The following is a 115,343-nucleotide window of genomic DNA, read 5'->3' as shown; positions in this document are numbered from 1 at the left end:
GTGGTACGCGGATCGGCCTGAGGGTCCGCGTACGCACCCCGGCGTCCCGGCCGGCCCGGAGCCGGCCGGCCCGGGACCGGTTCAGCCCGGGACCGGTTCAGCCCGGGATCCAGTTCAACCCGGAGCCGGTTCAGCCCGGAGCCTGTTCAGCCCGTGACCGCGCCCGTCATGAGGGCTCCGACGTGGCGGGAGCCGCGGAGGAGGCGGAGGCGCGCCGCCAGCGCTGCGGCGCCGCCACCCCGGCCGGCTCGCCCGGGGCGGGAGCCGCCTGACCGGGAACGCTCCGGCGGCTCCCGCCCCGGGCGAGGAACGCGGCGAGCGGCAGCGTGGCCGCGCCGACCGTGACCGCGTCCGGGCCCAGTTCGCCCAGCTCGATCGTGGTACGCGCCGCCGCGTGGCCCAGTGCGTACTGCTCCGCGTGGCGCCGGATCGCGGGCAGCAGATGCGGGCCGATGAGCAGCCCGGCCCAGCCGCCGAGCAGGATGCGCTCGGGCAGGAACAGATTGATCAGATCGCCGACCGCCGCGCCCAGGCATTCGGCGGTGTCGTCCAGGAGCGAGACGGCCAGCGGGTCGGGCGGGGGCCCTCCGGGTCCGGGGAAGGCCGCGACCAGCAGGGCGGCGATCGCGGTCTCGTCGTCCGCGTCCTCGGGGAGCGAACCGCCCGCCTCGCACCAGCGTTCGCGCAGCGCCTCCGCTCCGGCGTACGCCTCCAGACAGCCGATGGAGCCGCAGCGGCAGCGACGGCCGCGCATCCGCACGGTGGTGTGGCCCCATTCGAGGGCGCTGCCCCGGCCGCTCTCCTCGATCAGGGCGCCGCCGTGGATGACGCTCGCGCCGATGCCGGAGCCGATGAGCGCGATGGCGGCGGTGCCCGCGCCCCGGCCGCCGCCGAACCACATCTCCGCCTGGCCGAGGGTCTTGGCACCGTTGTCGATGAACAGCGGTACGTCGGAGGGGACTTCGAGGACCGCGCGGAGCAGCTTCTCGAAGGGCACCGCGTGCCAGCCGATGGTGGGGCCGTGGACCGTGGCTCCGGCCGGGCCGCCGCGTTCGATGATGCCGGGGACTCCGATGCCGATGCCGAGGAGCCGCTCCGGATCGGCCCCGGCGTCGCGCAGTACATCGGAGACGCCGATACGGACATGGTTCACGATGCGTTCGACGTCGTAGCCGTGCCGGGCGGGGCCCAGCAGCCGGTCGGTGCGGGCCAGTTCGGTGAGCGACAGATCGAACAGCTCGACCCGGACGCGGGTCTCGCCTATGTCGATGCCGATGAGCAGGCCGCCGCCGGGTGCGACCCGCAGCAGGGTACGGGGACGGCCGCCGTCGGAATCGACCACGCCGGCTTCTTCCAGGAGGCCCTCGGCTGCCAGTTCCGCCACGACGTTGCTGATGGATCCTGAACTCAGACCGGTGGCGGGTCCGAGCTCCTGGCGGCTCAGCGGACCGTCGAAATACAACCGTTGCACAACCCGGGCACGGTTCCCCCTGCGCAGGTCACGCACCGTCCGTCTGCTGCGTTCTGCCATGTTGCTCCTTCCCTGGACGCAACATACCCCGGTCGCAGACCTTGACGCGACCTTCGCTCACCTCTTAAATCACGTCATAAATTAAGTCATGGAGGCCGTTCGACTCTCGAACGCAGCCATCCCCGGAAAGGGGCCACCTCACATGCGCACAGTCAGAGCCGCAGCAGCCATCGCCCTCGCCAGTGCCCTCACCGCCGTCGCCGGATGCGGCGGAGGCTCCTCGTCCGGCGGCGGTGGCAGCAACGAGTCACCGAAGACGCTCACCTACTGGGCGTCCAACCAGGGGCCCAGCATCGAGGCGGACAAGAAGATACTCACCCCCGAACTGAAGAAGTTCGAGAAGGAAACCGGGATCAAGGTCAAGCTGGAGGTGGTCCCCTGGGCCGACCTGCTCAACCGGATCCTCGCCGCCACCACCTCGGGACAGGGCCCCGATGTGCTGAACATCGGCAACACCTGGTCGGCCTCGCTCCAGGCCACCGGCGCGCTGCTGCCGTGGGACCAGAAGAACTTCGACGCGATCGGCGGCCGGGACCGGTTCGTCGACTCGGCGGTCGCCTCGGCCGGTGCGGAGGGTCAGGACCCCTCCGCCGTGCCGCTGTACTCGCTGGCGTACGCGCTCTACTACAACAAGAAGATGTTCGCCGACGCCGGGATCTCACAGCCGCCGGCCACCTGGGACCAGCTGATCGCCGACGGCAGGAAGATCTCCAAGGACGGCAAGTGGGCGCTCGGCGCCGAGGGCGCCAACCTCTCGAACAACATCCACCAGGTCTTCGCCCTCGGTAAGCAGCACGGCGCCGACTTCTTCGACAAGGCGGGCAAGCCGACCTTCACCTCCGACGGCGCCGTCGCCGCCGTGAAGCAGTACATCGACTTCATGGCCAAGGACAAGATCATCGCTCCGGGCAACGCGGAGTACGCGCAGAACCAGTCCCTCCAGGACTTCGCCAAGGGCAAGACGGCCATGGTCCTGTGGCAGGCCGCGGCCTCGACCTTCGCCTCCCAGGGCATGAAGCCCGAGGACTGGGGCGTGGCGCCCGTACCGGTCCCGTCCGGCACTCCCGGCACCGGCCAGAACCTCAACTCCATGGTCGCCGGCATCAATATCGCCGTGTTCAACAACACCAAGAACATCGACGGCGCGAAGAAGTTCGTGAAGTTCATGACGAGCGACGCCGAACAGAAGCTGCTGAACAAGACCTACGGCTCCGTGCCGCCCGTCAAGGCCGCGCAGGAGGACCCGGCGTTCTCCGCCTCGGACGTGAAGGTCCTGCGCGACACCCTGGCCACCAGCGCCGCGCCGCTCCCCCAGGTCGCGAACGAGTCGCAGTTCGAGACGACCGTCGGCACGGCCGTCAAGGGCCTGTTCGCCGACGCCGCGGCGGGCAAGCCGGTGACCACCGAATCCGTCAAGGCGGCCCTGACCAAGGCCCAGCAGCAGATGGCGCAGTGAGGCCCTCCCCATGACCGTCATCGTGACCCCCAGCAGTGGGCACAAGGCGGGCGATACGGAGAAGACGGACGGCGGGGGTGCGCGCGGACGGCGTCTGCCGCGCATCCCCGACCGGATCCGTCAGGGCGGTCTGCCCTATCTCCTGCTGCTGCCCGCCGTCGTCCTCGAACTGCTCATCCACCTGATCCCGATGGTGATCGGGATCTGGGTGAGCTTCCGGCAGCTCACCCAGTTCTTCATCCGGAACTGGGGCAACTCCCCCTTCGCCGGCTTCGACAACTACAAGATCGCCATCGACTTCGATGCCCCGATCGGTCAGGCACTGCTCCACTCGTTCCTGGTGACCTGCGCCTTCACCGTGCTCTCCGTCGGGCTGTCCTGGCTGTTCGGGGTGACGGCGGCGATCATGCTCCAGGAGAACTTCCGCGGCCGGAGCGTCCTGCGGACGATCTTCCTCGTCCCGTACGCCCTGCCCGTGTACGCGGCGGTGATCACCTGGGCGTTCATGTTCCAGCACGACAACGGCCTCATCAATCACGTGCTGTACGACCAGCTCGGCCTCACCGACAGACCGTCGTTCTGGCTGATCGGCAACAACAGCTTCATCGCGCTGGTCGTCGTCTCGCTCTGGAAGTCCTGGCCCTTCGCGTTCCTGATGCTGATGGCGGCGCTCCAGAACATCCCGCGTGACCTCTACGAGGCCGCCTCCATCGACGGAGCGGGCATCTGGCAGCAGATCCGCACGATCACACTGCCGTCGCTGCGCCCGGTCAACCAGGTGCTGGTGCTCGTGCTGTTCCTGTGGACGTTCAACGACTTCAACACGCCGTATGTGCTGTTCGGCAAGTCGGCGCCGGAAGCGGCGGATCTGATCTCGATCCATATCTACCAGTCGTCGTTCGTCACCTGGAACTTCGGCTCGGGATCCGCCATGTCCGTTCTGCTGCTGCTCTTCCTGCTGCTGGTCACGGCGGTCTATCTGTTCCTCACCTCCCGGGGAAGGAAGGGCTCGGATGTCTAGGCCCAGGTCTCCCATCGCACCGCCGCGGTCGTTCATCTGGACGCGCCGCGTCGTACTGACGGCGCTGGCGGCCTTCGCGCTGCTGCCCGTCTATGTGATGGTCAGCAGCTCGCTCAAGCCGCTCCAGGACGTCTCCGGGAAGTTCCAGTGGTTCCCGACGAACCTGACGATCCGCCCGTACTTCGACATCTGGAAGACCGTCCCGCTCGCCAAGTACTTCGTGAACTCGCTGATCGTGGCGGGTTCGGCGACGGTGCTGTCCGTGGTGATCGCGGTGTTCGCCGCCTACGCGGTGAGCCGCTACCGCTTCCGCGGCAAGCGTGTCTTCACCGTCACGGTGCTCTCCACCCAGATGTTCCCCGGCATCCTCTTCCTGCTTCCGCTGTTCCTGATCTTCGTGAACATCGGGAACAGCACAGGCGTCGAGCTGTACGGCTCGCGCGGCGGTCTGATCCTCACCTATCTGACGTTCTCGCTGCCGTTCTCCATCTGGATGCTGATCGGATACTTCGACTCCATCCCGAGGGAGCTCGACGAGGCCGCCATGGTGGACGGCTGCGGACCCATCCGCGCCCTGTTCCGTGTGGTGGTACCCGCCGCGGTCCCCGGGATCGTCGCCGTCGCCGTCTACGCGTTCATGACGGCGTGGGGCGAAGTCCTCTTCGCCTCCGTCATGACCAACGACGCCACCAGGACCCTCGCCGTCGGTCTCCAGGGCTACGCCACCCAGAACGACGTCTACTGGAACCAGATCATGGCCGCTTCGCTGGTCGTCAGCGTGCCGGTGGTCGTCGGGTTCCTTCTTCTCCAGCGCTACCTCGTCGCCGGCCTGACCGCGGGCGCCGTGAAGTGACCCCTCCAGAAAGGCAGTCCGTGAACGACCTCAACGCCCTTCCCCACGATTTCGCCTGGGGCGTCGCCACCGCCGCGTACCAGATCGAGGGAGCCGTGGCCGAGGACGGCCGTGCCCCCTCGATCTGGGACACGTTCTCGCACACCCCGGGCACGATCGACAACAACGACAACGGCGATGTGGCCTGTGACCACTACCACCGCGTGCCCGAGGACATCGGGCTGATGAAGCGGCTCGGTGTGGACGCGTACCGCTTCTCGCTGGCCTGGCCGCGGGTCATCCCCGGCGGCGACGGACCGGTGAACAAGGCCGGCCTGGACTTCTACGACCGGCTGGTGGACGGCCTGCTGGACGCCGGCATCACACCGTTCGCCACGCTCTACCACTGGGATCTGCCGCAGGCGCTCCAGGACCGGGGCGGCTGGCCGGTCCGGGACACCGCCGAGCACTTCGCGCGGTACGCGTCCGTCGTCGCCGAGCGTCTGGGCGACCGGGTGAAGGACTGGGCGACCCTCAACGAGCCGCTGTGCTCGTCATGGATCGGCCATCTCGAAGGCACGATGGCGCCGGGGATCACCGATCTCACGGCGGCCGTACGCACCTCGTTCCATCTCCATCTCGGACACGGTCTGGCGGTACAGGCGCTCCGCGCGGCCTCCTCGGACGCCCGGGTCGGCATCGTCAACAACCTCAGCCCGATCGAGCCGGCGAGCGACAGCGAGGCCGACCGCGCGGCGGCGGTACGGGCCGACGGCCACACCAACCGCTGGTGGCTCGACCCGATCCATGGCCGCGGCTATCCGCAGGACATGCTCGATCTGTACGGCGTGGAGCTGCCCGCGCGCCCCGGCGATCTGGAGACCATCGCGGCGCCGCTGGACTGGCTGGGGCTGAACTACTACTTCCGCCAGATCGTGCGGGACGACCCCACTGGGGCCGCCCCGTTCGCCCGGCAGATCGACGTACCGGACGCGCGCCACACCCATATGGGCTGGGAGGTGCACGCCGACGGTCTGGAGCAGCTGCTGCTGCGGCTGACCGAGGAGTACGGCGCGCGGCGCGTCTATGTCACCGAGAACGGCGCGGCCTTCCCCGACACCGTCGCCGCGGACGGCACGGTCGACGACCCCGAGCGTGCCCGGTATCTGGACGAGCATCTGGCGGCCTGCGCGCGGGCGGTGGCGAAGGGCGCCCCGCTCGCCGGGTACTTCGCCTGGTCGCTGATGGACAACTTCGAGTGGGCGTACGGCTACGACAAGCGGTTCGGTCTGGTCCATGTGGACTACGAGACGCAGCGGCGCACCATCAAGGGCAGCGGCCACCACTACGCGGACATCATCCGCGCGGCGAACGCCCGTGGCCGCAAGGCCGCCTGACCCCGGACACCCAACGGCGACGGCCGGAGCCGCCACCCCTTACCGACGGGGTGGCGGCTCCGGCCGTTACGGACGTGCCCGGAGGTCAGCCGAGGTCGTCGTCGGGCAGCGAGGGTTCCGTACCGGTCTGGGCGACCACCGAGGCAGCCACCCGGGAGGCCAGGACGAGCATCTCCTCCACCCGGTCGCGCGACAGCCCGGCCACCCCGCCCTCGCGGTGCGCGCCGTTGGTGCTCAGCCAGGTGAGGACACCCGCCATGAACGCGTCGCCCGCGCCGATGGTGTTGACCACCTCGACGGGCACCGCGGGCACGGAGACCGGTTCCGCGGAGCCCGCGTAGGCCGTGCTGCCCTTGGCGCCGCGGGTGAGGATCACGAGCCGGCCCTGCCCCGCCAGCCGCCGGCAGGTCTCGTCGGGATCGGTGTCCGGCCACAGGCGCGCGAGATCCTCGTCGCTCGCCTTGACGACCTGCGCCAGTTCGCACAGCTCACGCAGCCGGCGCGCGCTCGGCTCCGGGTCGATGGTCCGGTCCTCGCGCACATTGGGGTCCACCACCAGCAGGGACCGTTCGGCGCCCGCGCGGGCGGTGGCCGCGACCGCTCCGGCCGCCGGTTCGACGACCGCGGCGACCCCGCCCACGTACACCGCGGCGAACCGGTCCACCACCGCGGAGTGGTCCGGCAGCCGGAAGGTCGCGGTGTCCTGGAGATGGAAGTGGTAGCTCGTGCCGTCCGGGCCCGGGTCGGCGACCGCGAGCGTCGTGGGCAGCTCCGAGCGTGCGCACAGGCCCAGTTCCGTACCGGCCGAGACCAGCCGCTGTTCGATCATCCGGGCGAAGCCGTCGCCGCCGAGGGCGCCGGCGAACCAGCTGGGCGTGGCGAGCCGGGCCAGCCCCGCGGCGACATTGGCGGGCGCGCCGCCGGGCTGGGCCCGGTAGAGCTCCGGCTCGTCCGGCACCGGTACGAGGTCGATCAGCGCCTCGCCCATCACCAGGACAGCGCCGGAGCGGACCGCGGGACCCTCACTCACGGCTGGACCACGATCTTGCGGCCCTGGCCCGCCTTGAACCGCTCGATCGCCTGCGGGTACTGCTCCAGCGGCAGCCGGTCGCTGATGAAGACCGCGGGGTCGAGAACGCCGGTGGCGAAGAGCGCGGCGGCCCGCTCGTAGCTGTGCAGCACCGCCATGGAGCCGGTGATCGTGATCTCCTGGTTGTAGATGCGGTACGGCTCGATGACCGCGGTCGTCGCGTAGTCGGCGACGCCGAACTGGAGGAACGTACCGCCCTTGGCGACCCGGCCGAGGCCGTCCTGGATGGCGCCCGCGTTGCCGGTGGCGTCGATCACGACATCCCAGCCGCCCGGCCGGTCGAACTCCTCCGCCGAGGCGCCGGAGCGCGAGCAGCCGAGCTTGTTGGCGGTCGCGAGCCGCTCCGGGTTGATGTCCAGGACATCGACGCCCGCGGCGCCGGTGCGCTTGGCCAGCTCCAGCATCATCAGGCCCATGGTGCCGGAACCGTAGATCAGCACGTCCGCGCCGAGGGTGGAGCGGAGCACGTCGTAACCGCGGACCGCGCAGGACAGCGGCTCGATCAGCGCCGCGTCCTTCACATCGATGTGCTCGGGCAGCTTGACGCAGTTGGCGACCGGCGCGACGGCGAACTCGGCCGCGCCACCCGGCTTGCTGACGCCGATCGCGTTCCACCGGTCGCACAGATTGCCCCGGCCGGAGCGGCAGTACCGGCATTCGTTGCAGTACAGCGACGGGTCGACAGCGACCTTGTCGCCCACGGACAGTTCGGTGACCTCGGAGCCGATCTCGACGATCTCCCCGGCGAACTCATGGCCGGGCACGATGGGCAGGGTGGGCGCGAACTCGCCCTGGAGAATATGCAGATCGGTACCGCAGATCCCGCACGCGGCGACGGCGACAACCACATCCCGGGGGCCGGGGGTGGGGTCGGGAACCGTCGTGACGGAGACCTTGCCGACGGCTTCGACGATCGCTGCCCTCATTACTTAACAGCTCCAAGAGAAAGGCCCTGGACCAACTTGTCCTGGGCGGCGAAACCTGCGGCGAGCACCGGCAGGGACACAACGACGGACGCGGCGCACAGCTGGGCGAGGAAGAGCCCCTGGCTGGTCACGAAGCCCGTCAGGAATACGGGTGCGGTCTGAGCCGTCACACCGGTGAGCACCCTGGCGAAGAGCAGCTCGTTCCAGCTGAAGATGAAGCAGATCAGCGAGGTGGCCGCGATACCGGGCGCGGCCACCGGCGCCACCACCCGCATCAGCACCGTGGGCAGCCGGGCGCCGTCCACCTGCGCGGCCTCGATGATGGAGACCGGCACATCCGCGAGGAAGGACTGCATCATCCATACCGCGATCGGCAGATTCATCGAGGTGTAGAGGATGACGAGCAGCCAGATGTTGTCCAGCATGCCGACGTTCTTGGCGAAGAGATACACCGGAAGCAGCCCGGCGACGACGGGCAGCATCTTCGTGGAGAGGAAGAAGAACATGACGTCCGTCCACTTCTCCACCCGCTTGATGGAGAGCGCGTACGCCGCCGGGAGCGCCAGCACCAGCACGAACAGCGTGGAGAACAGCGACGCCGTCAGGGAGTTGATCAGCGGCGGCCAGGGGCTGGCGCCGCCTCCCTCGCCGAAGAAGACCCGGTAGCTGTCGAGGGTGAGGGGCGCGCCGACGGACGGCGGGTTGGTCGCCGCGTCCGTCTCCGAGTGGAAGGAGGTCAGCAGCATCCACAGCGCCGGCAGACAGAAGACGATGCCGACGATCCAGGCCAGCAGCCCGAGCCCGGCGGAGCGCCGCCTGGCCCGCCGGGCGGCGGGGGCGTACTTGTCGATGCGGGGGCGTGACGCCGTAGCGGTGTTCGGTACGGAGAGTGTGCTCATCGGTTCGCCTCCTCACTGAAGAGGGACGAGACGACACGCAGGGCGAAGGTCGCGATCACGATGGTGCCGATCACGACGACGACTCCGGCGGCCGAGGCCAGTCCGTACTCGTGAGCCTGGTAGAAGGTCTGGTAGATGGTGTACGGGAGGTTCGCGGTGCCGAGTCCGCCCGAGGTGAGCGTGAACACCGCGTCGAAGTTCTGCACGATGTAGATCGATCCGAGCAGAACGCCCAGTTCCAGATAGCGGCGCAGATGCGGCACGGTCAGGAAGCGGAACATCTGCCAGCCGGTCGCGCCGTCCAGCTTCGCGGCCTCCATGATCTCGGCGGGCCTGCTCTGCAGCCCGGCGAGCAGGATGAGCATCATGAACGGCGTCCACTGCCAGACCAGGGATGCCTCGACCGCCAGCAGCGGCATGTCGGAGATCCAGTCGGGCTGGGCGGGGCTGGAGACTCCGAAGAGTCCGGTGAACCACGCCCAACCGCCGTTGAGCAGGCCGTACTCGGGGTTGTAGAGGACGTGCTTCCACATCAGCGCGGCCGAGACGGGCACCAGCAGGAACGGCGTGATGAGCAGCGTACGGACGAAGCCGCGGCCGATGAACTTACGGTCGAGCAGCAGGGCCAGCAGCAGTCCGAGGACCACGCTGACGATCACCACGCTCGCGGTGAGCAGCACGGTCGTGAAGACCGACTCGCGCAGACTCGCGTCGGTGAAGACGGAACCGTAGTTGGAGACCCCCGCGAAGCTGCGGTCGTCGGGGGCGAGCGAGTTCCAGTCGAAGAGCGAGATCACCAGCGTCGCCACGAACGGCAGCTGGGTGACCGCGATCAGGAAGACCAGGGCGGGCAGCAGCGGGGCACGGGTGGCCCAGGCGCGGGCCCGGCCCGGGGCCCCCCGGCCGGCGCGCCGGGGCGCCGAGGGGCGCTTGGCGCCGGCCGGGGAGAGTGGGGGGGTGCTGACGGAGGTACTCACTTCTGGTCCTTGCCTACCTTCTCGGCGAGCGCCTGCGAGTTCTTGAGCGCCTCGGCGACCGACTTCTTGCCGGCGATGGCCGCGCTGATCTCCTGCGAGACCTTGGTGCCGAGGTCCGTGAACTCGGGGATGTCGACGAACTGGATGCCGACGGTGGGACGCGGCTGGGTGCCCGGGTCACGCGGGTTGGCGTTGGCGATGGCCTCCTTGGTGACCTCGGCGAAGGCCGCCGCGTCCTTCAGATAGTCCGGGTTGGCGTACGTGGAGGCGCGCTTGCCGGCGGGCACATTGGACCAGCCGATCTTCTCGCCGACGAGGTTCTCGTACTCCTTGCTGGACGCCCAGGAGATGAACTTCCACGCGTTCTCGGTCTTGGTGGACGCCTTCTGCATGCCCCAGGCCCAGGTGTACAGCCAGCCGGAGCTGTCCGTCTTGTCCACCGGCGCGGGTACGTAGCCGATCTTGCCCTTGACCGGGGATCCCTTGGCCTCCAGCGAGCCGGCGCCGGCGGTGGCGTCGTACCACATGGCCGACTTGCCCTGCGTCATGTTGTTCAGGCACTCGGCGTAGCCGGCCTGGGGCGCGCCCGCCTCGCCGTGCTTGCGTACCAGATCGACATAGAACTGGGTGGCCTTGGTGAACTCGGGGGAAGTGAGCTGCGCCTCCCAGTCCTTGGTGAACCATGTGCCGCCCATGGTGTTGACGACGGTGGTCAGCGGGGCGATGACCTCGCCCCAGCCGGGCAGCCCGCGCAGACAGATGCCCTTCATGCCCGCCTCCGCGCCGTCCGCCTTGGCGGCGAGGTCGGCGACCTGCTGCCAGGTGGGCTTCGCGGGCATCGTCAGGTTCTTCGCCTCGAAGACGTCCTTGCGGTACATCAGGAAGGACGACTCGCCGTAGAAGGGCTGGCCGTAGAGCTTGCCGTCCTCCGCGGTGAGGGACTCCTGGAGGGGCTTGAGGATGTCGCCCTGGTCGAAGGCCTTGTCCTTGGCGGTGTAGTCGTCGAGCGCGTGCAGCCAGCCGTTCTTCGCGAAGAAGGGCACCTCGAAGTTGCTGATGGTGGCGACGTCGTACTGGCCGGCCTGGTTGGAGAAGTCCTGGGTGATCTTGTCGCGGACGTCGTTCTCCGGGAGCACCGTGAAGTTGACCTTGATGCCGGTGTCCTTGGTGAAGTTGTCCGCGGTCAGCTTCTGCAACTCGACCATCTGCGGGTTGTTCACCATGAGCACATTGAGGGTGTCACCCCCTCCGGACGAGGAGGCGCCGCCCGCGCCGCTGCACCCCGCGAGAAGGGCCACCAGGGCCGCGCTCGCACCCACACGCACGCGGAAGTCGCGTCGTCGTTGCTGGAGGGGCATGAGATTTCTCCTGATCATCGTTACGAGAGGGGTTCGGGGACGGCTCTGCCCCGCCTCCGGACCGGGGATCGGACCGGGGGAAGAGGACGAAATGGGGGTTGGTGCCCGCTGATTCAGACGCGGATGACCTGCGGGCCCAGCAGTGAGTACCGCTGCGCCTCGGCCGACGGCAGTCCCGCGTCCGTCACGATCGATTCGAAATCGCCGACCTCCGCGAAGCGGCAGAAGCTGACGGCGCCGAACTTGGTGTGGATCCCGGCGAAGACCCGGCGGCGGGCGCTGCGCATGGCCTGGGCCTTCACCTCGCTGACGGCCGGATCGGGGGTGGTGAGGCCGTACTCGCGGGAGATGCCGTTCGCTCCGACGTACGCCAGGTCGATGACGAAGTCGGAGAGCATTCTGGTGGTCCAGTGATCGACCGTGGCCATGGTGGACCCGCGCACCCGCCCGCCGAGCAGCAGTACGGCGATCTTCTCGGCCTCGGCGAGCGCGGTCGCCACGGCGAGGGAGGCGGTGACCACGGTCAGCTGGCGGTCGCGCGGCAGCGCCTCGGCGACGAGCTGGGGGGTGAAACCCTCGTCGACGAAGACCGTTTCCGCGTCTCCCAGGAGATCGGCGGCGGCCGCCGCGATCCGTGACTTCTGAGGTACGAGCCGGGTGGTCCGTACCGCGAGAGTCGTCTCGAACCCGGCGCTCTCGACCGGGTAGGCACCGCCGTGGGTACGCCGTACCAGTCCATGACCTTCCAGGGCGTGCAGATCACGCCGGACGGTCTCCTTCGCGACCCGGAGCTTCGTGGCCAGTGCGCTGACTTCCACTGACCCGTCACGTCGGGCGATCTCAAGAATTTCTCGTCGTCGTTCGTCGGTGTCCACGGTGACACACTTCCCTGCTTTGCTGCGGCTCAGCACCCGTTCGGGCTCATGGGTCGTTTGTACAAGCAAGGGACCCGCTGCGACCAGCTTCTTCGCAGCATCGACTGTGTCCGTTCATGCCCGTTTCGTCAAGAACGTTTGCGCTGGTCATCATGGATAGCAGGGTCGGTGTTGCGCGGATCACTGCCCGAATACCACTCCGCGCGTGCCCGATCGACGCCCGATGCGGTCCATGCTTTACGTGCGGACGGCGCCCGTATACGCAAAATCGCCGGCTAAACCTTCCGCGGCGGGCCACGGAGATCCGTGGCCCGCCGCGGGGTTCCGCGCTACCGGTGAGGTCAGCCGTACACCCCGAACTCGTAGAGCGAGTAGCCCCAAGCGGTGCCCCGTACCGTCGAGTTGACCCGCACATAACGGGCGTCCCCGGCGACGTCGTGGTCATCGATCCCGCCGTCGCCGTCGGTGACGGTCCTCAGCGTGGACCAGTCCTGACCGTTGTCGGAGGTCTGGAGGGTGTATCCCTTGGCGTACGCGGCTTCCCAGGCAAGCTGGACATGCCGGAACGTTGTTTTGCGGCCCAGATCGACCTGGATCCACTGCGGATCGCTCCAGTCGCTGGCCCAGCGGGTGTCGAACGAGCCGTCGACGGCGTTGCCCGCGGGGCAGGGACAGCCGGTGCCGCTCGGCTGGTACGAGGAGGCAGTGGCCGGCCTGCCCTGGGCGAGATTGGTCCCGCCGACCGGCGGGGGCACCACCTTGAAGGACTTCGTCTCGATACCGACATTGCCCTTGCCGTCGGAGGCCTTGACATAGACCTTCCACACCCCGAGCCGGTCGGGCGCGGTGACCTTGAAGGTGCCGTTGCCCGCGTCGGTGAACCGGACATCCGTCAACTGCCCCGAATTGTCGAGGTACTTGCTGCCCAGCAGCAGCTGGTACGTGAGCGGGTCGCCGTCCGGGTCCGAGACCGACGTCCGTACGGTGAACTCCCGGCCGGCCGGGACCGAGGCGGCGCCGTCGACCGCCATCGAGGAGATCACGGGCGGAGTGTTGTCGGCGGAGGTGTTGCCGCCGTAGGCCCGCTTCACCGCGTAGTACGAGAGCCGCTTCTGGCCCGCGGGGAGCAGATTGAACCAGACGCCGCCGAAGTCGTACTCGGTGCCGTAGTGGAAGAGTGTCGCACCGAGCGCCACGCCCGGGTGGCCGGTGATACAGCCCCACGCCTTGGTGTAGCCGCTCGCCTTGGCGGTGTCGGCGGGCTCGTCGGGCACGCCGTTGGCGTCGTCGGGCACCTCCCACTCACCGGCGGGACCGCCCTCGGTGACGATATAGGGCTTGGTGTAGCCGCCGTCCTGCCAGGTCTTGCGGATATTGCAGACATCGCCGTAGGAGTTCACCGCGTACAGATCGAGGTCGGGCGCGTTGCGCTTGTAGTACGGCCAGGCCCCGGTCCACGCGTCCGTCGAGGTCACCGGGTGGTTGGGGTCGACCGCGTGGATCTTCTTCGTGATCTCGTTGACGAAGGTGGTGTACGCGTCGCGCTGCTGCTCCAGCGCGGTGCCGCTGTAGCAGTTCTGGAGTCCGAGGACGGACTCATTGCCGACATTCCACATCAGGACGCCGGGGTGGTCCTTGTAGGTGTCCACCCATCTGGGGAACTCCGCGAGCATGTTGTTCTTGTAGGTGGTGTCCGTCAGATAGTCGACACAGCCACCGCTGCCGGGACCACCGCCCGGCTGGAGCCAGAAACCGGCGATGACCTTGACTCCATTGGCCGCCGCCGCGTCGAACAGCGGTTTGCTGGTGGCGTCGGTGCCCCAGGTGCGTACGGTGTTGGCGCCCATCGACTTCACGTCGGGCATGTACCGCGCGGCGTCCGCTACCGCGGGACCCCAGGTCAGGCCCTTGACCTGGTAGGGCGCTCCGTCGACGGTCAGCTGCCAGGAGCCCTGCGATCCGGTGACCTTGACGACACTGCCGGCGGCGTGCGCGGCGGGGGCCGGGAGGGCCACCGCGCAGGCGGCGAAGAGTGCGGCGACGGCGAGCGGGGCCGGACGGCGGGCTCTGCCGGCCGGCCGGTGTACGGGGAGTACGGCGGGTGGGTGCATGGAGGGTCTGTCTCCTCAGGATGTGGGGGGGCGCGGGTGCGGTCTCGTACTCGGGATCGGGGACGGGAGAGCGCTCTCCCCGATGGGCGTGCGGCACCCATCGGGGAGAGCGCACCGGTCAGGGCAGTTCGTAATCCGCGTTGAGCGCGGCGCCCGCCTCGGGATGGGTCTGGTCGTAGCCTCGGGCGTCACACTGGAGTCCGCCCACGACGCAGTGCTGGACCAGCGCGTTCAGCGTCGCGTCGTCCCACGCGTTGAAGAAGTCGTAGTGGAACGAGTGCCCCGTACCACTGGCCAGCCTGACCTGCGACATATCGCCGTTGACGGGCCAGGCCATCTTGAACTCGATCATCGGCAGAGCCACCGGGTGCGAGGTGGGGCAGACGTCCTGGTTGGCGCCCTGCGCGACCGGATAGGCCATATGGCTCTGGTGGTTCGGGGTGTCCAGATACTTTCCGTCCCAGCAACTCGGCGCCTGGAAGCGGAGGTTGAGCTGAACGTCCTGGGCGGTCGGGCAGGACGCCGGGATTTCGGTGTTGTTGTACTGGTTCCCGCACTCCCAGCCCTCCACCCAGCCCGGGTGGTTGCGGAACTCGTCGGCCGACTGCGTCGGGCTGCCGACGACGAAGCGCAGCCCCTTGGGGAACGGCCGCACCGTGCGGTAGTCGGTGACGCCCGACTTGTAGTAGATGGTCTGCGGACCGACCGGCAGGACCGCCGTGTTCCCCTTGAACAGGGTGGGCATCCAGTACGCGGACTTGTCGCCCGGCGCCTTGCACGCCGTGCCGCCGCCGCTCAGCGAGGCCGTGGTGCTGTGGGCGTCGGTCGTGGTGTTGCCCATGAACGTGTGGTCGTGCGACTTGCCGGGCTGACCGGGGTACACGATCGGGTCATCCGGCCTGGTGTGCGTGGGCGAGCAGTTCGCCTGGAACTCGTGGAAGTAGCGGTGCGGGGGGATTTCGGTCGACGGCTCCACCCCGGTCACGGGCGGGTTGGCCGGTATGTATCCGTCCCCGTCGGGGTCGTCCCCCGACGGTACGGGGGCGGCGGGGGCCATCTTGTGCCCGGCGTGGGCGGACAGCGCCGCCTGTTGCGCCGTGGCCTGCCGGTCGGCCGCGCGCGGGGTGGTGGCGGTGGCGGTGTCCGGAATCGCGGAGAACCCGAAGGCCACCAGAGCCAGTGCGGTGGCGACGAGTAACGCGGACATCAGGGCGGTGGTGCGGAATCTCTCGGCCATGCGGACCTCCATGCCGCTTGGAATCACTGCGGGAGAGCGCTCTCCAAGGCCGTGTCAGTGTTACGCCGCCGCTGAGAGGGTGTCAATACTCCGCGAACGATCCCGGGCGCGGCCCTTGTTGCCGCTCACGAGCCGGACACGGCACGATGCGACGAGCGCCTTACGTCTGGATCAGGCCGCGCCCGGCATGATCCAGACGTAAGGCCCCAGCCCGGAATGCGGAAGCTCCCGGGCGGCTTGACGATTGGTGAACGGCCGTGTTCTGCGGTGCGTATCCCTCCCCGGCGGGACGTACTGGCGAAGCACGGCACATCCGACGGATATCCAGGAGCGCACGCATGAGTGGTACAGCCCAGATCGGCGTCACGGGGCTTGCGGTGATGGGCCGCAACCTCGCCCGCAACTTCGCCCGCAACGGCTTCACCGTCGCCGTGCACAACCGCACCGCGTCGAAGACCCGCGCCCTGGTGGACGAGTTCGGTGACGAGGGCACCTTCGTCGCCGCCGAGTCGGCGGCGGAGTTCGTCGCGGCGCTGGAGCGGCCGAGGCGGCTGGTCATCATGGTGAAGGCCGGCGAACCGACGGACGCCGTGATCGAGGAGTTCGCCCCGCTGCTGGAGGAGGGCGACGTCATCATCGACGGCGGCAACGCCCACTTCGCGGACACCCGGCGCCGGGAGCGGGAACTGCGTGAGCGCGGGATCCACTTCGTGGGTGTGGGCATCTCGGGCGGTGAGGAGGGGGCACTGCACGGGCCGAGCATCATGCCGGGCGGATCCGCCGAGTCGTACGAGTCGCTCGGCCCGCTGCTGGAGCGCATCGCCGCGAAGGCGCCCGACGGCGCGCCGTGCGTGGCCCATATCGGCCCCGACGGCGCGGGCCACTTCGTGAAGATGGTGCACAACGGCATCGAGTACGCCGATATGCAGCTGATCGCCGAGGCGTACCACCTGCTGCGGTCCGTGGCCGGCTACTCCCCCGCGAAGATCGCGGAGACCTTCCGGTCGTGGAACACCGGCCGGCTCGACTCGTATCTGATCGAGATCACGGCGGAGGTGCTCGCCCATACGGATGAGGCGACGGGCAAGCCGTTCGTGGACATCGTGACGGACCAGGCCGAGCAGAAGGGCACGGGCCGCTGGACCGTACAGATCGCCCTCGATCTGGGGGTCCCGGTCTCCGGCATCGCCGAGGCCGTCTTCGCCCGTTCACTGTCCGGGCACGCCGCGCTGCGCGAGGCGTCCCGCACGCTGCCCGGCCCGACGGCCGCTCCGCTCGGCGAGGCCGACGCGGCGCGCTTCGCCGACCAGGTCGAGCAGGCGCTGTACGCGTCGAAGATCGTGTCGTACACGCAGGGCTTCCACCAGATCCAGGCGGGCAGCGAGGAGTACGGCTGGAACATCGACCTCGGTTCGGTCGCCGCGATCTGGCGCGCGGGCTGCATCATCCGCGCCGCGTTCCTCGACCGGATCCGCGGGGCGTTCGACACGCAGCCCGACCTGCCGAGCCTGCTGTCCGACAAGCAGTTCGCGGAGGAGATCGGCGCGGCGCAGGACGACTGGCGCGCGGTGGTGGCCGCGGCCGTGCACCAGGGTGTGCCGACGCCGGGCTTCGGGGCGGCGCTCGCGTACTACGACGCGCTGCGCGCCGAGCGGCTGCCCGCCGCGCTCACGCAGGGGCAGCGCGACTTCTTCGGCGCGCACACCTACCGGCGCACGGACCGCGAGGGATCGTTCCACACCCTCTGGGGCGGCGACCGCTCCGAGGTCTCGACGAGCTAGGAGCTCCAGTACCGCGAACCCAGTGGCCCGGGTGAGGGCTCCGGCTCCGGTACGGGGTCGGGGCCCGGCGGGTGCGGGATGGGTTGGGGTTCGGGGATGGGCGCGGGGCTCGGCGGCGAGGGAACGGGCTCCGGCGCCGGCCCGGGCCCCGGCACCGGCGGCGGGACCGGCTGCGGGGTGGGCGTCGGCGGTACGGGATCGGGGGGAAGGCTCGTCATGCCGGACCTCCAGAAGTGCGGGAGTCGTGCGTTCCCAATGTCTCCCGGAGCGCGTGCCCACGCTCGCCGGATCCACGCGTAACCCCGGGGTGTCCGATCGCCGGACCCCCTCGGGGGTCAGAGGGCGACGGCGGCGGCAGCGGCGGCGTTGAGCCCCGGGCGCGGGCTGGAGAAGACCGGAATGTCACTCGCGGCGCGCTCGGCCGCGTCGGCCATCGACGCCTGGGCCAGCACGATCACATCCGCTTCGGTGACGGCGTCGACGGCGGCGGCCACCGCGTCCAGATAGCCGTCGCGGTCACCGGCCTCGAAGCGCTCCCACGCGCCCTCGACCAGTACGGTACGCACCTCGATGCGCCGCTCCCCCGCCTCCTGCCGGATCAGCCCCACCGTCGCTTCCAGCGTGCTGTCCAGCGCGGCGACCACCACGACCCGGTCGGCCGCGGCGGCGGCCACGGCCATCGGCCGGTCGACCCGCAGGACGGGCACGCCGAGGGCCGGGGCGGCCCGCTCCGCGACCTCACCGATGGTCGAGCAGGTGCACAGCGCGGCGGTCGCCCCCTCGGCGACCGCGCCGGCGAGCGCCGACTCGACATCGGCCGCGACCGCGTCCGGGCCCTCGGCCCTGGCCCGGCTGAGCAGGGACTCGTCCACGAGATGACGCAGGACGAGTCCTGGATGGTCGGCGTCTCGCAGGGCGTCGAAGACCGGAACGTGAACCGGTGAGGTGTGCAGCAGCGCCAGCATGATCGCGATGCTAGACGGCCTTCGGCCCGGTGTCGCGCGCGCTCACCAGCGCCGCGGCGAGGCTTTCAGCTGCTCCTTCGCGGCACTGACCGTCTCGGCCGGGGCCTCGGGCGCCTCGTCGGGATGGCGCTGCGCCCATCCGGCCGCGTACGAGCACAGAGGTACGACGGACACGCCCTCGCGCGCCGCCATCGCGTAGAACTCCCGCACCAGCGTCCCCGCGATGCCCTTGCCCTCGTGCCCCTCCTCCACCACGGTATGCACCGCGACCAGCGCGGAAGGCGTGGCGGCCAGCGCGAAGTAGGCGATGACACCGACCGCCTCGCCGTCCTGGTACGCCTCGAAGCGCCCCTGCGGCCGGTTGTCGCGGATATTGAGATCTGCCATGGCGTGGGGCGTCTCCCTGGTCGGACCGGTCGAGGAGGGACGGCGGGACCGGCGCCGCGCGACGACCGGATGTCCGTACCGATGCCCGGTCCTCGACGTCGCCCAACTGGGCTCCATCAACTGGGTGTCGAGGCGCCGGGCACCCCTGTTCCGCCCCACCTCACGAAGTCCCCACCAGCCTACGCTCAGACGGTCGCCACCAGCAGCTCTTCCCCGTTCGACGTCCGGAGGCCGTCCGTCCTGCCGGCGAAGTACCGCTGGTTGAGCGTGGCCGCCGATACGTGCCGGGCGTCGGTGAATCCGGCGGCGCGGGCCAGGGCCAGGATTTCCCGCGGCGCGAAGAAGCTGAGGAAGGGCGTCCCGGAGGCGGGCGGCCGTCTCCGACCTGCGCTGGGCGAAGGTGTCCAGGCCCGCTCCCAGGATGACGTACTGGCCGACGCCATGGCCGGCCTGCTCGACCACCAGGTCCTCGACGAAGCGGGCCCGTGCCACGATGCCCGCCCGGTACCGGGCGGTGCCACGCGGATCCATGTCCCCGCGACGGCGCCGGCCGTCCTCGGGGGCGGCCAGCCGCAGGCCGATCTCGTCTTCGAGGACATGGGGCGGCGGATCGACCTGGACGTGCAGGGCCCGCCACAGAGCGACCCGCACCGCCGTACTGTCCGGCTCCGCGTTCCGCTCGTCGCCCTGCTGGTCAGCCATGACGCGTCAGCCCTCTGCCGGGGCGCCGTCCGCGGTGTTGGCCCGCTGGTCGGCCGCCAGCGCCTTGGCTCGCTTGTTGATGATCACGATCGCCGCCGCCGCGCTGGTCATGAAGGCGACCGGGATCATCCAGGGCTGGTCGAGACAGTGGCGGGTGGCGCGGTCGAGGGAGTAACGGCCCGCGCCCATCAGGCCGATGGAGGCCGCGGTCCAGCCGAGGAAGGCCGGGTATTCGAAGCCGCCCGACTGGACGAAGAATCCGTTGGGGACACTGACTGCGGCGGCTCCCGCCATGCCGCCCGCCGCCGCCGCTCCGGCCGCCGGGGCGGCCAGGCCGAGTGCCAGCAGTACGCCGCCGCCGGCCTCGGCGAGCCCTGAGGCGATCGCGCTCGGTCTGCCCGGCCGGAAGCCCATCGTCTCGAACGCCTGGGCCGTCCCGTCGATCCCTCCGCCGCCGAACCAGCCGAACAGCTTCTGGGAGCCGTGCGCGGCGAGCACCGCTCCGGTGCCGAGTCGCAGGGCGAGCAGGCCGAGATCGCGTCGGCTGTCACAGGTCATGGCGGGCTCCGTGGGTGTGGAGGGGCGGTGCGCGACGGCGTACGACTCCACTCTCTGCGGGGCGGCGTGCGAGGGGGCGGCGTTGATGGGCCGTACGGGTGAGACCGGGCCGGACCCCATCCACTCTCGTCACCTTGACGACAAGCAGCCGTCTCGATATCGTCTTACTGACGAAAAACAGAGGGGGTCCCTTCCATGGCCGACATCACCCGGCGCCTCGGATGGCGTCATCTGCGCTCCGCCCCGACCGCCCATGTACGCCATCACCGGCGCGGCCGGCTCGTCCACGACGGTCCCGGACTGAGCTTCCGGTTCCGGGCGTTGACCGCCGCACTCTCCGAAGTACCGGTGGACGACCGCGAGTTGGCCATGGCCTTTCACGCGCGTACCGCCGACTTCCAGGACGTCACCGTGCAGTCCACCGTGACCTACCGGATCAGCGAACCGGCCACCGCCGCCGGCCGGCTGGACTTCTCCATCGATCCGGACACCGGCGCCTGGCGCGGCGCTCCGCTGGAGCAGCTCGCTACCCTGCTCACCGAGACCGCGCAGCAGCACGCCCTCGATGTACTGGCCCGCACACCGCTGTCCGCGGCGCTGGCGGACGGCGTCGCGGCCGTACGGGAGCGGATCTCCGAGGGGCTCGCGACGGAGCCCCGGCTGCCCGCGACCGGTATCGAGGTGGTGGCGGTACGGGTCGTCGCGATCCGGCCCGAGCCCGAGGTGGAGCGCGCGCTGCGTACCCCGGCGCGCGAGCTGATCCAGCAGGAGGCGGACCGGGCCACCTACGAGCGCCGGGCCGTGGCCGTGGAGCGCGAGCGGACCATCGCCGAGAACGAACTCGCCAGCCGGATCGAACTGGCTCGCAGGGAAGAGCAGTTGGTCGAGCAGCACGGCACCAACGCCCGTCGCGAGGCCGAGGAGAGCGCGGCAGCCGATGCCGTACGCGCGGAGGCCGAGGCGCTGCGTACCGTACGGCTCGCGAGGGCCGAGGCCGAGGCGGCGCGGGAGACCGGTGAGGCGCGGGCCGGGGCCCAGTCCGCCTGGCTCAGGGTGCACGCGGAGACGGACGCCGCCACACTGCACGCGCTGGCCGCCACCCGGCTCGCCGAGAACCTGCCGCACATCGAGAGCGTCACCCTCTCCCCCGACGTGCTCACCGGCCTGCTGGCCAGGCTGGGCCGGCCGGGCGAGGAGCGGGCATGAGTCTGGCGCCACGCGCCGTGCTGGTGTACCGCACCAGTGAGTACGAGGAGCTGCTCACCCGGCACGGCACCCATGGCCAGGCCGCCTTCTTCCTCTCCTCGCGCGGCCGGTCGGTCGAGGAGGTGGCGGACCGGCACCACCGGGCGCGGCGGGCGCTCGCCGAGGTGGCGGGCGCGGTGCCGCCGCGATGGCGGCAGGCACGGGTGGAGCGCGCGGACCTGGACCGCTTCCTCTTCGCGCCGGAGGATGTGGTGGTCGTGGTGGGCCAGGACGGGCTGGTCGCCAACGCGGCCAAGTATCTGTCGGGCCAGCCGGTGGTGGGGATCGACCCGGACCCCGGCCGGGGTCTCGGTGTGCTGGCGCGCCACCGCGCGGCCGACGCCCCGGGACTGCTGCGCGCGGCGGAGGCCGGCGCGGGCACCGTCGATGAGCTGACCATGGTGGAGGCGGTCGCCGACGACACCCAACGGCTGCTCGCGCTCAACGAGATCTACCTCGGCCGGCCGGACCACCAGACCGCCCGCTACCGTCTGGGCCCGGACGACGAGAGCGCCCCGGCCGAGGCCCAGGCGTCGTCCGGGGTACTGGTGGGCACCGGCACGGGCGCCACGGGATGGCTGCGTTCGGTACGACGGGAACGCGGCAGCGCGCTGCCGGTTCCGGGCCCCGCCGATCCCCAACTGGTCTGGTACGTAAGGGAGGCGTGGCCCTCCCCCACCACCGGTACCGCGCGGGTGGAAGGCGTGCTCGACCGCGCGGAACGGCTCAGGCTCACCGTCGAGTCCGACCGGCTGGTGGCCTTCGGCGACGGTATGGAGAGTGACGCCCTGGAGCTGACGTGGGGGCAGACGGTCCGCCTCGGCAGGTCGGCCACCGCGCTGCGACTGCTCGGCTGAGCCGCCCGGACACACCGCGTACCGGCCCGGGGGCAGAGGCCGTACGCGCCTCCGCCCCCTCGCACCGCGACAGCTGTGGCTATCGGCCGCAGCGCAGGCCGCGCACATCCACGGTGTCGCTCATGACCTTCATCCCCGCGTCGTTCGGGTGCAGATGGTCCCCGCTGTCGTACGCGGGAAGGATCTTCGACGGGGCCGCCGGGTCCTTGACCGCGGCGTCGAAGTCCACCACCCCGTCGAACGCCCCGCTCTCGCGGATGAAGGTGTTGACCTCCTGGCGGACCGCTTCGCCGCCCCCGTTCCACTCCCGCCAGCCCTCGTACGGCATGACGGTCGCCCCCACCACACAGGCACCGGCCGCATGGGTCCGGGCGATGATCTCCCGGTATCCGGCGATGACTTGGGCGGCCGTGGGCGCCGGGGTCGCCTTGATGTCATTGACGCCTTCGAGCAGGATCACCGTACGCAGACCGCGCTGCGACAGTACGTCCCGGTCGAGCCGCTTCAGCGCGCTCTCGCCCGCACCGTCGGAGAGGACCTTGTTGCCCGAAATCCCTTCGTTGGCAACGCCCTTGAGCGAGGTGCGGCGATCGCTCTGGAGCCGGCCGGCGAGGAAGTCGGGCCAGCGGCGGTTGGCGTCGGCGGTGGAGATGGCGCCGTCGGTGATCGAGTCACCGAGCGCGACGACGGCCCCGGTGCCGCGCGGGGCGTCGACCACGACCGCGTCGAGGTAGTAGCGGAAGCCGGTCTGCTGGGTGAAGGCCGTGGCGGTGTCCTCGGCCGCATGGTCACCGTCGGGCGCGATGTAGGAGGTCTGGAGCCCCATCCGGTGGCCGGTGGCGGTTCCGGCCGCGTCCTGTACGTACACACTGATGGCCAGATCCGACTGCGGGCGTACGGCGCCGGGCAGCGGATCGCTGTATACGGAACCGCCGGGCGGGACGGTGACCGAGGCGGCGCCCCGGAAGGTCAGCGCGCGGTTGCTGCCGGGCACCAGGGCCGCGCCCGCGGCCCGTACCCCGGCATAGGCGCGCCCGAAGGTCACCGGCTGCTCGCCGAAGGCGTTCGACAGCCGGATCCGCAGCGCGCTGCCGCCCGCGCTGGTGTGGACGACCACCCGGTGGGTGCGCGCGGGGACGGCCGCGTCGAGCCGGTCGGCGCTCGCCGCCCAGGTGACGACGGGGGTGGTGGCGGACGCGGCTGCCGGGGCGGCGACGGAAGCGGTGGGGACGGGAAGGGCGGAGGACGCGGTGGGGACCGCGAGGACCGAACAGAGAGCGAGAACGGCAACGGCGACCGTGCGCCGGACGCGTCGGGGTAACTCCGGTCTGTTCATTGCGGGGTGATCCCTCTCGTAGCGGAAGTCGTGCCCATGTCATTCATGGGCACGGACGGAAAGCGCTTCCGGTTCGATGTTCGAACGCATGCGTCTGATACCTGACCGCGTCACAATGGAAACGGCCACTGAACGACGGAGGAGGTGCGTCGTGCCGACAACCAGCACCCGCGAGGCCGTACGGGACCTGCTCGACACCCTTGGCCGGACGTACGCCGATGAGGCGGGTATCCATCTGCGCAACACCCCGCAGCCGCTCTACCAATTGCTGGTGCTGTCCTGTCTGCTGAGCGCGCGGATCCGCAGCCAGACCGCTGTCGCGGCCTCCCGCGCGCTCTCGGACGCCGGGCTGCGCGACGCGCACCGCATGGCGGACTCCACCTGGCAGCAGCGCGTGGACGCGCTCGGCGAGGGGGGCTACCGCCGGTACGACGAGCGCACCGCGACACAGCTCGGCGTGGGCGCCGAGCTGCTGCTGAAGAAGTACGGAGGGGATCTGCGCCGGCTCCGCGAGGCCGCGGGCGGAGACATCACCGCTCTGCGGTCGCTGCTCCGGGAGGTACCCGGGCTCGGCCCCGTCGGTGTGGACATCTTCCTGCGCGAGGTCCAGGGGATCTGGCCGGAGGTCGCCCCGTACCTGGACGCGAAGGCCCTCCAGGGAGCGCACGAACGCGGGCTGCCGGACGAGCCCAAGGCACTGGCGCGGCTGGCCGGTGACACCGATCCGGCCCTCTTCGCGGCGGCGATGGTACGGGCCGCCCTGGAGCGGAAGAAGCAGGGCGGAGCCGAGGAATCCCGCTGAGCCGAGGAATTCCAGTGACCGACATGACCGACGGCGCTCAGAACCGTCGGTCAGTGGTTGTGATCCTTGCCCGTCACCCGTGCGGCGGCCTGTCGTCCTTGGGAGGCTCCGCGCCGAGCTGCTCCTCGATCTTCTTCTGAGCCATGTCGACCTGGTCTTTGTACTTGTCGCCCGTCTTCCGGTCGAACGCGTCGCCCGCCTTCTCCACCCCTTGGCGCGCCTGGTCCTCATGGCCCTTCAAGAGGCCCTTCAGTTTGTCGAGCATCGACATGTTCTGCTCCTCGCTCGGAACGGTGGTCACGTCCACCATCACCGCTGCCGGGCGATCCCGCATCCGCAGTGCTTCACGGAGCGGCGTTGAGCAGGTCGAGCGCGCTGTGCTGGCGCGCGGCGTCGGCCGTGTCGAGCGGTCCGCTCCAGCGCAGCCCGTACTGGTCGAGCGGATTGCGGTCCCGGGCGTACGCGGTGTCGGCCTGCTTCCTCAGATACGCCGTGTAGGGGTGGTCGGCGAGCGCGGCGTTGAGCTTGCCGAGCCCGCGTACATGCGCGCCCTTGAACGACGGTCCGTCGGCCCCGCAGTCCCCGCCCTCACAGGGGTCGCGCAGGATGCCGTCCGCGGTGTGCAGGGACGGGGCGGTGGTCGCCGCGTCGGCCAGCTGTCGTGCAGTGGTGAGGAGTTGGCCGTCCTGGGTGGCGCGGTGCAGCTCGGTGAGCGCGCCCAGCAGCACGCCCTGGTTGTACGACCAGACGGTGCCGTTGTTGTTGCGGCACGTGCCCAGATCGATGCCGTCGTTCACCAGCCGCGAGCCGTTGACCATGCCGGTGCCCTGGAACCAGGACCAGCCCGCGCGGGCCCGGCCCAGATACGCCGTGTCGCCCGGGATCCGGTTGTGGAGCGCCGCGTTGAGCTGGATGTAGAGGGAGTTGGCGATGGCGTTCTTGTAGGTCCTGGCGGTGCTCCACCACACACCGCCGCCGCACGTGCCGTCCCAGTACGCGGCCATGTGGTCGGCGTCCGCGCGTGCGGTGTTCAGATAGCGGCTGTCGCCGGTCGCGTCGTACGCGGCGACCCAGGCCAGCCCCCACCATCCGGTGTCGTCGATGTAGTCGTTGCGGAACTGACCGCCCGCCGCGCCCAGCTGACGGTCGTAGGTGTTGGCGATGGCGTACCGGTAGCTGGGCATGCCGGTGACCCGGATGTTGTCGATGACCGCGGTGAGGGCGTTGGCGGAATTCCACCAGCCGCTGGTGTCGAAGAGACCGGTGGCGTTGTTGTAGAACTGCATCTGCGCCGTGGCCGCGGCCGTACGCCGGTCGTACGCGTTCCAGGTCGTCCGCGCCCATGGCGTGCACGCGATCTCCGTACGGTCGCCGGCCTTGCCGCAGGCACGCAGGGCGCCGACGCCTCGGTTGTTCCAGTCGTCCACGTTGTACATCAGGGTGCGCCAGCCGCGCTGTCCGCCGGGCACGATGGTGGCACCGAGGCGGCTGCCGGAACTCCAGGTGCGTCCGCCGTCGAAGGACCGGTCGAGCCAGACCTCGTCGCCCGGACTGCCGTTGTCGATCGAGCCCCAGCCCATCGCGTCATGGTCGTTGAAGTGCAGGGTGATGGCCCGCGAGAAGAGCGTGGTGGTGACGGGGGTGCGGTCCTCCGGCGCGAGCGCGGGGTCGCGGGCGTCGCAGTACGCGTTGCAGATGGTGGCGGCGGGAGCGGCCGCGGGGGCGGTGGTCCCGGCCGCGGCGGCTTGGGGTGTCACCGCCGCGAGTGTGCTCACCACGAGTGCGGTGACGGTCGGTGCCAACAGCTGGCGCATCCGGGCTGACAACGTTGTCCACATGGGCCACTCCGTGATCGGGCGACGCGGGTGAGGGGCGGACGAGTGCATGAAAGAGCGCTCCCGGAAGGTACGACCATGACGCGCCCACGTCAATGAGGCGGGCCCTGGACCCCGGCCCCCGGACGCCCGTCGGACGCGCTCCGGCGGCACGGTGTCGCCTCCTCGCCCTCCCTGTTCACCTGCGGCAGGATCCGGTCCAGCCACCCGGGCAGCCACCAGGCGCTTCCGCCGAGCAGTGTCATCACCGCGGGCACGAGCAGCAGGCGGACGATCGTGGCGTCGATGAGGACGCTGACCGCCAGCCCGAGGCCCAGCATCTTGACCACGATGTTGTCGCTCAGGATGAACGCGGCGAAGACGCTGACCATGATGAGTGCGGCGCAGCTGATCACTCGCGCCGTGATCTCCAGACCGAGCGCCACACTTCCCTTGCTCTCGTGGGTGCGCAGCCATGACTCCTGGACCCGCGCGAGCAGGAACACCTCGTAGTCCATGCTCAGCCCGAACACGATGGCGAACATCATCATCGGCACGTAACTCTCGATCGGCACCGTCCCCGAGATGCCCAACGAGGGCCCGCCCCAGCCCCATTGGAAGACGGCGACCACCACTCCGTACGACGCGGCGATCGACAGCAGATTGAGCACGGCGGCCTTGAGAGCCACCAGCAGGCCGCGGAACACGATCAGGATGATGACGAACGCCAGGGCCACGACGACACCGATGATGAGCGGCAGCCGGGCGGTGATGAGATCGAGGAAGTCCTCCATGGCGGCGGTCGTGCCCGTCACATACGTTTTCGCGCCGGTGCCCGACACGGCACCCGGCAGGGCGTCGTCCTTGAGGTGATGGAAGAGCGTGGTGGTCCCGGCCGACTGCGGCGCGCCGCTGGGGATCGCCGTACCGGTCAGCAACTGGCCGTCGGCGGTGGGCTGGAGAGGAGTGATACTGGCCGCCCCCGGGACGTCGGTGAGTGCCCGCTCGATCCGGGAGGCCAGCGCAGGGCGGTCGGCCGCCGGCACCGCGCTCTGGTCGACGACGAGGATGAACGGCCCGTTGGCGCCCGGTCCGAAGCCGGCCGAGATCAGGTCGTAGGCGCGCCGGTCGGTGAAGCTGGTGGGGTCGGCGCCGTCGTCGATATGCCCGAGGCGGATGGAGAACAGCGGGATCGCGAGCACGCCCACCGCCACGAGTCCGGCGAGCAGGAACCACCAGGGGCGGCGCTCCACCCGCTGCGCGTACCGGTGCCAGCCGTCGTGCACCGCCCCGTCGGCCGGCTCCGTGCGTCCCGTACGTTTCTTACGCTCCCCGCGCTCCACACCTTTCGGCGCCGGGGCCGGAGCCGGGTCGCCTTCCGCGACCGGGCGGCGGACCCAGTAGCGGTCGATACGGCGCCCGGCGAGCCCGAGGAGCGCGGGCACCAGTGTGATGGCGCCGGCAACGGCGGTGACGACCGTAACGGCGGCGGCGACGCCCAGCTTTCCGATGAAGCTGACCTGCGACACATACAGCCCGGCGAGGGCGACGATGACGGTGCAGCCCGAGACGATGACGGCACGGCCACTGGTGGCGACCGCCCGGCCGGCCGCCGCCACCGGGTCGGCCCCGTCCATGAGCCGCTGCCGGTGACGGGTGATCAGAAACAGCGCGTAGTCGATCCCGACGCCCAGACCGATCATGGTCGCCAGGGTCGGCGAGACGCTGGCGAAGGTGGTGGCCGCCGCGATCAGGCCCAGACAGCTCACCCCGACGATGACCCCGATCAGGGCGGTGACCAGCGGGATCGCGGCGGCGATGATACTGCCGAAGCCGGCCAGCAGGACGATCACCGCCACGCCGAATCCGATGATCTCGCTGGTCAGATCAGTGGGCCTGGGCCGGGCCAGTTCGCCGAGCAGACCTCCGTACTCGACCTGCACACCGGCGGCACGGAGCGGCTGGACCGCCGCGTCGACCCCATGGAGGTAGGAGCCGCCGAACGAGGTGGGGTTGGCGTTGAACTGGATGCCGATATAGCCGGTCCTGCCGTCGGGGGAGAGCGCGCCGGTGGGCGGCGCGGCGGGCGTCGAGGGCAGGGGGCTCGTGACCGACAGTACGTGCGGGAGCGTCCTGAGCGAGCCGACCGCCCGGTCGACCTGGCTCTGTACGCCGGTCAGCGGCCGCCGCGCGTCGTACAGCACCACCTGCGCGCCGATGCCGCCCGCCCCCGGAACATGCCGGCCGAGGACCCGCGCCCCGTCGTCCGACTGCGTACCGGGGAGCGAGAAGTTGTCGGAGTAGGTGCCGCCGAAGGCGGTATTGAGTCCGTACAGCCCGCCGAGTGCGAGGAGCCAGAGCACGATGACGGTGATGAAGTGCCGGGCGCACCACTCCCCCAGCAGCCGCAGCCGACCGGCCCTGACCTGGCTTCCAGGGTCTTTCACTTCCGCACCGCTCTGCGAAGTCATGCGTCCCCCCAGAGGGCGTGAACATCAGTGAAACTTGGCAAATGCGGGCATTTTATACGTGTCGTCAGAAATATCGCCGCTCATAGCTTTTGCCCGGCGTGCCCTGCCCTCAGGTCGCCCCAACTGGCCTTTCTCGCAACCCCCTTGACGGGGGCACGTCGACCTGTATGGTCTAGTCCAAGTGGTCGAGACCTTTCCGGATGCAACGTCATTTCCACCGTGTCCGCGGACGGAATCCACCGCCGACCTTCGCGCCTCTTGGCCCCCACACTCGAGAGGCCGGCCCGCTGTTTCCGGATTCCCCCACGGATCCGCGAGCGCGCGGGAAGACCTGATGTGAAGGAGTACCCATGCACACGAAAAGGAAGCTGGCCGCCGTACTCGGCGCCGTCGTCGCTCCCGTTCTCGCCGTGAGCCTTCCCGCGAGTTCCGCGAGCGCCCACGGATATATCTCCACTCCGCCGAGCCGGCAGGCGCAGTGCGCCGCGGGAACCGTCAGTTGCGGTGACATCACCTATGAGCCGCAGAGCGTGGAAGGGCCCAAGGGGCTCACCAGTTGCAGCGGCGGAAACTCCCGGTTCTCCGACCTCGACGACAACTCCAAGGGCTGGGCCGTCACTCCCGTCGGCAGCACCACGTCATTCCAGTGGAAGCTGACCGCGCGTCATGCCACCAGCACCTGGCAGTACTTCGCGGGCGGGCAGAAGATAGCCGAATTCAACGACAATGGCGCGCAGCCGGGCGCGACCGTGACCCATCAGGTGAACTTCGGCGGTCTGTCGGGGCAGCAGAAGGTACTGGCGGTCTGGAATGTCGCCGACACCACGAACGCGTTCTACGCCTGCATCGATGTGAACGTCGGCGGCTGAGCGACAGCTCCCCCACACGCCGGGTGAGCCCCTGACACCCCACTCGGGGCTCGCCCGTGCCCGACGCCGCCCTCTATCCCCCCACCACACCACCCCCCACCACATACGCATGGGCCGCCCCGCGTTCGGCGGCCTGAGCCAGAGAGTGAGTCACTCATGCGTCAGCGCCTCATCGGGCTGCTCACCGCGACGGCCGCCGCCGCCGCGGTCTCCCTGCTCTCCCTCGCGCCCTCCTCCGTGGCGCAGCCGGCCCAGTCACCGCGGGCGGCGGCCGATTTCGTCGTCAGCGAGGGCCAGTTCAACCAGATGTTCCCGAACCGGAATCCGTTCTACACGTACAGCGGTCTGACCGCCGCGCTGAGCGCGTATCCGGGCTTCGCCGGTACGGGAAGCGACACCGTACGGAAGCAGGAAGCCGCGGCGTTCCTGGCCAACGTCAGCCACGAGACCGGCGGTCTGGTCCATATCGTGGAGCAGAACACCGCGAATTATCCGCACTATTGTGACGCGACGCAGCCCTATGGCTGTCCGGCCGGAAACGACAAGTACTACGGGCGCGGACCGATTCAGCTCAGCTGGAACTTCAACTACAAGAGCGCGGGTGACGCGCTCGGTATCGATCTGCTGAACAACCCGGATCTCGTGCAGAACGACTCGGCCGTGGCGTGGAAGACCGGTCTCTGGTACTGGAACACCCAGAGCGGTCCCGGAACCATGACGCCGCACAACGCGATGGTGAATGGCGCCGGATTCGGCGAGACCATCCGCAGCATCAACGGCAGCATCGAATGCAATGGCGGAAACCCCGGCCAGGTGCAGAGCCGGATCAACAATTACACGAGCTTCACCCAGATCCTCGGAGTGGAGACGGGCGCCAATCTCAGTTGCTGACGCAGACACCGAAACGTACCGCTGAACGTACCGCGCGGGACGTGTCGGGGGCGGTGTCGCCGGCTCATGGCCGGTGGCACCGCCTCGCGGCTGTGTCAGCGGCCGAGGGGGTCCGTGCCGGGCAGCAGGACCGGACGTATCAACAGATGGCCCACGGACGCGGCGAGCAGCCGGGTACTGGCCTCCGCGCTCCGCCCGCCGGCCTCGCGCAGCGCCTCGGCGGCGGCCACGGCGAGCCGGGTGACCTCGGTAGCGAGCGTCTCGACGGGCAGCTCGATCCGGGGCAGCCGGCGGCTCGACGGATCGCCGGGCAGGGTGCCGATCAGCACGACGGTGAGGTCCTCGGGCACCCGCAGACCGGCCGCGGTCATGGACGTCAGGATGTGATGGTGCGCCGAGGGATGCTGCACGATCAGGGCGGTCGGCGGCCCTCCGGCGCCCAAGTCCGTACGGTCCCCGAGCAGCGCGCCGAGCCGATGGGCCAGTCTGCCCGGGTCGTTGACGGAGTGGACCACCGTGACGGCGGCGCCGGTGGTCCGCGCGCCCCGGTGGGCGCCCGCGATCCCGCGGAGCGCGTAACTGCGCCGGCCCCTGACTTCCGATTCACCCGGCGCCAGATACACCATCTCGCGGTGTCCCGCCGCGGCCAGCTCACCCACCGCGAGGGCCGCGGCCTCCTCCCAGTCCAGATCGGTCCACGGGAGGGCGTTCTCGTCGGCGGGCCGGCCGATGAGCGCCGCGGGGAAGGCCAGTTCCCGTACGACATCGATCCGCGCGTCCTCCATGTCGACGGCCATCAGCACCGCCGCGTCGGCGAGGCCGCTGAGCGCCACGCGCCGCAGCCCGCCGGCCTTGTCCTGGGACGTGGTCAACAGGAGGTCGTAGCCGAGTGCGTTGGCGGCGTCGCTGACATCTATCGCGAACCGGCCGTCCACGGAGTCCTGGAGCCCGGCCGCGCGGGGCAGCGCCAGGGCCAGCACCTGCGTACGGCTGCTGCGCAGCGTGCGCGCGCTGGCCCGGGGGTGGTAGCCGAGGGCGTCCACGGCTTCCTGTACCCGCAGGCGTGTCTCCTCGGAGATGCTGCGGGAGCCGTTGAAGACATACGAGACCGTGCTCGGCGCGACCCCGGCCCGGCGGGCGACATCCCTGATCGTAGCCATCCTCGACCCCTTCGATGACGCGGGTACGACGCCGGAGGACGTGCGGAAACCGCGGGCCCGCCATCGTAGCGAACAGCTGTGCGCCGGTTACCCAGCGCGCCAGGCCACCGCCGAAACGGCCTTCTTCCAGGGGCCCTTCAGCTCCGTCGCGCCGCCGGAGTCCAGGTCGACCGCCCCGGCCTTCCCGTTTCCCCGGACGGCCCGGTTCCCATGCCGCGTCGGGCGGATCGGCGGGGCATCCGCCGAGGCGCGACGCGGACCCGGGAAGATGAACCGACGAGCGGATCGCAACCACCGATGCGGAGGAGTGGTCAGATGCCACACGAACGAGCGGGACAGCAGGCGCGGCCGGAGGATCTCATCGATGTCGCCCGGCTGGTGACCGCGTACTACGCGCTGCACCCCGACCCGGAGGAACCGGGCCAGCGCGTGGCGTTCGGGACCTCCGGGCACCGCGGGTCGTCGCTGGCCACCGCGTTCAACGAGGACCACATCGCGGCGACCAGCCAGGCGATCTGTGAGTACCGGAGCCGGCAGGGCACCGACGGGCCGCTCTTCCTCGGTGCCGACACCCACGCGCTCTCCGAGCCCGCCCGGGTGACCGCCGTCGAGGTGTTCGCCGCGAACGACGTGACCGTCCTCATCGACACCGCCGACGGCTACACCCCCACGCCCGCCGTGTCACACGCCATCCTCACCCACAACCGCGGCCGCTCCTCGGGCCTGGCGGACGGTGTGGTCGTCACCCCGTCCCACAACCCGCCCGCCGACGGCGGGTTCAAGTACAACCCGCCCAACGGCGGCCCGGCCGGCTCCGACGCGACCAACTGGATCCAGGACCGGGCCAACGAGATCATCGCGGGCGGTCTGAAGGACGTACGGCGGCTGCCCTACGCCCGCGCGCTGGCCGCGCCGTCCACGGGACGGTACGACTTCCTCGGCGCGTATGTGGCGGATCTGCCGGCCGTGCTCGATCTGGACGCGGTGCGCTCCGCGGGCGTACGCATCGGCGCGGACCCGCTGGGCGGCGCGTCGGTGGCGTACTGGGGCCGGATCGCCGAGGAGCACCGGCTCGATCTGACGGTGGTCAATCCGCTGACGGACCCCACCTGGCGGTTCATGACGCTGGACTGGGACGGCAGGATCCGGATGGACTGCTCGTCGCCGTACGCCATGGCCTCGCTGATCGAGCGGCGCGACGAGTACCAGATCGCCACCGGCAATGACGCCGACTCCGACCGGCACGGCATCGTCACCCCGGACGCCGGGCTGATGAACCCCAATCACTATCTCGCCGCCGCCATCGCCTATCTGTACACGCACCGTGAGCGGTGGCCCGCGGGGGCGGGCGTCGGCAAGACGCTGGTCTCGTCCGGGATGATCGACCGGGTCGCCGCCGACCTCGGCCGTGAGCTGGTCGAAGTGCCCGTCGGCTTCAAGTGGTTCGTGGACGGGCTGATCGGCGGCTCGCTCGGGTTCGGCGGTGAGGAGTCGGCCGGGGCGTCCTTCCTGCGCCGCGACGGCTCGGTGTGGACCACCGACAAGGACGGCATCATCCTGGCCCTCCTGGCCTCCGAAATCCTCGCGGTCACCGGCAAGACGCCCTCCGAGCACTACGCGACGCTCACCGGCCGCTTCGGCGAGCCCGCCTACGCCCGTATCGACGCCCCGGCGACCCCGGCGGAGAAGGCTGTCCTGGCCCGGCTCTCGCCCGAGCAGGTCACGGCCGACACCCTCGCCGGGGAGCGGGTCACGGCGGTGCTCACCGAGGCGCCGGGCAATGGCGCGCCCATCGGCGGTATCAAGGTGACCACGGAGAACGCCTGGTTCGCCGCCCGCCCCTCGGGCACCGAGGACGTCTACAAGATCTACGCCGAGTCCTTCCAGGGGCCCGACCATCTCGGCCGGGTGCAGGAGGAGGCCAGGAGCGTCGTCTCGGCGGCGCTCGGCGGAAGCTGACGGCAGGACGGATCGGGGCCCGGTACGGGCGGCACGTCACCGGTACGCGCCGTACGCGTCCCGTACGGGCGGAACGTGCCGGGGCCCGGTCGGGCGCGTTCCGACCCGGCCCCGGTCACCCCGTCGGGAGCGCCAGTTCCGCCCAGATGGCCTTGCCGCTCGGAATCTGGCGGGTGCCCCAGCGATCGGTGAGCTGGGCGACCAGCAGCAGACCTCGCCCGCCCTCGTCATAGACCCGGGCCCGGCGCAGATGCGGCGCCGTGGTGCTGGTGTCGGAGACCTCGCAGGTGAGCGCGCGGTCACGGATCAGCCGCAGCTGGACCGGGCCTTCGGCGTGCAGGATGGCGTTGGTGAACAGCTCGCTGATCACCAGCTCGGTGGTGAAGGTCAGCTCTTCCAGTCCCCAGGTGGCCAGTTGGGTGATCGCGTGGTCGCGGGCGTCGGAGACCAGCGCGGGCTCGGCGGGCAGGTTCCAGGTGACGACCTGGCTGGCGTCGAGGGCGCGGGTGCGGGCGACGAGCAGGGCCACATCGTCCTCAGGACGCGGCGAGAGCAGCGTACGGAGCACGGTGTCGCAGGTGCTCTCCAGCGAGGGCGACGGATGGGTCAGGATCTCGCACAGCCCGTCGATGCTGGAGGTGATGTCATGCGTGCGGTTCTCGATCAGACCGTCGGTGTACAGGACGAGCGTGCTGCCCTCCGGGATCTCGAACTCGGCCGATTCGAAGGGCAGATCGCCCAGGCCCAGGGGCGGGCCGCCGGGCAGTTCGAGAAGGCTGACCGTGCCGTCGGGGGTGGCCAGGGCGGGCGGCGGATGGCCCGCGCGGGCCGCGCAGAACCGGCGGGACACCGGGTCGTACACCGCGTACAGACAGCTGGCGCCGATGTCCTCGTCGCTGACCGGGTCGGTGTTCTCCGAGGCGAGCCGGCCCACCACATCGTCGAGATGGGTGAGGAGTTCGTCCGGGGGCAGGTCGATGTCCGCGAGGGTACGGACCGCCGTGCGCAGCCGTCCCATGGTCGCGGAGGCGTGGATGCCGTGTCCGACGACATCGCCGACGACCAGCGCCACCCGGGAGCCGGAGAGCGGGATGACATCGAACCAGTCGCCGCCCACGCCGTACTGGGAGTCGGCGGGCAGATAGCGGGTGGCGACCTCGACGGCCGACTGCGGGGAGAGTCCGCGCGGCAGCAGGCTGCGCTGAAGGGTCTCGGCGGTGCCGCGTTCGCGGGTGTAGCGACGGGCGTTGTCGATGCAGACGGCGGCGCGGCCCACCAGTTGTTCGGCGAGGGTCAGATCGTCCTCGGTGAAGGTCGTCGTGTGCGTCCTGCGGGAGAAGAGGGCCACGCCCAGGGTGTTCCCACGGGCGACCAGCGGCGCCGCGACGAGTGAGTGGACGCCGAGGTCGGGCAGCGGGCCGTGCCGCCCGCGATCCGCCATCCAGGCGTGGTAGTCGGGGTCCCACGGCCCGGTGAGCACCGCCCGGCCGGTGGCCAGGCAGCGGGCCGGCGGCGAGGCTTCCGGATAGCTCGCCACCTCCCCGATACGGGTGGCTGCCTCCGGAGCCTCCCGCGCGTGGGCGCAGTGCGCGACCCTGCGCATCAGGACCTCGCCCGAGGCGGGGCCCGGGGTGGGCTCGTCCCCGCGCAGCACCGAGTCGAGCAGATCGACGCTGATGAAGTCGGCGAACCGGGGCACGGGCATACTCGCCAGCTCCTGGGCGGTCCGGGTCACGTCCAGCGTGGTGCCGATCCGCATGCCGGCCTCGTTCAGCAGGGCGAGGCCCTCGCGGGCCCAGTACTCCTCGGTGATCTCGAATCCGGTGAGCACGATGGCGGTCACCCGGCCGGCCGGGTCCTTGAGCGGGGCGAGGGAGAGCGCCCAGGCGCGATCGCGTTTCTCGGCCGACGCCCGGTGGAACGTCCGCGCGGTCACCGCCTCGCCCGTGCTCAGCACCTTCCGCAGCGCCCGCTGGACCTCCGCGTTGGTGCGGCTCTCGGGCAGGAATCCGGTCCCCAGGGCCCGCATGTCGTCTTCCGTGCGGCCGATGACACGGCACAGTTCCTCGTTGGCGTGCAGCAGCCGCAGGTCCGCGCCGTAGATCGCGATCGGCACCCCGGACTCGGTGAACGCCCGCCGCATCAGGGCCTCGTTCTGGCCGGGGCGCCGTGACGCCGCGGCGGCCAGCAGCCAGCGGGTGCCCTCCTCGCCGGTTCGCAGCGGGAACGCGAGCAGTTCCACCTCGCGTCGGCCGCCGTCCCGGTGGTGCGCCGCGATCCTGCCGCTCCACGGCTCCCCGCCGGCCAGCGCCCGGCGCGCGGAGTCGGGCGGATCGGCCGAGAGCAGCGCTCCGACCGCACGTCCCACGGCTTCGGCGGGCCGGTAGCCGAGGAGCGCCTCGGCGCCGGCGCTCCACCGCGCGATGACGCCCTCCGCGTCGACCGCAGCCGTGGCCCACCTCTCGCCACCCAGGGATATGTCCCGTATCTCCCCGGAGGCCACGCCGCGCGTGTCATCCATATGATCTCTCCCTGCCGGGCCCCTGCCCTTCAGGTGCTCGGACGCCCGGAGCCCTCCGCAGACCGTGAAACAAGATGACGACCTTACGCAGATAGGCCCCTTTGATCGATATTTACCCCATGTAGTCCCTCAGGACACCGAGCGCGGCCCCGGCGGACGCCTTGGCTCAGAGCGGGGCGCCGGGCTCAGAGCGGGGCGCCGGGCTCAGAGCGGGGCGCCGGGCTCAGAGCGGGGCGCCGGGCGGGATGCGCGGCACGGGGCCGGGCAGCGCCACATCGTCACCGGCCAGGAAGGCGGTCACGGCGGCTGCTGCCTCGTATGCCGCCTCCCGGGACGCCTCGTGGGACGCCTCGCCTCCGTCGCGCAACTCTTCGGCGAGCCGCCGGAGCCGGCCGCGGATCCGGGTCCGTACGGTGTCGTGCAGGGTGTCGTTCCCGAGGACGTCCAGCACGGCGCGGAGCACCACCCAGCCCGCGGTCTCCTGGACGGCCTCTCCGGCGACCAGATCGTCCGGTACGGGGTCGGGCCGGCGCCAGGTGGCGTCCAGCAGCGCGTCCGCGAGGTCGGCGGGGCCCGGGACGGCGGGATCCGCCGCGTGCTGCCAGCCGAGCCGGTTGAGCCGGGCCGGATCCAGCAGTTCCGCGGTGACGAGTGCCGCCGTCGCCGCCACGGCGCTGAACGGGTCGAAGACCCGCCCCGCGCGGGTGTCGAAGTACTCCGAGGTCCGTCCGTGGCGGATGGCCGGGGGCGTGAGCACGTCCAGCACGTGCGCGGGCAGGGCGAGGTGCTCGGCGCGCAGCAGCTTCGCGAGCCGGGCCAGCGCCCGCCGCTGCGCCGCCGCCTCGACGGGTACGGTGCCGGGCCCGTCCTCCCCCGCCAGTCCGTACGCGTACCGGGCGCCGCCGATCAGCCGGGCGACGGCCGAGAGCTGGGAGCGGTGGTAGAGCTGGAGGAGGACCGCGCGTTCCTCCAGCGCCCCGGTCTGCCGGCCGGGCGGAAGCACCGCGCGCGAGAAACCCGCCAGCGCGACACGGCGTACGGCCAGCGCCTCGTCCAGCGCGGCGAAGGCGTCGGACACCGGCGCGACCCAGACGACCGCGTCGGCGTGCGCCGCGCCGGTGCCGCGCGCGTCCTCGTCCGCGAGATAGACCAGGCCCTGACCGGCGGCCGTGCGCCGCAGCCGCGCGAGGGCGGTCTCCTCGTCCTCGCCCGGAAAATGTCCGTACGCGTGGGCGACCAGGAACTCGTCCCAGGGGCCGAGCCCTTCGGCATAGGCGCGGGAGGAATCGAGCCCGCCGTCCGGGGTGACGGTCACCCGGGGATGCGGATAGTCCATCACCGAGGGACGCGGATGGTGCGTACTGGCGAAGTTGTGCATGAAGCCGAGGGCGTGACCGATCTCGTGGGCCGCCAACTGCCGCATCCGGCCCAGCACCAGCCGCTCGACGGCCGCCAGCCGCTCCCGCTCGTCCGGCTTGCCGTACGGGGCGTACAGCGCCTCGGCGAGCGCGGTGATCTGCTCGACGCGCTGGGAGCCGAGCCGTACCCGGCCGCAGATGATCTCGCCGGTGCGCGGGTCGGTGAGCCCCTGGCCGTGCGACCAGCCGCGACCGTCGCGGTGCACCCACCGCACGGAGTTGACGCCCAGGTCATTGTCGTCGAGCCCCTCGGGGGCCACTTCGACGCGGTAGGCGTCCTGGAATCCGCACCGTTCGAAGGCGCCCGCCCACCAGTTGCCGCCCTCCACGACGGCCGTACGTATCGGTTCGGGGATGGCCGGGTCGACGGAGAAGACGATCGGACGGCGTACGGGTCCGGCCGGGGCGGTGGGATCGACGGGTTCGAGCCGGTGCCGGGGCTGGAACCTCACCTGGGTGCCGGCCGCCGTGGCGGCGCCGTGGTCGTCGTGGCCGATGCCGTATCCGCCGGAGGCGGGGTGGTAGCGGCGGGCGGGCAGCGGCGGGTCGGGCAGCGGGACGAGATGCAGATGCTGGACCACGGTGAGGGAGCCGGGTGCGGGTACGACGGCCCTGAGCGCCGGGCCGGGTTCGGCGCCACGCAGCGTGAGCAGGGCGGGCAGCCGGGCGCCGCCGGGGCCGCTCCGGGCTTCCGCCAGGAGCGGGACGCTCGCGTCGGGGTCGATCGCGTACATGCCCTGCTCCTGCTCCCGCAGCAGGTCGGCCACGCCGTGGAAGTCGGTGAGCGCCAGTCCGGTGGCGTCCACGATCACGGCGCCGTCCCGCTCGCGCAGCACCGGCGCGCTCCACACGACCGAGGTGGCGAAGGACTCCTCGCCCGCGCGGACGGCGGCGGGGTCACCGGTGGCCAGATGGTGTTTGTTGCGCAGGACGAGCAGAACGCGTCCTGCGATCCGGCGGAACTCCGCGACCTTGACCTTTCCGGCCTTGCCGCGGTCGAGGCCGAGGGAGCTGGAGCCCACTCCGTGCGACAGGGCGGCGGTCAGCAGGAAGGGCACGTCGAAGCGTCTGACGCCGATGAGAAGCCGGTGTTCCGCCGGGTCCGCACACAGATCGAGAAGGTCCGGGGCCATGCCGGATCTCGGTGCGGGTATCGGTGCGGGCATCTGTGCCGTGGGGAGATCGCTCACGCCGGGCTCGCTTCTCTCTCGGAATCGGAGAGGCAGATGGTATGTCCGGGCGTGGTGACCTCGGCAGCCGGTGTTCCCCCCGGGCGGCGCCCCGAGCCGGTTTCCTCAGCTCTCGGCGGGCTCGGCGGGGATCTCGTAGGCGAGCCGGAACCGTTCGCCCGGCACGACGAGATCCGCGGTCTCCAGGGGGCGTTCCCCGGCGTAGTAGGTGCGCTCGATGGCCGCGACAGGCGCGCCGGGGGCCAGATCGAGTACCTCCGCCTCCGCGCGGGTGGCGGTGCGGGCGGTGACGGTCTCGGTCGAGCGGGTGATCCGCAGGCCGATGTACGACATCCGAGCCACCACGCTGCTGCCCGCCATGGGGCCGGCCCCGGGGAGCGAGACGGGGGTGCCGCCGGTGATGCCGAGGGGCTCCCAGCTGACGCAGAACATGGCCGGCCTGCCGTCCCTGGTGATCAGATACTCGCTGCGGATCACCGGCTCCGCGGCGGGGACATCGAGCCGGCGGGCGATCTCCTCCGGCGCCTCGCCCGTGGTGGACCGAGGAGTGCCGCGGACCGAGCGGCCGTCGTCGTCCGTGAGGCCGCGCCCGCCGCCCGTGACCGCGAGCCTGCCCTGGAGCCGCTCCTGCGTCCATGACCGGGCCATCGTCCGGGAGGAGGGGCGCTCCCGTACGAACACACCGCGCCCCGCCCGCCCCCTGGCCAGCCCGTCCGCGACCAGCACGCGTACCGCCGAGGCCGCGACGTTCGAGCCGACGCCGTAGTCACGGGCCAGCTCGGCGCGCGAGGGGAGCGGATCGCCGGGCGCGAACTCACCCGCCTCGATCCGGCGCCGCAGGTCATCCGCAATCGCCCGATAGGCAGCGACGACCACCATCCTTGTCTCACTTTCTGGACAGCATCTCAACCTGTGAGAAATTTCTCCCGGGACCGGGTGATTCGGGAGATCACGAAACGGATCTTCCGGATGACTCACCGCCGACTCACCGCGCACTTGATGCATCAGGTGAGGCCAACAATCCACTTTCCCGCGCAGTCTGCCACACGCGCCCGCGACCTGTTGCATCAGGTGCCCGCCCCAGCAGTGGTCCTACGGACCCTCGCGCCCCCTCTGATCAGCCCAGTTGCAGGTGTGGGAGGGCTTTGCACAAGGGCCGTACCGGGGCTAACTTTCAGCTCCGGCCCGGCGGCCATATCCGGCCGGCCGGACCACATGGTGGACATGCGCGTGGACAACCAGGGCCTGACGCGCCGGTGAGGGAGAGGAGGACGGTCATGAGCGACGACACGCGGCAGCGCGCCGGGGTGGGCGAGCACACGGCCGCCGCCCGCCGCGTCCTGCTCACGCCGTCCGCCCCCGGAGCCCTCGCGCCCGGCCTGCGGATCACCGCCGCGGCCCGAGCCGCCGAGCTGACGGGGCAGCCCGGTCTCGCTGCCCGGTACCGGGCATGGGCACCGCAGGGCACCGCCGACGGCGACCCGTCGCTGACCGCGGCGGTGCGCGACTTCACCGACCGCGTCACCCTCGCGCCCGGCGCGGCCGGACCCGGCCTCCTGCGTGCCCTGACCGCGCGAGGGCTGGACGCTCCGGCCGTTGTCGCCCTCGCGCAGATCTGCGCCTTCGTCGCGTACGAGGCGCGCGTCGTCTCCGGGCTCGCCCTGCTGTCCGGAGAACCGGCGGCCGAGCCCGTCGAGCCCTCCCCGGCCCCAGCCTCGGTCGAGCCCCGGCGGCCCTCGGAGGCGCGCTTCACGCTGGACGAGCTGAGCTGGCGCCCGCGGATCCCCGCCGTCGACGCCGACGCGCTCACCGCCGGGCAGCGGGCCGTCATCGACGCGCACGCCACGCTGTCCGTCGCGTCGCCGTACTACCGCACCCTGCTGCACGACCCGGCCGCGCTCGACCACCGGACCCATGTCTACAACGCCGTGATGTACGGCCGCGGCGGTCTGCCGCGCGCCGAGCGCGAGTTGGCGACTCTGCTGGTCTCCCGGGCCAACGGCTGTGTCTACTGCGCCTCCGTGCACGGCCGGAAGTACGCGCAGCTGTCGCGCGACGAGGCAGCGGCCCTGCGGGTGCTGAGCGAGGGGGGCGCCGCGCTCGCCGATGACGCGCGCGGCCGGGCCATCGCCCGCTTCGCCGAGGCCCAGACCAGCACACCGCCCCGGGCCGGCGCCGACGACGTGGCGGCGCTGCGGGCGGCCGGACTGACCGAGGCCGAACTCACCGATCTGGTACACGCCGTGGCCCTCTTCGGCTGGGCCAACCGTCTGATGCTGGTCCTCGGCGACGCACAGCCCGTGCGGCGCCCGGACGCCGGTGTCCCGCATGACCCCGTTCCGCACGACCCCATCCCGCGTGACGACACTCCGCGCAACGACGCGCGCGACGACGCACGGGAGTCCTGTAGCGGGACGCCGGACCGGACTCCACGGACAGGCGACGCGTAACCGTCCCCGTGGCCCCGATCCGACGTCGCCCCGCGCTCGTACTCCCACCCGATCCCGTCCTCCGACCGGAGACCGCCATGCCTTCACAGCGCCCGTCCCAGCGCCTGTCCTCGCGACCGTCCGCGCGCCTGTCCCAGCGCCTCTCCCTGCGTCCCGCCCTCGCGACCGCCGCCGTACTGACCAGCACCGCGCTGCTGGCGACGGCCTGCACCTCCTCCGCCACCTCGCCGTCCGGCTCCTCCGGCGGCTCCGGGGGCAAGCAGACCATCACGTTCATGGGGTTCTACGGCACCTTCCAGGACGCCTTCACGAAGACGGTGATCAAGCCGTTCGAGAAGGCCAACCCGGACATCACCGTCACGTACGTGCCCATCCAGAACTCCTCCGAGGTGCTGGCCAAGCTGCGCGCGAGCACCGCGCGCCCGGTCGCCGATGTCGCCCTGATGGACAGCTCCGTGGCGCCGACGGCCAACAAGGAGAAGCTGTTCGCGCCGCTCGACGCGTCGAAGGTGCCCAACCTCGACCGGCTCGTCGACAGCGCGAAGAGCAAGGACGGCCACGGCCCCGCCGTCACCTTCGACAGCCTCTCGATCCTCTACAACTCCAAGAACGTCAAGAAGGCGCCCACCAGCTGGAACGACCTCTGGAACGCGGAGTACAAGGACAAGCTGGCGATGCCCATCGCGGACACCCGGGGTGTCGCGCTGATCATCGCCCTGGAGAAGCTCCTTCACGCCGACTACAAGTCGGACATCAACCCGGCGATCGACAAGCTCAAGACGCTGTCCTCGGCCGTCCAGACCTGGCAGCCGTCGCCCGATGTCTACACCGCGATCCAGTCGGGTGACGCGGATGTCGCCGTCGGCTGGAACGCCCGCGGCCAGTACTACAAGGACTCCTCGGGCGGGGTCGTACAGCCGGTGCTCCCCAAGGAGGGCACGGTCACCCAGGTCAACACCATCAACCTGGTCAACAACTCCGCGCACACCGCCGCCGCGCAGAAGTTCATCGACTACGCGATCGGCGCGGAGGCGCAGAAGGCGTTCGACGACGAGGCGTTCTACGCGCCCGTCAACAAGGACGTCCAGCTGGCCGCCGAGACCAAGGAGCGCACCCAGGCCTCCGCCGAGCAGCGGAAGAACCAGATCCCCGTCGACTGGAACTGGCTCACCACGCGCTACACCGACTGGGTCGACCGCATCAAGCGGGAGGTCATCGGTGGGTGACACAGCGCGCCGCGCCCCCGCGGGCACCGCCGGGCATCTGGTGCTCGACGGACTGGCCAAGACGTATCCGGGCAAGGACGGCGCCGCCGTGCGCGGTATCGATCTCGCGGTCGAGCGCGGCTCGATGCTCGCCGTCCTCGGCCCCTCGGGCTGCGGGAAGTCGACCACGCTGCGGATGATCGCCGGTCTCGTCCCGCCCACCGCGGGGACCGTACGGGTCGACGGCCGGGACATCACGGACTCGCCGGTGCACCGCCGTGACATGGGCGTGGTCTTCCAGTCGTACGCGCTCTTCCCGCATCTGGACGTGGCGCGCAACATCGCCTTCGGACTGGAGATGCGCAAGGTCCCCAAGACGGAGCTGAAGCGCCGGGTGGACGACGCGCTGAGTCTGGTGCGGCTCGGTCATCTCGCCGGCCGCCGGATCGCCCAGCTCTCCGGCGGCCAGCAGCAGCGCGTCGCGCTGGCCCGCGCGCTGGTGGTGGAGCCGGCCGTGCTCCTCCTCGACGAGCCGCTGTCGAATCTGGACGCGCGGCTGCGCTCCGCGATGCGTGACGAGATCTGCCGGATCCAGCGCGAGACCGGTGTCACCACCGTCTTCGTCACCCATGACCAGCAGGAGGCCCTCTCCATGGCCGATCGCGTCGCCGTCATGAACCACGGCCGTATCGAGCAGGTGGGCACCCCGGAGGACATCTACGAGCGGCCCGCGCGCCCGTTCGTCGCGGAGTTCGTGGGCCGGGCCAATCTGCTCGACGGTACGGCCGGTGACCCGGACGGCGAACGGACCTCCGTCGAACTGCCCGGCCTCGGAACGGTCTCCGCGGCGGGCGCCCGTGTGGCCAGGGGCCGTACGGCCGTGGTCATGCTGCGCCCGCACCGGATCGCCCTCACCGCCGCCGCGCCCGGCACCGGCGGGGCCCGGGGCACCGTCCTGTCGGCGGGGTACGCGGGCGAGACCGTCGCCTACCGGGTGCGCGTCGGCGACACCGGGCCCGTACTGGACGTCGAACGGCCCACCGGGGCGCAGCGGTCGTTCGGCCCCGGTGCCGAGGTGGAGCTGTCCTGGGATCCGGAGGCCCCGCGGCTGGTGGCCGCCGTCGAGGACAGCGAACCCGCGGAGGCCGCCGAACCCGTCCGGGAGAGCCTGTCATGACGGCGGACCCCGCGGACGGCCCCGCCCGGGCCCCGGAGGACACCCGTGCCGCCCGGCCCGCGACAGCCCCGCCGGCCGTCAAGGCGCCGCCGCGCGGGCGCGGCCCCGGCCGGCTGGCGCTCGCCCTGCTCGCGCCGGGGCTGCTGGCCCTGCTGCTGACGTACGCGCTGCCGCTGGTGTGGGTCGTGCGTATGTCGCTCAACGAGTCGGAGGAAGGCGGCGCGATCCGGCAGACCCTCTCCGCAGCCACCTTCGGGCATGTGCTCGGCAGCGGCCACTACTGGAACGTCATCGGCCAGACGGTCGAACTCGGCGTCCTCGTCACGTTCTTCACCCTCCTCGTCTCCTACCCCGTTGCGCTCTTCCTGGCGCGCACCACCAGCCGGTGGCGCAGCCTGCTGATCGCGCTGGCCGTCACCCCGCTGCTGATCTCCTCCGTCGCACGCACCTTCGGCTGGATGGCGATCCTCGGCACCCAGGGCGTCATCAACAAGACCCTGACGGGCGCCGGGCTGATCGACAGCCCGCTGCATCTGGCCAACAACTTCACCGGTGTGGTCATCGCCTCGACCGAGATCTATATGCCGTTCGCCATCCTCGCGATGATCAGCGGATTCGGCCGGCTCGATCCGGCGCTGGAGCATGCCGCCGCGTCGCTGGGCGCGCCCCGCCGTACGGTGTTCCGCCGGATCGTGCTGCCGCTCACCCTGCCGGGCGTGCTCACCGCCGCGCTGCTGGTGTTCGTCCTCAGCCTCAGCGGCTATGTGACGCCCCGGCTCATCGGCGGCGGACGGGTCTTCGTGCTGGCCACCGAGATCTACGACGAGGCCATCACGGCCCTGGACTGGCCGGTGGCGGCGGTCCTCTCGATGCTGCTGCTGGCCGTGTTCGGTGTGGTGATCACGCTCTATCTCCGGGCCCAGCGGGCCCTCGAAGCCCGCTTCACCGGGCCGCGGGAGGCAGGTTCATGAACGCGCGCCGGCTGACCTCGACCGTATGGGCCGTGGTCCTCACCGTCCTCTATCTGTTCCTCCTCGCGCCGATCCTCATCGTGCTCGTGGAGTCCTTCGACACCTCGTCGTATCTGCGGTTCCCGCCCGAGGGGTTCGGCCTCGACGCCTACCGGCAGGTCTTCGCCAACGAGGCGTTCCGCGAGGGGTTCCGGGTCAGTGGGATCACGGCCGCGGCGACCGCGCTGCTGGCGGTGGTCACGGGCGTACCGGCCGCGCTCGCGCTCACCAGGCTGCGGTTCCGGGGCCGCGCCGCCATCGAGGCGGCCTTTCTCTCGCCGCTGCTGGTGCCGCATATCGTGCTCGGGCTCGCCCTGCTGCTGATCCTGGCGCCGATCCCGCTCACCGACACGTACGTGGGTCTGATCCTGGCCCATCTCGGGGTGACCGTGCCCTATGTCGTACGGACGGTCTCCGCGTCCCTGGTGTCCGCGGATCCGCGCGCCGAGGAGGCAGCCCGTACGCTCGGCGCGAGCGGGCTGATGACGTTCTGGCGGATCACCCTGCCGGCCATCAGGCCCGGTCTTCTCTCCGGCGGCATCATCGCGTTCCTGCTGTCCTTCGACGAGACGGTCATCTCACTGTTCGTCTCGGGGCAGCACACCGTGCCGCTGCCGGTGGCCGTGCTCCAGTACGTGGAGTACCGCAGCGATCCGTCCGTTGCCTCCCTCTCCGTGCTGCTGGTGCTGCTCTCCGTTGTCGTGGTCGTTCTCGTGGAGCGCGGCCTCGGGCTGCGCCGCACGCTGCGATCCGGCTGAGAGCCGCGCTCCCCCATTCCCCCCAACTCCGGCCCGTTCCAAGGAGGTCCATCGTGTCCGTGACGCAGGCGCAGCCCCTCGATCCCACCGCACTGCACCGGGAGAGCGTCGTCTTCAACGCGCTCGACTGCACCCCGCTCTCCTGGGCGGACGAGACGTACCTCGGCAAGCTCGCCGTCTCCGGGGTCACCGCGATCAACCACGCGGTCTCCATCTCCCAGGACTACGACGCCGCGGCGGCGGGGATCGTCGGCTGGCAGCGGCGGCTGGCGGAGACCGGCGGGCGGGTGTTCCAGGGCTTCGGCCTGGACGATGTAGCCCGCGCCCAGGCCGAGGGCAGCGTCGCGTGGTTCGCCGGGTTCGAGGACAGCAAGCCGGTGGGCGAGGACCTGTGGCGGCTTCAGGCGCTGTACCAACTGGGGCTGCGCTTCATGGGCCTGACCTATCAGAACCGCAACTACGCGGGAGACGGCTGCGGCGAGAGCGCCAACGGCGGGCTGAGCCGCTTCGGCCGCGCCCTGGTCAGGGAGTCCAACCGGCTGGGCGTGGCGCTCGATCTGTCCCACACCGGCGAGCGCTCCACGCTGGAGACCATCGAGATCTCCGAGCGGCCCGTGCTCGTGACCCACGCGGGACTGACCCACTTCGTGGCCAGCCCGCGCAACAAGAGCGATGTCGTGGTCCGTGAACTGGCCGCGCGCGGCGGGGTGTTCGGGCTGGCCGCCAAGTCCGGGTTCCTCAGCCCCACCGGTCTCACCCAGCGCCCCGGCGCCGAGGTCTTCGCCGACAACGTCGACTATCTGGTCGAGTTGGCGGGCATCGACCATGTCATCGTCGGCACGGACGTCGGCGACGAGCGCAAGTACTCCCGCGAGGGCATGGCGCGGGTGCGCCGGCTCTACCCGGAGATCCCGATCGTCGGCGAGGACCTCGATCTCGACCGTATCCACCCCGAGGGCCTCGGCACCCCCGCCGATCTGCCCCGGATCACCGAGCTGCTCGTCGGCCGCGGCTACACCGCCGAGGACATCACCAAGATCCTCGGCGGCAATATGCACCGCGTCCTGGCGGAGATCTGGGGCACGGGCGCGTGACAGCGCGCCCGGTCGGTGTCGCGGTCGTCGGGGCGGGTCCGCGCGGTACCGCCGTACTGGAACGTCTCACGGCGAACCTCGGCCCGTCGGGGCCCTGGGCGGACACCCCGGCCGAGGTGCATATCGTGGAGCCGCGCACCCCCGGCGCCGGCCGGGTCTGGGATCCCGGGCAGCCGGAACAGCTGCTGATGAACACCGTCGCCGGGCACGCGACCGCGTTCCCCGACGACACCGTACGGATGGCGGGACCGGCGACGACCGGTCCGACCCTGATGGAGTGGGCGCGCGACCACGCGCCCGGCGCCGCGCCCGGTCTCCAGCCCTGGGAGCATCCGCGGCGCGCGCTGATGGGCCGCTATCTGGCCTGGGCCCATGAGCGGATCACCCGGTCCGCCGCCCCGCACATACGGATCGTCGCCCATCCCACGCGTGCCATAGGACTCGACGAGGCGCCGGAGGGCCGGCTGCGGCTGCGGCTCGACGACGGGACCGCGCTGGTCGTCGACGCGGTGGTCCTCGCCACCGGCCACACCGACCAGCGGCCCGCCCCCGGTGAGGGCGAACTCGCCGCCGCCGCACGCCGGCACGGACTGACGCATCTGCCCCCGGGCCACCCCGCCGAGGCCCGGCTCGATCTGCTGCAGCCCGGGGAGCCGGTGCTCGTACGGGGGCTGGCGCTCAACTTCTTCGACCAGCTGACGGTTCTGACCTCCGGGCGCGGCGGGCGCTTCGAACAGGACGGCCCGGCCGGCCGGCCGCGCTATCTGCCGTCCGGCCGCGAGCCGCGCCTGCTCGCCGGATCGGGGCGCGGCGTACCGTACCTGGCGCGCCCTCAGGTGCACGGGCGGATGCCCACGGGCCACAGCCTCCGGTTCTTCGACGCGGCGGCGGTCGAGCGGCTGACCGCGCGGGAGCCGGGCACGGTCGGCTTCATGGCGGAGGTGTGGCCGCTGATCGTGAGGGAGGCGGGAGCGGCCTGGTACCGGACGCTCCTGGAGGTACGTCCCGAGGCCGCGCGACTGCCCGCCGCTGTGCTTCTCGACCGGTACGCGGCGGCCGGTGACGGGACAGGCGTGGGGACGGACCCGGTCGCGGAGCACCTGTACGACCCCGCCGACCGCTTCGATCCCTTCGCCCTCGACCGGCCGTTGGAGGGGCGGAGGTTCCGTGACCGGGCGGAGTTCGGAGCGTGGCTGGCGGAGCGCATGTACGAGGACCTGGACGCGGCCCGCGCGCCGGAGCGCAGCCCGCTCAAGGCCGCCGCCGCGGCGATCGCGGCGGTGAAGGGGCAGGTACGGCGGGTGGTCGCCGCGGGCGTGCTCAGCGGGTCGTCGTACCGCGAGCTGTCGTGGTTCCGGTCCTTCGGCGCGCATATCGCCAGCGGTCCGCCCGCGAGCAGGATCGCGGAGCTGGCGGCCCTGTACGAGGCGGGCGTGGTCGAGTTCATGGGCGCGCGCCCGGCTGTCACCGTCGACGCGGCGGCGGGCGGTTTCGTCGCGATGTCCGCGACCACGGACGGTCCTCCGGCGACGGCGCGGGCGCTGCTGGACGCCTGGCTCCCGGGCGCCGATCTGGCCCTGAGCGCCGACCCGTTGCTGCGCGGACTCGTCGCCTCGGGACTGGCCCGCCCGCATACGGCGGCCTCCAACTCCGGCTCCGGCTCCAACTCCGGCTCCTGCGGCGGGGGCGGGGGCATCGCGACGGGGGCCCTCGATGTCTGTCCGTCCGATCTGCGCGTGCGCGACGCGGCCGGGCGGCCGCATCCGCGGCTGTTCGCGTTCGGCGTCCCGGTCGAGGGGGTCCACTGGAACACGGCGATCGGCGCACGGGCGCGCGCCAACGCCGAGATGTTCCGCCAGGCGGACGCGATCGCCCGGTCGGTGCTGGGGGCGACGCGCGTCCGTCCGGACTCGCGGTAGAGACGGCTACGGGACCCGGGCTCGGGGAACCTCGTCAGTCCTGGCCGGCGGAGCCGCCGAACCGGGCCGCCGGGCCATCGAGTTGCTGGGTGAGCAGATTGAAGCCGTCGTCGGCCCGGATCACCTGACCGGTCGCCCCGGCGAACCCGTCGTCGGCGACCAGGGCGATCAGCCGGCCGACATCCTCGGGTTCGGGCAGCCTGCCGTGCACGGAGCGCTCACCGAAGTACTGCCGAATGGCATCGGGGAAGAAGGCGGTGGCATCGGTGTTGGCCGCGCCCGAGGCGACGGTGTTGGCCGCGACCCCGTACCGGGCGGCCTCGGCGGCGATCTGCCGGCTGAACGTGTTGAGCGCGGCGGTGGCGGTGGAATGGGCGATGCTTCCGGTGATCACATCGGCGGCGGTGCTCGACACGTAGACGATCCGGCCCGCGCGCCGCTCCCGCATGGCCGCCAGCACCCGCTGCGTCAGGAAGTAGACGCCGGCCAGTTCCCCGGTGAGCTTGGCGGCGAAGGACTCCCAGGGCAGCGAGGCGAACGCTCCGTACGGCGGCGCGGCGGTATTGGCGTTGCACACCAGCACATCGACCCGTCCATGCTCCGCCAGCACTCCGTCGACCAGTGTGCCGACCTGGCCCGCGTCACAGACATCGGCTCGTACGGCCTGCGCGGTGCCGCCCGCGGACTCGATGTCCTTGACCACGACCGCGGCGGCTTCGCTATTGCTCAGATAGTTGACGATCACATGGCAGCCACGCCGTCCGAATTCCCGCGCGGTCGCGGCGCCAATGCCCCGACCGGCTCCACTGATTAACACAACTCGCCGTGTGTCGCTCATTCGTATCTCCAGAACATCGTCAACGACTGGGCCTGCCCGGGGAATAATGCGTCGCGCATTCAACCCGGCTGTGGGCAGAGCCGATTCTCGCAGAGCCGCGGAACGCCCGGCCGGCGCGGCTCTTCGAAATCCGTGTGAAGATTGACAGCGCCGGGCCAAGCACCGGAGTGACCGAGCGCCGGTGTGGCCAATCCCACAATGAGTGACATCACGTCAGACTGTCGCGGCCCGGAGGGCCCTTTCACGTCAGAAAGTTCGCACCGAGAGCGCGCAGGCGTCTCATATGAGCCCCGATCGGGGCTCCCCTTGTGAGCGGCTCCGGAACGGACATCCGGGCAATCGCATCGATCCCGCCAATTCACGCTCAGGTTTCGACGGGCCCCGGTCGCCGTCCCCCCAGGCCGGGGCCGCAGATCCCGGACACTCCCAGGCACCAATTCTCGCCTGTTTGCGCCAACCGCCTTCCCCGCCGTCGGATTTGTGGCACAGCCCCGGGCGAGCAGTGTGAGGCGTGGCCGGGTCATGCTGCGACGGATATGCAGGTAGTTGCCAAAGTCATCCGCGGCGGTAAAATTTCACGCGTTTCGCTATTCGCATACCTGTCTAGATGTACGCGCCGACCAGGGGGTTCGACGTGCTCGCGCACCACGACGCCGGGCAGCCGGAGTTCACGCCGCGGCGGACCGAAGGGTCCACCCGCCGGCTCTTCACCGCTCCGCTGGACACCCGGCGATGTCGGTGCCACGCCCGTCCGACCGGGCCCCTCGTACCTCCCTGGTGAGAAGTCCGCACCAAGCATGGGCCCACGGCTGCCCACCCAACAGCCGTGTCGCAACTCCGCACCTCGATGTCAGTCAGCACCCCGTGACCCGGGTGTCCGACCTGCCGAAGGGGAACCATGCCTCACATCTCCGTCCTCGTCGCCGGCGAGACCGCATTACTGCGCGACGCTCTGACAGAGCTGTTCCACACCCAGGCCGACATCTGTGTCCTCGGCCAGACCACCGGCGAACACGAGATCCTCTGCAGGGCCGCGGCTCTGCACCCTCATGTGATCCTCCTGGAGCCATGGGCGGACGGGAGCGCCGTCATCCGCACGGTCCGCTCGCTGCGCCGCCTCACCCCGAGATCTGCCGTGCTCGCGCTGCCGGCGCGCGGCGCGCTGATCGACCGGCGCGCCCTGGAGGCGGCGGGGGTGCACAGATACCTGCCGCGGGACGCGGGCTGGGACGCCCTGCTCGCGGCGGTACGGTCACTCGCCCCCGCGGCCGTACGGAACGCTGTCAAGCGGCCGGTCCCCGCGCTCTCGCGCCGCGAGACGCAGGTGCTGCGCGGAGTGGCAACCGCCATGACCAACCAGCAGGTGGCCAGCAGCCTGGGCATCACGACCGGTACCGTCAAACGGCATCTGCACGCCGCCTTCCGCAAACTGGACGCCGTCTCCCGGCTCGACGCGGTGACCCAGGCCGCGGCGGCCGGGCTCATCATCCTGCCGGCGGCCGGATCGGTGGGTGGAGCGGAAACGTTGGGTGACGCCGCCGGTCCACGGCGCCCGGAGGCGTGACCTCACCGGGACCGACCCCGCGGAGGCCGGGTCACCGGCGTCACCAGGGGACAGGGCCGGCGTTGCCGAAGAAGCCGCCGGTGGGACCGTCGCCGCCGAGCGTGGCCATCCGGACGATCACCTCGGCGCCCTCCTCGACGGTCTGGACGCCCCGGTGGTCGTTCAGGTCGGTGGCGGTCCAGCCCGGGTCCACGGCGTTGAACGTGATCTCCGGGAACGCCTTCGCGTACTGCACGGTGATCATGTTCAGGGCGGCCTTGGAGGAGTTGTAACCCAGGCTCGGGTAGTACACGGGCAGCAACGACTCGAAGCGCTCGGGCTCGGCGGCGATGGCCAGCGATCCCAGTCCGCTGCTGACGTTCACCACGGTGGGAGACTCGCCGGCCCGGAGAAGCGGCAGAAACGCGCGGGTGACCCGGACGGCTCCGAACACATTGGTGTCGTAGAGCTTCCTGATGTCGTCGGCCGTCAGCTCCGCGGCCTCTTTGCGGGGGCCGGTGATTCCGGCGTTGTTGACGAGGACGTCCAGGTGCCCGAAGTCCTCGCGGACGCGTTCGGCCGCCGCCAGGACGGACTCCTCGCCGGTCACATCGAGCGGGAGGAAACAAGCGCCGATCCGTTCGGCCGCCGCTCGCCCGCGCCGCGGGTCCCGTGCCCCGACGAGGACGGTGTGGCCCGCCTCGGTCAGGCGTCGGGCGGTCTCGTGTCCGAGGCCTTTGTTGGCACCGGTGATCAGTGTCGTGGTCATGGTCTCGGCTCTCCCGTCCCCTGCTCCGTGCCCCTTTTCCGGGCCGCTCCTCCGGGCCCCTGCCCTGCTGCTCCTGAGCGTCTACGGAGCGTCCACGGCCCGGGGAGCGTAGGCGCGCAGGAACGTGTCGACCGCGGCCCGCCCTACAGTGCGCAGTTCGGCGTCGGACACCTTGCGCGTGCCCAGCCGGGTGCGCAGCTCCATCGGGCCCGTGAGCAGCGCGAGGAACTGCTCGGCGGCCAGGTCGGGGTCGCTGGTGTGCAGGCGCCCGGAGAGCGCGAAGCGTGCCAGGCGGTCGGCGAGCGCGTCGTGGAGGCGCTGCGCGCCCTCGCGCTGGATGGTCTCCAACAGGTCGGGAAACCTGGCCGCTTCGGCGTTGAGGAGCCAGCGCAGCGCCTGGGACTCCGGGTCGCAGTGGTTCTTCAGAACGCGGTGGCCGGCTTCCTCCAGCATGGGGCGCACATCACCGTCAGGCTCCCGGAGCTGTTCGAGCGCCGCCAGCCCCGCGCCGCTCGTACGGCCGACGGCGGCCAGCATCGCCTCGCGGAACAGCGTCTCCTTGTCCCCGAGGTGGTTGTAGATGGTGGGCTTGGCCACGCCCGCCTCGGCCGCGATCTCCCGTACGCAGGACTGTCCGTACCCCTCACGGGCGAACGTCCTGAACGCGGCTTCGAGGATCGCCTGCCGCTTGTCGATGCGCCCGCGCGGCGCCTCACGTCTGCTCGCGTTAGAGGTCTTGGCTCCGTTCACCCCACCATCGTACCGCGTCGCCCCAATACATGAACCCATCGGTTCAACTTTCTGGGCGGGTTGGTTGCGAAGGGACTTGACGGGTCGTTATGTTGAACCACCTGGTTCAAAAAGTGTTCGTGCTCGCTCTTAACGGAGTTGGAAAGTGATGTCTCAAGTCAGAGATGACCGGCTCGATCCCGGGCTGTTACGGCTCATCGGGGTGACCCTGCTGGGCGGGATCATGGGGATCCTCGACAGCACGATGGTCACCGTCGCGGCCGATACCCTCGCCGACGAGTTCAACACCTCGCTGAGCTCCATCAGTTGGGCGACGACCGGCTATCTGCTGGCGCTCACGGTCACCATCCCCGTCACGAGCTGGGCGGTCGGCCGGTTCGGCGTCAGGAAGCTCTGGCTGTTCGGACTGGTGCTGTTCCTGGTCGGCTCGCTCGCCTCGGCGCTCGCCTGGAACGTGGGGAGCCTGGTGGCCTTCCGGGTCGTCCAGGGTGTGGGCGCCGGCGTCGTCGACCCGCTGGTCCTGGTGATCCTGGCCCGTGCGGCGGGCCCCAGCCGGGCGGGGCGCGTGATGGGCATGATGGGTGTGGTCCTGTCGCTCGGGCCGGTCCTCGGGCCCGTGCTGGGCGGGGTCGTGCTCGAATCCATGGGCTGGCGCTCGATGTTCTACATCAACCTGCCCATCGGGATCGTCGCGGTCCTGCTCGCGCTGCGGGTGATCCCGGCCGGCCCGCCCGTCGCGCGCGGGTCCGGGCCTCGGCTCGACATCGTCGGCGCCCTGTTGATGGCTCCCGGTTTCGCGGCGATCCTGCTCGCCCTCACGGAGGCCGGCGAGCGCGCCCGGTTCGCCGCGCCCTCCGTGCTCATCCCGCTGGTCCTGGGCGTCGCGCTGCTCGTCGGGTACGTGATCCACGCGCTGCGTGCCCGCCGCACCGAACCCCTCATCGATATCAGGCTGTTCAGCAGCCGCAGCTTCGCCGCGAGCGTGACCGTGCAGGGGCTCGTCGGACTGGCCACGTTCGCCGTCCTGTTCGCCCTGCCGCTCTACTACCAGGTGCTGCACGGACACGGCGCCCGCGCGGCCGGACTGCTGGTGGCGCCGCTGGGCCTGGGATCGGCGCTCGCCATGCCTCTCGCCGGACGCCTCAGCGACCGGCTGGGAGCGCGCAATCTCGTACGCGGCGGAGCGGTCGTTGCGGCGCTCGCCTCGGTCGGCCTCACCCGTATCGGCGCGGACAGCGGTGAAGTGTGGTCCGTACTGGCCGCGTTCGCCGTCGGCCTCGGCCTGGGCGGCGTCGGCGCGCCGACCATGGGGTCGCTGTACCGGACGCTGCCGCCGGAGAAGGTGCCCCAGGGCAGTTCCGTCGTCTACAACCTCAACCAGTTGGGCGGCGCGCTCGGGGTCGCGTGTGTCGCCCTGATCCTGGCGGCCGTCGGCAGTGGCGCCGCGGCCGGCGACGGCGCCGGGATCGGTGGATTCCAGGGCGCTTACTGGTTCGTTTTCGCGGTCACCCTGGTGATCCTGGCCGCCTCTCCGCTGCTGCCCGGCCGCCCCGAGGCCCCGACCGCGGCGCAGGCCGACGCGTCGTCCGCCGACGGCTCCGCCATGGCGCACCAATAACGGCCTACAGGTGAAGAATCGGAACTGAGGACGCGAAGCCGAAAACGCGGTAGTGAAGGCCGGGTCTGCGCCACGTGCGGGCCCGGTCTTCAGCGCGCCCGCGCCACCCTTACGCGCTTTCGTTTCCGGCTGATTGCATTGTGTTCATTTCAGTGATTACGCGTTCACATTGAGCGGCTTTTGGTCGTTTCTTGGACGGCCGCTGCGAGGATCCACAGGACCCGGCACCCGAACCAACATCCGTTCGGTTTCGGAGTCGTCCTGCTACTCCTTGGAGGGGACTCGTATGAGCGACCAGAAGAATTCGGTTCCGGAGCCGGAAGAGCTGTCCATCGGTCAGGTCATGGGACCGCTGACCGGATTCTGGCAGACGAAGATTCTGCTTACCGCCGCGGAGTCCGGTCTCTTCACCGAACTGTCCGGCTCCTCGGCCACCGCCGAGGAACTGAGCACACAACTCGGGTACCGCATGCCGGGAGCCAGTGACTTCCTTCTGGCCCTCGCCGGGCTGGGTCTGCTGCACGCCTCGGAGGACGGTACGTTCCGTAACTCCCCCGCCGCCGAACGGTATCTGGTGCGCGGACGTCCCGAATTCATCGGCGGTTATCTCCAGTTCTGTGAGCGCGAGCTGAACCCGGCCTGGGAAGGGCTCGGGACGGCCCTGCGCACAGGCACCCCGCAGAATCCCGGCGCGCTGGAGGGCAACCCGTACGAAACCCTCTACCAGGACAGGGAATCGACGGAATCATTCCTGGAGAGCATGGACACGCTCAACACGCCCCTCCTGCGACGCCTGGGCGAGATCGACTGGAGCGGCTACGGCTCGTTCGTGGACATCGGTGGCGCCCGCGGCAACGTCGCCCACCATCTGGCCCTGAGGAACCCTCATCTGAAGGGCGCGGTGTTCGATCTGCCGCAGTTGGAGGGGGCCTTCACCACCCATATGGCCGCCCTCGGCAACGATGGGGCGGTCTCGTTCCACGGCGGTGACTTCTTCGCCGGCCCGCTGCCCGAGTCCGATGTGCTCATCTTCGGTCATGTGCTCCACAACTGGGGTGTGGACGAGCGCCGCACGCTGCTGCGCAAGGCGCACGACGCGATCCGGCCGGGGGGCGCGGTCATCATCTACGACCCCATGGTCAGCAACAGCGCGCCACCGCTCTACGCGACGCTCGCCGCGCTGAGCATGCTGGTGTGGTCCGCAGGCGGCGGTGAGTACCCGGTCAGTGACTGCCACGCGTGGCTCGAAGAGGCCGGGTTCCACCCCGAGACGGTCGGTCCCGAGGACACACCGGACGACGTTCTGGTCATCGGGCGCAAGAGCTGAGCACGGCCCGCGGTGGCCGCTCGGTGACCGGCATTCGCGAAGCACGCGACGGTGCTGCCAGTGAGGACGTGAGGACGTGAGGAGAGATACATGGACGCTTCCGTCATAGTCGTGGGAGCGGGGCCGGCGGGTCTCATGCTCGCCGGAGAGCTGCGCCTGGCCGGAATCGATGTGGTGGTCCTGGACCGCCTCCCGCGGCGCACCGGAGAGTCCCGGGGCATCGGGCTCACCCCCCGCACCGTGGAAGTCCTCGACCAGCGTGGCCTGTTGCCGCGCTTCGGGGACATCGAGATGAGCGGCCTCGGGCACTTCGGCGGAATACCCCTGGATTTCGGTGTCCTGGGCGGTGGTGACCGGGCCGCCAGGACCGTGCCGCAGTCCGCCACCGAATCCGTACTGGAGAGCTGGGCCCGCGAACTCGGCGCGGATATCCGCCGCGACCACGAGTTCACCGGCCTGACGGACCACGGTGACCGTGTCGAGGCGCAGGTACGCGGCCCGGCGGGCCGGCAGGTACTGAGCTGCCGTTATCTGGTCGGCTGCGACGGGGGCCGCAGCGCCGTGCGCAAGGCGGCCGGCTTCGACTTCCCCGGCACCCCGGCCACCACCGAGCTTCTCCTCGCGGATATCCGGGGTGTCGACCTGGAGCCGCGGATGGTCGCCGACCGGGTCACCGACGGCATGGTCATGACGGCCCGGCTCGGGGACGGCGTCCACCGCGTCATCGTCGCCGAACGCGGTGCGCCGCCGCAGCGAAGGACGGGCCCGCCCGCCTTCGCCGAGGTCGCCGACGCCTGGAAGCGGCTCACCGGCATCGATATCTCGCACGGCGAGCCCGTGTGGCTCAGCGCCTTCGGCGACGCCACGCGCCAGGTCACCGAGTACCGCCGCGGCCGGGTGCTGCTGGCCGGGGACTCCGCCCATATCCATCTCCCGGCCGGTGGGCAGGGGATGAACACCAGCGTCCAGGACTCGGTGAACCTGGGCTGGAAGCTCGCGGCCGTGCTGCGCGGCGCCGCCGGCCCCGTGCTGCTGGACACGTACCACACCGAACGCCACGAGGTCGGCCGTCGGCTGCTCGCCAACACCCGCGCCCAGAGCCTGCTCATCCTCGGCAGCGAGGAGGTGCAGCCGCTGCGCGACATCCTGACCGAGCTGGCGCGGTACGAGGAGGTCGCCCGCCATTTCGCGGCCAAGGCGGGCGGACTGGACATCCGGTACGACGTCGGGAGCGGCCCCAACCCCCTGCTGGGGATGCGGATGCCGCGGCTGGAGCTGCTGCGGGGCGCCACCGTCACTTCCAGCACCGAGCTGCTCCGGGCGGGCCGGGGCGTGCTGCTCGACCTGGCCGATACCCCGCGGCTGCGGCGGCGCGCGGCCCCCTGGGCGGACCGTGTCGACCTCGTCACCGCCGCTCCCCGGGACACTGCCGCCCTCGGCGGCGTGCTCGACGGGGCGAGTGCCGTACTGCTGCGCCCCGACGGCCATGTCGCCTGGATCGCACCCGGCAGCCACCACGACCTGCCGATGGCCCTGGAGCGCTGGTTCGGCCCCGCCCGGCAGCACGGCACGGCGCACACGCGCGCCGTATGACACAACGCCCTTCGTGCCCAAGCGCAGAGAGAGGTTGAGGATGTACAGCACATTGATTGTCGCCCGGATGGAACCCGGTTCCGCCGGTGAGGTGGCCCGGCTCTTCTCCGCCTTCGACGGTACGGAGATGCCGGAGCTGATGGGAACGCGCCGGCGCGAGCTCTTCTCGTACCGGGGGCTCTACTTCCATCTGCAGGATTTCGACGGTGAGAACGGCGGCGAGCGGATCGAGCAGGCAAAAGCGGACCCGCGGTTCGTCGGGATCAGCCAGGATCTGAAGCCGTTCATCGAGGCGTACGACCCGGCGACCTGGCGCTCCCCCGCCGATGCGATGGCGCGGCGCTTCTACCACTGGAGCGCCGAGTGAGTGCCGCATACGGGCGCCAGGTCGTCGTCACCGGGATCGGGGTCACGGCACCGGGCGGACCGGGGACGAAAGGGTTCTGGCAGCTCCTCACCGACGGACGTACGGCCACCCGGCGGATCTCGCTCTTCGAACCCTCTCCCTTCCGCTCCCAGGTCGCCGCGGAAGTGGACTTCGACGCCGAGGCGTGCGGTCTCGGCCCGCAGGAGATCCGGCGCATGGACCGCGCCGCGCAACTCGCGGTGGTCACGGCGCGCGAGGCGGCGGCCGACAGCGGGCTGGCCTTCCACACGCTGGATCCGGGCCGCATCGGGGTGACCATCGGCAGCGCCGTGGGCGCCACCATGGGTCTCGACGAGGAGTACCGGACGGTCAGCGACGGCGGCCGGCGGGAGCTGGTCGACCATGAGTACGCCGTTCCGCATCTGTACAACTACATGGTCCCCAGCTCCTTCGCCGCCGAGGTGGCCCGCGCGGTGGGCGCCGAGGGGCCCGCCGCGGTCGTCTCCACGGGATGCACGTCCGGGCTGGACGCGGTCGGCTACGCCACCGAAGTGATCAGGGAGGGCGCGGCGGACGTCATGATCGCCGGTGCCACGGAGGCGCCGATCTCACCGATCACCGTGGCCTGCTTCGACGCGATCAAGGCGACCACGCCGCGCAATGACGATCCCGCGCACGCCTCGCGGCCCTTCGACGCGAGCCGCAACGGCTTCGTCCTGGGCGAGGGCGCCGCCGTCTTCGTCCTGGAGGACGGGGAGAGCGCCCGCCGGCGCGGCGCCCATGTCTACGCGGAGGTGGCCGGCTACGCGACACGCTCCAACGCCTTCCACATGACCGGACTGCGCCCCGACGGAAAGGAGATGGCGGAAGCGATCCGGGTCGCCATGGCGGAGGCCCGCGTCAACCCGGAGGACATCGACTACATCAACGCGCACGGCTCGGGCACCAAGCAGAACGACCGCCATGAGACCGCGGCCTTCAAGCTGAGCCTGGGCGAGGCGGCGTACCGCACACCGGTCAGCTCCATCAAGTCCATGGTCGGTCACTCGCTCGGCGCCGTCGGCTCCATCGAACTCGCCGCCTCCGCACTGGCGATGGAGCACCACGTCATTCCGCCCACGGCCAATCTCCACACCCCGGACCCGGAGTGCGATCTGGACTACACGCCCCTCACCGCCAGGGAGCGGCGCACGGACACCGTGCTGTCGGTGGGCAGTGGTTTCGGCGGCTTCCAGAGCGCGGTGGTGCTGGCCCGGCCCGACAGGAGGAAACGATGAACGCCGCCACGGTGGTGACGGGACTCGGCGTGGCGGCGCCCAACGGTCTGGGTCTGGAGTCCTACTGGTCGGCCGTGCTGGCGGGCCGGGGCGCCATCGGCCGGGTCGCCCGGTTCGACCCCACGTCCTATCCGGCTCAACTGGCCGGTGAGATCGACGGGTTCGTCGCCGAGGACCATCTGCCCAGCAGGCTGCTGCCGCAGACCGACCGGATGACCCGGCTGGCGCTGGTCAGCGCCGACTGGGCGCTGGAGGACGCGGGGGTCGTACCGGACACACTGCCCGCGTACGACATGGGTGTGATCACGGCCAGTCATTCCGGCGGTTTCGAGTTCGGCCAGAAGGAACTGCAGGCGCTGTGGAGCAAAGGCGGCCGGTATGTGAGCGCGTACCAGTCCTTCGCGTGGTTCTACGCCGTCAACAGCGGCCAGATCTCGATCCGCAACGGTATGCGCGGCCCCAGCGGGGTCGTCGTCAGCGACCAGGCCGGCGGTCTGGACGCGCTGGCCCAGGCCCGCCGGCAGATCCGCAAGGGCACACCGCTGATCGTCTCCGGGGCCATCGACGCCTCGATCTGCCCCTGGGGCTGGGTGGCCCAGCTCGCGAGCGACCGGCTCAGCCGCGCCACCGATCCCGGGCGGGCCTATGTGCCCTTCGACGACGGCGCCGCGGGGCACGTACCGGGAGAGGGCGGAGCGCTGCTCATCCTGGAGGACGCCGACTACGCCCGCGCCCGCGGGGCACGGCAGGTGTACGCCGAGATCGCCGGCCATGCCTCCACCTTCGACCCCGCGCCGGGCAGCGGCCGCGGCCCGGGGCTGCAACGGGCCATCGAACAGGCGCTGTCCGACGGGGGTACGGCGCCCGGCGAAGTGGACGTGGTGTTCGCGGACGCGGCGGCGGTGCCGGAACTCGACCGGTTCGAGGCCGAGGCGATCACCAAGGTCTTCGGCCCTCGGGCGGTGCCCGTGACCGCACCGAAGACCATGACCGGACGGCTGTACTCCGGCGCCGCCCCGCTGGATGTGGCCACCGCCTGCCTCAGTATCAGGGACGGCGTCATCCCGCCGACCACCAACACCTCGCTCTCCCGTCACTACGACATCGATCTGGTGACCGGCCCGCCGCGCGACACACCCGTGCGCGTCGCCCTCGTACTCGCCCGCGGCTACGGCGGATTCAACTCCGCGGTCGTGGTGCGCGCACCCCGCGACTGATCCGCCGGCCCGGAAACCCACACCCCCCTGCCCATGTGTTTCGAGGAAGGACCCCTCATGCCCGCGACCCCCTTCACCATCGACGACCTCAAGTCCATCCTGCGCGAGGGCGCCGGCGCCGACGAGGGCGTCGACCTCGACGGAGACATTCTCGACGCGGAGTTCGACGCGCTGGGTTACGAGTCCCTGGCGATGCTGGAGACCGCCGGCCGTATCGAGCGGGAGTACGGGATCAGTCTCGACGAGGAGATCTTCGCCGATGCCCGCACGCCCCGCGCGCTGATCGCTCTCGTCAACGAGCAACTCCCCGCCGCTCAGGCCGTCTGAGCCGCTTCCCTCCCCCCGGAACCAGGAGACACAGCATGACGCAGGACATATCCAAGGTCGCGCTCGTGACCGGTGCCACCAGCGGTATCGGCCTGGCCACCACCCGGCTGCTGGCCGGACAGGGCCACCGGGTCTTCGTATGCGCGCGCACCGAGGACGCCGTGACCCGAACGGTCAAGGAACTGCAGGGCGAGGGACTTGAGGTGGACGGCAGGGCCGCGGACGTGGGCTCGAAGGAGGCCATCCGGGACCTGGTCCGGGCAGCCGTCGGCCGCTTCGGTCCCATCGACATCCTGGTGAACAACGCGGGCCGCAGCGGTGGCGGGGTCACCGCCGACATCGCCGACGAACTGTGGTTCGACGTCATCAACACCAATCTCAACAGTGTCTTCCTCGTGACGCGCGAGGTGCTGACCACTGGCGGAATGCGCGACAGGCCCAGGGGACGCATCATCAACATCGCTTCCACGGCGGGCAAACAGGGCGTTGTCCTGGGCGCGCCCTACTCCGCGTCCAAACACGGTGTCGTCGGCTTCACCAAGGCGCTCGGCAATGAGCTGGCCCCGACCGGCATCACCGTCAACGCCGTGTGCCCCGGCTATGTGGAGACCCCGATGGCGCAGCGCGTGCGCCAGGGCTACGCCGCCGCGTACGAGGCCAGTGAGGAGCAGATCCTGCAGAAGTTCACGGCCAAGATCCCGCTCGGCCGCTACTCCACCGCCGAGGAGGTCGCCGGTCTGGTCGGCTACCTCACCTCCGACACGGCGGCGTCCATCACCGCGCAGGCGCTCAACGTCTGTGGCGGTCTGGGCAACTTCTGACCCGGCCGGACCCGATGTACCCACCACTGCCAAGGAGATGAACATGACCGAGCAGGCGCCCCGCGAAGTCGAGCACGAGATCACGGTGTCCGCCCCCGCCCCGGAGGTCTACCGCCTCCTCGCGGAGGTGGAGAACTGGCCCAGGCTCTTCCCGCCGTCGGTGTACGTCGACTACGTGGAGAAGAACGGTGACGAGGAGCGCATCCGGATCTGGGCCACGGCCAACGGCGAGGCCAAGAACTGGACATCACGCCGCCGGCTCGACCCGGCGGGCCTGCGCATCACCTTCGGCCAGGAGGTTTCCGCGCCGCCGGTGGCCGAGATGAGCGGTACGTGGATCATCGAGCCGCGGGGGGCGGAGTGCCGGCTGCGTCTGCTGCACTCCTACCGCGCCATCGACGACGACCCGGCGGGCCTGGCATGGATCGACCAGGCCGTGGACCGCAACAGCCGCTCCGAACTCGCCGCGCTCAAGGCGAATGTGGAGCTGGCCGCGCACTCCGCCGATCTGACGCTGACCTTCGAGGACAGCGTGCGGATCAACGGCTCGGCCAAGGACGCGTACGACTTCGTCAACGAGGCCCAGCTGTGGACCGAGCGGCTGCCGCATGTCTCCGGCGTCTCGCTGACCGAGGACGAACCGGGTGTCCAGACCCTGCGCATGGACACGGTCGCGAAGGACGGCTCCACGCACACCACGGAGTCGGTCAGGGTCTGCTTCCCGCACCACGGGATCGCGTACAAGCAGACCACGCTGCCCGCCCTGATGACCCTGCACACCGGCTACTGGCGGTTCGACGAGGGAAGTGACGGCGTCACCACCGCGACGTCCCGGCACACCGTGGTCGTCAACACCGAGAACGTCACGCGGATCCTCGGACCGGACGCCGGGGTCCCGCAGGCCCGCACCTTCCTGCGCGAGGCGCTGGGGGCCAACAGCCGGGCGACGCTGGGGCACGCCAAGTCCTTCGCGGAAGCGCGGCGCTGAAGGATGGGCGGCTCAGCGGACGCGGACGTCCTCGTCGTCGGTGCCGGGCCCGTCGGGCTGCTGCTCGCGGGTGAGGTGAGCGCCGGCGGCGCCAGGACCGTCGTACTGGAGCAGTTGTCCGGGCCGACCGCCGAGTCCCGCGCCTCGATCCTCCACACGCGGACCATGGAGATCTTCGCCGAGCGGGGCATCCTCGACCGGTTGGGGGACCTGCCGGCCGGTGGGCGCGGCCATTTCGGAGGGATCCCGCTCGATCTGGCCGAGGCGGACCCCGGGCATCCCTACGCCGGCCAGTGGGAGTGCCTGCAGAGCCGCCTCGAACCCGTCCTGGAGGCGTGGGCCGTGGAGCGGGGCGCCGAGGTACGCCGGAGCCATGTGGTCACCGGACTGACACGGCACGACGACCGGGTGGAGGTCGTGGCGTTCGGCCCCGGCGGAAGGTCCCACCGCATCACGGCGGCCTATGTGGTGGGATGCGACGGGGAGCAAAGCACCGTACGGCAGCTCGCGGGCTACGAGATGACGGGCGACGACGCCACCCGGGAGATGCTCCGGGCCGACGTACTGGGCATCGACATCCCGGACCGGCGCCTCAGACGGTACGCGGACGGCACCGCCACCGCCCACCGACGCGGCGACGGGACCACCCGTCTCATGGTGCACGACCGGACCCGTACACCCCGGCCGCGTACGCGCGAGCCCGAGTTCGCCGAGGTCGCGGCGGCGTGGGCCCGGGTGACGGGCGAAGACATCAGCGGTGGCACGGCGGTGTGGCTCAACAGCTTCGACAACACCCGGCGCCAGGTGCGGGATTACCGCCGGGGCCGGGTCCTTCTGGCCGGGGACGCGGCCCATGTCCAGATGCCCGTCGGCGGACAGGCACTCAACCTCGGGCTCCAGGACGCGGCCGGTCTCGGCCGCGGGCTCGCGGCCCGGATCACCGGCGGGACCGGCGACGGCGGACTGGACGACTACCACGCGGAGCGCCATGCCGTGGGCGCCCGCACCCTGACCAATATCCAGGCCCAGGCGCTGCTGCTGTTCGGCGGGCCCGAGGTGGACGGCATCCGTGAGGTGTGCGGCGAACTCCTCGGTATGGACGTCGTCCGCCGCCACCTCGCCCGGATGATCAGCGGCCTGGACCGGCCGGCACCACCGCCCGCGGCGGACACCACTCAACCCCTTTCAGCACACGGGAGTCCCACCATGGACAGGCTCACTGGCAAGACGGCGCTGGTCACCGGCTCCAGCCGGGGCATCGGCCGTGCCACGGCCGTACGGCTGGCCCGCGAAGGCGCCCTGGTCGCCGTGCACTACGCCACCAACGACGACGCGGCGCGGGAGACCGTCGCCCTGATCGAGAAGGAGGGCGGCCGGGCCTTTCCGGTCCGCGCCGAACTCGGCGTCCCCGGCGATGTGCACGAACTCTTCTTCGGACTGGAGCAGGGGCTGAAGGAGCGGACCGGGGACACCGCGCTCGACATCGTGGTGAACAACGCCGCGGTGACGGGCGCGGACGGCATCAGCCCCGAGGACGTCACCCCGGAACAGCTCGACCGTTACTTCGCGGTGAACGCCAGGGCGCCGTACCTCATCATCCAGCGGGCACTGCGGAACATGCCCGACGGGGGGCGCGTCATCAATATCTCCTCCGCGCTCACCCGGACCGCGGTGCCCGAGCAGGTCGCCTATTCGATGACCAAGGGGGCCATCGAGCAGATCTCGCTGCACCTGGCGAAGCATCTGGCGCCGCGCGGGATCACCGTCAACAGTGTGGCGCCGGGGATCACCGACAACGGCGGGCCGGTCTTCGACATCCCCGAGGCCGTGGAGCAGATGGCGCAGGTCTCCGCCTTCAAGCGGGTGGGTGACGCCGGGGATGTCGCCGACGTGGTGACCTTCCTGGCCACCGACGAGGCGCGCTGGATCACCGGTTCGTTCATCGACGCCAGCGGCGGGACGCTCCTCGGATGACCGGGCCGTACGCACACCGCGAGAGAGGAAGCGAAGCATGACCTCCGACAGCCCCCGTATCACGCTCGTCACCGGCGCCAACAAGGGAATCGGACGCGCCGTCGTCCGGCGCCTCGGCGAGCTGGGCCAGCGTGTCTATCTGGGCGCCCGGGACGTGGAGCGCGGCAGGAACGCCGAGCGCGAGCTCCGTGCCGAGGGACTCGACGTCCACTTCGTACAGCTCGATGTCACGGACGAGTCCTCGGTGGCTCTCGCCGCCAAGCGCATCGAGGAGGAGACGGACCACCTGGACGCCCTGGTCAACAACGCGGGGACGGGCGCGCCGGTACGCGCGCCCAGCCGGACGCCGGCCAGTGTGGTGCGCCGCACCTATGAGACCAATGTGTTCGGTGTCATCTCCGTCACCAACGCGATGCTGCCGCTGCTGCGCCGCTCGCGGGCCGCCCGCATCGTCAATGTCAGCAGCGTGGTCGGATCCCTGACCCATGCCGCGGCCCTGGACGACCCCACCGGGGAGTTCCCGAAGGGGACGTACCCGGCCGTGCTGGACTACGGCACGTCGAAGGCCGCGCTGAACGCCGTCACCATCACCTACGCCAACGAGCTGCGCCCTGAGCGGATCCTCGTCAACGCCGTTTCCCCGGGGTTCTGTTCGACCGATATCAACGGTCACCAGGGTCATCTGACGCCGGAGCAGGGGGCGCGTATCCCCGTACTCCTGGCGACTCTGGGCGACGACGGCCCGACGGCCGTCTTCCTGGGCGAGGACGGCTCCCCGACCGGTCAGCGGCTGGCGTGGTGACGGCCGTGGACCGAGTGGACGATCCGACCGAACTGAGCGAACCGACCGAACGGGACGACCTGGGCGAACTGGGCGAGCGGAAGAGGCTCGCCGAGCAGGGACCGGACCCCCGGGCCACCGAGCGGCAGCACGCCAAGGGCAAACTGACCGCCCGCGAACGGATCGCCCTCCTCCTCGACAAGGGCAGCTTCACCGAGGTCGAGCCGCTGCGCCGGCACCGGGCGAGCGGCTTCGGGCTGGAGGCGAAGCGCCCGTACACCGACGGCGTGGTAACGGGCTGGGGAACGGTCGAGGGGCGGACGGTCTTCGTCTACGCCCACGACTTCCGGATCTTCGGCGGGGCGCTGGGCGAGGCTCATGCCCAGAAGATCCACAAGATCATGGACCTGGCCGTCGCGGCGGGCGCCCCGCTCGTGTCGCTCAACGACGGCGCCGGGGCCCGTATCCAGGAAGGGGTCTCCGCCCTCGCCGGCTACGGGGGCATCTTCAGCCGCAACACCCGGGCGTCCGGGGTCATCCCGCAGATCAGTGTGATGCTGGGCCCGTGTGCGGGTGGCGCCGCCTACTCCCCCGCGCTCACCGATTTCGTCTTCGCGGTCCGCGGGATCTCGCAGATGTTCATCACCGGCCCCGATGTCGTGCAGGCCGTGACCGGCGAGGAGATATCGCAGGACGGCCTGGGCGGCGCGGATGTCCACGGCGGTGTCTCGGGCGTGGCCCACTTCGTGTACGACGATGAGGAGACCTGTCTGGCGGAGGTGCGCTTTCTGCTCTCCCTGCTGCCCGCCAACAACCGCGAACTGCCGCCCGTCGCGCCCGGCGCGGACCGGGCGGACCGGCTGTGCGAGGCGTTGCCCGGACTCGTCCCCGACGAGGCCGGCCGTTCCTACGACATACGCGCGGTGATCGAGGAACTCGTCGACGAGGGTGAGCACATGGAGGTCCACGCCGCGTGGGCGCCCAATCTCGTGTGCTCGCTGACCCGGCTGGACGGCCAGGTGGTGGGCATCGTCGCCAATCAGCCCTCCTCGATGGCCGGCGTACTGGACATCACGGCATCCGAGAAGGGCGCGCGCTTCGTCCAGTTCTGCGACGCCTTCAACATCCCCCTCGTCACCCTCGTCGATGTGCCCGGGTTCCTCCCGGGCGTGCGGCAGGAGCACGAGGGCATCATCCGTCGCGGTGCGAAGCTCCTTTACGCGTACTGCAACGCGACGGTGCCCCGGATCTCGGTCGTCCTGCGCAAGGCGTACGGCGGCGCCTACATCGTGATGGACTCCCGCTCGATCGGTGCGGACATCTCGCTGGCCTGGCCGGGGAACGAGATCGCCGTGATGGGCGCGGAGGGCGCCGCCAATGTGGTCTTCCGGCGGGAGATCGCCGCCGCCGAGGACCCGGAGCAGACGCGCCGGCAGAAGATCGAGGAGTACAAGCGGGAGCTGGTGCACCCCTTCTACGCGGCCGAACGCGGCCTGGTCGACGATGTCATCGATCCGCGGGAGACCCGCTCGGTGCTGATCCGCTCGCTCTCCATGCTGCGGACCAAGGACTCCGATCTGCCGCGCCGCAAGCACGGAAACCCACCGCTGTGACCGGGGAACCGGTGCGCGGCGGCGCTGCCCTGCCGCAGCTGCTGCGGGTGGAGAAGGGCAGCCCCAGCGACGAGGAACTGGCCGCGCTGACCGCGGTCCTGCTCGCGCGCGCGGGCGCCGCCCTCGATTCCGGTCTGGACGGCGGCCGGGCACCCGCCGGTCCTGAGGCCCGCTGGCGCAGACCCGAACGGGTGGCCGCCTTCGCGAATCCGCGGGCGTGGCGGCGGGACGGCGGCTGAGGGCGCGCATCGCGTACGCGCCCGTCCGAACCGCGGGACCCGCGGCCGATCCGGCACGGTGATGACGAGACCGAGACGGTGATGACGAGACATGACAGCGAACGGCACGACCAACGCCCGCGACGCGGCCTTGGATGTCGCGCCCTGGGGAGTCCGGCAGTGGGCCCTGCTGTGCGTCCTGTCGGGCAATATGCTCCTGGACGCCGTCGAGGTGTCCGTAGTGCTGGTGGCCCTGCCCACGATCGGCGAGGCCATGGACATGCCGCTGCTTGCGGTCCAGTGTCTGATGAGCGGCTTCGCCCTCGGGTTCGCGGCCCTGCTGCTCCTGGGGAACCGGATCGCCGCGCTGTGCGGCCGCCGCCGCGCGTATCTGGGCGCGATGGCGGTCTTCGCCCTCGCCTCCGTGATCGGCGGGGTGACCGACAGCGAGTCGGTGCTCATCGCGACCCGGGTGGTCAAGGGCTGCTGCGCCGCGCTGACCGCCCCCACCGGACTGGCCATCATCAGCACGGCCTTCCGCGACGGACCGCAACGGCGCAAGGCGGTCTCCGTCTACTCCATGTTCGGCGCCACCGGGTTCACCGCGGGGCTGCTGCTCTCCGCGGCGCTCCTGGAATCGGGCTGGCGCTGGACGCTCTTGTTTCCCGCGCCCCTCGCCCTCGCGCTGCTGGTCTTCGCCACGCGGATCATTCCGCACGAGTCCGGGGCCGGAGGACGAACACCGCGTCTGAAGCCGGCGCTGCTCCGGGACGGCCGGCTGCTGCGGTCGGCGGTCGGCGCGGCCACCCTCAACGGCACCTATGCCGGCCTGCTGCTGCTGATCACCTTTCAGCTCCAGCAGCGCCTGGGCTGGTCGCCCTGGCAGTGTGCGCTGGGTCTGCTCCCGGCGTGTGTGCCCTTGATGGTGGCCGTTCCCTTCGCGGGGCGTCTGGTCGCCCGCTGGAGCACCGGCCGGCTGATCGCGCTGGGGGCGCTCGCGCCGTTCCTCGGCTGCGCGTACTACCTGTGGCGCGCCCCGACGGAGTCGTACGGGGCGGCGGTCCTGCCGGCACTGGTGCTGGTGGAAGCGGGGTTCGTACTCTCCTTCGCGGCGCTGAACATGCAGGCCACGGCGGGGATCCGGGCCGCTGAGCGGGGCTCGGCCGTGGCCCTCTACCAGACGGGCGTCCAACTGGGAGGCGTGGTGACACTGCCGCTGGTCGCGCTGCTGCTGACGGAGTACCAGGGTGATCGGCCCGCCCTGGCGCTCATCACCTCCATCAGCGCGGTGGGTCTGCTGACGGCGCTCACCGGGCTGCGTTCGAGCGAAGAGCATGGATGAACAGGAGCGGGAATGACTGAGCTGATTTCCCTGGACGGGCCGGATCTCCGGCGTACCGACGTGGCGTCCGTTTTCGTCGGCCAGCGGTATGTACGGAGCCGGGAGGAGGCGCTGACGGTACTGGAACAGACCGTCGCGGAGTGGAGCGGTGCTCCATGGCCGGCCGGAATTCTCTCGTTCAGCTGCTTTCTCAGCGCGGAGGAGGACACGGTGCTCACTTATGCGCAGTGCGCCGACGGGGATTCCTATCAGCCGTTCGTGCGCTCGCTGCGGGGGCCGGCCGGGGCGGGAGCGGTCGAATACCGGCCGCGCAGGAGCGTGGTGGTGCCCGGCGCGTCCGGCGTTCCGAGGTGCGTGATCACCGCGACGTTCGACGTCGACGGCGCCGAGCGGCAGGATCGGGTCATGAACTCGCTGGTCGACGTGCTCGACGTACCGCCGGCCGAGCAGCCGCCGGGCATGCTCTCCGCGAACTTCCATACCAGCGTGGATGCCACGCGCGTCCTCAACTACGCGGAGTGGACCTCGGTCGAGGCGCACCTCGCGTTCCTCGACAGCACGACGCGAGTGAAGACCCTGCGGGCCAGTGGCGATGTCCCCGGGGTACGGCCCATCGGGTTCAAGCGTTTCCACCTCCACCGGAGCATCGCCCCGCGCGAATCCAGTGCCGCCATCATTCCGGTACGGATCTCCTGACGCCGATTTGACATTTCCCGGGAGAGTTCTGCGGAATCTTGTCCTTTCTCTCCCAACCCTTCATCCAGCGCCGTTGGAAATGACCGAAGTGCCGCCGAGAATGGAATCCGCGGCACCTCCGTCTCATCCCTAGCGAGGAGTTGAGTATGTCTCAGCGTACTGATGCCCTGCCGCTGATCGACCGCGACGATGTCGATGCCGCGCTCGTCGAGGTGATCAGCGTGGAGGGCCCCGAGCGGCAGCGCGCAGTGGCCGACGCGATCGCCGCGCACTGGCGGTCGGCCGAGTGGCCCGCCGAGCTGGTGTCCGCCAGCTGCTACACGAGCACGGACGGCAACTCCGTGCTGACCTACGCCCAGTGGCTGTCCCGGGCGGCGCTGCGGGAATCGCTGCGGCGGGAGGGCAGCGTCTCACGCGGAGAGCCGGACTGGGGTGTCGTCGGCGCCCGGTCCCAGGGTGCCGTGCCGTTCCAGCTCTACCGCGTCGTCCGAGGGGGCGCCCTCACCGATCCGGCCCCGGTCCCGGAGTGCTTCCCGGCCGCGGTCTTCCCGATGGCCGGCGTGGAGGCCGGGCGTCAGTGGATCGACGGCCTGCTGGCCGCGGAGGAGAAGGCGGAGGGGGAGGAACGGGCGTACCCCGGTGCGATCGCCGCCAACTTCCATGTCGGTCTGGACGACGGCAGTGTGCTCGTCCTCTCGGAGTGGGCGTCCGAGAAGGAGGCCGCCGAACACATCGACGAGGTGATCCAGCCGCTGCTGGAGGCGGCCGGCGGCGGCGACGCGGGCGCGCGGTACACCCACCGACTCACCTTCGCGAGCTCTGTCGGCTGAGTCCACAAGGCCGTTTCCGACCGCACCCGTTGATGAAGTCCTGGCCTTTCTCTCGGTACGAGCCGGCACGCCGCGGCGACCTCAGATGTCACAAGTGGTAACTGCACACTCAGACGGGGGAATTCATGCTCTTTTCCATTCTCGGACCAGTGGAGGTACGCGGGGACCGGGGCCCCTGCGAGCCCGCCTCGCCCATGAGCCGTCAGGTGCTCTCCCTGCTGCTCGTCCACGCCAACCAGGTGGTTCCGCTGGAGAGTCTGGTGGAGGAGCTGTGGGACGACACTCCCCCGAAGCTTGCGCGCAAGACCGTGCAGACGTACATCTACCACATACGCAAGGCGCTGAGAGAGGGCGCCGGGGACGGACCGTGGGTGCGGACCGAGCCGCGCGGATACCGGATCCGGGTCGGCACAGGGCAGTTGGACCTGTGGCGCTTCCAGGAACTCTGCAGCCGGGGCCGGGCCGCACTGAGCGAAGGACGCCCCGGGCTGGCCTCGGACGCCTTCCGCGAGGCCCTCGCGCTGTGGCGGGGACCGGCCTTCTCGGGCACGGCGGCCGGTGCGCTGCTCTCGGCCCAGCAGGCCAGGCTGGAGGATCTCCGGATGGCGGCCCTGGAGCAGCGGATCGAGGCCGACATGGAGCTGGGGATCCATCGCGAACTGCTCAGCGAGCTGAAAGGGCTGACGCTCGCCCACCCCCTGAATGAGGTGCTCGCCGGCCGGCTCATGCGTGCCGCAGCGCGCTCGGGGCACCGGCAGGTGGCCCTCGACGCCTATCAGCGGCTCCGGGCGGCGATGGTCGGTGAACTCGGTCTGGAGCCCTCGGCGGAGGTCCGGGACCTTCAGCGGGACGTACTGGAAGACGTTTTGCTGCCGGAGCGCCGGACGGCGGCGGCCCCTACCGACGAGACGGTACGCCCGGTCGTCGTCCCCGCCGAACTCCCGCCGCGCAGCGCCGACTTCATCGGCCGCACACGGCAGGTGGCGGCGATCACCGCGGCGGGCCGCCCGTCGGGGGCGGCGGCGAGCGCTCTGCCGGCGGTGCGTGTCGTCGTCGTGACGGGAGGCGTCGGAACCGGCAAGACGGTGACGGCGGTGGAGGCGTCCCACCAGTTACGCGGCCACTATCCGGGCGGTCAGCTCTTCGCGACGCTGCACCGTCCCGACGGCACTCCGGTCGCCGGCCGGGACGCCCTGACCTCACTGCTGCTGTCATCGGGACATCCGGACGGGCAACTGCCCTCGGCGGTGGAGGACCTGGCCAGGCTCTTCCGCAGCTGGACCTCGGAGCGCCGGATGCTGGTCGTCCTCGATGACGCCGGCTCACCCGGACAGGTGATTCCGCTGCTGCCCAGCAGTCCGGACTGCGCGGTGGTCGTCACCTCCCGCTGGCGCCTTGAGGGCCTGCCCGGTGCCGTCACCCGGGTGGAGCTGAAAGGGATGAGTGAGGACGAGGGGGTGGCGCTGCTCGGCAGCGCCGCGGGTGCGCGGCGTGTCGCCAGGGAGCGGCCCCAGGCAGCGGAGTTGGTCCGGCTGTACGACGGACTGCCGCTGGCCGTACGGGCGTTGGGAGAACGGCTCGCGGCGCGTACGGATCTGCTCGTACGTGACCTGCTGTGCCGTGCGCGGGACGACGGCCAGCGGCTGGCGGTGCTTCGCGGGCCTCAGCACGACTCCCTCCGCCGCGTCGGGACCGCGCACCAGCGGCTGCCGGCGGCCGAACGGGAGCTGCTGTCCCTGCTGTGCCGGCTTCCCCGGCCGGTACGGGAACGGGAGTTGCTGCGGGCGATGGAGCTCTCCGGCCGGCGGACCGGGGAGTTCGACCGTCTGGTGGAGTCGCTCGTCGCGTCCCACTCCGTGGAGATCACGGAGTGCCGCGAGGGCCTGGCTTTCACCGTTCCCGTCCTGTCGCGGCTGGTGCTGTCCGAGCGGGTACGGGTGGACCGGCGCGCGTCGCCCCGTGAGGTCGCGGGCGGCTCGGGCGGCGCGGGTGACCGTAACCCTCCGGACCCGGCGGTGCTCGCGGGGATCGGCACATGAGGAGCTCCGGACATCGTCGCTGCCATGGCGGCAGCTTACCAACCAGGCTGCAAATATGAACCGTACGGTTCAAGAAACTATCTACAGCGGTTGCGAAGTACCCTCCGGGATCTCTAAGTTGAGTCCGAGTTGAATCCGGCGCGGCGCCGCGTCACACGACGAGGACTTGGAGAATTCTGGTGAAGCACATCGTGGTTCAGGGCGGTACCGACGGGATGGGGAGGGGGATCGCGCTCACCTGTCTGCGGCGGGGCGACACCGTCGTCATCGTCGGACGCGACCCGAAGAAGGGGGAATCCTTCCTGGCCGCCGCCGACGGCATCGGTGCGGGAGCCAGGGCTCACTTCATCCCGGCCGATCTGAGTCTGATCAGTGAGAACGAGAGGGTCATCCGGCAGATCACGGAGGAGTTCCCCGCCGTGGACGCCCTCGTGCTGTGCGCACGGCACTTCCTCGCGCGGCGGCGGGAGACGGTGGAGGGACACGAAAGCACCCTCGCGCTCTTCTACTTGAGCCGGTTCCTGCTCAGCTACGGCCTGCGCGATCTACTGGAGAAGGCCCCGCGGCCGGTCATCATGAATGTGGCGGGACCCGGTTCACCGACGGGTGAGATCCACTGGCAGGACCTCCAGATGAAGCGGGACTACGACGGACTCGCGGCGCAGATGCAGGGAGGCAAGGCCAACGACCTGCTCGGTGTCGCCTTCGCGGACCGGTACGGCGCCAACGACCGTACCCGCTATGTGCTGTTCAACCCCGGCGGTGTCTCCACCAGCTTCTCCGGCGAGTACGACGCGGCGACCAGGCGCCATGTCGAGATGCTGAAGAGGATGGCCAAGTCGGTGGAGGAGGGCATCGCACCGATCGTCAGGTGTCTGGACGACCCGCCCGCCGAGCCGGTGAGCGCGTTCGTGGAATGGCAGCGGATGAGCTTGGCGGACACGTCCTTCGATGTGCACGACGCCCGGCGGCTCGACGAGAAGACCCGGGAACTGCTCTCCCGGTGACGGTGACGGAGCCGCGCCGGGCCCCTACCGATGTGGAGTCCTCATGCCCCAGCTCTCCCCGTCCCTCTCCCCGCCCGCTCCGGCCGACGGGTTGAGTGACCCTGTCCGCGCCATCGAGCTGGACGCGGGCGGTCTCACCCTCTCCGGACTGCTGGCCCTTCCAGACGTCTCCCCGCCACGCGCCGTGGTGGTCGCGCTGCACGGCGGCGGCATGCGCGCGGGGTACTTCCACGGCCGCGCCGATCCGGCCACCTCACTTCTCTCGCTCGCGGCGTCCTGCGGGTACGCGGCGCTCGCGCTGGACCGGCCCGGATACGGGAGTTCGGCGGCGCGGACCCCCGAAGGCGCCGGGCTCGACGAGCAAGGGGCCCGGATACGGCAGGCGCTGTCCGGCTTCGCGCGGCGCCGTCCCCCGGGCGCGGGGTTCTTCCTGGTCGGCCACTCACTGGGCGGGAAGGTCGCGCTGTCGACGGCGGCGGGCTGGCGCGATGACGGGCTGCTGGGGGTGGATGTCTCCGGCATCAGCGACCGCTGGGCCGTCGATCCCGGGATTCTCACCGGGACCGACGGCCGGCGCACCCGCGGCCTGCACTGGGGCCCGCTGTCCCTCTATCCGCCCCGCACCTTCCGGCTCGCGCAGCGGCTCGTCGCGCCCATACCCGGCAGGGAGGCGGCGGAGATGGCGGACTGGCCGCGTGTCTATCCGGAAGTGGCACGTTCCGTACGCGTCCCGGTGCGCCTCACCTTCGCCGAACACGAACGATGGTGGCGGTGCGACGCGGAGACGGTGGCGGCCATGACGGCGCGGCTGGCGTCGCCTCTCGTACGTACCGAACACCTGGCGGGCGCCGGGCACAACATCAGCCTGGGGCGGGCGGCCCGGAGCTATCACCTACGGGTCCTGGCCTTCCTCGAAGAGTGTCTGGCAGGAGCGGGGCAGGGGCGGGGCGGGAGTGACCGGTGAGGGTCAGGGCTGTGCCGGCCGGCCCGCCATCGGCACGGCGCCGGCGCACCGCAGCCGGCCCCGGGGCGCGATTCATATCTGCACCAGCCGGAAGCCGACGCCCCGGACGGTGAGTATCCAGTCCGGCGAACCGAGCTTTCTGCGCAGGCTGGTGATGTGCGTGTCGATCGTGCGACTGCGCGTCATATCGGTGTCGTGCCAGATGCGCTGGAGGATGCTCCGCCGGGGAACGACCTCGCCGGGAGGGGACGCGAGGAGTTGCAGCAGGTCGAACTCCTTGCGGGTGAGGGGAATGACGCGGCCGTGCAGTTCCACCGTGCGCGTGGCCCGCTCGATGAACAGCGGGCCCACCCGCATGCTCATGGGGGCCTCGGGCTTCGGCCGGGCCCGGCGCATCACGGCGTCGACGCGGGCCAGCAGCTCACGGAAGCCGTACGGCTTGACCACGTAGTCGTCCGCGCCCGCCTGCAAGCCCAGTACGCAGTCGAGTTCGCTGCCGTGCGCGGTGACCGCGAGGACGGGGGTGTCGCTCGTCGTGGCGATGGACCGGCAGATCTCCAGCCCGTCGATGTCCGGGAGATCGAGGTCGAGGAGCACCACATCGGCGTCGGAGTGCTCACGGAGGGCGGCCGCTCCGGTGGTGACCGCGCGGGCGTCGTGGCGGTGGCGCTGAAGGCTGTGGGTCAGATCCCGCGCGGACCGTTCGTCGCTGTCGACCACGAGGATGCGCCAGGATCCGGCCGGGACGGCCCGGGTGTCGTGGTGAGCGGAGCGTGCGCGGTGGGAGTGGGACGGAAGCGGGCTTGACGCGTGCATGTGGTCTCCTGCGGGTCGCGTACCGGGCCGTGGGCAGCCTGGCGGTGTGGTGACCGCAGCCGGCGCCCTTGCCGTGCGTACACGCGACGGAGCGGGCAAGGCCCTCCCCGTCTTCCCCCGTTAGGTTCTGCCCGAAGAAGCGTTGCACGCGCAACCCGGCGGGTCGCGGTTGATAGCACGAAAGTTGACCTTGACGGGGTGAGCCGTGCCGCAGTAGCCGGAGGATCCGCTGAACCGGGACGGGCCGGCGGACAGGCTCCGGGCCGCGGCCTCCCGTTCGACGGGTGTCCGATCGGCGCGGAGAATGTAGAGGGGCGGGACCGTGGCTGCCGTCCGGCAGCACATGACCGGGGCGCCGCCGAGGCGTGCGGCGACCCGCCGGCGAGGTGGCGGATGATGCCGACGTGGCGATTGCGGGACTTCCACGACGACGATCTGGACGGCGCGATCCAGATCTGGGACCAGGACCGGCAGGACGACGCACCGCCGGTCTTCCCCGTCTCCGAGGTCATGGCGGCGGCCCGGACCGGTGAGCCCGCCGTGGTCGCCGTGGTGGGCGACGATCTGGTGGGCATGGCGGTGGCGCAGACCCAGGGCGAGCGGGCCTGGATCACACTGGTGGCGCTCGCCGCGAAGTGGCGGCACCGCGGGCTCGGCAGCGCCCTCCTCGCCGAGCTGGAGCGACGCCTGCGCATCCACGGGGTACGCCGGATAGGCGCGCTGCTCGCCCCGGGCGCCACCGGTGACACAGCGCTGGAGAACTCCGGCTACCGGACGCGCGAGGGACTTGTCTTCTACGAGAAGGTCGAGCATCTCGGCGCGAGCGACGCGGGGCTGCTCGCCGAACTCGGCGGGAGGGTACTGCCGCAGGGGCTCTGGGACGCTCTCGCGGGAATGGAGCGGGAGAAGGAGACCATCGAGCGGCGGATCGTGCTGCCGCTGACCGAACCCGCGCTGGCCGACCGGTACGGGGTGACGCCGCCGAAGGCTGTCATCCTCTTCGGCCCGCCGGGCACCGGCAAGACCAGCTTCGCCAAGGCCGTCGCCTCCCGGCTGGACTGGCCGTTCGTGGAACTCTTCCCCTCCCGGCTCGCGGCGGCCGGCGCCGGGGGTCTGGCCACCTCCCTGCGGGAAGCCTTCGCGGATCTGGCCGAGCTGGAGACCGTGCTGCTGTTCATCGACGAGGTCGAGGAGATCGCCGCCGCCCGCTCCGGTCTGGCCGTCGATCCCGGTCACGGCGTCACCAACGAACTGCTGAAGCTGATCCCCGGCTTCCGTGACCACGACGACCGGCTGCTGATCTGCGCCACCAACTCCGTCCGGTCGCTCGATCCGGCGTTTCTGCGCCCCGGCCGGTTCGACTACGTCATACCGGTCGGCCCGCCCGATCCGGCCGCCCGGGAGGCGATCTGGCGACGCTATCTCGGCCACGCCGCCGACGGGGTGGAGCTGGGCCAACTGGTCGCGGCCAGCGAGATGTTCACCCCCGCCGATATCGAGTTCGCCGCCCGCAAGGGCGCCCATGCCGCGTTCGAGCGGGAGGTCCTGGACCGCCAGGGCGCGCCGGCCCGTACGGACGACTATCTGGCGTCCATCGCCGAGACCCGGCCCACACTCACCGATCAGGCGCTCACCGAGTTCGGGGAGGACATCGAGCGCCACGTGCGGATGTGAGCCGGGGCCGGATGTGAGCCGGGGCCGGCCGCGGTCCGTCAGGAGCCGACGGACCGCGCCCGGCGCCCGGGGCGCCGGGGTTCAGGCCGCGAAGCCGCCGTCCACGGCGATGGCGGCGCCCGTGACATACCGGCCGCCGTCGCCGGCGAGGTGGGCCACGGTCGCGGCGATATCCGACGGCTGCCCGTAGCGGCCGAGCGCCGTGAAGCCCCGCTGCATATCGGCTCCCGGGCCGTCGGCCGGGTTCATGTCGGTGTCGACGGGCCCGGGGTGGATGAGGTTGGCCGTGATACCCCTCGGGCCCAGTTCACGGGCGAGCGCCTTGGTCAGTCCGGTCAGAGCGGTCTTGCTCGTCGCGTACAGCGCCCCGCCGGGGAAGGCGGCCCGCTCGGCCATGCAGCTTCCGATGGTGACGATCCGCCCGCCCTCGGACATGTGCCGCAGCGCCGCCTGGGACGTGAGGAACGGCGCCCGTACGTTGACGCTCAGCACACGGTCGACATCCTCCAGCGACACGTCCCCGACGGGGCCGATCGCTCCGGTCCCCGCGTTGTTCACCAGGATGTCGAGCCGCCCGAACTCCGCGGCGGCCTGGTCCACGGCGTCACGTACCGCTGCCGCGTCCGCGCTGTCGGCACGTACCGCCAGGGCCCGTCGGCCGAGCGCCTTGATCCGGTCCACCACCTCCGTCGCGCGCTCCGCGCTGTGCTGATAGGTCAGCGCGACATCGGCTCCGTCCTCGGCCAGCCGCAGCGCCACCGCCTCGCCGATGCCCCGGCTGCCGCCGGTCACGAAAGCCACTTTGCCGTCAAGAACCGCGCTCATGATCGTCCGTCTCTCTGTCGGGTATGAGGACATGACGACGATGCTGATACGCCGCGAGCGGGGAGTCCGGCGGCAATCGGACATGACGTCCGGGCCGGTCATTGAACGGTTGATAAGTAGGATGAGTGAAGGCGTCGCCGGAGCCGGAGAAGTCGCGGCCCGGAGCCGTCGCGATCCGCGGGCAGGGACCCCGGGCAGGGAGGAGTCGCTGATGCTGTTCCGTCAGCTGGAGTATTTCGTGGCGGTGGCCAGGGAAAAGCACTTCGCGCGGGCGGCGGCGGCCTGCTACGTGTCACAGCCCGCGCTCTCGGCGGCGATCGCCAAGCTGGAGCGGGAGCTGAATGTCACGCTGATCAACCGGGGGCACAACTACGAGGGCCTCACCCCGGAGGGCGAGCGGCTCGTCGTGTGGGCCAAGCGGATCCTGGCCGAGCAGGACGCGTTCAAGGCCGAGGTGGCCGCCGTACAGTCGGGCATCACCGGCACACTGCGGCTGGGGACGGAGCCCACCGCGTCGACGACCCTGGCGCTGCCGGTGGCCGCCTTCTGCGGGGCGCACCCGCTGGCGAAGGTGCAGGTGCGCTCCCGGCTTTCGGCCCAGACACTCCTCCGCCAGCTGCGCGAATTCGAACTGGACGCCGCGATCTCGCACTTCGCCCCCGAGGACCGGGAGAGCCTGCAGGTCGTGCCGCTGTACCAGGAGCGGTACGTACTGCTCGCTTCCGGCGACCAGCTGATGCCCCAGACCCACACCATGACCTGGGCGGAGGCGGCGCAGCTGCCGCTCGCGCTGCTGACACCCGACATGAGGATCCGTCAGCTCATCGACAGTGTGTTCGCGGAGAGCGGGGTGGTGGTGACCCCGCAGGTGGAGACGGACTCGGTCGCCTCGCTGTACGCGCATGTGGGCGTCGGCGAGTGGGCGAGCATCGTGCCGCACACCTGGCTGCGGGCGATGCCGGTGATCGGCAGGACACGGGCCGTCCGGCTGGTCGCCCCGGACGCCAGGGCGCAGGTCTCGGTCGCGATCCACGCGGCGACGCCCGGTTCGATCGCCGCGCGGGCGTTCGTGAACGCGGCGACGGGCCTGTCGCTGGACGCGTTCTTCGACCAGCCGCTGCCGACCGAGCCCGAGCATCACGTCCGATAGGACCGGGCCGGCAGGGGCCCGGTCCCGCACCGTCAGTGCGCGTACCGGCCGGCCACCGCCCGCCGGTCGAGGCCGCCCTTGGCGGTGTGGGGAAGCGCGGCGACGACATCGAGCCGGTCGGGCACCTCGACGGCCGACAGCCGGTTGCGGCAGTACCGCAGGATCTGCTCGGACCCGAGGTTCTCGCCCTCGCGTACGACCACGGCGGCGCCGACCCGCTGCCCGTAGTGCGCGTCGGGGATCGGGAAGACGGCCGCCTCGGCGACTCCGGGGCATCCCGCGAGGATGTCCTCGACATGCTCGGACGAGATCTTCTCGCCGCCGCGGTTGATGAGGTTCTTGAGGTGCCCGGTGAGGAAGAGATAGCCGTCCTCGTCCAGGCTGCCCAGGTCTCCGGTGCGGAACCACCCGTCGGTGAAACTGTGCGCCGTCCCTTCGGGGGCGCCGAGATAGCCGCGGGTGACGGTGGGGCCGTGCACCCACACCTCGCCCCGGGTGCCGGGCGGGCACGTACGTCCCTGCGGGTCGACGATCCGGAGACGCACCCCGGTCGGCCGGCCGACGGAGCCCTGCTTCAGATACCCCTGCTCCGGCAGCGGCTCGCTGGTCGTCTGGTGGGTGGACTCGGTCATCCCGTACGCGGACAGCAGCGGCGCGCCGAACGTACGCTCCAACGCCCGCTGCGTGGCCGTGTTGAGGGGCGCGCTGCAACTGCGGACGAACTTCAGGGGCGCGGCCCGCGGGCCCGGGTACTCGGCCGCCGACCGGTCGAGGAGGATCTCGTGGATGGCCGGGACCGCGGTGAACCAACTGGCGGACACGGCCCGTACGTCGTCCCAGAAGGTATGGGCCGTAAAACGTCCCCGCTCGGGCAGCAGGACGCATCCGCCGCTGGCGAGGGAGGCGAGGAGCGCCGCGAAGAGCCCGTGGCCGTGGAAGAAGGGCATCACGGCGACCGTCGCGTCGCCGGGGCCCAGCTTGTAGGTGGCGCAGATGTCCCGTACGGAGGCGGCCACGTTGGCGTGGGTCAGCGGAACCATCTTCGGCCCACCGGTGGTGCCCGCGGTGAACAGCACGAGGGCGTCGCGGTCCGAGAGTTCGTGGGCGGCGCCCCGGCCGGGCCGCATCGCGGGCGCGCCGGTGTCGAGTGTGGCCGTCGCCGTCCCCGCATGGGAGATGTCCACGCGCAGGGGCCAGACCGGGATCTCGGGCAGCGCGGCCGGCGCGGCGCCGGCCGCGGCAGGTCCGAGCAGGACCGCCCGCGCCCCCAGCGCTTCGAACCGGTCCGTCAGCTGCGCGGCGGGAAGTGCGGGGTCGACCGGGGCGACCACCAGCCCGGCCCGGGCCGCGCCCAGCAGCGCGACGACGAACTCGGCGGTGTTGGCGGAGACGAGACCGACCACATCACCGCGGCGCAGCCCCGTACGGCCGAGCCGGGCGGCCACGTCTCCGGCCAGGGCGGCGAGACCGCCGTAGGAGAGCGGTACGCGGTCCCCGGTGACCACGAGCGCCCGCGAGCGGGGACGGTCGCGCGCGTGCCGGTCGAGGAGATCGATGAGGCCGGTGAGCGCCGGCGGCCGGTACGGGCCCGCTTCGCGCACCGATGCCTCGGTCGGAACGGCCATGTGCACACCTCCTCGCACCAGGTCCGATGAAGCTGTCCTCTGCGAGCCTGCGCGGGCACGCGGCGGTCGTCCAATACCCGCTGGCGAACAGCCGATAGCGAGGATCTATCAAGCGGTTCCCCGAGGGCTTCCGCACGCCTCTGACATGCGGCGATCGTTGATCGATAAATGCTGTTTATCGGCTGGTCGCCGATAGGTCTTGGACGTGCGGAAGCGGGCTGCGGAAGGTGGGACGAGAAGCCGATCAGGCATGACCGCCCAAGGAGGACCTCGGACCATGACCGCCCCTTCCGCACTGGAGAACGCGGCGACCGCCGACGCTCAGGCCGAGCTCACCGACGGGTATCACCTGGTCGTCGACGCGCTCAAGCTGAACGACGTGGACACCATCTACGGCGTGGTCGGCATCCCGATCACCGACCTGGCCCGCCTCGCGCAGGCGCAGGGCATCCGCTACATCGGCTTCCGTCACGAGAGCAACGCCGGACACGCGGCGGCGGCGGCCGGGTACCTCACGAAGCGGCCGGGCGTGGCGCTGACCGTGTCCGCGCCGGGTTTCCTCAACGGGCTGGTCGCGCTCGCGAACGCCACCACGAACTGTTTCCCGATGGTGCAGATCTCCGGCTCCAGCGAGCGCCACCTCGTCGACCTGAAACAGGGCGACTACGAGGAGATGGACCAGCTCGCCGCCGCCCAGCCGTTCGTCAAGGCCGCGTACCGCGTGAGCCGGGTGGAGGACATCGGCCGCGGTATCGCCCGTGCGCTGCGGACCGCCATCTCCGGCCGGCCCGGCGGTGTCTACCTCGATATCCCCGCCGCGGTGCTCGGCTCCATCATGGACGCGGAGGAGGGCGCGAAGACGCTGAGCCGTCTGGTCGACCCCGCGCCGCGCCAGCTGCCCGCGCCCGAGGCGGTGGACCGCGCGGTCGAGATCCTGGCGGGTGCGCGACGGCCGCTGGTGGTGCTGGGCAAGGGCGCCGCGTACGCGCAGGCGGACGAGAAGATCCGGAACTTCATCGAGTCCACGGGCATTCCGTACGTTCCGATGTCGATGGCGAAGGGCCTGCTGCCCGACGACCACCCGCAGTCCGCCGCCACCGCCCGTTCGCTGGCGCTGAAGAAGGCCGACGTCGTGATGCTCGTCGGCGCGCGCCTCAACTGGCTGCTCAACCATGGCGAGGCTCCGCAGTGGAACCCCGACGCGAAGTTCATCCAGGTGGACATCGAGCCCAAGGAGATGGACAGTAACCAGCCCATCGCCGCCCCGCTGGTCGGAGACATCGAGTCGGTGCTCGACGCACTCGCCGAGCGGACCAAGCCCGGCCAGATCGCGGCCCCCGCCGCCTGGCGCGAGGAGCTGGGAGCGCGCTCGGCGCAGAACGTCGCCAAGATGGCGGAGCGCCTCAAGGCCGACCCGCACCCGATGCAGTTCATGGGCGCGCTGAAGGCCGTACGTGACGTCATCCACGAGCGCCCGGAGATCTACCTCGTCAACGAGGGTGCCAACGCGCTGGACATCGCCCGCAATGTGATCGACATGCACGTACCGCGCCACCGCCTCGACAGCGGTACGTGGGGTGTCATGGGCATCGGCATGGGCTACGCGATCGCCGCCGCCGTCGAGAGCGGTGAGCCGGTGGTGGCCGTGGAGGGCGACAGCGCCTTCGGGTTCAGCGGCATGGAGCTGGAGACGATCTGCCGCTACAACCTGCCCGTCGTCACCGTCATCATGAACAACGGCGGCGTCTACCGCGGCGACGACGTCAACCCCCTGGAGACCGACCCGTCCCCGACGACCCTGATGCTCCAGGCGCGCCACGACAAGATGATCGAGGCGTTCGGCGGCAAGGGCTACCGCGCGACCACGCCCGCCGAGGTCACCGCGGCCCTCACCGAGGCGCTGGCCTCGGGCGGCCCGGCGCTCATCGACTGCGCGATCGACCCGTCGGCCGGCACCGAGAGCGGCCACATCGCGCACCTCAACCCGAAGGGCATCACCGTCGGCAACATCACGCCGGCGAAGAAGTGAGCGACCGGCTCACCGCACTCCCCCGCACACCACACCCTCCGTACCAAGATCATTCACGAGAAGGAAGCCACCATGAGTGACAAGCCGCTCGCCGGAATCAAGGTGATCGACTTCACCGGGGTCCAGGCCGGTCCCGCGTGTACGCAGATGCTCGCCTGGTTCGGCGCCGACGTCATCAAGGTCGAGCGCCCCCAGGGCGGCGACGTGACCCGCAATCAGCTGCGGGACATCCCCGACCTCGACGCCCTGTACTTCACGATGCTGAACAGCAACAAGCGCTCGCTGGCCATCAACACCAAGACCCCCGAGGGCAAGGAGGTCATGGAGAAGCTGATCCGCGAGTCGGACATCCTGGTCGAGAACTTCGCGCCGGGCGCCATGGACCGGATGGGTCTCAGCTGGGAGCACATCCACGAGCTGAACCCGCGCCTGATCTTCGGCTCGGTCAAGGGCTTCAACGACGACTCGTCGTGGAACGACCTCAAGGTCTACGAGAACGTCGCGCAGGCGGCCGGTGGCGCCGCGTCCACCACCGGCTTCTGGGACGGCCCGCCGACCATCAGCGGCTCGGCCCTCGGCGACAGCAACACCGGTATGCACCTGATGATCGGCCTGCTGACCGCGATCATCCAGCGCAACGCGACCGGTCTGGGCCAGAAGGTATCGGTGTCCATGCAGGACGCCGTACTCAACCTGACCCGGGTCAAGCTCCGTGACCAGCAGCGCCTGGAGAAGGTCGGCTACCTGGAGGAGTACCCCCAGTACCCGCACGGCGAGTTCGGCGACGCGGTGCCCCGCGGCGGCAACGCCGGCGGCGGCGGTCAGCCGGGCTGGATCCTGAAGTGCAAGGGCTGGGAGACCGACCCCAACGCCTATATCTACTTCACGATCCAGGAGCAGAACTGGAAGCGCACCGCTGAGGCGATCGGCCACCCCGAGTGGGTCGAGGACCCGGACTACACGAGCGCCCGCGCCCGCCAGCCGCGCATCATGGAGATCTTCGGCGAGATCGAGAAGTGGCTGGCCGACAAGACCAAGTACGAGGCGGTCGACATCCTGCGCGAGTGGGAGGTGCCCTGCGCCCCCGTGCTCAGCATGAAGGAACTCGCCGAGGACCCCGACATGCGCAAGAGCGGCACGATCGTCGAGGTCGAGCAGAAGGAGCGCGGCACGTACCTGACCGTGGGCAGCCCGGTCAAGTTCTCCGGTTTCAAGCCCGACATCAAGGGTGCGCCGCTGCTCGGCGAGCACACGGACGAGGTGCTCGCGGACCTCGGCTACGACGCGGACGACATCCGCAAGCTGCACGAGGGCCAGGTCGTCGCCTGACCTGAACGGCCCCGGGTGCCCCGCGTGCGATCCGCGCGCGGGGCACCCGTATGACCGCGACCACCACGGCCTGAACGTCACGGCCGACCGCTACGGCCCCGGCACCCGCACCTGGCCCTACTGGGAACGCGCCCTCACCCGTGCCCTCCCGATGCTCACGGCGGCCGTCGGCGCGGCGTGAGCGACGCGACGTGCGTGTTCCGATCGGGACGGGGCGGATCCAGGACAAGAGCTGTCCTAGTCCCGTCGTAGCGTCTGACGTGCGAGAGAGATCCCGGATCCGGACCGATCCGATCCGGGCCGACACACGGAGGACGACGTACCGACATGCCCACCGCCGATGAGCTGATCAGCGCGGCCAGTATCCGACAGCTGGCGCGCGTGCTCGGCGCGACCGCCGCGCCGAGCACGCGCTGGTCCACCGTACGAGCGAGCGCCGAGGCCCTCGGGCCGCTCGGTCTGAGCCAGCGGACGCGCGCCGTATGTGACGCGCTGGTCCAGGACCTCCCCGGTACGTACCCCGCCGCCGCGGATGTCTTCCGTGCCGCCCTGGCCGATCCGAGGTTCTCCGGCTGGATGATCTGGCCGGTCACGGAGGCCGTGGCGGCGCTGGCCGTGGACTCGGCCCGCCCCGCCGACTTCGAGGACGGCCTCGCCCTTCTCGCCGCTCTGACACCCCGGCTGACCAGCGAATTCGCCCTGCGGACCTTCCTCAACGCCGACATGGAGAGGACGTTGCGGACCGTCGGCACCTGGACCGCCTCCGCCGATCCCTCCGTACGGCGACTGGCGAGCGAGGGCACCAGACCGCGGCTGCCCTGGGCGAAACAGGTCCCGGAACTGCGCCACCGGCCCTCCGTGACCGTGCCGATCCTCGACGCACTCCACACCGATGCCGACGAAGTGGTCCGCAGATCCGTGGCCAACCACCTCAACGACATCTCACGGCTCGACCCGGCCCTCGCGGTCTCCACAGCCCGCGACTGGTCGGAGCGCGCCGCTGCCGCCACCACGCCCGCGGTGGTCAAACACGCGATGCGCACCCTCGTCAAACAGGCCGATGCCGCGGCACTCGATCTGCTCGGATTCGCCCCGCCCTCCGAGGACTTGACCGTCACCGGCCCCAGTCTGCGGAGCACGAAGGTCACCCAGGACGACGCACTGGTCTTCGGTGTGGACCTCACCAACGAGGGACCCCGGCCGGTCCGGCTCGCCGTCGACTACGTCATCCACTACCGCAAGGCCAACGGCACCACAGCACCCCGCGTCTTCAAACTGACGACGCGGACCCTGGCCGCCGGTGAGCGACTCGCCCTGGAGCGCCGGCACTCCTTCCGCCCGATCACCACGCGCCGCCACTACCCCGGCGAACACGCCCTGGAGATCCAGGTCAACGGCCGCCGCTCCGGCAGGGCCGCGTTCGTCGTCGACCTCTGAACACAGACCTCTGAACTCAGAGCTGTGAGCAGAGAGCTGTGAGCAGAGACCTGTGAGCAGAACGCGACAGACGGCTATGGCGTCCGCGTCTTCTTCTCGATCGCCCGCAGGATGTCGTGCCGGATGAGGCCGCTGCCCGCGCGCATGACGCCCCAGTAGAGGGCGAACGCGCGGCGGGCGGAGGCGTCGGTGGCCAGGACGCGGGTCTCGGTGGAGAGCAGGGTGCCGTCGCCTTCGGGCGTGAGGCGGAAGTTCATCACGACCTTGGACCAGCCCGGCTCGGCGAACCCGGCGAACGCCTCCGGGTCACCGCGCTCGATCTCCGGGCGGGAGGGACGCAGGGCGACGTAGCGCGCGATGTCGCCGAGGACCACCTCGTGGGGCGGATCGGCGGCCATCTCACGGGGTGCCATGGAGTCCAGGACGCGGAGATCCATCCCTTCGTGCGCCCCGACGTCGATGCCCTTCACCCACGCCGAGGGGCCGCCCCGTACCCGCATCAGGCCGAGGGTGACGGGGAGGTCGCCCGCGCGCAGGTCCATGAGGGTGTCCCAGACGCGGTCCTGAGGGGCGTGGATCAGCCGGCTGTGGTGTTCACGTTTGTCGAAGGTCGGAAGCAGTCGTTCCAGCGTCCAGTTCATGGTGTGCTCCCGGTGTTCTCGGATCGCCGCCGTGCAGTGCCAGGCGGTCGTGTGTGCGTTCCACATAGGAGAGGGCCGTCAGCAGTTCCGCGCTGCCGACCGGGTGCTCGCGCTCGCGGGAACCGGTCACGCCACGGATGGGCATCGCGCCGACGGAGGCCCAGCGCAGCCGTCCTGCCTCGTCGATGTAGCCGCGCGAGCGACCGCGGTTGTCGGCGTGCAGGCAGTAGGGCACATCGAGGTAGCCCTTGGCGAAGGCGGCGACCAGGGCCTTGCCCACGTCCGCGTCGAGATCGAGGACCGCGTCGACGAGGAGCCGGGCCTCGGCGGCGATACCGGTGTCCTGGACCGGGGGTGCCGGCGCGCCCTCCACCGCTGCCGCCGCCGCGCCCGCGAACTCCAGCGCTTCGACGTTCTCCTCGATGGTGGGGATGCGCCGCGACTCGACAGGCGTCTTCACGATCAGCCGCGCCGCGCCCCCGCGTACGGCGAGTTCGGCCGCTCCGCGCAGCAGGTGCCGCGCGCCCTCGGGGGTACGCGGGTACTTGCCCATGTACGTGTAGACGACGATGTGCCAGTCCGTGTCGCGCGGAAGGAGCTCCGCGGCCAGGGAGCGGAGGACGGCGATGGCCTCGTCGTCCTGCCGTGGGTGGGTCCCCTGGGCGAAGCTGAGGGAGACGCTGCGCAGCCCGTGCTGGTGGAAGAAGAGCCCTTCGAGCAGGGTGATGGCGATGAGCAGGCTGGGCGGGCACATCTGGCCCATCATGCAGCCGCCGAAACTCTCCAGGTGCGGCTCGATGCCCCGGTCGTCCCGCAGCCGCGCGAACTGCTCGCAGCAGCGGGCCCAGGCGTCGGTGGCGACGGCGAGCGGGACGCGGCTGTAGGGCAGGCAGTACGAGACGGGGCCGCCCTCGGTGGCGTCCAGGCCGGCCGCCACGAGGGTGGTGAAGATGTCGTCGGGCAGGGCGGAGCCGTGCCGGATCTGGACGGGGAAGCCGGGGCCGCGGATGCCTTCCAGCACCTCCCGGGTGGTCTCCACGCCGTGGGTGACGATCGGATAGCCGTTGAGCCCGGTGTCCTCGGCGAGGGCGCGCTCGACCGACGCGTAGTCCTTCACCCTCGTATAGCTGTCGAGGGTGAGGGTGCCCACGGTGGCCGCGCGCGCCCGCCGGGTGGCGGCGAGGCCCCGCCGCATCTGCTCGGGGCCGCTGAAGCCCATGCGGGGCTGGACCAGCAGACCCGCCGACCGGCGCACCTCCGACAGGCCCACGAAGGAGCCCCGGGCGGCGCTCATGACGCGGGCTCCAGAACGTCCGGGCCGGGTTCCAGAACATCCGGGCCCCGCTCCAGAACGTCCTGACCGGGCTCCCGTGTGTTCGGCGCGGGCTCCAGCGTGTCCAGGAAGCGGCCCAGGGCGGCCGGGTCCGCGTCGTCCTGGAAGACCGCGTCGAACCCGGCCATCACGAGTTCGTGTGACGCCGTCGCCTGGGTGCCCCCGGTGATGCCCAGCTTTCCGCCGATCACCACCGGGGTGTGCCGTGTCTCCGGCCGGGCACGCACCTTGCCGATCAGCCGCTTCCCGTCCGCGTGTCCATGGCCGTTGACCGTACTGATCACCACCAGGTCGGGACGGAGCGCGGCGCACTCCTGGACCAGCATCTCGTCGGGCACGCACGCGCCGAGGTTGGTGACGTCATGGCCCATCTCCTCCAGCAGCAACTGGAGGAAGACCAGGTTCCATGTGTGCGAGTCGGAGGACACACTGCTGAGGAGCACTCTTCTGCGGCGGCCGGCAAGGGCCGCGCCGACGGCTGTCGGTAGCACGGGATCTTCCGTTCAGCCGCAGCCGCCCGCCGAGTCGGAGTCGTACGCGCCAACCCGGTTGAGCAGGTCGGCGGGCACCTCCTGCGGCGTGGCGGGGGCGGATTCGGCTGCCTTCTCCAGGGCCGGGATCAGCTCGTCGAGGAAGGCGTCGACGCGGTCGAGGCCCCAGAAGCGGTGCCGTCCGACCTTGAAGTACGGGATGCCGAACACATCGTCGTCGTAGGCGGCCGCGAGCGCGTCCACACCTTCGGCGCGCAGCTCCGGGTCGTCCGCCGCGGCCAGCATCTCGTCGCCGTCGAAGCCCGCCGACTCGGCGACGCGGCGCAGCACCTCCGCGTCGCAGATGTTCTCGCCGCGCTCCCAACGCGCCGCGGTCACCGCTGTGTAGAACTCCCGCTCACGGCCGAGGTGACGCGCCTTGAGCCAGGCCAGGTGCGGACGCTCCCACCAGGGATCGATGTCGATCGGCCAGGCCATGGTGTAACCGAAGCGCGCGGAGAGCCGCTTGGTGTCCTGAAGGATGTAGAGGTGCTTGGCCTTGGACATCTGGGTGTAGTGGAAGCCGGAGTCCCGCTCTTCGAGCGCGGCCACGGTCTTCTCGTCCGGGTCCCAGTACGGGTAGTACTCGATGACGTCCGGCGCCTGCGGGAAGCGCTCTTCGAGTTGGCGCAGGCCCATCCAGCTGAACGGGCTGCGCAGGTTGAAGTACAGCCGGGGCGGCCGCTTCAGCCTCTTCTTCGGCTGCGTGTCGTTCATCGCCCGCCTCCGAGCAGGGCGGCACGGGTGGTGTCGTCGAACTCGGCGAGCGAGCCTGCGTTCTCGCCGCGGCTGACCGCGTAGCCGTGCATGATGCTGCCGGTGGCGGTGTGCACGAGGCGCCCGTCGCGGTACACATAGGTGTCGAACGTCGCGGTGTACATCACCTCCTTGATGATCTCCTCGACGGTGAAGACGGTGTGCAGCGTCTCCTCCATGAGCGCGTCGGCCAGCATGTGCACCCGCGCCCGCGACACGACCGGGATCCAGCCCCGCTCGACGAGCATGGTGCGGATGGAGATGCCGCGGTCCTCCAGGAACCGGTCGACGACCTCCTCCATCGCCCGGACATAGCCGGAGTGCTGGAGACGGTCGGAGAAGTGGCAGTAGAAGTACGGGATCCGCCAGGACCACAGGAACGCGTTGGAGCCGGCGGGAACGAGCAGACCGGGGACGTCGCTCTCCGCGACGGCCGGGGAGGGGGTGCCGGCGGCGTCCGCGAGCGCGGCCACCTCGGGGACGGTGTAGGGCTCCAGGAACGACGGGACGGGCTGGACGTCGCTCGGCGCTTCCTTCAGCACGACCAGGGCGACACGGATCTTGCCGGTGAGCACCGTGACGGTCTCGCCGTCCCGTTCGACGGTCAGCTTCACCTTGAACGGCGCGCCATGACCGGGCTTGGGCTTGCCGGGCTCGACGACCGCGGTCACCTTGTCGTCCACACCGAGCGTGGCCGGGAGGCTCACCGAGTGGTCCACGATCTCAAGGCCCAGACCGTAGGTGTGATAGAGCGTCTCCGCCCCCGCCCCGCGCTCGCGGAAGTACTCAAGGATCGCCTCCTCCGTCAGGTACATGAAGTGCTTGAAGCCGATCCACGTGCGGATGTTGGCGCCCTCGTAGCGGGGGCTGCCCACCGGGGTGGTGAGGCTGCCGTCGAGCAGGACTGTCATGGGTTGTTCCTTTCCGGGGTGTTCATCAGGAAGGCGGCGATTTCCGCCGCTACGTCGCCGGTCTGCTCGGCGTGGCAGAAGTGGCCGTAGTGCGCGTGCTGACGGACCGTCGCCGCGGGCATGGCGGCGGCCAGGGCCGTCGCCCGGTTCCCGGCCAGGGACTCGTCGTGCTGTCCCGCCAGGACGAGAGTGGGCACGGTCACGTCGGCCAGGGCGAGTTCGGTGGTGCCCACGAACTGGAGGAACAGGCTCAGGAATCCGACGGGCCCGATCCGTTCGAGGGCGGTGGCCACCATCGCGGAGAGGACCTCGGGGTCCATGGTCCTGGCGCGCTCCCCCAGTCCCACGCGTACACCGTCGGCGATGACCCGGCGGAAACCGGCGAGCGCCGCGTCATGCAGCGGCCAGTCCACGGTGAGGCTCTCCGGACGGTAGAACGGGGCCAGGAGCACGGCGGCGGACGGAACATGGGGGCTGTCGGGCGTCGCCAGGTGTTCGAGTACGGCGTTGGAGCCGAAGGAGTGGCCGAGCAGGACGTCGACGGGTTCCGGGACGAGGTCCAGGGCCTGCCGCAGCCAGTCGGCCGGTGTGCCGTGCTGCCGCCAGCGGTACGGGTTGCCCGCGCGCCAGGGCAGGTCGAGCGCGTACGCCCGGCAGCCCGTGAGCGCCTCGACGAGGGGCCGCCAGCTGTCCCCACTGCCCTCAAGGCCGTGGACCAGCGCGACCACGGGTCCCGCGGTGCCGGGCGCCCGGGACACCGCCAACCGCTCGCGCGGGCCCCGGACTTCGGCCACGCGCGTCCAGAACTCCGGCCCGGACGCCTCCTTCGGCTTCGCCATCTCAGCAGGCTCCCGCGGGGACTCGGTCGCCGGCCGGGTCGAGACGTACGGAGGCGTAGCCGTCCTCGTCGTCGCCACAGGTGATCAGCGCGCCGCCGGACCGTTCACCGGACGACAACCAGGCGGCGGCGACGGCGAGTTGGAGCACACCCACCGCGCCGTACGTCTCGCCCACGTGGTCGGTGAGGTCGACCCCGCCCGAGATGTCCGCCGTACCGGGCGCGGCCAGCCGGAGCGCGGCCGGTGCCCCGGCCTCGGCGGGAGCGCCGGGACGGGCATGGTGGCGTACGCTCCCGAGGCGCGGCCCTTCGGCCTCGGGCTCCAGCACCACGCAGGCCGCGGCGGAGCGCAGTCCGGCCCCTCCCGGCCGCAGAGCGGCAAGGCCCCGGGCCACTTCGTCGTCGGGTTCGACACCGACCACGACGACTCGCCGGGCGCGGCCCGCGCGCAGCAGCAGGGCGCCGAGCCGGACCGCGTCGAGGCCGGACGTGGCGCCGCCGCACACCATCAGGTTCGGCCCGGTGAAGCCGTAGCGGATGGCGAGGGTACTGGCGATCACATTGCTGGAGGCGTTGGGGCCGTTCAGGGGGCTGACGTCGTGCCCACTGCCGGCGCGCATCTCGGCCACGATGTCGCGGACGGTCCGTACGTTGCCGAAGTTGGAGCTGACGACGACGGCGGTGTCCGCCGCCCCGGGGAGCGGTTCCCTCAGCTTGCCGGGGGGAAGACCGAACGCCCGGTGTACGGCGCACAGCGCGAGCCGCGTCGAGTCCTCCTTGTACAGCAGCCCCTTGCGGCCGAGTACGGTGTGCGCCTCGTCGGGACCACACGCCGGTTCCGGGGCCACGGATGTGAACAGGGCGCTCGCGGCACCCGCCGTCGTCCCGTCGGCGCCGGGGACATGGAGGGCGTGCGCGGTGACGCTCACGCCGGCCGCGTATCCCGTGGGGTGCGCGGTGTGCGCGGTGTTGTTCATCGGTCCACCCTGATGATGCTGACGGCGTTGACTCCGCCGAACCCGAAGGCATTGACCTGGGCGACGCGCGCGTCGCAGTCGGCGGGCTCCCCGATGACGAGGCGCAGCCCCGCCGCTTCCGGGATCGGCTCGCTCAGCCCCACCGTGGCGGGCACCGAGCCGGTGCGCATCGACTCCACGGCGATGAGCAGGCTCATCAGCGCGGCGCTCCCCGAGGTGTGTCCGATGGCGCCCTTGACACCGGTGACCAGCGGCCCCGGAGCGGTGCCGTCGAAGACCTCGCGCAGGGCCGCGGCCTCGGTGGGGTCGTTGAGGGCGGTGCCGGTGCCGTGGGCGAGTACGAGGCCGATGTCGCGCGGGCGCACCCCGGCGCGGCTGTGGGCGTCCCGCATGGCGGCGACGATGCCGCCGGCGTCGGGAGCCGTCTCGTGGTGGGCGTCGCAGGACAGACCCGTCCCCAGCACGGTGGCGAGCGGGCGGGCTCCTCCGTCCGTGCGGGGCTGGAGGACCACCGCCACCGCGCCCTCGCCCAGCAGGACGCCGGCGCGGCCCTCCTGGAAGGGCTGGAGCACGGCGGTCGGGGCGTCGGCGACGCGGCCGATCATCGTGAGCATGCTCTCGCTCATCGCGTCGCAGCCCGCGGCCACGACCGCGTCGGCCTCGCCCGCCGCGAGCATGTCCTGTGCCAGGGCGAGCGCGTGCCCGGAGGCGGAGCACGCATTGGACACCGTGATCACTTCGGCGACGTCCGGCAGCACCGCGCGTACCGCCGCGTCGAAGTGCAGATCGCGCCGGCGGACGGGGACGCCGTCCAGGGTCCAGCGTTCCACGGCCCGCAGCTCTCGCAGACCGGTGCCGACGATGACGGACACCCTCTCGCGCGCCGGGTCGATGCCGGCCTGCCGTACGGCGCCGGCCACGCACCGGGCGAGCCAGCGCCCGGCGCGCAGCGGCGGCTCGTCCTTGTCGTCGCCCTCGTCGTCGGTCACGTGGTAGCCGCGGGTGACGCCCATGCGGCCGGTGTCGTAGAACCTCAGCGGCTCGCTGCCGTCGACGCCCTTGCGCAGCGCGGCGAAGGTGGCGTCGGCGTCGCCGAGGCAGGTGACGAGGTCAGCTCCGGTCAGCGCGACGTCCACGGTGCCACCCCCTCAGCACGGCCGCCCCGACGGAGCCGTCGGCCGAGACGGAGGTGACGACGGACACCGCCCCGTCGAGTTCCGGGTGGCCCCTGTGACCGGCCAGCAGCGCGGCGAGCTGCAGCGAACCGGCGGCGCTCTGGCATTCGCCGACCCACTCCTTGGCGCGTACGTGCCACACCTCGGTGCCCAACGCGCCCTCGACGCCCCGGCGTTCGACGTCGTCCAAGGGCGCGATCCCGCACTCCCCGGAGGCGACCGCGCGTACCTCCGACGGCTCCACCCCGGCCCGCTTCAGGGCGCGCAGAACGCAGTTGGCGAGCCCCTCTCCCGCGTCGGGGGAGCGTCCCGGCGGGCCGTAGGTGCCGGCCTCGACGGCGAGCACCTCGGCGTCCGGCTGCCGGCCGGCCTCGCGCACCGTCGCCGCGTCCTCGACCATGAAAACGGCGGAGCCCTCTCCGACCCGGGCGCGGCCCTCCCACTCGCTGTGCTGGCGGTGGGCGAACCAGGCGGTGTGCGGGCTGAACTCCTCGACGGAGCCGACGAGCAGGGCGTCCGCGTAGCCGCGCCGGATCTGGTTACGGGCGTAGCGCAGCGCGCTCAGTCCGGCGAGCTGTCCGCCCGCGATCGTGGCGTTGACACCCTTGAGCTTGTGCCAGATCGCCGACTGGCCGGCGGCGCAGTTCATCACGGTGTTGGGGAACAGCACCGGGTTGACCAGGTAGGGCCGGTCGTTGACCAGTGTTTCGCGGCTGTAGTCGCTGGTCGCCTTGATACTGCCCGCGGTGGTCCCCAGAACGATGCCCACACGGTCGCGGTTGTCGTCGGTCACGAGCAGATCGGTGTCGTCGAGCGCCAGGGTGCAGCCCAGCAGGGCCAGCGAGGTGCTGCGGTCGAAGAAGCTGGTTCCCTTCCGGCCGAGGTGGTCGCGGACCCGGAAGTCGGGCATGGCGAACGCCTCGTCCTCGGGCAGTTCCTCGTCGAACATCCCGGTGACGTCGCGCAGGCCGCTGCGGCCCGCGCCCACGGCGGTCGTGAACTCGTCCGCGCCGATGGCCAGGGAGGAGACGACGCCCCAGCCGGTGATGGCCAGGGTCCCGTCGCGAAGGGTGTCGTGGGGCCGCGGGGCGTCCGGGGAGACGCCGGGGGCGGTAGCGGTGGCGTTCATGCGACCTGTCCGAGGATCGTGATGGCGTTGTTGCCGCCGAAGGCGAATCCGTTGTTCTGCACGACCTTGGGGCGCGCGGGACGGCTCTCGTTCGGCACGGGGTCGATTCCGGGCATTCCCGGGTCCGGGGTCCGGTAGTTGGTGGTCGGGGGCAGGAAGCCCTCGTCCAGGGCGAGCGCGGAGGCGATGGCGCCGAAGCCGCTGGCCGCGCCCATGGTGTGGCCGAGCATGGACTTGATGGAGCTGATCGGCGGCGGGCGCTCGCCGAAGACCTCGACGACGGCCTTGGCCTCCATCGTGTCGTTGGCGGGGGTTCCGGTGCCGTGGGCGCAGATGTAGTCCACGTCGGCGGGTGAGATGCCCGCGTTGCGGTGGGCCCGGCGCATGCACTCGGCGATGCTGACGGGGTCGGGGGCGACCATGTGGTTGGCGTCGCAGTTGAGGCCGTAACCGAGCACCTCGGCGTAGATGTGCGCGCCGCGCGCGGTGGCCGACTCCAGGGTCTCCAGGAAGAGCGCGGCCCCGCCTTCGCCGGTCAGGATGCCCGAGCGGTCCTTGTCGAACGGGGAGCAGACCTTCTCGGTGAGCGCGCCGAGACGGTAGAACCCGGCGTGGGCCCAGCGGCACACCGAGTCCGCCCCGCCGGCGATCATGTAGTCGGCGTCGCCGGTGAGGATCTGGTCGTAGGCGTAGCCCAGCGCGTAGTTGGACGCGGAGCAGGCGGTGGAGAGCGTCACGGCCTCCCCGCTGAGGCCGAGCTCCTGGTTGACGGCGTTGGCCAGCCGGGACGCGGGCACCTGCGCCGCGTAGGCGGGGGTGATGCCGGAGAGGCCCTCGTGGACCCACTCGGCGGTCAGCTGCTCGATGACCTGCGACTCACCGCTGGTGGTGCCGATGCTGGAGCCCGCGGCGGCCGCGGACAGCAGCTCCTGGTCGATGCCGGAGTCCTCGACGGCGAGCCGGGCGGCCGCGGCGGCGAACAGGCTGGTGCGGCCCCAGTCGGCGGGCGAGACGGTGCGCAGCATGGTCTTGGCCTGCGGAATGTCGATCTTGTACTTCTTCTCGATCCTGGCGAGGATCTCGATCGCCCGCAGCGAGTCCGCCTCGTGCTCCTCCACGAACGAACCCGTTTCGGTGATCTCCTCGGGCTCGACCTCAAGCACCTCGGCGACGATCTCGCGCAGCTCGTCCAGGTGCTGTTCACGCGCTTCAGACATGCTTCTTCTCCTGCGATATGGCGGATGGTGGGGACGGTGAGCGGCTCGGGGGTTCACGAGTCGTCGGAGGCGAGCCCGTCGCGTACGACGGCGAGTACCGAGCCCAGGGTGGCGATACGGACGTCGCCCACCCAGGTCTCGCCCCGCATGAAGGCGTTGTCTCCGATGATCCGGTCGATCTCGACGATGTGACGGAGCACATCACCGGGGCAGGCGCTGCCCGTGATCGTCACGTCGCGGGCGGAGCCGAAGATGAGGGTGCCCTCGACGGGTTCGTCCTTCAGGGCCGCCGAGTGCAGCCACAGGACGGCGCCGCTCTGCCCGAACGACTCGACGAGCAGGGAGACGGGGTAGGCGTAGGCGGCGCTGGGGAGGTTCTCGTCCAGACCGGCGTAGCAGGGCTCGCTTCCGGTCACGGCCTTCGTGGTGACGATGCGCGCGCCGGGCTCGATCTCCAGGACACGGTCGACGAGCAGTACGGGGTGGCGGTGCGGCAGGATGCGGCGGATGTCGGCGTGCTCAAGCGTCGTCATGTCCGCCCTCCCGGTCGATACGCAGTCCGAGGGTCATCCGGGCGGCGAGGGCGCCGTCCGCGCGGTGGCAGCGGGCCTTGACGCGGACCGAGGACGGATCGTCCTGGCTGGTCATGTCGCAGCCGATGCTCATCGTGTCCCCCGGGAGCAGCGGGGCCGCGAAGCTGACGGAGGCGATCGAGGTCAGCTCGACGGCCGTGCCCGGGCCGTACCGCTCGGCGGCCCAGCGCCGGACGGTCTGGTGGACGGACTCGATGGTGAACACACCCGGGTAGATCGTGAAGTCCGGGTAGTGGCCTCCGAGATACGGGTCGTCGGCGACGATCCGTTTGACCGCCTCGATCCGCGTGCCGCCGGCGCTGACGGCGCCGTCCGCGGTGTCGACGGCGTCCAGCGGGGCGGCGAACCGGCGGCTCACAGGACGATGCCGCCATCGACCTGGAAGACCTGGCCGGTGATGTAGTCGGCACGGTCGGAGGCGAGGAAGGACACCAGTTCGGCCACGTCCTCGGGGCGCCCGAAGCGGCGCAGCGGGACCAGGTCGAGTGCCTGCTCGCGCACCTTGTCCGAGAGACGGGCGGTCATGTCGGTCTCGATGAACCCGGGCGCGACGACATTGACCCGCATGTTGTACGGGGCCAGTTCCTTGGCGAGCGACCTGCTCATCCCGTTGATACCGGCCTTGGCCGCGGAGTAGTTGGTCTGTGCCTTGTTGCCGTAGACGCCCGCCACCGACGAGATGTTGACGATGACGCCCTTCTTGCGCTTCATGAAGCCGAACGCCATCGACCGGCAGAAGTTGAAGGTGCCGGTCAGACTGGCGTCGATGACGGCGCCCCAGTCCTCCACGGGCATGAGCACCAGCGGGTTGTCCCGGACGATCCCGGCCGAGTTGACAAGGGTGTCGAGGGGGCCGAGTTCGGCCTCGGCGTCCTTGATGAAGCCCTGGACGGCTTCGAAGTCCGCGACATCGCAGGGCGCGTGGAAGCAGCGCACGCCCTGCTCGCGGATCAGCGCGGCGGTCTCCTCCGCCCGCTCCTTCTCGCTGCGGTAGCAGAATGCGACGTCCATTCCGTCCTGGGCCAGGCGTACGGCGACGCTTCTGCCGATTCCGCGCGAGCCCCCGGTGACCAGGGCGCGACGTTCTGTGGACATGGGAATTACCTCATGCTTCGGGTCCGGAAGTGGGTGGTGTGTTCGCTGGGCCGGGCGGGAGCTACCAGCGGGTGGTCTCGCCAAAGAATCCGTCGACGGAGACGGCTTCCCCCTGGTCGAGGGCGGCCTGATGGACGAGCGCGCCCACGGCCAGATCGAGCACGCCGAGTCCGAAGGGCGAGAAGATGACGGGCCGGTCCCCGGGCACCCGGACGTCGCCGCGGATGACCTCCGCGAGGGTTCCCGTGATGAAGTCGCGGTGGCCGTACTTCTGCTCCGCGAGGTGCGGGGAGGTGTTCGCGGTGAGGCAGTGACCGATGTCGTCCAGGACGTTGTACGCGCCCTCGATGATCTCCGGGCCGATGTCCCGCAGCGAGATGTTGAGGACGGTCTGCCCGGCGGCGAAGGTGCCGGGCTGGGTGAGGTAGGGCTCCCCGGCGGTCGTGGCGAGCACCACCAGGTCGGCTTCGGCGACGGCGGCGTCCCGGTCGGGCGCGCTGCTCGCCCGGTAGCCGAGTTCGCCGGTGGTGAAGTCCGCGAGGGACTCGGCGTACCGCGGGTGGTGGTCGTGGACCAGCACCTCGTCGATGGCCCATTCCCGCGCCTTGAAGAACTCCAGGATATTGCGGGCGATGATGCCTGCGCCCACCACGAGGAGCCGCCGTGCGGTGTGCCCGCCGGTCAGCGTCTCGGCCGCGAGGACGGCCGAGGCCGCGGTGCGGGCGGCGCTGATCTGGGAGGCTTCGAGGCAGGCGAAGGGGTAGCCGGTCTCGTAGTCGTTGAGCAGCAGCACGGCCGAGGCGCGCGGTACGGAGCGCTCGATGTTGGCCGGGAAGCTGGCGATCCACTTGATCCCGGCGGTGTTGTACCGGCCGCCCAGATAGGCGGGCAGGGCGATGATCCGGCTGTCGGGCTTGTCGGGGAACCGCAGGAAGTAGCTGTTCGGATTGACCGAGTCACCCCGGTCGTGGATGAGGTAGGTGTCCCGCACCTCCTCCACGATCCGGGTCCTCGATCTGCCGATGACCCGGCGGGCGGTCTCGCCGCTGACGACGTGGAAATCGAACATGTCAACCTTTCAGAAGCAGCGAGCCGTCTGTGTCCGGACGGTCGTCCGTCCCGTGGGGGGCCACGGCGGACAGACCGAACCGCTCCACGACCCAGGCGTCGTCGTAGACGGTGTTGAGGTAGCGGTCGCCGTTGTCGGGGGCGATGGCGACCACGGTGGATCCCGCGGGCAGTTCACCGCGTTTGCGGGCAACGGCGGCCAGGACGGAGCCGGTGGACGCGCCCATGGCGATGCCCTGGCTCCTGGCGACGGAGCGGCACATCCGTACGGCTTCCGCCTCGGGGACGATGACGACCTCGTCGACGAGTTGGGGATCGCACAGCTCCGGTCTGCGGCTGGTGCCGAGTCCGGGCAGATGCCGCTTGCCCGGCGGGAAGCCGAAGGTGACGGAGCCGGCCGTGTCCACCGCGACGACCCGGGTGCGCGGGGAGTGCTCACGGAAGAAGTCCGCGCAGCCCATCAGCGTGCCGGTGGTGCCGGCGCCGACGAACAGGAAGTCCACCTCGGGCACTTCGCCGAGGATGGCGGCGGCGGTCCTGTCGTAGTGGATACGGGAGTTGGCCTCGTTGGCGTACTGGTTCGGCCAGAACAGGGAGGGGTCTTCCTGGAGCCGGTCGCCGATGTAGTCGATCCGGGACTGCAGATATCCGCCGTTGGCGTCCTTCGTGTCGACGACCACGACCTCCCCGCCGAACGCCCGGATCAACGCGGCGTTCTGCGGTGAGGTGTTCGGGTCGGTGACGCAGATGAACGGATATCCCTTGGCGGCGCACACCGAGCTCAGCGCCACTCCGAGATTGCCCGACGACGATTCGATGACGCGGCCGCCGGGCTTCAGCAGATTCCACCGCTCCGCGTCCTCGACCAGGCCGATGGCGGTCTTCAGTTTGATCGACCCGGCCGGATTGAACCCCTCGATCTTGAGCAGCAGCCGGATGTCGGGGACGAGTCCGTCGAACCGCAGGAAGAGACGGTCGAGGACGAGATCTCGCGCGTTGTCGTAGATCACTTCTCTGCGACTCTCTCTGCGCTCCGCGGGCGGTTCTTGACGTAGTGGCGGGTGGCCAGGAGGAGCAGAAGGCCCCACACCAGGAACGACAGGTCCCAGACGAACAGGCGCCACAGCAGCGGCTTCCATTCGATGGGATCGGCCGGTGTGACGATGCCGGCGGCCACCAGCGCCAGGGACCCCACCTGCAGGGCGCCGTAGAGGGTCAGCCCGACCGAGCCTCCCCAGCCCGCGAGCAGCATGAGCGGGCGGGGGAAGATCCGGCCCCACGACTGGACGAGGGCCAGGGAGAACACGGCGCCCGCGACCTTCAGCGCACCGGTGATCCACACGACGGCGATGAATCCGGATCCCCGGGTTCTCGCCATGTCCTGGATCTTGCCGCCCAGGGTGTCGAGGCCGAGCGTTCCTCCGGCCGCCCAGTAGGGCCTGCGGAATGTCGATCTTGTACTTCTTCTCGATCCTGGCGAGGATCTCGATCGCCCGCAGCGAGTCCGCCTCGTGCTCCTCCACGAACGAACCCGTCTCGGTGATCTCCTCGGGCTCGACCTCAAGCACCTCGGCGACGATCTCGCGCAGCTCGTCCAGGTGCTGTTCACGCGCTTCGGACATGGTTCTTCTCCTGTTTGTTCGGTGGTGTGTGACGGTGTGATGGCTGGTGGCTGGAGGGCGGGCCTCAGGAGGCCGAGGCGGCGTCCATGGCGTCGATGAGGCTCTTGGGACGCATGTCGGTCCAGTTCTCATTGATGTGGTCGAGGCACGCCTGCCGGGCGTCGGGGCCGAGGACGGTTGTCCAGCCGGCGGGGATCTCGGCGAAGGACGGCCACAGGGAGTGCTGGCCCTCGTCGTTCACCAGCACCAGATAGGTGGCGTCCGCATCCTCGAACGGGTTGCTCATGTCTCTTCTCCTTGTCGGTTCAGGGGGCAGCGGGTCAGGCGAGGTCGCGGAGCCGGCCGGCGAGGATCCTGCCGATCTCGGCCAGCGGGCCCGGCTGGGTCAGGTCGTCATGGGTGGACTCGATGGGGTGGCTGTCGAGGGAGCCCTCCAGGTACGGCGCCCACACCTGGGGTCCCGGCGCGTCCGCGGGCTTGCCGAGTACGGCCTCGAAGAAGAGGACGTCGCCGACGTACGTCCCGGGCACATGACCGCGCGCGATCCGCGAGTTGTTCTCGAAGACCTCGTAGAGCGCGGCCACATGCCGTTCCTCCAGGGAGCCGAGCACTCCGTCCTGCTGCCGGAGGATCTCTGTGACGCGGGCGAACTCCAGCGGCTCCCCGCCCTGGCTCTCCCGGTGGTATCCGGCGAGGTCGAGCATCCCGGCGAGGAACTCCCGCTGGGAGAGGACGGCGTCCATGGACTCTCCCCGCGGCCTCGGGAAGGAGTCGAGCATGGCGAGGAGGGCCACCTTCTCGCCCTCCCGCTGGAGCCGCTCGGCGATGGCGTGGGCCACGAGTCCGCCGAAGGACCAGCCGAGGAGCAGATACGGGCCGGTGGGCTGCACCGTACGCATCTGCCTGAGGTAGTCGGCGGCGATCTCCTCGACCGTCGTGGGCAGTTCACCCGGTTCCGCGATGCCCCGGGACTGGAGCCCGTAGATCGGATGGTCGGGGCCGAGATGGCGCATGAGCCCGGCGTACGACCAGCTGAAGCCGCTGGCGGGATGCACACAGAACAACGGGGGGCGGTTTCCGCCGCGGCGCAGGGGCAGCAGGACCTCGAACGCGCCCTGGGCGTCATCCCCTTCGCCGCCTTCCGCGTCGAGCCGTTCAGCGAGCTCGGCCGCGGTGGGTGCCTCGAACAGGGTACGGAGGGCGATGTCCACGCCGAAGGTCGAACGCACCCTGCTGATCAGGCGGGTGGCCAGCAGCGAGTGGCCCCCGAGGTCGAAGAAGCCGTCGTCGACGCTCACCCGGGGAACCCCGAGGACTTCGGCGAACAGCTCGCACAGCAGCCGCTCCTGGCGGGTGCGCGGCGGCCGGCCACCGGTGCCCGCTCCGAGGTCGGGGGCGGGCAGGGCCCCACGGTCGAGTTTGCGGTTGGGCGTCAGCGGCAGGGCGTCGAGCGGGACGAACGCCGCCGGGACCATGTACTCGGGCAGGTCGGCGCCGACGTACTGCCGCAGTTCGGCGGTGGGCGGGAGTACACCGCCCGGCTCGGGGACCACGTAGGCGACGAGGCGCTGATCGCCGGGGCGGTCCTCACGTACGATCACCGCGGCCCTGGCGACGGCCGGGTGGCGGTCGATGACGGCCTCGACCTCGCCGAGTTCGATCCGGAAGCCGCGCAGCTTCACCTGGTCGTCCACGCGCCGCAGGAAGAACAGCGTGCCGTCCGCGTTCCACCGCACCACGTCCCCCGTGCGGTACATCCGGGAACCGGGCGCGCCGAACGGGTTGGGGACGAACCGCGCGGCCGTCATATCGGGGCGGCCCAGGTAGCCGCGGGCCAGGCAGTTGCCCGCCACATACAGCTCTCCCGGTGCCCCCTGCGGTACAAGTTGCAGATGGGCGTCGAGCACATAGAACTGGGTGTTCGCCATAGGGCCGCCGATGGGCAGCGGCCCCGGGGGGATCTCCTGGCCGGGCTCGATCCGGTACTCGCTGCAGTTCACCGTCGTCTCGGTGGGCCCGTACATGTTGAGGACGGTGGTGCCGGGGTGCTTCTCGCGCCATTCGTCGACGAGTTCACCGAGCAGCAGTTCTCCGCCGAGCAGCAGCTCGGTGGCCGGCGAGAACTCCCCCGGCAGCGCGCCCAGGACCGGCAGATGGCTGGGCGTGGCCTTGAGGAAGGTGCACGGCCGCTGCTGGAGCGCCGCCGCGGTGCCGGGCTCGGGGTCCTGCAGATCGCTGACGACATGGACGGTGCCGCCCACGGTCAGCGGCACATAGGTCGCGGTCACCGACAGGTCGAAGGAGATCGGCGAGTGCAGCAGCGCCGTCCCGCGGATGCCTTCGTAGTCGCCTCCGGCGAAGACGAGGTAGTCGGTGAGCGAGGTGTGCTGCACCACCACGCCCTTGGGCCGCCCGGTGGATCCCGAGGTGTAGATGATGTAGGCCGGGTTGGCGAGACGCAGCGGTGTCAGCCGGTCGGCGTCGGTGAGATCGGTGCCGTCGAGACCGGCGTCCTCTTCGCCGGTGCCGTCGAGACCGGCCGCCTCTTCGCCGGTGCCGTCGAGACCGGCCGCCTCTTCGCCGGTGCCGTCGAAGCCGGTCAGCTCTTCGTCGGTGCCCGGGGCGTCCAGCAGGATGCGCGGCGCGTCGAGGTCCGGCAGTTCACCGGCCGTCGCGGCGTCGGTGAGCAGCAGGGCCGGGTCCGTGTCGGCCAGCATGAACGCGATCCGCTCGGCCGGGTACTCCGGGTCGACGGGCACATAGGCGCCGCCCGCCTTGAGCACGGCGAGCAGGGCCACCACCAGGCGGGCCGACCGCGGAAGAGCGACCGCGACAAACCGCTCGGGCCCCACTCCGCGCCGTACGAGATACCGGGCGAGCCGGTTGGCGCGGGCGTTGAGTTCCGCGTACGAGATCTCCTCGCCGCGGAAGACCAGCGCGGGCGCGTCGGGGGTACGGGCGACCTGGGCCTGGAACAGCTCGGGGAGCGTCACGCTCGGCACCTCGGTGGCGGTGTCGTTCCAGGTCACCACCGTCCGCTCGCGCTCGGCGGCGTCGAGGAGCCCGATCGCGCCGATCGGCCGGTCGGGATCGGTGACGGCCGCGTCGAGGAGCCGGACGAGCCGGGCGACGAGGGTGGCGACCGTCTCCTCGTCGAACAGGTCCGCGCGGTAGACGATCTGGCCCTCGATGCCCTGGCAGGTGCCGTCGTCGGCCCGCCGGTCGCTGAGACTGACCGACAGGTCGAACTTGGAGCCGCCGATGCCGAGCGGCTGCGCGGCCACGGTGAGGCCGGTCACCTCCTGGCCGACCTCGGTGGGGTTCTGGAAGGCCAGGGCGATCTGGAAGAGAGGGTGCCGGGACAGCGACCGCGCCGGGTTGAGCACCTCGACCAGCCGCTCGAACGGGGTGTCCTGGTGGGCGTAGGCGGCGAGGTCCCGCTCGCGGACGCGGCCGAGCAGTTCGCGGAACGTGGGGTTGCCCGAGGTGTCGGTGCGCAGCACGAGGGTGTTGACGAAGAAGCCGACCAGATCGTCCAGGGCCTCGTCGGTACGCCCGGCGATCGGGCTGCCCAGCGGGATGTCGGTGCCGGCGCCGAGCCGGGTCAGCAGCGCCGCGAGCGCGGACTGCACCACCATGAAGGCGCTCGCCCGGTTCTCCCTGGCCAGTCCGACCAGCCGCCGGTGGAGCTCCGGACCGATGACGACGGGTACGGTGCCGCCCGCTGTGCCGGCCACCGCGGGCCGGGGACGGTCGGTGGGCAGTTCCAACTGGTCGGGCAGTCCGGCCAGTTCGCCGCGCCAGAAGTCCAGCTGCCGGGAGATCGGGCTGTCCGGGTCCGACTCGTCGCCGAGCACATCGCGCTGCCACAGGCTGTAGTCGGCGTACTGCACCCGCAGCGGGATCCAGCGCGGGGCGGAGCCCGCACACCGCGCCTCATAGGCGGCGGCGAGGTCGCGGGCGAGCGGCGCCGCGGAGGCTCCGTCGCTCGCGATGTGGTGCATGACGAGCAGCAGGCAGTGCTCGTCCGGACGCAGGGCGAACAGGCGGGCGCGCAGCGGCAGTTCGCGGGCGAGGTCGAACCCCCTGGCCGCTTCTGCGGTCAGCCGCTCCTCAAGCGCCGCCTCCTCGATCTCGGTGACGGGGAGTTCGGGCCGGGCCGCCTCGGCGTCCACGATCCGCTGGTGGGCGCTGCCGTCGGCGTCGGCGCCCGCGGTCTCGGGGAAGACGGTGCGCAGGCTCTCGTGCCGCGCGACGACATCGCCGAGGGCCGCGCGCAGTGCGTCACGGTTCAGCTCGCCGGTGAGGCGCAGCGCGAGCGGCACATTGTAGGCGGCGGTCTCCGCGTCGAACCGGTTGAGGAACCACAGCCTGCGCTGGGCGAACGAGAGCGGAACCCGCTCGGGCCGCTCCACCGGGGCGGGCGCCCGCCTGCCGGAGCCGAAGACTCCGAGCGAGGCGGCGAGACCGGCGACCGTGGGGGTTTCGAACAGGGCCCGCACCTGGAGATCCACGCCGAAGGCCGACCGAATCCTGTTCACCAGACGGGTGGCGAGCAGCGAATGGCCGCCCAGGTCGAAGAAGTTGTCATCGGGCCCCACCCGCGGCAGGCCGAGCACCTCCGCGAAGACATCGCACAGGATCTCCTCCTGCGGGGTGCGCGGCGCACGCCCGGGGGCTCCCGTCCCGTAGTCCGCGAAGTCCGGGGCGGGCAGGGCCTTGCGGTCCACCTTGCCGTTGGGGGTGAGCGGCAGCGCGCCCTCCACGAGGACGAGCGCCGAGGGCACCATCGCCTCCGGCAGCGCGCCCGCCAGCCGTGCGCGGACCTCGCGGGGATCGACCGCCCCGACGACATGGCCGACGAGCCGGCTCTGCCCCGCGGGGTCGGTGCCGACCGTGACCACGGCGTCCGTCACTCCGGGGACGGCGCGCAGGGCGGCCTCCACCTCGCCGAGTTCGATGCGCTGGCCGCGGATCTTGACCTGGTGGTCCTGCCTGCCGAGGAACTCCAGCTGCCCGTCGGGCAGATAACGCACCCGGTCGCCGGTGCGGTACAGCCTGCAGCCGGGCTCGTCCGCGGCGGCGAACGGGTCGGGGACGAAGGCGATGGCTGTACGCCCCGGGTCGCCGAGGTAGCCGAGACCGACGCCGACGCCGCCCACGTACAGCTCGCCCGGCACGCCGACCGGGACGGGCCGCAGCCGGTCGTCGAGGACATAGAGCCGGGTGTTGCGGATCGGGGAGCCGATCGGCACCCGGACGCCGCCGAGCGGGGTCGCGCTGTCGATGACGGCGTGGGTGACGTCGTCGGAGCACTCCGTCGGGCCGTAGGCGTTCACCAGCGGGATCCCCGGGTAGCGGGCGAACCAGCGGGTGCACAGGTCGGGCGGCAGGGCCTCGCCCGTCACCATCAGCCAGCGCAGCCGGGGCAGTCCGACGGGTTCGGCGCCCGCGTCCCACGCGTCCAGTGCGGTGCGCAGCAGCGAGGGGACGACTTCGAGCACGGTGACGTGCTCCTCGGCGACGCGGCCGAACAGGGCCTGCGGGTCCAGGGCGGTGTCGTCCCCGACCAGTCGCACCCGCCCGCCGGCGACCAGGCCGGCCAGCATCTGCCATACGGAGATGTCGAAGGTCAGCGGGGCGTTGGCCACCACGCTGTCCTCCTGCGTCATCGCGAGGTCCTCGACCTTCGCGAGCAGATGGTTGACCATGCCGCGCCGCTGGACCATCGCGCCCTTGGGACGGCCCGTGGAGCCCGAAGTGAAGATCACGTAGGCAAGGTGGTCCGGACCTCCGGCCACGGGCAGCAACTCGCTGTCGGCGTCGTCAGCGTCGTCGGTGAGCAGCAGGATCTCGACGGGACCGCCGGCGGCCGCCGCCAGTTCGGTGGCCCGGTCGAGGTGTTCGGGGGCCGCCAGCAGCCAGCGGGCACCGCTGTCGGTGAGCATGCCGGCGCTGCGGGCCAGCGGGGCGCGGGGGTCGAGCGGCACATAGGCCGCGCCGATTCCGAGCACGCCGAGCACCGCGGCGGGCACCCGGGCCGTGCGGTCGGACAGGATCGCCGCGATGGAGCCCTCGCCCGCACCACCGGCGAGCAGTCCGCGTGAGACGGCGCTCGCGCGGGCGACCAGCGTCGCGTAGCTGGTGGCGCCGGTGTCGTCCACGAGAGCGACAGCCTCCGGGCGCCGCGCCGCGATCTCCCGTACGCGCTCCACGACTCCGGGGATGTCCTGGTCACGTGCGGTGTTGTTCCAGTCGTGCAGCAGCCGCCCGCGCTCGGCCGGGTCGACGATGTCGAACTGTCCGACGCGGCGGTCGGGTTCGGCGACGGCGGCTTCGAGGAGCCGGACGAAGCAGCCCAGCAGCCGCTGCGCCGTGGCCCGCTCGAAGAGATCGGTGCTGTAGTCGAACCGGCCGTCCAGGCCGTCCGGTTCGCCGGCGGCGCCGTAGCGCTCGGTGAGATCGAAGGACAGGTCGAACTGGGCCGCGTGGACGCCCGCCGTCTCGACGTCGACAGTGAGCCCCGGCAGGGCGAGATCCGCCTGGCTGTTGTTCTGCAGGACGAGCATCACCTGGAACAGCGGGTTGCGGGACATCGAGCGGGCCGGGTTGAGCACCTCGACCAGCCGCTCGAACGGCGTGTCCTGGTGGGCGTAGGCGGCGAGGTCCGTGTCCCGTACGCGGCCGAGCAGTTCGCGGAAGGTCGGATCGCCCGAGGTGTCGGTCCGCAGCACGAGCGTGTTGACGAAGAAGCCGACCAGATCGTCCAGGGCCTCGTCGGTACGCCCGGCGATCGGACTGCCCAGCGGGATGTCGGTGCCGGCGCCGAGCCGGGTCAGCAGCGCCGCGAGCGCGGACTGCACCACCATGAACAGGCTGGCCCCGTTGTCCCGTACGAGCGCCAGGAGCCCCTGGTGCAGCTCGGGTTCGAGCCGGAAGAGCAGCGTGCCGCCCTCGTACCCGGCGACGGCGGGCCGTGACCGGTCCGACGGGAGTTCCAGTTCGTCCGGGAGCCCGGCGAGTGCGGTGGTCCAGAAGGCGAGCTGACGGGAGAGCGGGCTGTCCGGATCCGACTCCTCTCCGAGCACCTCGCGCTGCCAGACGCTGTAGTCGGCGTACTGCACGGGCAGCGGATCCTGCCGTGGGGCCTCGCCGCGCACCCGGGCGGCGTAGGCCACCGAGAAGTCACGGGCGAGGGGGTTCATCGACCATCCGTCACCCGCGATGTGGTGCAGGACGAGGAGCAGTACGTGCTCGTCGGGACCGAGTGCGAAGACGGTGGCCCGCAGCGGCGGGTCCACGGCCAGGTCGAATCCGGGCCGTACCGCCTCCAGCATCGCGCCGGGCAGCTCCGCCTCGGTGAGGGGGGCCACCGTGACAGCCGGGGTGGCCTCGGAAGCGTCGAGCACCACCTGGTGCGGTGTCCCCCCGGTCTCCCGGAAGACGGTGCGCAGGGACTCGTGCCGCTCGACCACATCGCCGAGCGCCGCCCGCAGGGCCGGCAGGTCCAGCCGTCCGCGCAGCCGCAGCGCGATCGGGATCTTGTACGGGGAGGCCGCGCCCTCCAGGCGGTTGAGGAACCACAGGCGGTGCTGGCCGTACGACATCGGGACGAGTTCGGGGCGGGGCACGGGGCGAAGCGCCGTACGGGCCCGGGCGGCTCCGGCGATGGATTCGACGAGCCTGGCCGGGGTGGGGGCCTCGAACAGGCCCCGGACCGCGAGCTCCACGCCGAACGCCGACCGCAGCCGGCTGACCAGTCGGGTGGCCAGCAGTGAGTGGCCGCCCAGGTCGAAGAAGCTGTCGTCGATGCCCACCTCCGGCACTCCGAGGACCTCGGCGAACACCTCGCAGAGCATGCGCTCCTCGGGCGTGCGCGGTGCGCGGCGGGTGGAGGCGGCGGCGTAGTCCGGAGCGGGCAGGGACTGGCGGTCGAGCTTGCCGTTGGCGGTGACGGGCAGGGAGTCGAGCGCGACGAAGGCCGCCGGGACCATGTACTCGGGGAGCGCGGCGCCGGCGTGGTCGCGCAGGGCGGAGGCGTCCGGCGCGTCGGTACGTATCTCGGCCACCGTGTAGGCGACCAGGCGCTTGTCACCCGGCCGGTCCTCCCGGACGATCACCGCGACCTGGGCGAGGCCGGGGTGGCGGGCGAGCACCGCCTCGATCTCACCCAGCTCGATCCGGAAGCCGCGTACCTTGACCTGCTCGTCGGCGCGGCCGACGAATTCGAGGACACCCTCACCGGTCCACCGCACCAGGTCTCCGGTGCGGTACATCCGCGCCCCCGCGGGCCCGAACGGGTCCGCGACGAACCGCTCCGCGGTGAGTCCCGGCCGGCCGAGGTAGCCGCGGGCGAGTCCCGCGCCCGCGATGTACAGCTCTCCCGCGACGCCGGGCAGGGTGAGGGCGAGGCCGTCGTCCAGGACGTAGAGCCGCATGTTGTCCAGCGGCGTTCCGATCGGGACGGTGCCGGGGACGGTGTCCTCGGCGCGCATCAGGTGGTGCGTGGCGAACGTGGTGGTCTCGGTCGGGCCGTAGCCGTCGGCGACGACGGTGGTCGGGCAGGCGTCCAGCACCCTGCGGACCATGGGCGCCGGCACGACATCACCTCCCGACCAGACCTCGCGGACCCCCGCGAAGCACTCGGGCCGCTCCTCGGCGAGGATCCGGAACAGGCCGGCCGTCAGCCACAGCCCGGTGACCTGCCGCTCGACGACGACCCGGGCGAGATCGTGGACGTCCAGTTCGCCGGGGGGCGCCACGACGAGCTGTCCGCCGCGCAGCAGCGGCACCCACAGCTCGTAGGTGGAGGCGTCGAACGCCTGTGGCGAGTGCAGCAGCACCCGTTCGTGGTTCCCGGTGTCCCAGCACCCGTCGGAGGCGAGGCTCAGTACGTCGTGGTGGGTGACGGCGACGCCCTTGGGCGTACCCGTCGAGCCGGAGGTGTACATGACGTAGGCGAGCTGCTCGTGATGGCTGTCGACGCCGGGATCCGTGCCGGGCTCCGCGGCCCGTGCGAGATCGTCGTCGATGACCAGGACCCGGGCGTCGTGCGGGAAGCCGCGGGCGTCGTCCAGCATGGCCGGATCGGTGAGCAGTACGGTGGCGTCGGTCTGCTCCACGATCAGCCGCAGCCGGGCCCGCGGATAGCGGGCGTCGAGCGGTACGTAGGCGCCGCCGGCCTTGAGTACGGCGAGGATCGAGGCGACCAGTTCGACGGAGCGTTCCTGCATCACCGCCACCCGGCTCTCCGGCCCCACACCGCAGGCGATCAGCCGGTGCGCCAGCCGGTTGGCGAGCACGTCGAGTTCGCGGTAGGTGACCTGCCGGCCGTCGGAGCCGCACAGCGCGACCGCGTCCGGAGTACGGGCGGCCTGCTCCGCGAACCGCCGCTGGACGGACCCGGCCGTCCCGGAGTCGGGGCGTACGGCGCCGTTCCACTCCGTCAGCAGCCGGGCGCGCTCCTCACCGGTGAGCACCTCGATCCGTCCGAGCCGCCGGTGCGGATCCGTGGTGACGAGTTCCAGCAGACGTAGCAGCCGGTCCCCGATCCCTTCGACGGCGTCACGGTCGAGCGCGTCCGGCCGGTAGTGCAGCCGCAGTTCCAGGGCGCGGCCGGGGAGCGCGACAAGGGTCAGCGGGTAGTGGGTGGCGTCGCGGCCGTCGATCCCGAGGACGTTCAGACCGGTGCCGGGCAGCTCCATCGTGGCGGGATCGAGCGGGTAGTTCTCGAACACATTGAGGGTGTCGAACAGTTCGCCGGTGCCGGTGATGCCCTGGATGTCGGTGAGTCCCACGTACTGGTGCTCGGCCAGCCGGGACTGCTGGTCCTGCAGCCGGGTGAGCAGCGAGGCCGGCGACTCCTCGGGGCGCAGCTCGACCCGGACCGGCAGGGTGTTGATGAACAGGCCCACCATCGACTCGATGCCCGCGATCTCGGGCGGCCTGCCGGAGACCGTGGTACCGAACACGACGTCCTGGCGCCCGGTGAGGCGGCCGAGCAGAACCGCCCACGCCCCCTGGACGAGGGTGTTCATGGTCAGCCCGAGGCCGCGGGCCCGCTCGGTGAGCGCGGTGGTGAGCGCCTCCGTCAGATCGACGGTGACCGTCTCCGGCACCGCCGCGGCGCGGCCGGGGTCGACGGGCGCGAGGAGGGTGGGCTCGGCGCCGTCCAGCGCCTGCTTCCACGCCTCGTGCGCGGCGCGCCGGTCCTGGTCCGCGAGCCAGGCCAGATACTCCCGGTAGGGGGTGACGCGCGGCAGCCCCGCGTCGCTTCCCTGCCGCGCGTACAGGGTGAACAGTTCCCGCGCGAGCAGCGGCGTGGACCAGCCGTCCAACAGGATGTGATGGTTCGTCAGCACCAGTCGGCAGCGCCCGGCGCCGAGCCGGATCACGGTGAAGCGGAGCAGCGGGGGCGCGGTCAGATCGAAGCGGCGGGCGCGGTCCTCGGTCAGCAGCCGCTCCATCTCACCGTCCCGCGCCGCGTCCGCCGTGCCCGACAGGTCGTGCTCGAACCACGGCAGCGGGACCTCACGGGGCACGAACTGGACGGGTTCGGGCAGGCCGTGGTGCCAGAAACCGGCCCGGAGATTGGCGTGCCGCTCCAGCAGGACGCGCGCGGCGCGCTTGAGGGCGTCGGTGTCCAGCGGGCCTTCGACATCGAGCAGCAGCTGAACGGTGTAGACGTCCGCCGCCCGCTCGTCGTAGAGCGCGTGGAAGAACAGGCCCTTCTGCAAGGACGACAGCGGCAGCAGATCCGCCAGGCCGGGGCGGGCCCGCTCCACGGTGTCGATCTCGGCCTGGGTGAGGGAGACCAGCGGGAGGTCGGACGGGGTGTGTCCGCCGGCCGCCGGCGCTCCGGCGTGGGCCGCGAGGGCGTCGAGGGCCCGGAACCAGGTCTCGGCCAGGTCCTGGGCGTCCTGTTCGGAGAGCAGATCGCCGGGCCAGGACAGGGTCGCGGTCAGCCGCGGTCCGTCGGTGTGGTCCTGGGTCAGCGCGTTGACCTCAAGGGCGTGCGGGACCGGCATGTCCGGATCGACGCCACCGCCGAGGCCGTCCGCCTCCGGGGCCACGGCCCAGTCCCCGTTCTCCTTGGGGGCGGCGGGAAAGCGACCGAGGTAGTTGAAGCCGATCTGGGGGGTACGGAGACCGGCGAGCGCGGGTCCCGTCTGCGGGTTGAGATAGCGCAGCAGCCCGTAGCCGATGCCGTTGTCCGGCAGGGCCCGCAGCTGTTCCTTGATCTGCTTGAGCGCCCGGCCGGCCTCGGGACCACCGGCCCACACCTCGGCCCAGTCCCGTACCCGCGGGTCGAGGCGTACGGGGTGCAGATCGGTGAACCAGCCGACGGTACGGGACAGATCGCTGCCGCCGACGACGTCCTCCCGGCCATGGCCTTCGAGGTCGACGAGGAGCGGGGCCGCCTCGCCGCCGTTCCTGCGTCGGCGCCAGTCCGCGACGGCCAGCGCCAGACCCGTCAGCAGGACGTCGTTGACGCCTCCGTGGAAGGCGGCGGGCACGGTCGTCAGCAGGGGTTCCGTCCGCTCGGGCGGCAGGGTGAGGCTGATGTGCCGGACGGTCTCGACGGTGTCGCGCGCCCTGTCCAGGGCCCGGTCGCCCAGCACCGGGTCGGGGGCGTCGAGGATGGACGCCCACAGCGGCAGCTCCTCCAGCCGGGCGGGGTGCTGCGCCAGGGCGGTCAACTGCTCGGCCCAGCCGCGCAGCGAGGTGCCCACCGGTTCCAGTTCGGCCCGCGTCCCCTCCATCGCGGCCTGGCAGGCGGCGGCCAGGTCCGGCAGCAGAATCCGCCAGGAGACGCCGTCGACGAGCAGATGGTGCAGGACGAGCAGCAGCCGGCCGGAGTCGTGCGGTCCCGCGTCGAACCACACGGCCCGCACCATGGCGCCGGCTTCGGGGGACAGCCGCGCCTGCTCGGTGCCTCCGTGGCCGGCCACCACGCAGCGCAGTGCCGCGCCGCGCAGCCCGGTGGCGTCCACCCGGGTCAGGCATCCGGCGGCGTCGAGCGCGCCGCGCGGCGCCACTTCGAGACCCCACACGATTCCTCCGGCGCGGGTGAGGCGCAGCCGCAGGGCGTCGTGGTGGTCGAGTACGGTCTGCAGCCCCTGGGTGAGCTGTTCCTCGTCGAGCCCGGCCGGGGTACGGATCAGCATCGACTGGTGGAAGCTGTCGACGGGGCCGCCGCGTTCGCGCAGCCAGTGCACGATCGGGGTGAGCGGGACCACCCCGATGCCGGAGTCGTCGGGGGCCCGCTGCGCGGACCGCTCCACCGGGGCGGCCAGGGCGGCGAGCGCCGCCACCGTCCGGTGCTGGAAGACATCGCGCGGGGTGAACACCAGGCCCGCTTTACGCGCCCGGCTGACCAGCTGAATGGAGACGATGCTGTCGCCGCCCAGGTCGAAGAAGCTGTCGTCCACCCCGACCCGGGGCAGTCCCAGTACGTCGGCGAACACCGCGCACAGGGCCTCTTCCCTGGGGTTGGCGGGGCCGCGCCCCGTCGTCACCGTTCCGTAGTCGGGGGCGGGAAGCGCCTTACGGTCCAGCTTTCCGTTCGGCGTCAGCGGGAGCGCGGGCAGCGCGACGAAGGCCGCCGGAACCATGTACTCGGGCAGTGCGGCGGCCACCTGCTCCCGCAGCGCGGCGTGGTCCGCGTCCCCGACGACGTACGCCACCAGACGCTTGACGCCGGGTGTGTCCTCACGGGCGGTCACCGCGACCCGGTCCACCCCGGGGTGGCGGGCCAGCACCGTCTCGATCTCGCCCGTCTCGACCCGGAAGCCCCGGATCTTGACCTGCTCATCGGCCCGGCCGACGTATTCGAGCGCGCCGTCCGCGCGCCACCGCACCACGTCGCCCGTGCGGTACATCCGGGTGCCCGGGGCGCCGAAGGGGTGGGCGACGAACCGCTCCGCGGTCAGCCCGGGGCGCCGCAGATAGCCACGGGCCAGTCCTTCGCCCGCGATGTAGAGCTCGCCCGCGACACCGACGGGTACGGGCCGCAGCCCCGCGTCCAGCACCAGCGCCTGGGTGTTGAACACCGGGCGGCCGATCGGCGGCGTCCCCGCGCCCGCCAGCGGTCCGCTCATCGTGGCGGCGACCGTCGATTCGGTCGGACCGTAGGCGTTGACCATGCGGCGGCCGGGTGACCAGCGGGCCACCAGGTCGGCGGAGCAGGCGTCACCGCCGACGATCAGGGAGCCGAAGCCGGGCAGCGCGGTCGTCGTCGGCACGCTCGCGAGGGCGGCGGGCGGGATGAGGGCATGGCTCACCCGCTGCCCGGCCAGGACATCGGCGAGGGCCTCCCCGGCCAGCGGGCCCGGCGGGGGGACGACCAGGGCGGCCCCGGCGGTCAGGGCCATGCCCAGTTCGAGGACGGCCGCGTCGAAGCTCGGGGAGGCGAACTGCAGGACCCGGCTGTCCGGTGCGACGGCGAAGCCCTCGACGGCCGCCGCGCAGAAGCTGGGCAGGCCGGCGTGGGAGACCACGACGCCCTTGGGGGTGCCGGTCGAGCCGGAGGTGTAGATCACGTACGCCGGGTGCGGCGGCCGCAGCGGGGTCGTGCGGTCGGCGTCGGTGGGGTTCGTGTCCGGGGACCCGGCCAGCTGGGCGGCCGTCCCGGGGCTGTCGAGGACCAGCCGCGCCGTGGTGTCCGCGGCGTGGGTGCCGGTGGCGTCCGAGGACGAGGCACCGGGGGCCACGATCTCCGGAGAGTCAGTCTCCCGAGTGGCGGCCTCGGTGGTGATCACGAGTTCCGGCCGGGCGTCACCGAGCATGAACCGGATCCGCTCGGCCGGATAGTCGGGGTCGACCGGCAGGTAGGCCGCTCCGGACTTGAGCACCGCCAGCGCCGCCACCACCGTGTCCGCCGAGCGCGGCAGGGCGAGAGCGACGAGGTGCTCGGGACCGATACCGCGCTGGATGAGCAGATGCGCGAGCCGGTTGGCGCGGGCGCCGAGTCCGGCGTAGGACAGCGCGCCGCCGTCGAACACCACGGCGTCGTTCCCCGGGGTCCTGGCTGTCTGTTCCTCGATGAGCTCCGTGAGCGTGACCGACGGGACCTCGCGCCCGGTGGCGTTCCACTCGACGAGCACCCGCTCACGCTCGGCGGAATCCAGCACGTCGATGGTCGCGACGGGCCGGTCGGGGGCGGTGACCGCCGTCTCCAGGAGCCGCACCAGACGGGCCGTCAGCTGCTCGGCGGCGTCGGCACCTACGAGATCGGGCCGGTGGTCCACCCGCAGGGTGAGCCGGTCGCCGGGGATCACCGCGAGGGTGACGGGGTAGTGCGTCGCGTCGTTGACCTCGACGCCGCCGATCCGCACGCCGTCGCCGAGCGGTTCGAGGCCCGCGGGGTCCAGAGGATAGTTCTCGAAGACGGTCAGGGTGTCGAACATTTCCCCGGCACCGGCCAGGCGCCGCACCTCGCGCAGACCGAGGTGCTGGTGCTCCATCAGCCGCGACTGCTCGTCCTGGAGCCTGGTGAGCAGTTGGACGAAGGGCTCCCCGGGACGCAACTCGACCCGCACCGGCAGGGTGTTGATGAACAGCCCCACCATCGTCTCCACGCCGGGGATCTCCGGCGGACGGCCCGAGACCGTCGCACCGAAGACCACGTCCTGGCGTCCGGTGAGCCGGCCGAGCAGTACCGCCCAGGCGCCCTGGACCAGTGTGTTCAGCGTCAGGCCCCGGGCGCGCGCGAACCGCGCGAGCGACGCGGTCAGTTCGGCCGGCAGCTCGCGGATCACCCGGCGCGGCGTCACCGCTGCGCGCTCCCCGCCCATGGCGCCGGGGGCCAGCAGCGTCGGCTCGGCCAAGCCGGCGAGGGCCTCCTTCCAGGCTGCCCGCGCCGCCTCGCGGTCCCGGCCGGCGAGCCAGGCCAGATAGTCGCGGTACGGGGTGACGCGCGGCAGTTCGCTCTCGGACCCGCCGTTCGTGTAGAGCGCGAACAGCTCCTGCGCCAGCAGCGGCATCGACCAGCCGTCCAGCAGGATGTGATGGTTCGTCAGCACAAGACGGAAGCGGTCGTCGGCCAGCCGTACGAGGACGAACCGCACCAGCGGCGGCGCCGCCGGATCGAACCGGCGGGCCTTCTCGTCCGCCAGGATCCCGGCGAGCGCGGCCGTCCGCTCGTCCTCGCCGAGCCCGCTCAGATCCCGTACGTCCCAGGGCAGTTCCACGGTGCGCCGGATGACCTGCACGGCCTCGCCGGTCTTGCGCCGGCGGAATCCCGCGCGCAGGTTGGCGTGCCGGCGCAGCAGGATTTCCGCCGCTGTGCGCAGAGCCTCCGCGTCCACCCGGCCGACGAGTTCGAAGGCGAACTGCATGGTGTACACGTCGGGTGCCTGGTCGTCGTAGACCGCGTGGAAGAGAAACCCTTCCTGCAGGGGCGACAGAGGCAGAATGTCTTCAACCGCGGACTGGCTCACTTCGACATCTCCCACTCGGTTCCAGGTTCCAGCTCGTCTTCGAATGCGTCGATCTCGTCCTGGGTGAGCGAGACCAAGGTCAGATCCGACGGGGTGTGCCCACCGGCACCCGGCCGTTCGGCGTGGGTGACGAGGGCGTCCAGGGCGCGGAACCAGGTCTCGGCCAGGTCCTGGATCTCGTCCTCGGAGAAAAGCCCCGCGGGCCACGTCCAGGTCGCGCTGAGCCGTGCTCCCTCGGGTCCGTCCTGGGTCAGCGCGTTGATCTCGACGGCGTGCGGGACGGGCATCGCGTCATCGGCCCCACCGCCGATCCCGTCCGCCTCCGGAGCCGCGGTCCAGTCGGCTTCGGTGCCGGTTTCGAGGCGGCCGAGGTAGTTGAAGCCGATCTGCGGGGTCGGGAGGGCGGCGAGCACCGGCGCTGTGCCGGGGTTGAGATGGCGCAGCAGACCGTAGCCGATGCCGGTGTCGGGCACGGCCCGCAGCTGCTCCTTGACGAGCTTCAGCGCTCGCCCGACGTCGGGGCCGCCGGCCCACACCTCGCCCCAGTCCGGTGTCCCCGGATCCAGCCGTACCGGATAGAGGCTGGTGAACCAGCCGACGGTACGGGAGAGATCGGCGCCGTCCGCGATGTCCTCGCGGCCATGGCCTTCGAGGTCGACGAGGAGCGAGGTCGTCTCCCCGCGGTTGTTGCGGCGCCGCCAGTCGGCGACGGCCAGCGCGAGGGCGGTCAGCAGCACATCGTTCACACCGCCGTGGAAGGTGGCCGGCACGGTGGTCAGCAGTGGCCGCGTACGGTCCGACGGCAGGGTGAGGGTGAGGTGCCGTACGGTGCCCGCGGTGTCGCGCGCCGCGTCCAGGGGGCGGACGCCCAGCAAGGGATCGGGTCCTTCCAAGATCCCGGTCCACAGGGGGAGTTCGTCGAGCCGGGCGGGTTCCTGGGCGAGGTCGGTGAGCCGCTCGGCCCGGCGCCGCAACGACGTTCCGACCGGTTCGAGTTCCTTGCCCGCGACGGCCGCCGCCAGATCCGGCAGCAGAATCCGCCACGAGACACCGTCGACCACCAGATGATGCAGGACGAGCAGGAGCCGGCCGGAGTCGTGCGGTCCCGCGTCGAACCACACCGCGCGCACCATCTCACCCGTCTCCGGGCAGAGCGGTTCGTGCTGCAGACCGTCCGCCGTTTCCACGCGCGTGACGACCTCGGCGGCGTTCACCGCGCCGCGCGGCATCGTCTCCAACTCCCAGTCGCCGCCCGTACGTCGCAACCGCAGCCGCAACGCGTCATGATGATCGAGCAACGTCCCCAGCCCCGCCGTCAGCCGCTCCCACGTCAGCCCGGCAGGCGTGCGCACCACCATCGACTGATGGAAACCCTCGACAGGACCACCACGCTCCCGCAGCCAGTGCACGATCGGGGTGAGCGGTACGGCGCCGATGCCGTAGTCGGGCGGCAATGGAGACAATGCTGTCACCACCCAGATCGAAGAAGCTGTCATCCACACCGACACGCGACAGACCCAGCACATCCGCGAAGACCCCGCACAACACCTCTTCCCGCACACTCCCCGGACCACGTTCCGTCGCCACCGCACCGTAGTCCGGAGCCGGCAACGCCCGGCGGTCCAGCTTCCCGTTCGCCGTCACCGGCAGGCCGTCCACCACCACGAACGCCGCAGGAACCATGTACTCCGGCACAGCCGCGCCCACATGCTCACGCAACACATCCACACCCGCATCACCCACCACATACGCCACCAACCGCTTCACACCGGGCTGGTCCTCACGCGCGATCACCGCGACCTGACGCACCCCCGGATACCCCGCCAGCACCGCCTCGATCTCACCCAACTCGACCCGGAACCCCCGGATCTTCACCTGCTCATCGACCCGGCCCAGATACTCCAGATTCCCGTCCGACCGCCACCGCACCACATCACCCGTGCGATACATCCGCCCACCCGCGACACCACCGTACGGATCAGCGA

Annotated in this window: 89 protein-coding genes and 3 pseudogenes (1 of these 92 running past the window's edge); 44 read left to right on the top strand and 48 right to left on the bottom strand. The window is 71.0% G+C overall.

What is annotated here, in order from left to right; translation table 11 throughout:
* Positions 1-21, top strand: the final stretch of a protein-coding gene (locus tag IF11_RS0100455; RefSeq protein ID WP_030349316.1) for a LacI family DNA-binding transcriptional regulator. 1,146 nt of this gene lie to the left of the window's left edge; only the last 21 of its 1,167 coding nucleotides appear in the window; its start codon lies beyond the left edge, outside the window; its stop codon occupies positions 19-21.
* Positions 22-166: 145 nt separating this feature from the next.
* On the opposite strand, the gene IF11_RS0100450 is transcribed toward IF11_RS0100455, so the two are convergent.
* Positions 167-1,531 (bottom strand): ROK family transcriptional regulator, encoded by a 1,365-nt coding sequence (locus tag IF11_RS0100450; protein WP_078490268.1) that lies wholly within the window; start codon positions 1,529-1,531, stop codon positions 167-169.
* A gap of 142 nt (positions 1,532-1,673) precedes the next feature.
* On the opposite strand from IF11_RS0100450, the gene IF11_RS0100445 reads away from it, so the two are divergent.
* From IF11_RS0100445 to IF11_RS0100430, 4 genes are read left to right on the top strand one after another with little or no spacing between them, the layout of a single operon-like run.
* A complete protein-coding gene (locus IF11_RS0100445) occupies positions 1,674-2,987 on the top strand; it encodes an ABC transporter substrate-binding protein (RefSeq protein WP_030349314.1) in 1,314 nt (437 codons plus the stop codon).
* A gap of 10 nt (positions 2,988-2,997) precedes the next feature.
* The gene (locus tag IF11_RS0100440; RefSeq protein WP_030349313.1) at positions 2,998-4,008 is read left to right on the top strand and encodes a carbohydrate ABC transporter permease; all 1,011 of its coding nucleotides are present in this window, start codon (positions 2,998-3,000) and stop codon (positions 4,006-4,008) included.
* Positions 4,001-4,861, top strand: coding sequence for a carbohydrate ABC transporter permease (locus tag IF11_RS0100435; RefSeq protein ID WP_030349312.1), 861 nt, complete (start codon positions 4,001-4,003; stop codon positions 4,859-4,861). The genes IF11_RS0100440 and IF11_RS0100435 overlap by 8 nt, the downstream gene beginning before the upstream one ends.
* Before the next feature lie 20 nt (positions 4,862-4,881).
* Positions 4,882-6,237, top strand: coding sequence for a GH1 family beta-glucosidase (locus tag IF11_RS0100430; protein ID WP_030349311.1), 1,356 nt, complete (start codon positions 4,882-4,884; stop codon positions 6,235-6,237).
* Between the two features lie 85 nt (positions 6,238-6,322).
* On the opposite strand, the gene IF11_RS0100425 is transcribed toward IF11_RS0100430, so the two are convergent.
* The 8 genes from IF11_RS0100425 to IF11_RS0100390 all read right to left on the bottom strand — a co-directional run bounded on the left by IF11_RS0100425 (position 6,323) and on the right by IF11_RS0100390 (position 15,710).
* A complete protein-coding gene (locus tag IF11_RS0100425) occupies positions 6,323-7,267 on the bottom strand; it encodes a PfkB family carbohydrate kinase (protein ID WP_030349310.1) in 945 nt (314 codons plus the stop codon).
* Positions 7,264-8,253, bottom strand: coding sequence for a zinc-dependent alcohol dehydrogenase family protein (locus IF11_RS0100420; RefSeq protein ID WP_030349309.1), 990 nt, complete (start codon positions 8,251-8,253; stop codon positions 7,264-7,266). The genes IF11_RS0100425 and IF11_RS0100420 overlap by 4 nt, the downstream gene beginning before the upstream one ends.
* Entirely contained in the window at positions 8,253-9,152 is a 900-nt protein-coding gene (locus tag IF11_RS0100415; RefSeq protein WP_030349308.1) for a carbohydrate ABC transporter permease, read from the bottom strand. The genes IF11_RS0100420 and IF11_RS0100415 overlap by 1 nt, the downstream gene beginning before the upstream one ends.
* Complete coding sequence (locus tag IF11_RS0100410; RefSeq protein WP_030349307.1) at positions 9,149-10,129, bottom strand: carbohydrate ABC transporter permease; 981 nt, start codon at positions 10,127-10,129, stop codon at positions 9,149-9,151. The genes IF11_RS0100415 and IF11_RS0100410 overlap by 4 nt, the downstream gene beginning before the upstream one ends.
* Entirely contained in the window at positions 10,126-11,487 is a 1,362-nt protein-coding gene (locus IF11_RS0100405) for an ABC transporter substrate-binding protein (RefSeq protein ID WP_030349306.1), read from the bottom strand. The genes IF11_RS0100410 and IF11_RS0100405 overlap by 4 nt, the downstream gene beginning before the upstream one ends.
* A gap of 113 nt (positions 11,488-11,600) precedes the next feature.
* Positions 11,601-12,362 (bottom strand): DeoR/GlpR family DNA-binding transcription regulator, encoded by a 762-nt coding sequence (locus IF11_RS0100400; protein WP_030349305.1) that lies wholly within the window; start codon positions 12,360-12,362, stop codon positions 11,601-11,603.
* Between the two features lie 341 nt (positions 12,363-12,703).
* The gene (locus IF11_RS0100395; RefSeq protein ID WP_030349304.1) at positions 12,704-14,473 is read right to left on the bottom strand and encodes a discoidin domain-containing protein; all 1,770 of its coding nucleotides are present in this window, start codon (positions 14,471-14,473) and stop codon (positions 12,704-12,706) included.
* A 118-nt stretch (positions 14,474-14,591) separates the two neighbouring features.
* Positions 14,592-15,710 carry a DUF1996 domain-containing protein gene (locus IF11_RS0100390; protein WP_030349303.1) on the bottom strand — a complete coding sequence of 373 codons (1,119 nt, stop codon included), beginning with the start codon at positions 15,708-15,710 and terminating at the stop codon, positions 14,592-14,594.
* Between the two features lie 338 nt (positions 15,711-16,048).
* Here IF11_RS0100390 and gndA point away from each other — a divergent pair, with 338 nt between their 5' ends.
* On the top strand, positions 16,049-17,491 hold the full coding sequence (gene gndA / locus IF11_RS0100385; protein WP_030349302.1) for an NADP-dependent phosphogluconate dehydrogenase: 1,443 nt from the start codon (positions 16,049-16,051) through the stop codon (positions 17,489-17,491).
* 335 nt (positions 17,492-17,826) lie between these two features.
* Here the strand turns inward: gndA and IF11_RS0100380 are convergent, their stop codons facing one another.
* The 4 genes and pseudogenes from IF11_RS0100380 to IF11_RS0100365 form a co-directional block, all read right to left on the bottom strand.
* Positions 17,827-18,456: an aspartate/glutamate racemase family protein gene (locus IF11_RS0100380; protein ID WP_030349301.1), complete on the bottom strand. Its 630-nt coding sequence runs from the start codon at positions 18,454-18,456 to the stop codon at positions 17,827-17,829.
* Between the two features lie 42 nt (positions 18,457-18,498).
* On the bottom strand, positions 18,499-18,843 hold the full coding sequence (locus tag IF11_RS0100375) for a GNAT family N-acetyltransferase (RefSeq protein ID WP_030349300.1): 345 nt from the start codon (positions 18,841-18,843) through the stop codon (positions 18,499-18,501).
* Between the two features lie 185 nt (positions 18,844-19,028).
* Positions 19,029-19,545 (bottom strand): annotated as a pseudogene (locus IF11_RS38155) (class I SAM-dependent methyltransferase).
* A gap of 6 nt (positions 19,546-19,551) precedes the next feature.
* The gene (locus IF11_RS0100365) at positions 19,552-20,103 is read right to left on the bottom strand and encodes a DoxX family protein (protein ID WP_030349299.1); all 552 of its coding nucleotides are present in this window, start codon (positions 20,101-20,103) and stop codon (positions 19,552-19,554) included.
* A 195-nt stretch (positions 20,104-20,298) separates the two neighbouring features.
* Here IF11_RS0100365 and IF11_RS0100360 point away from each other — a divergent pair, with 195 nt between their 5' ends.
* Positions 20,299-21,309: an SPFH domain-containing protein gene (locus IF11_RS0100360; RefSeq protein ID WP_030349298.1), complete on the top strand. Its 1,011-nt coding sequence runs from the start codon at positions 20,299-20,301 to the stop codon at positions 21,307-21,309.
* A complete protein-coding gene (locus tag IF11_RS0100355; RefSeq protein ID WP_030349297.1) occupies positions 21,306-22,205 on the top strand; it encodes an NAD(+)/NADH kinase in 900 nt (299 codons plus the stop codon). Before IF11_RS0100360 ends, IF11_RS0100355 begins: the two co-directional genes overlap by 4 nt.
* Before the next feature lie 79 nt (positions 22,206-22,284).
* Here IF11_RS0100355 and IF11_RS0100350 read toward each other — a convergent pair whose 3' ends face one another.
* A complete protein-coding gene (locus tag IF11_RS0100350) occupies positions 22,285-23,541 on the bottom strand; it encodes an SGNH/GDSL hydrolase family protein (RefSeq protein WP_030349296.1) in 1,257 nt (418 codons plus the stop codon).
* 151 nt (positions 23,542-23,692) lie between these two features.
* Between IF11_RS0100350 and IF11_RS0100345 the strand changes: the two genes are divergently transcribed.
* The gene (locus tag IF11_RS0100345; RefSeq protein WP_030349295.1) at positions 23,693-24,343 is read left to right on the top strand and encodes a hypothetical protein; all 651 of its coding nucleotides are present in this window, start codon (positions 23,693-23,695) and stop codon (positions 24,341-24,343) included.
* Between the two features lie 73 nt (positions 24,344-24,416).
* Here the strand turns inward: IF11_RS0100345 and IF11_RS0100340 are convergent, their stop codons facing one another.
* The 3 genes from IF11_RS0100340 to IF11_RS0100330 form a co-directional block, all read right to left on the bottom strand.
* Positions 24,417-24,614 (bottom strand): antitoxin, encoded by a 198-nt coding sequence (locus IF11_RS0100340; protein ID WP_030349294.1) that lies wholly within the window; start codon positions 24,612-24,614, stop codon positions 24,417-24,419.
* Between the two features lie 73 nt (positions 24,615-24,687).
* Positions 24,688-26,181: a glycoside hydrolase family 76 protein gene (locus IF11_RS0100335; protein ID WP_240627932.1), complete on the bottom strand. Its 1,494-nt coding sequence runs from the start codon at positions 26,179-26,181 to the stop codon at positions 24,688-24,690.
* Between the two features lie 89 nt (positions 26,182-26,270).
* Positions 26,271-28,628, bottom strand: a complete 2,358-nt coding sequence (locus IF11_RS0100330; protein ID WP_030349292.1) for an MMPL family transporter — start codon at positions 28,626-28,628, stop codon at positions 26,271-26,273.
* A 350-nt stretch (positions 28,629-28,978) separates the two neighbouring features.
* On the opposite strand from IF11_RS0100330, the gene IF11_RS0100325 reads away from it, so the two are divergent.
* Positions 28,979-29,497 (top strand): lytic polysaccharide monooxygenase auxiliary activity family 9 protein, encoded by a 519-nt coding sequence (locus IF11_RS0100325; protein WP_030349291.1) that lies wholly within the window; start codon positions 28,979-28,981, stop codon positions 29,495-29,497.
* Between the two features lie 156 nt (positions 29,498-29,653).
* Positions 29,654-30,388, top strand: a complete 735-nt coding sequence (locus tag IF11_RS0100320) for a chitinase (protein ID WP_030349290.1) — start codon at positions 29,654-29,656, stop codon at positions 30,386-30,388.
* Between the two features lie 95 nt (positions 30,389-30,483).
* Here the strand turns inward: IF11_RS0100320 and IF11_RS0100315 are convergent, their stop codons facing one another.
* On the bottom strand, positions 30,484-31,548 hold the full coding sequence (locus IF11_RS0100315) for a LacI family DNA-binding transcriptional regulator (RefSeq protein ID WP_030349289.1): 1,065 nt from the start codon (positions 31,546-31,548) through the stop codon (positions 30,484-30,486).
* Positions 31,549-31,863: 315 nt separating this feature from the next.
* Between IF11_RS0100315 and pgm the strand changes: the two genes are divergently transcribed.
* Positions 31,864-33,507: a phosphoglucomutase (alpha-D-glucose-1,6-bisphosphate-dependent) gene (pgm, locus tag IF11_RS0100310; RefSeq protein WP_030349288.1), complete on the top strand. Its 1,644-nt coding sequence runs from the start codon at positions 31,864-31,866 to the stop codon at positions 33,505-33,507.
* 115 nt (positions 33,508-33,622) lie between these two features.
* On the opposite strand, the gene IF11_RS0100305 is transcribed toward pgm, so the two are convergent.
* From IF11_RS0100305 to IF11_RS0100295, 3 genes are all read right to left on the bottom strand, one after another.
* Positions 33,623-36,028 carry a SpoIIE family protein phosphatase gene (locus tag IF11_RS0100305; RefSeq protein ID WP_030349287.1) on the bottom strand — a complete coding sequence of 802 codons (2,406 nt, stop codon included), beginning with the start codon at positions 36,026-36,028 and terminating at the stop codon, positions 33,623-33,625.
* A gap of 223 nt (positions 36,029-36,251) precedes the next feature.
* Positions 36,252-38,579, bottom strand: a complete 2,328-nt coding sequence (locus IF11_RS0100300) for a zinc-dependent metalloprotease (RefSeq protein WP_030349286.1) — start codon at positions 38,577-38,579, stop codon at positions 36,252-36,254.
* A gap of 162 nt (positions 38,580-38,741) precedes the next feature.
* Positions 38,742-39,515, bottom strand: a complete 774-nt coding sequence (locus IF11_RS0100295) for a GntR family transcriptional regulator (protein WP_030349285.1) — start codon at positions 39,513-39,515, stop codon at positions 38,742-38,744.
* A 398-nt stretch (positions 39,516-39,913) separates the two neighbouring features.
* Between IF11_RS0100295 and IF11_RS38150 the strand changes: the two genes are divergently transcribed.
* The 7 genes from IF11_RS38150 (at position 39,914) to IF11_RS41180 (ending at position 48,249) form a co-directional block, all read left to right on the top strand.
* Positions 39,914-41,086 (top strand): peroxidase-related enzyme, encoded by a 1,173-nt coding sequence (locus IF11_RS38150; RefSeq protein ID WP_063759096.1) that lies wholly within the window; start codon positions 39,914-39,916, stop codon positions 41,084-41,086.
* 77 nt (positions 41,087-41,163) lie between these two features.
* Positions 41,164-42,312, top strand: coding sequence for an ABC transporter substrate-binding protein (locus tag IF11_RS0100285; RefSeq protein WP_051745240.1), 1,149 nt, complete (start codon positions 41,164-41,166; stop codon positions 42,310-42,312).
* Entirely contained in the window at positions 42,305-43,468 is a 1,164-nt protein-coding gene (locus IF11_RS0100280) for an ABC transporter ATP-binding protein (RefSeq protein ID WP_051745239.1), read from the top strand. Before IF11_RS0100285 ends, IF11_RS0100280 begins: the two co-directional genes overlap by 8 nt.
* Positions 43,465-44,439 (top strand): ABC transporter permease, encoded by a 975-nt coding sequence (locus tag IF11_RS0100275; protein WP_078490263.1) that lies wholly within the window; start codon positions 43,465-43,467, stop codon positions 44,437-44,439. Before IF11_RS0100280 ends, IF11_RS0100275 begins: the two co-directional genes overlap by 4 nt.
* Positions 44,436-45,236 (top strand): ABC transporter permease, encoded by an 801-nt coding sequence (locus IF11_RS0100270; protein WP_030349280.1) that lies wholly within the window; start codon positions 44,436-44,438, stop codon positions 45,234-45,236. The genes IF11_RS0100275 and IF11_RS0100270 overlap by 4 nt, the downstream gene beginning before the upstream one ends.
* 53 nt (positions 45,237-45,289) lie before the next feature.
* Positions 45,290-46,330: a dipeptidase gene (locus IF11_RS0100265; protein WP_030349279.1), complete on the top strand. Its 1,041-nt coding sequence runs from the start codon at positions 45,290-45,292 to the stop codon at positions 46,328-46,330.
* Positions 46,327-48,249 (top strand): FAD/NAD(P)-binding protein, encoded by a 1,923-nt coding sequence (locus tag IF11_RS41180; RefSeq protein ID WP_030349278.1) that lies wholly within the window; start codon positions 46,327-46,329, stop codon positions 48,247-48,249. Before IF11_RS0100265 ends, IF11_RS41180 begins: the two co-directional genes overlap by 4 nt.
* A 34-nt stretch (positions 48,250-48,283) precedes the next feature.
* On the opposite strand, the gene IF11_RS0100255 is transcribed toward IF11_RS41180, so the two are convergent.
* Positions 48,284-49,087, bottom strand: coding sequence for an SDR family oxidoreductase (locus tag IF11_RS0100255; RefSeq protein ID WP_030349277.1), 804 nt, complete (start codon positions 49,085-49,087; stop codon positions 48,284-48,286).
* Positions 49,088-49,985: 898 nt separating this feature from the next.
* Between IF11_RS0100255 and IF11_RS0100250 the strand changes: the two genes are divergently transcribed.
* Positions 49,986-50,651, top strand: coding sequence for a response regulator transcription factor (locus IF11_RS0100250; protein WP_051745237.1), 666 nt, complete (start codon positions 49,986-49,988; stop codon positions 50,649-50,651).
* A 40-nt stretch (positions 50,652-50,691) separates the two neighbouring features.
* On the opposite strand, the gene IF11_RS0100245 is transcribed toward IF11_RS0100250, so the two are convergent.
* Positions 50,692-51,399 (bottom strand): SDR family oxidoreductase, encoded by a 708-nt coding sequence (locus IF11_RS0100245; RefSeq protein ID WP_030349275.1) that lies wholly within the window; start codon positions 51,397-51,399, stop codon positions 50,692-50,694.
* 81 nt (positions 51,400-51,480) lie between these two features.
* Positions 51,481-52,149, bottom strand: coding sequence for a TetR/AcrR family transcriptional regulator (locus IF11_RS0100240; RefSeq protein ID WP_030349274.1), 669 nt, complete (start codon positions 52,147-52,149; stop codon positions 51,481-51,483).
* A 148-nt stretch (positions 52,150-52,297) separates the two neighbouring features.
* Between IF11_RS0100240 and IF11_RS0100235 the strand changes: the two genes are divergently transcribed.
* From IF11_RS0100235 to IF11_RS0100145, 19 genes are all read left to right on the top strand, one after another.
* Positions 52,298-53,767 (top strand): DHA2 family efflux MFS transporter permease subunit, encoded by a 1,470-nt coding sequence (locus tag IF11_RS0100235; RefSeq protein WP_037726666.1) that lies wholly within the window; start codon positions 52,298-52,300, stop codon positions 53,765-53,767.
* Positions 53,768-54,053: 286 nt separating this feature from the next.
* Positions 54,054-55,094 carry a methyltransferase gene (locus IF11_RS0100230; protein ID WP_030349272.1) on the top strand — a complete coding sequence of 347 codons (1,041 nt, stop codon included), beginning with the start codon at positions 54,054-54,056 and terminating at the stop codon, positions 55,092-55,094.
* Positions 55,095-55,184: 90 nt separating this feature from the next.
* Positions 55,185-56,687, top strand: a complete 1,503-nt coding sequence (locus tag IF11_RS0100225; RefSeq protein ID WP_030349271.1) for an FAD-dependent monooxygenase — start codon at positions 55,185-55,187, stop codon at positions 56,685-56,687.
* Positions 56,688-56,727: 40 nt separating this feature from the next.
* Positions 56,728-57,054 (top strand): TcmI family type II polyketide cyclase, encoded by a 327-nt coding sequence (locus IF11_RS0100220; RefSeq protein WP_030349270.1) that lies wholly within the window; start codon positions 56,728-56,730, stop codon positions 57,052-57,054.
* Positions 57,051-58,331 carry a beta-ketoacyl-[acyl-carrier-protein] synthase family protein gene (locus tag IF11_RS0100215; protein ID WP_030349269.1) on the top strand — a complete coding sequence of 427 codons (1,281 nt, stop codon included), beginning with the start codon at positions 57,051-57,053 and terminating at the stop codon, positions 58,329-58,331. Before IF11_RS0100220 ends, IF11_RS0100215 begins: the two co-directional genes overlap by 4 nt.
* On the top strand, positions 58,328-59,548 hold the full coding sequence (locus tag IF11_RS0100210) for a ketosynthase chain-length factor (protein WP_030349268.1): 1,221 nt from the start codon (positions 58,328-58,330) through the stop codon (positions 59,546-59,548). The genes IF11_RS0100215 and IF11_RS0100210 overlap by 4 nt, the downstream gene beginning before the upstream one ends.
* Positions 59,549-59,605: 57 nt before the next feature.
* Positions 59,606-59,875 (top strand): acyl carrier protein, encoded by a 270-nt coding sequence (locus IF11_RS0100205; RefSeq protein WP_030349267.1) that lies wholly within the window; start codon positions 59,606-59,608, stop codon positions 59,873-59,875.
* A 35-nt stretch (positions 59,876-59,910) separates the two neighbouring features.
* Positions 59,911-60,696 carry a 3-oxoacyl-ACP reductase FabG gene (gene fabG / locus IF11_RS0100200; RefSeq protein ID WP_030349266.1) on the top strand — a complete coding sequence of 262 codons (786 nt, stop codon included), beginning with the start codon at positions 59,911-59,913 and terminating at the stop codon, positions 60,694-60,696.
* Between the two features lie 43 nt (positions 60,697-60,739).
* Complete coding sequence (locus tag IF11_RS0100195) at positions 60,740-61,684, top strand: aromatase/cyclase (RefSeq protein ID WP_030349265.1); 945 nt, start codon at positions 60,740-60,742, stop codon at positions 61,682-61,684.
* A 3-nt stretch (positions 61,685-61,687) separates the two neighbouring features.
* Positions 61,688-63,658: an SDR family oxidoreductase gene (locus tag IF11_RS0100190; protein WP_030349264.1), complete on the top strand. Its 1,971-nt coding sequence runs from the start codon at positions 61,688-61,690 to the stop codon at positions 63,656-63,658.
* 37 nt (positions 63,659-63,695) lie between these two features.
* Entirely contained in the window at positions 63,696-64,460 is a 765-nt protein-coding gene (locus IF11_RS0100185; protein WP_030349263.1) for an SDR family oxidoreductase, read from the top strand.
* A gap of 32 nt (positions 64,461-64,492) precedes the next feature.
* Positions 64,493-66,052, top strand: coding sequence for an acyl-CoA carboxylase subunit beta (locus tag IF11_RS0100180; RefSeq protein ID WP_037726709.1), 1,560 nt, complete (start codon positions 64,493-64,495; stop codon positions 66,050-66,052).
* Positions 66,049-66,291: an acyl-CoA carboxylase epsilon subunit gene (locus IF11_RS0100175; protein ID WP_240627784.1), complete on the top strand. Its 243-nt coding sequence runs from the start codon at positions 66,049-66,051 to the stop codon at positions 66,289-66,291. Before IF11_RS0100180 ends, IF11_RS0100175 begins: the two co-directional genes overlap by 4 nt.
* A 91-nt stretch (positions 66,292-66,382) precedes the next feature.
* Positions 66,383-67,612 carry an MFS transporter gene (locus IF11_RS0100170; protein ID WP_051745235.1) on the top strand — a complete coding sequence of 410 codons (1,230 nt, stop codon included), beginning with the start codon at positions 66,383-66,385 and terminating at the stop codon, positions 67,610-67,612.
* Positions 67,613-67,624: 12 nt separating this feature from the next.
* Positions 67,625-68,308 (top strand): putative quinol monooxygenase, encoded by a 684-nt coding sequence (locus IF11_RS0100165; RefSeq protein WP_030349259.1) that lies wholly within the window; start codon positions 67,625-67,627, stop codon positions 68,306-68,308.
* Positions 68,309-68,454: 146 nt separating this feature from the next.
* Positions 68,455-69,138 carry a hypothetical protein gene (locus tag IF11_RS0100160; RefSeq protein ID WP_051745230.1) on the top strand — a complete coding sequence of 228 codons (684 nt, stop codon included), beginning with the start codon at positions 68,455-68,457 and terminating at the stop codon, positions 69,136-69,138.
* 125 nt (positions 69,139-69,263) lie between these two features.
* The gene (locus IF11_RS0100155; protein ID WP_078490261.1) at positions 69,264-71,177 is read left to right on the top strand and encodes an AfsR/SARP family transcriptional regulator; all 1,914 of its coding nucleotides are present in this window, start codon (positions 69,264-69,266) and stop codon (positions 71,175-71,177) included.
* A gap of 179 nt (positions 71,178-71,356) precedes the next feature.
* The gene (locus IF11_RS0100150) at positions 71,357-72,184 is read left to right on the top strand and encodes an SDR family NAD(P)-dependent oxidoreductase (RefSeq protein ID WP_030349256.1); all 828 of its coding nucleotides are present in this window, start codon (positions 71,357-71,359) and stop codon (positions 72,182-72,184) included.
* Positions 72,185-72,227: 43 nt separating this feature from the next.
* Entirely contained in the window at positions 72,228-73,148 is a 921-nt protein-coding gene (locus tag IF11_RS0100145) for an alpha/beta hydrolase (RefSeq protein WP_030349255.1), read from the top strand.
* Between the two features lie 72 nt (positions 73,149-73,220).
* Here IF11_RS0100145 and IF11_RS0100140 read toward each other — a convergent pair whose 3' ends face one another.
* Entirely contained in the window at positions 73,221-73,964 is a 744-nt protein-coding gene (locus tag IF11_RS0100140; protein ID WP_240627783.1) for a response regulator transcription factor, read from the bottom strand.
* 393 nt (positions 73,965-74,357) lie between these two features.
* On the opposite strand from IF11_RS0100140, the gene IF11_RS0100135 reads away from it, so the two are divergent.
* Positions 74,358-75,638, top strand: a complete 1,281-nt coding sequence (locus IF11_RS0100135; protein WP_420894615.1) for an ATP-binding protein — start codon at positions 74,358-74,360, stop codon at positions 75,636-75,638.
* 81 nt (positions 75,639-75,719) lie between these two features.
* On the opposite strand, the gene IF11_RS0100130 is transcribed toward IF11_RS0100135, so the two are convergent.
* Positions 75,720-76,463, bottom strand: coding sequence for an SDR family NAD(P)-dependent oxidoreductase (locus IF11_RS0100130; protein ID WP_030349252.1), 744 nt, complete (start codon positions 76,461-76,463; stop codon positions 75,720-75,722).
* Positions 76,464-76,674: 211 nt separating this feature from the next.
* On the opposite strand from IF11_RS0100130, the gene IF11_RS0100125 reads away from it, so the two are divergent.
* Positions 76,675-77,613 carry a LysR family transcriptional regulator gene (locus tag IF11_RS0100125; RefSeq protein ID WP_030349251.1) on the top strand — a complete coding sequence of 313 codons (939 nt, stop codon included), beginning with the start codon at positions 76,675-76,677 and terminating at the stop codon, positions 77,611-77,613.
* A gap of 32 nt (positions 77,614-77,645) precedes the next feature.
* Here IF11_RS0100125 and IF11_RS0100120 read toward each other — a convergent pair whose 3' ends face one another.
* Positions 77,646-79,238, bottom strand: coding sequence for a FadD7 family fatty acid--CoA ligase (locus IF11_RS0100120; RefSeq protein WP_030349250.1), 1,593 nt, complete (start codon positions 79,236-79,238; stop codon positions 77,646-77,648).
* A 277-nt stretch (positions 79,239-79,515) separates the two neighbouring features.
* Between IF11_RS0100120 and oxc the strand changes: the two genes are divergently transcribed.
* The 3 genes from oxc (at position 79,516) to IF11_RS0100105 (ending at position 84,033) form a co-directional block, all read left to right on the top strand.
* The gene (gene oxc / locus IF11_RS0100115) at positions 79,516-81,267 is read left to right on the top strand and encodes an oxalyl-CoA decarboxylase (protein ID WP_030349249.1); all 1,752 of its coding nucleotides are present in this window, start codon (positions 79,516-79,518) and stop codon (positions 81,265-81,267) included.
* A gap of 72 nt (positions 81,268-81,339) precedes the next feature.
* Positions 81,340-82,596, top strand: a complete 1,257-nt coding sequence (frc, locus tag IF11_RS0100110) for a formyl-CoA transferase (protein WP_030349248.1) — start codon at positions 81,340-81,342, stop codon at positions 82,594-82,596.
* 327 nt (positions 82,597-82,923) lie between these two features.
* Positions 82,924-84,033 carry a DNA alkylation repair protein gene (locus tag IF11_RS0100105; RefSeq protein ID WP_030349247.1) on the top strand — a complete coding sequence of 370 codons (1,110 nt, stop codon included), beginning with the start codon at positions 82,924-82,926 and terminating at the stop codon, positions 84,031-84,033.
* Between the two features lie 74 nt (positions 84,034-84,107).
* Here IF11_RS0100105 and IF11_RS0100100 read toward each other — a convergent pair whose 3' ends face one another.
* The 21 genes and pseudogenes from IF11_RS0100100 to IF11_RS41495 all read right to left on the bottom strand — a co-directional run.
* On the bottom strand, positions 84,108-84,674 hold the full coding sequence (locus IF11_RS0100100; RefSeq protein WP_030349246.1) for a hypothetical protein: 567 nt from the start codon (positions 84,672-84,674) through the stop codon (positions 84,108-84,110).
* Positions 84,628-85,968: a methylaspartate mutase gene (locus IF11_RS0100095; RefSeq protein ID WP_051745226.1), complete on the bottom strand. Its 1,341-nt coding sequence runs from the start codon at positions 85,966-85,968 to the stop codon at positions 84,628-84,630. Before IF11_RS0100095 ends, IF11_RS0100100 begins: the two co-directional genes overlap by 47 nt.
* The gene (locus IF11_RS36210; RefSeq protein WP_051745221.1) at positions 85,965-86,498 is read right to left on the bottom strand and encodes a cobalamin B12-binding domain-containing protein; all 534 of its coding nucleotides are present in this window, start codon (positions 86,496-86,498) and stop codon (positions 85,965-85,967) included. The genes IF11_RS0100095 and IF11_RS36210 overlap by 4 nt, the downstream gene beginning before the upstream one ends.
* Before the next feature lie 12 nt (positions 86,499-86,510).
* Positions 86,511-87,254 carry a 2-hydroxychromene-2-carboxylate isomerase gene (locus IF11_RS0100085; protein ID WP_206300704.1) on the bottom strand — a complete coding sequence of 248 codons (744 nt, stop codon included), beginning with the start codon at positions 87,252-87,254 and terminating at the stop codon, positions 86,511-86,513.
* A complete protein-coding gene (locus IF11_RS0100080) occupies positions 87,251-88,204 on the bottom strand; it encodes a thioesterase family protein (protein WP_030349242.1) in 954 nt (317 codons plus the stop codon). The genes IF11_RS0100085 and IF11_RS0100080 overlap by 4 nt, the downstream gene beginning before the upstream one ends.
* Positions 88,201-89,043: an alpha/beta fold hydrolase gene (locus IF11_RS0100075; RefSeq protein ID WP_051745219.1), complete on the bottom strand. Its 843-nt coding sequence runs from the start codon at positions 89,041-89,043 to the stop codon at positions 88,201-88,203. The genes IF11_RS0100080 and IF11_RS0100075 overlap by 4 nt, the downstream gene beginning before the upstream one ends.
* A gap of 1 nt (position 89,044) precedes the next feature.
* The gene (locus IF11_RS0100070; RefSeq protein WP_051745218.1) at positions 89,045-90,019 is read right to left on the bottom strand and encodes a beta-ketoacyl synthase N-terminal-like domain-containing protein; all 975 of its coding nucleotides are present in this window, start codon (positions 90,017-90,019) and stop codon (positions 89,045-89,047) included.
* Positions 90,016-91,155: a beta-ketoacyl synthase N-terminal-like domain-containing protein gene (locus IF11_RS0100065; protein ID WP_030349490.1), complete on the bottom strand. Its 1,140-nt coding sequence runs from the start codon at positions 91,153-91,155 to the stop codon at positions 90,016-90,018. Before IF11_RS0100065 ends, IF11_RS0100070 begins: the two co-directional genes overlap by 4 nt.
* A complete protein-coding gene (locus tag IF11_RS38145; protein WP_078490256.1) occupies positions 91,130-92,323 on the bottom strand; it encodes a beta-ketoacyl synthase N-terminal-like domain-containing protein in 1,194 nt (397 codons plus the stop codon). Before IF11_RS38145 ends, IF11_RS0100065 begins: the two co-directional genes overlap by 26 nt.
* Positions 92,320-93,540 (bottom strand): beta-ketoacyl synthase N-terminal-like domain-containing protein, encoded by a 1,221-nt coding sequence (locus tag IF11_RS36205; protein ID WP_078490255.1) that lies wholly within the window; start codon positions 93,538-93,540, stop codon positions 92,320-92,322. Before IF11_RS36205 ends, IF11_RS38145 begins: the two co-directional genes overlap by 4 nt.
* 53 nt (positions 93,541-93,593) lie before the next feature.
* Positions 93,594-94,073: a 3-hydroxyacyl-ACP dehydratase FabZ family protein gene (locus tag IF11_RS0100050; protein ID WP_030349238.1), complete on the bottom strand. Its 480-nt coding sequence runs from the start codon at positions 94,071-94,073 to the stop codon at positions 93,594-93,596.
* A complete protein-coding gene (locus tag IF11_RS0100045) occupies positions 94,060-94,491 on the bottom strand; it encodes a 3-hydroxyacyl-ACP dehydratase FabZ family protein (RefSeq protein WP_051745216.1) in 432 nt (143 codons plus the stop codon). The genes IF11_RS0100050 and IF11_RS0100045 overlap by 14 nt, the downstream gene beginning before the upstream one ends.
* On the bottom strand, positions 94,488-95,228 hold the full coding sequence (fabG, locus tag IF11_RS0100040; protein ID WP_030349236.1) for a 3-oxoacyl-[acyl-carrier-protein] reductase: 741 nt from the start codon (positions 95,226-95,228) through the stop codon (positions 94,488-94,490). Before fabG (IF11_RS0100040) ends, IF11_RS0100045 begins: the two co-directional genes overlap by 4 nt.
* 61 nt (positions 95,229-95,289) lie before the next feature.
* Positions 95,290-96,297, bottom strand: a complete 1,008-nt coding sequence (gene sbnB / locus IF11_RS0100035; protein ID WP_030349235.1) for a 2,3-diaminopropionate biosynthesis protein SbnB — start codon at positions 96,295-96,297, stop codon at positions 95,290-95,292.
* A 1-nt stretch (position 96,298) separates the two neighbouring features.
* Complete coding sequence (gene sbnA / locus IF11_RS41785; RefSeq protein WP_037726663.1) at positions 96,299-97,306, bottom strand: 2,3-diaminopropionate biosynthesis protein SbnA; 1,008 nt, start codon at positions 97,304-97,306, stop codon at positions 96,299-96,301.
* Positions 97,303-97,719 (bottom strand): annotated as a pseudogene (locus IF11_RS42675) (DUF3995 domain-containing protein); the annotation flags it as partial. The gene sbnA and the pseudogene IF11_RS42675, both read right to left, overlap by 4 nt.
* Positions 97,720-97,738: 19 nt before the next feature.
* Positions 97,739-97,918: pseudogene (locus IF11_RS43065) on the bottom strand (acyl carrier protein); the annotation flags it as partial.
* A 64-nt stretch (positions 97,919-97,982) separates the two neighbouring features.
* Positions 97,983-98,204: an MbtH family protein gene (locus IF11_RS0100020; RefSeq protein ID WP_030349232.1), complete on the bottom strand. Its 222-nt coding sequence runs from the start codon at positions 98,202-98,204 to the stop codon at positions 97,983-97,985.
* A gap of 34 nt (positions 98,205-98,238) precedes the next feature.
* Positions 98,239-113,358 carry a non-ribosomal peptide synthetase gene (locus tag IF11_RS0100015; RefSeq protein ID WP_051745210.1) on the bottom strand — a complete coding sequence of 5,040 codons (15,120 nt, stop codon included), beginning with the start codon at positions 113,356-113,358 and terminating at the stop codon, positions 98,239-98,241.
* Positions 113,355-114,716 carry a condensation domain-containing protein gene (locus IF11_RS41775; protein WP_244888218.1) on the bottom strand — a complete coding sequence of 454 codons (1,362 nt, stop codon included), beginning with the start codon at positions 114,714-114,716 and terminating at the stop codon, positions 113,355-113,357. Before IF11_RS41775 ends, IF11_RS0100015 begins: the two co-directional genes overlap by 4 nt.
* On the bottom strand, positions 114,640-115,343 hold a 704-nt coding region (locus IF11_RS41495; protein ID WP_211266745.1), incomplete at its 5' end, for an AMP-binding enzyme. The genes IF11_RS41775 and IF11_RS41495, both read right to left, overlap by 77 nt.

It is taken from the genome of Streptomyces scopuliridis RB72, from assembly GCF_000718095.1.
In the GTDB taxonomy this organism is placed as follows: domain Bacteria; phylum Actinomycetota; class Actinomycetes; order Streptomycetales; family Streptomycetaceae; genus Streptomyces; species Streptomyces scopuliridis.
This window is presented reverse-complemented; position numbering and strand designations above follow the sequence as displayed.

Coding starts and splice junctions, on each gene's coding strand:
- oxc (WP_030349249.1), top strand. CDS start 79,516: ATGACCGCCCCTTCCGCACTGGAGAACGCGGCGACCGCCGACGCTCAG.
- IF11_RS0100285 (WP_051745240.1), top strand. CDS start 41,164: ATGCCTTCACAGCGCCCGTCCCAGCGCCTGTCCTCGCGACCGTCCGCG.
- IF11_RS0100250 (WP_051745237.1), top strand. CDS start 49,986: ATGCCTCACATCTCCGTCCTCGTCGCCGGCGAGACCGCATTACTGCGC.
- IF11_RS0100085 (WP_206300704.1), bottom strand. CDS start 87,254: ATGAACGACACGCAGCCGAAGAAGAGGCTGAAGCGGCCGCCCCGGCTG.
- IF11_RS0100335 (WP_240627932.1), bottom strand. CDS start 26,181: ATGTGGACAACGTTGTCAGCCCGGATGCGCCAGCTGTTGGCACCGACC.
- IF11_RS38150 (WP_063759096.1), top strand. CDS start 39,914: ATGAGCGACGACACGCGGCAGCGCGCCGGGGTGGGCGAGCACACGGCC.
- IF11_RS0100405 (WP_030349306.1), bottom strand. CDS start 11,487: ATGCCCCTCCAGCAACGACGACGCGACTTCCGCGTGCGTGTGGGTGCG.
- IF11_RS0100135 (WP_420894615.1), top strand. CDS start 74,358: ATGATGCCGACGTGGCGATTGCGGGACTTCCACGACGACGATCTGGAC.
- pgm (WP_030349288.1), top strand. CDS start 31,864: ATGCCACACGAACGAGCGGGACAGCAGGCGCGGCCGGAGGATCTCATC.
- IF11_RS0100270 (WP_030349280.1), top strand. CDS start 44,436: ATGAACGCGCGCCGGCTGACCTCGACCGTATGGGCCGTGGTCCTCACC.
- IF11_RS0100395 (WP_030349304.1), bottom strand. CDS start 14,473: ATGCACCCACCCGCCGTACTCCCCGTACACCGGCCGGCCGGCAGAGCC.
- IF11_RS0100140 (WP_240627783.1), bottom strand. CDS start 73,964: ATGCACGCGTCAAGCCCGCTTCCGTCCCACTCCCACCGCGCACGCTCC.
- IF11_RS0100195 (WP_030349265.1), top strand. CDS start 60,740: ATGACCGAGCAGGCGCCCCGCGAAGTCGAGCACGAGATCACGGTGTCC.
- IF11_RS0100020 (WP_030349232.1), bottom strand. CDS start 98,204: ATGAGCAACCCGTTCGAGGATGCGGACGCCACCTATCTGGTGCTGGTG.
- IF11_RS0100210 (WP_030349268.1), top strand. CDS start 58,328: ATGAACGCCGCCACGGTGGTGACGGGACTCGGCGTGGCGGCGCCCAAC.
- IF11_RS0100360 (WP_030349298.1), top strand. CDS start 20,299: ATGGCCGACATCACCCGGCGCCTCGGATGGCGTCATCTGCGCTCCGCC.
- IF11_RS0100220 (WP_030349270.1), top strand. CDS start 56,728: ATGTACAGCACATTGATTGTCGCCCGGATGGAACCCGGTTCCGCCGGT.
- IF11_RS0100160 (WP_051745230.1), top strand. CDS start 68,455: ATGTCTCAGCGTACTGATGCCCTGCCGCTGATCGACCGCGACGATGTC.
- IF11_RS0100080 (WP_030349242.1), bottom strand. CDS start 88,204: ATGACAGTCCTGCTCGACGGCAGCCTCACCACCCCGGTGGGCAGCCCC.
- IF11_RS0100375 (WP_030349300.1), bottom strand. CDS start 18,843: ATGGCAGATCTCAATATCCGCGACAACCGGCCGCAGGGGCGCTTCGAG.
- IF11_RS0100165 (WP_030349259.1), top strand. CDS start 67,625: ATGACTGAGCTGATTTCCCTGGACGGGCCGGATCTCCGGCGTACCGAC.
- IF11_RS0100235 (WP_037726666.1), top strand. CDS start 52,298: ATGTCTCAAGTCAGAGATGACCGGCTCGATCCCGGGCTGTTACGGCTC.
- IF11_RS0100295 (WP_030349285.1), bottom strand. CDS start 39,515: ATGGTGGTCGTCGCTGCCTATCGGGCGATTGCGGATGACCTGCGGCGC.
- IF11_RS0100145 (WP_030349255.1), top strand. CDS start 72,228: ATGCCCCAGCTCTCCCCGTCCCTCTCCCCGCCCGCTCCGGCCGACGGG.
- IF11_RS0100070 (WP_051745218.1), bottom strand. CDS start 90,019: ATGAACAACACCGCGCACACCGCGCACCCCACGGGATACGCGGCCGGC.
- IF11_RS0100050 (WP_030349238.1), bottom strand. CDS start 94,073: ATGACGACGCTTGAGCACGCCGACATCCGCCGCATCCTGCCGCACCGC.
- IF11_RS0100320 (WP_030349290.1), top strand. CDS start 29,654: ATGCGTCAGCGCCTCATCGGGCTGCTCACCGCGACGGCCGCCGCCGCC.
- IF11_RS0100315 (WP_030349289.1), bottom strand. CDS start 31,548: ATGGCTACGATCAGGGATGTCGCCCGCCGGGCCGGGGTCGCGCCGAGC.
- IF11_RS0100130 (WP_030349252.1), bottom strand. CDS start 76,463: ATGAGCGCGGTTCTTGACGGCAAAGTGGCTTTCGTGACCGGCGGCAGC.
- IF11_RS0100095 (WP_051745226.1), bottom strand. CDS start 85,968: ATGAGCGCCGCCCGGGGCTCCTTCGTGGGCCTGTCGGAGGTGCGCCGG.
- IF11_RS0100415 (WP_030349308.1), bottom strand. CDS start 9,152: ATGAGCACACTCTCCGTACCGAACACCGCTACGGCGTCACGCCCCCGC.
- IF11_RS0100225 (WP_030349271.1), top strand. CDS start 55,185: ATGGACGCTTCCGTCATAGTCGTGGGAGCGGGGCCGGCGGGTCTCATG.
- fabG (WP_030349236.1), bottom strand. CDS start 95,228: ATGTCCACAGAACGTCGCGCCCTGGTCACCGGGGGCTCGCGCGGAATC.
- IF11_RS0100305 (WP_030349287.1), bottom strand. CDS start 36,028: ATGGATGACACGCGCGGCGTGGCCTCCGGGGAGATACGGGACATATCC.
- frc (WP_030349248.1), top strand. CDS start 81,340: ATGAGTGACAAGCCGCTCGCCGGAATCAAGGTGATCGACTTCACCGGG.
- IF11_RS38145 (WP_078490256.1), bottom strand. CDS start 92,323: ATGAACGCCACCGCTACCGCCCCCGGCGTCTCCCCGGACGCCCCGCGG.
- IF11_RS0100350 (WP_030349296.1), bottom strand. CDS start 23,541: ATGAACAGACCGGAGTTACCCCGACGCGTCCGGCGCACGGTCGCCGTT.
- IF11_RS0100205 (WP_030349267.1), top strand. CDS start 59,606: ATGCCCGCGACCCCCTTCACCATCGACGACCTCAAGTCCATCCTGCGC.
- IF11_RS0100125 (WP_030349251.1), top strand. CDS start 76,675: ATGCTGTTCCGTCAGCTGGAGTATTTCGTGGCGGTGGCCAGGGAAAAG.
- IF11_RS0100325 (WP_030349291.1), top strand. CDS start 28,979: ATGCACACGAAAAGGAAGCTGGCCGCCGTACTCGGCGCCGTCGTCGCT.
- IF11_RS0100185 (WP_030349263.1), top strand. CDS start 63,696: ATGACCTCCGACAGCCCCCGTATCACGCTCGTCACCGGCGCCAACAAG.
- IF11_RS0100275 (WP_078490263.1), top strand. CDS start 43,465: ATGACGGCGGACCCCGCGGACGGCCCCGCCCGGGCCCCGGAGGACACC.
- IF11_RS0100340 (WP_030349294.1), bottom strand. CDS start 24,614: ATGTCGATGCTCGACAAACTGAAGGGCCTCTTGAAGGGCCATGAGGAC.
- IF11_RS0100190 (WP_030349264.1), top strand. CDS start 61,688: ATGGGCGGCTCAGCGGACGCGGACGTCCTCGTCGTCGGTGCCGGGCCC.
- IF11_RS0100380 (WP_030349301.1), bottom strand. CDS start 18,456: ATGCTGGCGCTGCTGCACACCTCACCGGTTCACGTTCCGGTCTTCGAC.
- fabG (WP_030349266.1), top strand. CDS start 59,911: ATGACGCAGGACATATCCAAGGTCGCGCTCGTGACCGGTGCCACCAGC.
- IF11_RS0100300 (WP_030349286.1), bottom strand. CDS start 38,579: ATGGCCCCGGACCTTCTCGATCTGTGTGCGGACCCGGCGGAACACCGG.
- IF11_RS0100230 (WP_030349272.1), top strand. CDS start 54,054: ATGAGCGACCAGAAGAATTCGGTTCCGGAGCCGGAAGAGCTGTCCATC.
- IF11_RS0100170 (WP_051745235.1), top strand. CDS start 66,383: ATGACAGCGAACGGCACGACCAACGCCCGCGACGCGGCCTTGGATGTC.
- IF11_RS0100365 (WP_030349299.1), bottom strand. CDS start 20,103: ATGACCTGTGACAGCCGACGCGATCTCGGCCTGCTCGCCCTGCGACTC.
- IF11_RS41775 (WP_244888218.1), bottom strand. CDS start 114,716: ATGGTGGTGCGCACGCCTGCCGGGCTGACGTGGGAGCGGCTGACGGCG.
- IF11_RS0100255 (WP_030349277.1), bottom strand. CDS start 49,087: ATGAGCGACACACGGCGAGTTGTGTTAATCAGTGGAGCCGGTCGGGGC.
- IF11_RS0100155 (WP_078490261.1), top strand. CDS start 69,264: ATGCTCTTTTCCATTCTCGGACCAGTGGAGGTACGCGGGGACCGGGGC.
- IF11_RS0100120 (WP_030349250.1), bottom strand. CDS start 79,238: ATGGCCGTTCCGACCGAGGCATCGGTGCGCGAAGCGGGCCCGTACCGG.
- IF11_RS0100355 (WP_030349297.1), top strand. CDS start 21,306: ATGAGTCTGGCGCCACGCGCCGTGCTGGTGTACCGCACCAGTGAGTAC.
- IF11_RS0100390 (WP_030349303.1), bottom strand. CDS start 15,710: ATGGCCGAGAGATTCCGCACCACCGCCCTGATGTCCGCGTTACTCGTC.
- IF11_RS0100245 (WP_030349275.1), bottom strand. CDS start 51,399: ATGACCACGACACTGATCACCGGTGCCAACAAAGGCCTCGGACACGAG.
- IF11_RS0100450 (WP_078490268.1), bottom strand. CDS start 1,531: ATGGCAGAACGCAGCAGACGGACGGTGCGTGACCTGCGCAGGGGGAAC.
- IF11_RS0100445 (WP_030349314.1), top strand. CDS start 1,674: ATGCGCACAGTCAGAGCCGCAGCAGCCATCGCCCTCGCCAGTGCCCTC.
- IF11_RS36205 (WP_078490255.1), bottom strand. CDS start 93,540: ATGTCTGAAGCGCGTGAACAGCACCTGGACGAGCTGCGCGAGATCGTC.
- IF11_RS0100420 (WP_030349309.1), bottom strand. CDS start 8,253: ATGAGGGCAGCGATCGTCGAAGCCGTCGGCAAGGTCTCCGTCACGACG.
- IF11_RS0100330 (WP_030349292.1), bottom strand. CDS start 28,628: ATGACTTCGCAGAGCGGTGCGGAAGTGAAAGACCCTGGAAGCCAGGTC.
- gndA (WP_030349302.1), top strand. CDS start 16,049: ATGAGTGGTACAGCCCAGATCGGCGTCACGGGGCTTGCGGTGATGGGC.
- IF11_RS0100075 (WP_051745219.1), bottom strand. CDS start 89,043: ATGGCGAAGCCGAAGGAGGCGTCCGGGCCGGAGTTCTGGACGCGCGTG.
- IF11_RS0100105 (WP_030349247.1), top strand. CDS start 82,924: ATGCCCACCGCCGATGAGCTGATCAGCGCGGCCAGTATCCGACAGCTG.
- IF11_RS0100100 (WP_030349246.1), bottom strand. CDS start 84,674: ATGAACTGGACGCTGGAACGACTGCTTCCGACCTTCGACAAACGTGAA.
- sbnB (WP_030349235.1), bottom strand. CDS start 96,297: ATGTTCGATTTCCACGTCGTCAGCGGCGAGACCGCCCGCCGGGTCATC.
- IF11_RS0100440 (WP_030349313.1), top strand. CDS start 2,998: ATGACCGTCATCGTGACCCCCAGCAGTGGGCACAAGGCGGGCGATACG.
- IF11_RS0100435 (WP_030349312.1), top strand. CDS start 4,001: ATGTCTAGGCCCAGGTCTCCCATCGCACCGCCGCGGTCGTTCATCTGG.